The sequence below is a fragment of the Mesorhizobium sp. YR577 genome (genome assembly GCF_900116595.1).
GTDB lineage: Bacteria > Pseudomonadota > Alphaproteobacteria > Rhizobiales > Rhizobiaceae > Mesorhizobium_M.
In genome coordinates this window covers 1-115,009 of the sequence record NZ_FPBI01000006.1, presented here as the reverse complement: position 1 = coordinate 115,009, position 115,009 = coordinate 1, and the positions used below count along the sequence as shown (strand labels likewise).

The 115,009-nt window shown below is 62.3% G+C and carries 105 protein-coding genes, 1 pseudogene and 1 riboswitch (1 of these 107 cut by a window edge); of the genes and pseudogenes, 45 read left to right on the top strand and 61 right to left on the bottom strand.

Features of this window, described 5'->3' with window-relative positions; translation table 11 throughout:
- From BM413_RS10485 to BM413_RS10440, 10 genes are all read right to left on the bottom strand, one after another.
- On the bottom strand, positions 1-1,275 hold the 5' portion of the coding sequence (locus BM413_RS10485; RefSeq protein WP_175544301.1) for an aldehyde dehydrogenase family protein. Its footprint begins 192 nt before the window's first position; the window shows 1,275 of its 1,467 coding nt (coding positions 1-1,275); it begins with the start codon at positions 1,273-1,275; its stop codon lies off the left edge, out of view.
- Between the two features lie 10 nt (positions 1,276-1,285).
- Entirely contained in the window at positions 1,286-2,737 is a 1,452-nt protein-coding gene (locus BM413_RS10480) for an aldehyde dehydrogenase family protein (protein WP_175544300.1), read from the bottom strand.
- 20 nt (positions 2,738-2,757) lie between these two features.
- Entirely contained in the window at positions 2,758-3,723 is a 966-nt protein-coding gene (locus tag BM413_RS10475; protein ID WP_175544299.1) for an aldo/keto reductase, read from the bottom strand.
- A gap of 90 nt (positions 3,724-3,813) precedes the next feature.
- Entirely contained in the window at positions 3,814-4,563 is a 750-nt protein-coding gene (locus tag BM413_RS10470; RefSeq protein WP_091913059.1) for a GntR family transcriptional regulator, read from the bottom strand.
- 92 nt (positions 4,564-4,655) lie between these two features.
- Positions 4,656-5,285: a carboxymuconolactone decarboxylase family protein gene (locus BM413_RS10465; RefSeq protein WP_091913057.1), complete on the bottom strand. Its 630-nt coding sequence runs from the start codon at positions 5,283-5,285 to the stop codon at positions 4,656-4,658.
- On the bottom strand, positions 5,285-6,481 hold the full coding sequence (locus BM413_RS10460) for a CaiB/BaiF CoA transferase family protein (RefSeq protein WP_091913055.1): 1,197 nt from the start codon (positions 6,479-6,481) through the stop codon (positions 5,285-5,287). Before BM413_RS10460 ends, BM413_RS10465 begins: the two co-directional genes overlap by 1 nt.
- A gap of 2 nt (positions 6,482-6,483) precedes the next feature.
- Positions 6,484-7,149, bottom strand: a complete 666-nt coding sequence (locus BM413_RS10455) for a glutathione S-transferase family protein (protein WP_091913053.1) — start codon at positions 7,147-7,149, stop codon at positions 6,484-6,486.
- Positions 7,146-7,955: an alpha/beta fold hydrolase gene (locus BM413_RS10450; protein WP_091913051.1), complete on the bottom strand. Its 810-nt coding sequence runs from the start codon at positions 7,953-7,955 to the stop codon at positions 7,146-7,148. The genes BM413_RS10455 and BM413_RS10450 overlap by 4 nt, the downstream gene beginning before the upstream one ends.
- Positions 7,940-8,701, bottom strand: coding sequence for an enoyl-CoA hydratase-related protein (locus tag BM413_RS10445; protein ID WP_091913049.1), 762 nt, complete (start codon positions 8,699-8,701; stop codon positions 7,940-7,942). Before BM413_RS10445 ends, BM413_RS10450 begins: the two co-directional genes overlap by 16 nt.
- Before the next feature lie 29 nt (positions 8,702-8,730).
- Entirely contained in the window at positions 8,731-10,764 is a 2,034-nt protein-coding gene (locus BM413_RS10440; protein ID WP_244537831.1) for a 3-hydroxyacyl-CoA dehydrogenase NAD-binding domain-containing protein, read from the bottom strand.
- A gap of 97 nt (positions 10,765-10,861) precedes the next feature.
- Here BM413_RS10440 and BM413_RS10435 point away from each other — a divergent pair, with 97 nt between their 5' ends.
- Positions 10,862-11,662 carry an alpha/beta fold hydrolase gene (locus BM413_RS10435; protein WP_091913046.1) on the top strand — a complete coding sequence of 267 codons (801 nt, stop codon included), beginning with the start codon at positions 10,862-10,864 and terminating at the stop codon, positions 11,660-11,662.
- Positions 11,663-11,685: 23 nt separating this feature from the next.
- Here the strand turns inward: BM413_RS10435 and BM413_RS10430 are convergent, their stop codons facing one another.
- From BM413_RS10430 to BM413_RS33570, 10 genes are all read right to left on the bottom strand, one after another.
- Complete coding sequence (locus BM413_RS10430) at positions 11,686-12,390, bottom strand: ABC transporter ATP-binding protein (protein ID WP_091913044.1); 705 nt, start codon at positions 12,388-12,390, stop codon at positions 11,686-11,688.
- Complete coding sequence (locus tag BM413_RS10425; RefSeq protein WP_091913042.1) at positions 12,390-13,142, bottom strand: ABC transporter ATP-binding protein; 753 nt, start codon at positions 13,140-13,142, stop codon at positions 12,390-12,392. Before BM413_RS10425 ends, BM413_RS10430 begins: the two co-directional genes overlap by 1 nt.
- Positions 13,139-14,398 carry a branched-chain amino acid ABC transporter permease gene (locus BM413_RS10420; protein WP_091913040.1) on the bottom strand — a complete coding sequence of 420 codons (1,260 nt, stop codon included), beginning with the start codon at positions 14,396-14,398 and terminating at the stop codon, positions 13,139-13,141. Before BM413_RS10420 ends, BM413_RS10425 begins: the two co-directional genes overlap by 4 nt.
- Positions 14,399-14,401: 3 nt before the next feature.
- Entirely contained in the window at positions 14,402-15,343 is a 942-nt protein-coding gene (locus BM413_RS10415) for a branched-chain amino acid ABC transporter permease (RefSeq protein WP_091913038.1), read from the bottom strand.
- Positions 15,344-15,446: 103 nt separating this feature from the next.
- Positions 15,447-16,685 (bottom strand): branched-chain amino acid ABC transporter substrate-binding protein, encoded by a 1,239-nt coding sequence (locus BM413_RS10410; RefSeq protein ID WP_091913036.1) that lies wholly within the window; start codon positions 16,683-16,685, stop codon positions 15,447-15,449.
- A 209-nt stretch (positions 16,686-16,894) separates the two neighbouring features.
- Positions 16,895-18,289, bottom strand: coding sequence for an ArnT family glycosyltransferase (locus tag BM413_RS10405; protein WP_091913035.1), 1,395 nt, complete (start codon positions 18,287-18,289; stop codon positions 16,895-16,897).
- 14 nt (positions 18,290-18,303) lie between these two features.
- Positions 18,304-18,594, bottom strand: a complete 291-nt coding sequence (locus BM413_RS10400; protein ID WP_091913034.1) for a lipid-A-disaccharide synthase N-terminal domain-containing protein — start codon at positions 18,592-18,594, stop codon at positions 18,304-18,306.
- Entirely contained in the window at positions 18,591-19,331 is a 741-nt protein-coding gene (locus BM413_RS10395; protein ID WP_244537830.1) for a glycosyltransferase family 2 protein, read from the bottom strand. The genes BM413_RS10400 and BM413_RS10395 overlap by 4 nt, the downstream gene beginning before the upstream one ends.
- A 25-nt stretch (positions 19,332-19,356) precedes the next feature.
- Positions 19,357-19,557, bottom strand: coding sequence for a hypothetical protein (locus BM413_RS33575; RefSeq protein WP_244537829.1), 201 nt, complete (start codon positions 19,555-19,557; stop codon positions 19,357-19,359).
- Entirely contained in the window at positions 19,550-19,813 is a 264-nt protein-coding gene (locus BM413_RS33570) for a PepSY domain-containing protein (protein ID WP_348272898.1), read from the bottom strand. The genes BM413_RS33575 and BM413_RS33570 overlap by 8 nt, the downstream gene beginning before the upstream one ends.
- A 162-nt stretch (positions 19,814-19,975) precedes the next feature.
- On the opposite strand from BM413_RS33570, the gene BM413_RS10385 reads away from it, so the two are divergent.
- The 6 genes from BM413_RS10385 (at position 19,976) to BM413_RS10360 (ending at position 25,246) form a co-directional block, all read left to right on the top strand.
- Positions 19,976-20,635: a response regulator transcription factor gene (locus BM413_RS10385; RefSeq protein ID WP_091913031.1), complete on the top strand. Its 660-nt coding sequence runs from the start codon at positions 19,976-19,978 to the stop codon at positions 20,633-20,635.
- Positions 20,632-21,942, top strand: coding sequence for a sensor histidine kinase (locus BM413_RS10380; RefSeq protein ID WP_091913029.1), 1,311 nt, complete (start codon positions 20,632-20,634; stop codon positions 21,940-21,942). Before BM413_RS10385 ends, BM413_RS10380 begins: the two co-directional genes overlap by 4 nt.
- 240 nt (positions 21,943-22,182) lie before the next feature.
- Positions 22,183-22,983: a molybdate ABC transporter substrate-binding protein gene (gene modA / locus BM413_RS10375; RefSeq protein ID WP_091913027.1), complete on the top strand. Its 801-nt coding sequence runs from the start codon at positions 22,183-22,185 to the stop codon at positions 22,981-22,983.
- A gap of 17 nt (positions 22,984-23,000) precedes the next feature.
- Positions 23,001-23,702, top strand: a complete 702-nt coding sequence (gene modB / locus BM413_RS10370; RefSeq protein WP_091913025.1) for a molybdate ABC transporter permease subunit — start codon at positions 23,001-23,003, stop codon at positions 23,700-23,702.
- Positions 23,699-24,802 carry a molybdenum ABC transporter ATP-binding protein gene (modC, locus tag BM413_RS10365; protein WP_091913023.1) on the top strand — a complete coding sequence of 368 codons (1,104 nt, stop codon included), beginning with the start codon at positions 23,699-23,701 and terminating at the stop codon, positions 24,800-24,802. The genes modB and modC overlap by 4 nt, the downstream gene beginning before the upstream one ends.
- Positions 24,803-24,904: 102 nt before the next feature.
- Positions 24,905-25,246 carry a winged helix-turn-helix domain-containing protein gene (locus BM413_RS10360; protein WP_091913021.1) on the top strand — a complete coding sequence of 114 codons (342 nt, stop codon included), beginning with the start codon at positions 24,905-24,907 and terminating at the stop codon, positions 25,244-25,246.
- 97 nt (positions 25,247-25,343) lie between these two features.
- Here BM413_RS10360 and lpdA read toward each other — a convergent pair whose 3' ends face one another.
- The 5 genes from lpdA to BM413_RS10335 all read right to left on the bottom strand — a co-directional run bounded on the left by lpdA (position 25,344) and on the right by BM413_RS10335 (position 30,886).
- Entirely contained in the window at positions 25,344-26,741 is a 1,398-nt protein-coding gene (gene lpdA, locus BM413_RS10355; protein WP_091913019.1) for a dihydrolipoyl dehydrogenase, read from the bottom strand.
- Positions 26,742-26,745: 4 nt separating this feature from the next.
- Positions 26,746-28,086, bottom strand: coding sequence for a dihydrolipoamide acetyltransferase family protein (locus BM413_RS10350; RefSeq protein ID WP_091913017.1), 1,341 nt, complete (start codon positions 28,084-28,086; stop codon positions 26,746-26,748).
- 2 nt (positions 28,087-28,088) lie between these two features.
- Positions 28,089-29,102, bottom strand: a complete 1,014-nt coding sequence (locus BM413_RS10345; protein ID WP_091913015.1) for an alpha-ketoacid dehydrogenase subunit beta — start codon at positions 29,100-29,102, stop codon at positions 28,089-28,091.
- A gap of 2 nt (positions 29,103-29,104) precedes the next feature.
- Complete coding sequence (locus tag BM413_RS10340) at positions 29,105-30,337, bottom strand: 3-methyl-2-oxobutanoate dehydrogenase (2-methylpropanoyl-transferring) subunit alpha (protein WP_091913013.1); 1,233 nt, start codon at positions 30,335-30,337, stop codon at positions 29,105-29,107.
- A gap of 84 nt (positions 30,338-30,421) precedes the next feature.
- Positions 30,422-30,886 (bottom strand): Lrp/AsnC family transcriptional regulator, encoded by a 465-nt coding sequence (locus BM413_RS10335; protein WP_091913012.1) that lies wholly within the window; start codon positions 30,884-30,886, stop codon positions 30,422-30,424.
- Between the two features lie 128 nt (positions 30,887-31,014).
- On the opposite strand from BM413_RS10335, the gene BM413_RS10330 reads away from it, so the two are divergent.
- Complete coding sequence (locus tag BM413_RS10330) at positions 31,015-32,079, top strand: Glu/Leu/Phe/Val family dehydrogenase (RefSeq protein WP_091913010.1); 1,065 nt, start codon at positions 31,015-31,017, stop codon at positions 32,077-32,079.
- Positions 32,080-32,098: 19 nt separating this feature from the next.
- Here the strand turns inward: BM413_RS10330 and rocF are convergent, their stop codons facing one another.
- Positions 32,099-33,073, bottom strand: a complete 975-nt coding sequence (rocF, locus tag BM413_RS10325) for an arginase (RefSeq protein ID WP_091913009.1) — start codon at positions 33,071-33,073, stop codon at positions 32,099-32,101.
- Positions 33,074-33,238: 165 nt separating this feature from the next.
- On the opposite strand from rocF, the gene BM413_RS10320 reads away from it, so the two are divergent.
- Positions 33,239-33,655 carry an Lrp/AsnC family transcriptional regulator gene (locus BM413_RS10320; RefSeq protein WP_091913007.1) on the top strand — a complete coding sequence of 139 codons (417 nt, stop codon included), beginning with the start codon at positions 33,239-33,241 and terminating at the stop codon, positions 33,653-33,655.
- Positions 33,656-33,658: 3 nt separating this feature from the next.
- Here the strand turns inward: BM413_RS10320 and BM413_RS10315 are convergent, their stop codons facing one another.
- On the bottom strand, positions 33,659-33,973 hold the full coding sequence (locus tag BM413_RS10315; RefSeq protein ID WP_091913005.1) for a hypothetical protein: 315 nt from the start codon (positions 33,971-33,973) through the stop codon (positions 33,659-33,661).
- A 299-nt stretch (positions 33,974-34,272) separates the two neighbouring features.
- Here BM413_RS10315 and BM413_RS10310 point away from each other — a divergent pair, with 299 nt between their 5' ends.
- Positions 34,273-34,482, top strand: a complete 210-nt coding sequence (locus BM413_RS10310) for a cold-shock protein (RefSeq protein ID WP_091913004.1) — start codon at positions 34,273-34,275, stop codon at positions 34,480-34,482.
- A 216-nt stretch (positions 34,483-34,698) separates the two neighbouring features.
- Positions 34,699-34,935, top strand: a complete 237-nt coding sequence (locus tag BM413_RS10305; protein WP_091913002.1) for a hypothetical protein — start codon at positions 34,699-34,701, stop codon at positions 34,933-34,935.
- A gap of 53 nt (positions 34,936-34,988) precedes the next feature.
- Here BM413_RS10305 and BM413_RS10300 read toward each other — a convergent pair whose 3' ends face one another.
- The 8 genes from BM413_RS10300 to BM413_RS10265 all read right to left on the bottom strand — a co-directional run bounded on the left by BM413_RS10300 (position 34,989) and on the right by BM413_RS10265 (position 42,115).
- Complete coding sequence (locus tag BM413_RS10300) at positions 34,989-35,345, bottom strand: cupin domain-containing protein (protein WP_091913001.1); 357 nt, start codon at positions 35,343-35,345, stop codon at positions 34,989-34,991.
- Between the two features lie 104 nt (positions 35,346-35,449).
- Positions 35,450-36,832 (bottom strand): NAD(P)/FAD-dependent oxidoreductase, encoded by a 1,383-nt coding sequence (locus BM413_RS10295; RefSeq protein WP_091912999.1) that lies wholly within the window; start codon positions 36,830-36,832, stop codon positions 35,450-35,452.
- A gap of 33 nt (positions 36,833-36,865) precedes the next feature.
- Entirely contained in the window at positions 36,866-37,984 is a 1,119-nt protein-coding gene (locus tag BM413_RS10290; protein ID WP_091912998.1) for an ABC transporter ATP-binding protein, read from the bottom strand.
- Between the two features lies 1 nt (position 37,985).
- Complete coding sequence (locus BM413_RS10285; protein WP_091913376.1) at positions 37,986-38,774, bottom strand: ABC transporter permease; 789 nt, start codon at positions 38,772-38,774, stop codon at positions 37,986-37,988.
- On the bottom strand, positions 38,771-39,592 hold the full coding sequence (locus BM413_RS10280; protein ID WP_244537839.1) for an ABC transporter permease: 822 nt from the start codon (positions 39,590-39,592) through the stop codon (positions 38,771-38,773). Before BM413_RS10280 ends, BM413_RS10285 begins: the two co-directional genes overlap by 4 nt.
- Positions 39,593-39,710: 118 nt before the next feature.
- Positions 39,711-40,781, bottom strand: a complete 1,071-nt coding sequence (locus BM413_RS10275; RefSeq protein ID WP_091912994.1) for an extracellular solute-binding protein — start codon at positions 40,779-40,781, stop codon at positions 39,711-39,713.
- Between the two features lies 1 nt (position 40,782).
- Positions 40,783-41,478, bottom strand: a complete 696-nt coding sequence (locus BM413_RS10270) for a helix-turn-helix domain-containing protein (protein ID WP_091912993.1) — start codon at positions 41,476-41,478, stop codon at positions 40,783-40,785.
- Between the two features lie 163 nt (positions 41,479-41,641).
- Positions 41,642-42,115, bottom strand: a complete 474-nt coding sequence (locus BM413_RS10265; protein WP_091912991.1) for a 6,7-dimethyl-8-ribityllumazine synthase — start codon at positions 42,113-42,115, stop codon at positions 41,642-41,644.
- A gap of 77 nt (positions 42,116-42,192) precedes the next feature.
- A riboswitch (FMN riboswitch) is annotated at positions 42,193-42,340 on the bottom strand.
- Positions 42,341-42,521: 181 nt separating this feature from the next.
- On the opposite strand from BM413_RS10265, the gene glpD reads away from it, so the two are divergent.
- The 3 genes from glpD (at position 42,522) to BM413_RS10250 (ending at position 47,526) form a co-directional block, all read left to right on the top strand.
- Complete coding sequence (gene glpD / locus BM413_RS10260) at positions 42,522-44,045, top strand: glycerol-3-phosphate dehydrogenase (protein ID WP_091912990.1); 1,524 nt, start codon at positions 42,522-42,524, stop codon at positions 44,043-44,045.
- Positions 44,046-44,322: 277 nt separating this feature from the next.
- Positions 44,323-46,164 (top strand): dihydroxy-acid dehydratase, encoded by a 1,842-nt coding sequence (gene ilvD, locus BM413_RS10255; RefSeq protein ID WP_091912988.1) that lies wholly within the window; start codon positions 44,323-44,325, stop codon positions 46,162-46,164.
- Between the two features lie 147 nt (positions 46,165-46,311).
- Positions 46,312-47,526 carry an MFS transporter gene (locus tag BM413_RS10250; RefSeq protein ID WP_244537828.1) on the top strand — a complete coding sequence of 405 codons (1,215 nt, stop codon included), beginning with the start codon at positions 46,312-46,314 and terminating at the stop codon, positions 47,524-47,526.
- 101 nt (positions 47,527-47,627) lie between these two features.
- On the opposite strand, the gene secD is transcribed toward BM413_RS10250, so the two are convergent.
- The 10 genes from secD to BM413_RS10200 form a co-directional block, all read right to left on the bottom strand.
- A complete protein-coding gene (secD, locus tag BM413_RS10245; protein ID WP_091912979.1) occupies positions 47,628-50,165 on the bottom strand; it encodes a protein translocase subunit SecD in 2,538 nt (845 codons plus the stop codon).
- A 96-nt stretch (positions 50,166-50,261) separates the two neighbouring features.
- On the bottom strand, positions 50,262-50,675 hold the full coding sequence (locus tag BM413_RS10240) for a hypothetical protein (protein WP_139238573.1): 414 nt from the start codon (positions 50,673-50,675) through the stop codon (positions 50,262-50,264).
- A gap of 156 nt (positions 50,676-50,831) precedes the next feature.
- Positions 50,832-52,019 carry a serine hydrolase domain-containing protein gene (locus BM413_RS10235; protein ID WP_091912976.1) on the bottom strand — a complete coding sequence of 396 codons (1,188 nt, stop codon included), beginning with the start codon at positions 52,017-52,019 and terminating at the stop codon, positions 50,832-50,834.
- 26 nt (positions 52,020-52,045) lie between these two features.
- Positions 52,046-53,242, bottom strand: a complete 1,197-nt coding sequence (locus BM413_RS10230; protein ID WP_091912974.1) for a serine hydrolase domain-containing protein — start codon at positions 53,240-53,242, stop codon at positions 52,046-52,048.
- 69 nt (positions 53,243-53,311) lie between these two features.
- On the bottom strand, positions 53,312-54,739 hold the full coding sequence (locus tag BM413_RS10225; protein ID WP_091912972.1) for an amidase: 1,428 nt from the start codon (positions 54,737-54,739) through the stop codon (positions 53,312-53,314).
- Between the two features lie 131 nt (positions 54,740-54,870).
- Entirely contained in the window at positions 54,871-55,905 is a 1,035-nt protein-coding gene (locus BM413_RS10220) for an ABC transporter substrate-binding protein (RefSeq protein ID WP_091912971.1), read from the bottom strand.
- A 40-nt stretch (positions 55,906-55,945) separates the two neighbouring features.
- Positions 55,946-56,752: an ABC transporter permease gene (locus tag BM413_RS10215; RefSeq protein ID WP_091912969.1), complete on the bottom strand. Its 807-nt coding sequence runs from the start codon at positions 56,750-56,752 to the stop codon at positions 55,946-55,948.
- Positions 56,745-57,665, bottom strand: coding sequence for an ABC transporter permease (locus BM413_RS10210; protein WP_091912968.1), 921 nt, complete (start codon positions 57,663-57,665; stop codon positions 56,745-56,747). The genes BM413_RS10215 and BM413_RS10210 overlap by 8 nt, the downstream gene beginning before the upstream one ends.
- Positions 57,666-57,668: 3 nt before the next feature.
- Positions 57,669-58,763 (bottom strand): ABC transporter ATP-binding protein, encoded by a 1,095-nt coding sequence (locus tag BM413_RS10205; protein ID WP_091912966.1) that lies wholly within the window; start codon positions 58,761-58,763, stop codon positions 57,669-57,671.
- Positions 58,764-58,904: 141 nt separating this feature from the next.
- Positions 58,905-60,572 carry an amidohydrolase gene (locus BM413_RS10200; RefSeq protein WP_091912964.1) on the bottom strand — a complete coding sequence of 556 codons (1,668 nt, stop codon included), beginning with the start codon at positions 60,570-60,572 and terminating at the stop codon, positions 58,905-58,907.
- A 168-nt stretch (positions 60,573-60,740) separates the two neighbouring features.
- On the opposite strand from BM413_RS10200, the gene BM413_RS10195 reads away from it, so the two are divergent.
- The 8 genes from BM413_RS10195 (at position 60,741) to BM413_RS10170 (ending at position 67,312) form a co-directional block, all read left to right on the top strand.
- Positions 60,741-61,772, top strand: coding sequence for a histone deacetylase family protein (locus tag BM413_RS10195; protein ID WP_091912963.1), 1,032 nt, complete (start codon positions 60,741-60,743; stop codon positions 61,770-61,772).
- A 75-nt stretch (positions 61,773-61,847) separates the two neighbouring features.
- Positions 61,848-63,275 (top strand): aldehyde dehydrogenase family protein, encoded by a 1,428-nt coding sequence (locus BM413_RS10190; protein WP_091912961.1) that lies wholly within the window; start codon positions 61,848-61,850, stop codon positions 63,273-63,275.
- Positions 63,276-63,893: 618 nt separating this feature from the next.
- Positions 63,894-64,421 (top strand): MbcA/ParS/Xre antitoxin family protein, encoded by a 528-nt coding sequence (locus tag BM413_RS10185; protein WP_091912960.1) that lies wholly within the window; start codon positions 63,894-63,896, stop codon positions 64,419-64,421.
- Between the two features lie 5 nt (positions 64,422-64,426).
- On the top strand, positions 64,427-65,095 hold the full coding sequence (locus BM413_RS10180; protein WP_091912958.1) for an RES family NAD+ phosphorylase: 669 nt from the start codon (positions 64,427-64,429) through the stop codon (positions 65,093-65,095).
- A gap of 131 nt (positions 65,096-65,226) precedes the next feature.
- Positions 65,227-65,418 (top strand): hypothetical protein, encoded by a 192-nt coding sequence (locus tag BM413_RS32445; RefSeq protein ID WP_133304735.1) that lies wholly within the window; start codon positions 65,227-65,229, stop codon positions 65,416-65,418.
- Positions 65,419-65,594: 176 nt separating this feature from the next.
- Positions 65,595-65,918 (top strand): BRA0787 family protein, encoded by a 324-nt coding sequence (locus tag BM413_RS10175; protein ID WP_091912957.1) that lies wholly within the window; start codon positions 65,595-65,597, stop codon positions 65,916-65,918.
- Positions 65,919-66,072: 154 nt separating this feature from the next.
- On the top strand, positions 66,073-66,225 hold the full coding sequence (locus BM413_RS33085; RefSeq protein WP_175544298.1) for a hypothetical protein: 153 nt from the start codon (positions 66,073-66,075) through the stop codon (positions 66,223-66,225).
- A gap of 124 nt (positions 66,226-66,349) precedes the next feature.
- Positions 66,350-67,312: an LLM class flavin-dependent oxidoreductase gene (locus BM413_RS10170; protein ID WP_175544297.1), complete on the top strand. Its 963-nt coding sequence runs from the start codon at positions 66,350-66,352 to the stop codon at positions 67,310-67,312.
- Between the two features lie 26 nt (positions 67,313-67,338).
- On the opposite strand, the gene BM413_RS10165 is transcribed toward BM413_RS10170, so the two are convergent.
- The 8 genes from BM413_RS10165 to cysP all read right to left on the bottom strand — a co-directional run bounded on the left by BM413_RS10165 (position 67,339) and on the right by cysP (position 74,499).
- The gene (locus BM413_RS10165) at positions 67,339-68,274 is read right to left on the bottom strand and encodes a DUF5996 family protein (protein WP_091912953.1); all 936 of its coding nucleotides are present in this window, start codon (positions 68,272-68,274) and stop codon (positions 67,339-67,341) included.
- Between the two features lie 93 nt (positions 68,275-68,367).
- Positions 68,368-69,729, bottom strand: coding sequence for an FAD/NAD(P)-binding protein (locus BM413_RS10160; protein WP_091912952.1), 1,362 nt, complete (start codon positions 69,727-69,729; stop codon positions 68,368-68,370).
- Positions 69,730-69,765: 36 nt separating this feature from the next.
- Positions 69,766-70,215, bottom strand: coding sequence for an RrF2 family transcriptional regulator (locus BM413_RS10155; protein WP_091912950.1), 450 nt, complete (start codon positions 70,213-70,215; stop codon positions 69,766-69,768).
- Positions 70,216-70,366: 151 nt separating this feature from the next.
- On the bottom strand, positions 70,367-70,519 hold the full coding sequence (locus tag BM413_RS33395) for a hypothetical protein (protein ID WP_210188924.1): 153 nt from the start codon (positions 70,517-70,519) through the stop codon (positions 70,367-70,369).
- A 171-nt stretch (positions 70,520-70,690) separates the two neighbouring features.
- On the bottom strand, positions 70,691-71,713 hold the full coding sequence (locus BM413_RS10150) for a sulfate/molybdate ABC transporter ATP-binding protein (RefSeq protein WP_091912948.1): 1,023 nt from the start codon (positions 71,711-71,713) through the stop codon (positions 70,691-70,693).
- Positions 71,710-72,597, bottom strand: coding sequence for a sulfate ABC transporter permease subunit CysW (gene cysW, locus BM413_RS10145; RefSeq protein ID WP_091912946.1), 888 nt, complete (start codon positions 72,595-72,597; stop codon positions 71,710-71,712). Before cysW (BM413_RS10145) ends, BM413_RS10150 begins: the two co-directional genes overlap by 4 nt.
- Before the next feature lie 3 nt (positions 72,598-72,600).
- The gene (cysT, locus tag BM413_RS10140; protein WP_091913375.1) at positions 72,601-73,422 is read right to left on the bottom strand and encodes a sulfate ABC transporter permease subunit CysT; all 822 of its coding nucleotides are present in this window, start codon (positions 73,420-73,422) and stop codon (positions 72,601-72,603) included.
- A 90-nt stretch (positions 73,423-73,512) separates the two neighbouring features.
- Complete coding sequence (cysP, locus tag BM413_RS10135) at positions 73,513-74,499, bottom strand: thiosulfate ABC transporter substrate-binding protein CysP (protein WP_091912945.1); 987 nt, start codon at positions 74,497-74,499, stop codon at positions 73,513-73,515.
- A 381-nt stretch (positions 74,500-74,880) separates the two neighbouring features.
- Between cysP and BM413_RS10130 the strand changes: the two genes are divergently transcribed.
- Complete coding sequence (locus BM413_RS10130) at positions 74,881-75,438, top strand: RBBP9/YdeN family alpha/beta hydrolase (RefSeq protein WP_091912943.1); 558 nt, start codon at positions 74,881-74,883, stop codon at positions 75,436-75,438.
- 127 nt (positions 75,439-75,565) lie between these two features.
- Here BM413_RS10130 and BM413_RS10125 read toward each other — a convergent pair whose 3' ends face one another.
- The 6 genes from BM413_RS10125 to BM413_RS10100 all read right to left on the bottom strand — a co-directional run bounded on the left by BM413_RS10125 (position 75,566) and on the right by BM413_RS10100 (position 87,758).
- A complete protein-coding gene (locus BM413_RS10125; RefSeq protein WP_091912942.1) occupies positions 75,566-76,609 on the bottom strand; it encodes a sulfate/molybdate ABC transporter ATP-binding protein in 1,044 nt (347 codons plus the stop codon).
- 30 nt (positions 76,610-76,639) lie between these two features.
- Positions 76,640-77,524: a sulfate ABC transporter permease subunit CysW gene (cysW, locus tag BM413_RS10120; protein WP_091912940.1), complete on the bottom strand. Its 885-nt coding sequence runs from the start codon at positions 77,522-77,524 to the stop codon at positions 76,640-76,642.
- A complete protein-coding gene (gene cysT / locus BM413_RS10115) occupies positions 77,517-78,368 on the bottom strand; it encodes a sulfate ABC transporter permease subunit CysT (RefSeq protein WP_091912939.1) in 852 nt (283 codons plus the stop codon). Before cysT (BM413_RS10115) ends, cysW (BM413_RS10120) begins: the two co-directional genes overlap by 8 nt.
- A 120-nt stretch (positions 78,369-78,488) precedes the next feature.
- Positions 78,489-79,520, bottom strand: a complete 1,032-nt coding sequence (locus BM413_RS10110) for a sulfate ABC transporter substrate-binding protein (RefSeq protein WP_091912937.1) — start codon at positions 79,518-79,520, stop codon at positions 78,489-78,491.
- Between the two features lie 409 nt (positions 79,521-79,929).
- A complete protein-coding gene (gene pbpC, locus BM413_RS10105) occupies positions 79,930-82,026 on the bottom strand; it encodes a penicillin-binding protein 1C (protein ID WP_091912936.1) in 2,097 nt (698 codons plus the stop codon).
- Positions 82,027-82,283: 257 nt separating this feature from the next.
- Entirely contained in the window at positions 82,284-87,758 is a 5,475-nt protein-coding gene (locus BM413_RS10100; protein WP_091912934.1) for an alpha-2-macroglobulin family protein, read from the bottom strand.
- A 494-nt stretch (positions 87,759-88,252) separates the two neighbouring features.
- Here BM413_RS10100 and BM413_RS10095 point away from each other — a divergent pair, with 494 nt between their 5' ends.
- The 13 genes and pseudogenes from BM413_RS10095 (at position 88,253) to BM413_RS10035 (ending at position 104,669) form a co-directional block, all read left to right on the top strand.
- Entirely contained in the window at positions 88,253-89,908 is a 1,656-nt protein-coding gene (locus BM413_RS10095; RefSeq protein WP_091912932.1) for an ABC transporter substrate-binding protein, read from the top strand.
- A gap of 95 nt (positions 89,909-90,003) precedes the next feature.
- The gene (locus BM413_RS10090) at positions 90,004-91,038 is read left to right on the top strand and encodes an ABC transporter permease (protein WP_091912930.1); all 1,035 of its coding nucleotides are present in this window, start codon (positions 90,004-90,006) and stop codon (positions 91,036-91,038) included.
- A 10-nt stretch (positions 91,039-91,048) separates the two neighbouring features.
- The gene (locus BM413_RS10085; protein WP_091913373.1) at positions 91,049-92,200 is read left to right on the top strand and encodes an ABC transporter permease; all 1,152 of its coding nucleotides are present in this window, start codon (positions 91,049-91,051) and stop codon (positions 92,198-92,200) included.
- 12 nt (positions 92,201-92,212) lie between these two features.
- Positions 92,213-94,303: pseudogene (locus BM413_RS10080) on the top strand (ABC transporter ATP-binding protein); the annotation flags it as partial.
- Between the two features lie 873 nt (positions 94,304-95,176).
- Positions 95,177-96,715, top strand: coding sequence for a trimethylamine methyltransferase family protein (locus BM413_RS10075; protein WP_091912926.1), 1,539 nt, complete (start codon positions 95,177-95,179; stop codon positions 96,713-96,715).
- 275 nt (positions 96,716-96,990) lie between these two features.
- Complete coding sequence (locus BM413_RS10070; protein ID WP_091912925.1) at positions 96,991-99,417, top strand: GcvT family protein; 2,427 nt, start codon at positions 96,991-96,993, stop codon at positions 99,415-99,417.
- Positions 99,418-99,521: 104 nt separating this feature from the next.
- A complete protein-coding gene (locus BM413_RS10065) occupies positions 99,522-99,836 on the top strand; it encodes a hypothetical protein (RefSeq protein WP_139238572.1) in 315 nt (104 codons plus the stop codon).
- 233 nt (positions 99,837-100,069) lie between these two features.
- Positions 100,070-101,434, top strand: coding sequence for an NAD(P)-dependent oxidoreductase (locus tag BM413_RS10060; protein WP_091912921.1), 1,365 nt, complete (start codon positions 100,070-100,072; stop codon positions 101,432-101,434).
- A 2-nt stretch (positions 101,435-101,436) separates the two neighbouring features.
- Entirely contained in the window at positions 101,437-102,750 is a 1,314-nt protein-coding gene (gene preA / locus BM413_RS10055) for an NAD-dependent dihydropyrimidine dehydrogenase subunit PreA (RefSeq protein ID WP_091912920.1), read from the top strand.
- A 6-nt stretch (positions 102,751-102,756) separates the two neighbouring features.
- Complete coding sequence (locus BM413_RS10050; RefSeq protein WP_091912918.1) at positions 102,757-103,155, top strand: PaaI family thioesterase; 399 nt, start codon at positions 102,757-102,759, stop codon at positions 103,153-103,155.
- Between the two features lie 93 nt (positions 103,156-103,248).
- Entirely contained in the window at positions 103,249-103,746 is a 498-nt protein-coding gene (locus tag BM413_RS10045; protein ID WP_091912917.1) for an RrF2 family transcriptional regulator, read from the top strand.
- Between the two features lie 32 nt (positions 103,747-103,778).
- On the top strand, positions 103,779-104,237 hold the full coding sequence (locus tag BM413_RS10040) for a carboxymuconolactone decarboxylase family protein (RefSeq protein WP_091912915.1): 459 nt from the start codon (positions 103,779-103,781) through the stop codon (positions 104,235-104,237).
- A 54-nt stretch (positions 104,238-104,291) separates the two neighbouring features.
- Positions 104,292-104,669, top strand: coding sequence for a DoxX family protein (locus tag BM413_RS10035; protein ID WP_091912914.1), 378 nt, complete (start codon positions 104,292-104,294; stop codon positions 104,667-104,669).
- Between the two features lie 10 nt (positions 104,670-104,679).
- Here the strand turns inward: BM413_RS10035 and BM413_RS10030 are convergent, their stop codons facing one another.
- Together BM413_RS10030 and BM413_RS10025 are read right to left on the bottom strand one after the other, a co-directional pair.
- Positions 104,680-104,988 (bottom strand): EthD family reductase, encoded by a 309-nt coding sequence (locus BM413_RS10030; protein WP_091912912.1) that lies wholly within the window; start codon positions 104,986-104,988, stop codon positions 104,680-104,682.
- 92 nt (positions 104,989-105,080) lie between these two features.
- Entirely contained in the window at positions 105,081-105,716 is a 636-nt protein-coding gene (locus tag BM413_RS10025) for a TetR family transcriptional regulator C-terminal domain-containing protein (protein ID WP_175544304.1), read from the bottom strand.
- A 241-nt stretch (positions 105,717-105,957) separates the two neighbouring features.
- Here BM413_RS10025 and BM413_RS10020 point away from each other — a divergent pair, with 241 nt between their 5' ends.
- The 9 genes from BM413_RS10020 to BM413_RS09980 all read left to right on the top strand — a co-directional run bounded on the left by BM413_RS10020 (position 105,958) and on the right by BM413_RS09980 (position 114,746).
- On the top strand, positions 105,958-107,286 hold the full coding sequence (locus BM413_RS10020) for an omega-aminotransferase AptA (RefSeq protein ID WP_091912909.1): 1,329 nt from the start codon (positions 105,958-105,960) through the stop codon (positions 107,284-107,286).
- Positions 107,287-107,297: 11 nt separating this feature from the next.
- Complete coding sequence (locus tag BM413_RS10015) at positions 107,298-107,648, top strand: hypothetical protein (protein ID WP_091912907.1); 351 nt, start codon at positions 107,298-107,300, stop codon at positions 107,646-107,648.
- Between the two features lie 9 nt (positions 107,649-107,657).
- On the top strand, positions 107,658-108,908 hold the full coding sequence (locus BM413_RS10010) for a Zn-dependent hydrolase (RefSeq protein WP_091912906.1): 1,251 nt from the start codon (positions 107,658-107,660) through the stop codon (positions 108,906-108,908).
- Between the two features lie 310 nt (positions 108,909-109,218).
- On the top strand, positions 109,219-110,034 hold the full coding sequence (locus tag BM413_RS10005; RefSeq protein WP_091912904.1) for an ABC transporter ATP-binding protein: 816 nt from the start codon (positions 109,219-109,221) through the stop codon (positions 110,032-110,034).
- Positions 109,937-110,515 (top strand): endonuclease domain-containing protein, encoded by a 579-nt coding sequence (locus tag BM413_RS10000; protein WP_348272897.1) that lies wholly within the window; start codon positions 109,937-109,939, stop codon positions 110,513-110,515. The genes BM413_RS10005 and BM413_RS10000 overlap by 98 nt, the downstream gene beginning before the upstream one ends.
- A gap of 5 nt (positions 110,516-110,520) precedes the next feature.
- Positions 110,521-111,399: an ABC transporter permease gene (locus BM413_RS09995; RefSeq protein WP_091912902.1), complete on the top strand. Its 879-nt coding sequence runs from the start codon at positions 110,521-110,523 to the stop codon at positions 111,397-111,399.
- Complete coding sequence (locus BM413_RS09990) at positions 111,396-112,517, top strand: ABC transporter permease (protein ID WP_091912900.1); 1,122 nt, start codon at positions 111,396-111,398, stop codon at positions 112,515-112,517. Before BM413_RS09995 ends, BM413_RS09990 begins: the two co-directional genes overlap by 4 nt.
- Before the next feature lie 22 nt (positions 112,518-112,539).
- Positions 112,540-113,511, top strand: coding sequence for an ABC transporter substrate-binding protein (locus tag BM413_RS09985; protein WP_091912899.1), 972 nt, complete (start codon positions 112,540-112,542; stop codon positions 113,509-113,511).
- A 122-nt stretch (positions 113,512-113,633) separates the two neighbouring features.
- Entirely contained in the window at positions 113,634-114,746 is a 1,113-nt protein-coding gene (locus tag BM413_RS09980) for an endonuclease/exonuclease/phosphatase family protein (RefSeq protein WP_091912897.1), read from the top strand.
- Positions 114,747-115,009 lie beyond the last annotated feature (263 nt).

Genomic DNA, 115,009 nt, shown 5'->3' with positions numbered 1-115,009 from the left:
GAAATTCGATGTCCAGACCGAAGAACCGAGGCCGTAGTCGGTGCCATTGGCCAGTTCCACCACCGCGTCCTCGTCCATGTAGCGCATGACCGGCAGGACCGGTCCGAACTGCTCGCAGGTGACAATGTCGAAATCGGGGCCGGGGTCCTTGACCAGCACCGGACGCAAATAGTTGCCTTCGTCCCAGGTTTCAGGGGAGACGGGTGTGCCGAGCTCGATGAGTTCGCCGCCCGCGTCCCGCGTCTTCTGGATGAGGCCCTTGAGGTAGCTCAGTTGAGCCCCATTGTTGATCGGGCCGAAGGTTGTCTCGGGATGCAGCGGGTGACCGATGCGCACCTTGTCGAGATGAGCGGCGAGCTTGTCGAAGAACGCGTCATAGATCGAAGTCGGCACATAGAGCCGCTTGATCGCGAAGCAGAACTGGCCCGACCGGTGGAATGCGCCGGCGGCAAGCGTCGGGATCTGCCCGTCCAGGTCGAAATCGTCGAGCACGATTGCTGCGTCGTTGCCGCCCAGTTCGAACTGCACGTTCTTCAGCGTCTCGGCCGCGGTCTTCATGATGGCCTTGGCGGCGACGCCGCCACCGGTGAAGGACACCAGGCGAACCTTGGGATGGGCGGCCAATGCCGCACCCGTTTCCGCGCCACCGTGCACCACATTGATGACGCCCTCGGGGAAGAGTGGCGCGAGTTTTTCCATCAGCAGCGCGATACCTGCCGGCGCGGTTGGCGGCGTCTTGATGACCAGCGTGTCACCGGCAACCAATGCCGGCGCGAATTTGCGGATCAGCAGCACGATCGGCGCGTTCCATGGCACGATCGCCGCCACCACGCCGATGGGCTTGTGCTCGATGCGCACGATCGAGGCCTCGTCCTCAATGATCCTGGGCTCAAGCGCGATCCTGGCGGCCTCGACATTGTCGCGGGATGCGAAAGCGGCGCCTCGGAACTCCATGGTGATCTCTGCCGGCAGCATACCGGTTTCGCGGACCACAACGCCGACGAGACCGTCGAGGCCTTTGTCGGCCTCGGCCTCGATCAGGTCAGCGGCGTGCAGCACGGCTTCCGCGCGCTTCTCGACCGACACCTCGGACCAAATCTTGAGGGCGGCATGTGCTGCGTTCACCGCGCGGTCGACCGCGCCTGCGTCGGCGACGGCAACGGTTGCCACGATGTCGGCGGTGCGGCCCGGATCGCGGACTTCGAAGCGCTCAGCGCTGCCTTCCCATTTACCGGCGATGAAGTTGTCGATGGTGAGGGTTTTCGTAGAGGTCATGGCGCAGTCCTCACTTGTGATAGTTGAGGGCGTGGTATTCGACATATTCGCGAAGCCCGATGGGCGAGCTTTCGCGTCCGATGCCGCTCTGCTTCACGCCGCCGAAGGGGATGTTCTTCTGGCCGAGCCGCGAGGTACCGACATTGTTGATGAAGGTCATGCCGGCTTCGATGCGACGTGCGATCTTCAGCGCTTCGTCGAAATCGCGCGTCCACAGGCTTGAGCCGAGACCCAGTTCGCCTGCGTTCACGCTTTCGATGACCTCGTCGAGGGAATCGTATTTCACCACCGGCAGGATAGGGCCGAACTGCTCGATCTGGACCAGTTCCGCATCCATGGCGATGTCGGAGACGATCGCCGGCCGCATGTAATAGCCATTGTCCCAGCCTGCCGGATCAACAACGGTGCCGAGTTCCCGAACCGTCGCACCGCTGGCGCGCGTGCGTTCGAGCAGGCCCTTGAGGAAGTCGAACTGGCCGCGGTTGTTGATCGGTCCGAAATTGACGCCCTGATCGAGCGGATGGCCAACGCGGAACTTGTCGGTTTCGGCCTCGAGGCGCGCAACGACATCGGCATAGGCCTCAGATGGAACGTAGACGCGCTTCACGGCGAAGCAGAACTGGCCCGAGCGGCGGAACGCCCCGCCAAGAATCTTGGGAATGGCGTCGTCGAAATTTGCGTCGGGCAGCAGGATGGACGGATCGTTGCCGCCCAGCTCGAACTGCACGCCCTTGAGGCCATCCGCAGCCGCTTTCATGATCTGCCGGGCAACGGCTCCACCGCCGGTGAAGGAAACCTTGCGCACCAGCGGATGGACGGAGAGTGCATGTCCGACATCGCCGCCGCCATGCACGACATTGATCACGCCGGCAGGGAAGAGCGCGGCCATTTTCTTGAGCAGCAGGGTCAGGCCGATGGGAGCCGTCGGCGCCGGCTTGATCACGACCGTGTTGCCGCAGACCAGTGCCGGCGCAACCTTGCGCATGGTCAGGATGATGGGCGCATTCCAGGGAACGATGTCGGCAATGACGCCGATGGGACGCTTCTCGACGCTGACCCAGCTTTCGGCATCCGACACTTCCATGGGCTTGAGAAATTCTTCACCCGCCTCGGCATTGTCGCGCACGATATTCGCCGCCATGCCAATCTCAGCCTTGTTGGTGCCGACCAGCATGCCGGATTCACGCGCCATGATCTCGACGACCGCGTTGGCCTCGGCGTCAAGCAGGTCGGCGGCGGTGCGCAGAAGTGCTGCGCGTTCCTCGTAGCTCGTCTTCTTCCAGCTCTGGAAGGCCTCGTGCGCGGCGCGAACGGCTGCGTCGACCGTCGCGGCATCGCCCTGCGCGATCAGGCCGACGACATCGGTGAGCCGTCCCGGGTCGCGCAGTTCGGCATAGGAGGACGAGGTCACATCCTTGTTGCCGATCAGGTGGTCGAGGGTGATTGGGGAGGAAGTCTGCATGGTCGTCTCGTCCTTCGCCATCAGTCGATGGTGCGTTCGATTTCGTAGGCCGGGAGCGGGGAGAGGTCGGAAATCCTCTGCCGCAGTTCCGGGGTCATGGCAAAATTCACCGCCTCGACATAGTTGCCGACCTGCTCGACGCTTTCGGCGCCGATAATGGGAACGGTGACGGCCGGGTGCGAGGCAGCCCAGGCGACCGCCAGCATGGCGGGATCGACCCCCACCTCGTCGGCGATGGCGCAGAATTCGGCCGCGATCTCGAAATTGCGCTGGTCCTCGTAGCGCTTGAGATAGCGGGCTTCGGCAAGCCTGCCGCTGCGCTGGCCGGATGTATTGGCATTCGCGCGGGTCAGAAGGCCCGAGGCGAGGGGCGAGAAGACCATGACCGAGAGGCCCATGGTCTGGGCGAGCGGAAACAGCTCGAACTCGGCCTGGCGCTTCACCAGATTGTACATCGGCTGCACGACATCGAACCGCGCCAGCGCCTCGCGCCGGGAGATGCCGATGGCGTCGGCGATGCGCCAGGCGGCCCAATTGGAAACGCCGGCATAGATGATCTTGCCCTGGCGCTGCAGGTCGTCGAAGGCGCGCAGCGTCTCTTCGGGCGGGGTATAGGGGTCATAGTGGTGGGCGAAATAGACATCGATGCGGTCGGTCTTCAACCGGCGCAGGCTGTTTTCGACCTCCTGCATGATGTGACGCCGCGACAGGCCGGACCCGTTGGTGTCCTGCGACATCGGCCGGCAGACCTTGGTGGTGATGACCACGCGGTCGCGATCGGAGCCTAGCAGATCGCCGAGAATGGCTTCTGCCTTGCCGCCGCCGGCATAGGAGTTCGCGCAATCGAAGAAGTTGATGCCGAGTTCGCGGCAGTGGTCGTACATCGCCCTGGCCGTAGAAGCGTCGCTGTAAGAGCCGAACGACATCGTGCCGAAGCAGATGTTCGAGACGCGCGTACCGGTGCGGCCCAACTGAACGTATTGCAAGCTCTTCTCCTCCCGCCGGCCATGCGCAGGCGACGACGGCATCGCATGCGAAACCCTATAAGTCAATAATATATGTTTTTATACTTTACGTCACCGGAGCTTGAAATCGATGCGTACCCGGTCACCGCGATAGGTACCGTCGGCGACGAGCACAAGCTCGCCGTTGCTGTCCACCGCACAGCGCTCCACCCGTGCCACCGGGTTGCTGATGGGGATGTCGAGCTTCTCGGAGATATAGAGATCCGCACTGTCGATGGTGAGCGTCTGGGTGGCGTCGGTGATGACCAACCCGGGCACGTCGGCAACGAGCCTCAGAGCTGTCTTGGTGCTGTAGTCGTCTTCGGGAATCTGGGATGCAATGCGCTCGGCGACATAAACATCGGCGAGCAGGAAGGCCTCGCCGTCGCGCGTGTGGCGACGCTGGAGATGGCGGTAGGCAGGCGCCGGCTTGCCGATCTTGAAACTGCGTCCCGGCAGGGAAACATTGCGCTCGTCGGACAGCACTTCGATCCTGGCGTTTTCGCGTGCAAGCAGCATGCCGCTCCAGTCGGTCTGGACCTGGCACCACATATCGTTGACCGGGCGCTGCTTCACGAACGTGCCCTTGGCACGATAACGCTCGATCATGCCGTCAGCTTCGAGGATATTGAGCGCATGGCGGATCGTCATGGCGGCAACGCCGCATTCCTTCGCCAGCATCTCAACGGTCGGAATTTGCCCGCCGACCGCCCATTCACCGGTCTCGATGCGCCGCTTGAACAGGGATGCGAGCTGGATATACCTCGAAATCGCACTCTTTTTCAGCGCTTCGGCTGTGTTTCCCTGGGTCGAAACGGACAAAGACGTTCTCCTTCGCTGGGCCCTTCGAGCCGAGTGAAAATGCTATATGCTAGCATATGTCTGTTTTTGTCCGCCTTTCCAAGTCCTCGGCCTCATGCATCCACGAGTTGTGGGATCGGGCTTAGGCCATCGGGCGGGGTGCCTCCGCCTAGCAGGTCCGGCCGTATCGAGGCGGGCAGAGGGATACGGTGCACGTTCAGCGTCAGCGCCACCATGCAGTAATAGCCGACCAATGCGGTAAGCTCGACCGTGCCGGCCTCGTCCCAACGCGCCAATACCGCCTCATAGACACGGTCGGAGACGGTGCCCGTCGTGAGCATGTCCGCGGCGAAGCGATAGACTTCGCGGTCTTCTTCCTCGATCAGGCGCGGGGCCTTGCCGTCGCGAATGGCGTCGATGATGTCGGCTTCCAGGCCCGCTGCCTCTGCCGCACGGCGGTGGATCGTCCATTCGAGTTCGCTGTTCCAGACGCGCGCAGTCACCAGCACTGCCAGCTCGGAGAGGCGAGGCGGCAGGCGCGTGCAATAGCGCAGTGTTTCGCCCAGCTTGCTCCACCGTTCGGCAAGCTCCGGATTGTGGAGTGCCGCGCGCAAAGGCCCCACGAGTTCGCCGCGGCGTCCGGTGACGATGCCGTCGAAGACGCGGCGCTGCTCCGGCGTCATGCCGTCGGTGTCGGGAAGGGAAATCCGTGCGCCCGATGTGTTCTGGGTATGCTGGGACATCAGGTCGTTGCTCCGTCGGTCAGGCCCAAAGAGGCGAGGATTTCGTCGGTATGCTGCCCCAGAAGCGGGGGCGGGCGGTCGAAGGAGAGTGCGGCTTCGGTAAAGCGCATAGGGCTCACCACCTGCTTGACCGAGCCGGCCAGCGGGTGGGGCAGTTCCCTCAGCATTTCGCGGTGCTGCACCTGCGGCTCTTCGAAAACCATCGGGATGGTATTGATGGGGCCGCAAGGAACCTTCGCCGCGCCAAGCTCGGCCAGCCAGTATTGCAGAGGCTCGCGCGCGAAACGTTCGCAGATCATCGGATGCAGGATCGGCAGATTGGTCACTCGCGCGGCATTGGTCGCAAAGCGCTCGTCGTCGGCCCAGTCCGGCGCGCCAAGGACGGAGGCGAAGCGGCGGAACTGCTCGTCATTGCCGACTGCCAGCACGATATGGCCGTCGGCCACTGCGAAGACATCCTGCGGCTGGATGTTCGGGTGCCTGTTTCCGCCACGCCTGGGCGTCTTGCCCGACACCAGGAAGTTCATGGCCTGGTTGGCCAGCATCGCCACCGAGACGTCCAGCATGGAAACGTCGATATAGTCGCCCTTGCCGGTCTGATCGCGGTTGGCGAGTGCCGCCAGCACGGCAACGGTGGTGTACATGCCGGTCATGATGTCGATGATCGGGATGCCGACCTTCTGCGGGCCGCCGCCCGGCAGGTCGTCGCGCTCGCCGGTCACGCTCATCAATCCGCCCATGGCCTGGATCATGAAGTCGTAGGCGACATCCTCACGCTTGGGTCCGGTGGTGCCGAAACCGGTGATGGAGGCATAGATGATGCGCGGGTTCTCCGCCTTGAGATGCTCGTAGCCCAGACCGTAGCGGTCGAGCGTGCCCGATTTGAAATTCTCCAGAACGATGTCGGAGGTCTTGGCGATTTCGCGGATGACCGCTTGACCCTGTTCGGTGGAGATATCCACTTCGACCGAGCGCTTGCCGCGATTGACGGAGAGGTAATAGCCCGACTCCTTCGTCGGCTTTCCATCGCTGCCGGTCAGATAGGGCGGCCCCCATTTGCGGGTGTCGTCGCCTTCGCCGGTGCGTTCGACCTTGATGACGTCGGCGCCCAGGTCGGCCAGGATCTGACCAGACCAAGGTCCTGCCATGATGCGGCTCAAATCGAGCACGCGGATATGTGAAAGCGGTCCGGCCAAGGTCAGTTCTCTCCGAAAGTAAGGTCCATGATGGGGCCTTCGTCCGGCCCCTGGTCGTTGACGATGACGGTGGCGGCGACCGACGGGCGGTTTGTCTGCAGTTCGCTCCACACCGCCAGTTTCGGGTGCGCGCCGCGCCATCTGCTTTGCGAAAAGCGGAAGTCGAGCTGGCCGAGCGCGCAGATGACGGCGATCTGGCCGATGCCGAAGGGGGCTGAGGTGAGCGCGCCGGCTTCATCTTCCAGCACGGCAAGTGCCGCCCGCACCTTCGCGCGACAGGATGCGATCACCTCGGTATCGCCGCCGTCCGCTCCCAGGCATTCGATGCGCCAGAGCAGCAGGTTCTCGGTCAGCCCGTCGCCCAGTGCCTGCCACCGCAGTTGCTGAAACCTCGGCTCGCCAGAGCGCGGGATCAGCCTTTCGCTATCGGCGGACAAGTAAGAAAGCCAGTCGCAGATGACAGCGGAATCGAAGATCGGCGGCAGGCCTGGTACCAGAAGCGTCGGGATTTTGCCGAGCGGGTTTTCTTTCAGGATGACGGGGTTCGGCGCGCCGCGTGGTATCGCGACAGCGCGCACCAGCTCGATCCTGTCCGCCAGTCCGAGTTCGTGGATAACGATCATGACTTTGCGGACGAAAGGCGATTTCGGCGACCAGAGAAGCTTCATTCGGGCGTCCTCAGCGCGGCCGCGAGCGCGATGTTGAACTCCGCCGGCTTCTCGAAATTGGGCACGTGGCCGGCATCCGGCAGAGCTTCGAAAGCGGCGTCTGCAATCTGCCCGGCCATCGCTTTCATCGTTGCCGGCATGGCACCATCCTCGGCACCGGCAATGAGCCGAACGGGAATGCCGAGCCGGGACAGCACGGCAGACTGGTCGTACTCCCGCAAGGCGGAGGCGCAGGCCACAAAACCTTCGAGCGGGGTGGCGGCAATCATGTCCCGGAGCCGTTCAGCCTGCGCGGAGGCATGCCGATCCGGCCGCAGCCAGCGCTTCACCGTCTGCTCGGCAAGTGCCGCCATGCCATACTCACGCGCAAAGGCGATCCGCTCTTCCCAGAAAGCGCGTCCGGTGGCCGCACTACGTGCCTGGCCGTCGACGAGAACGAGGCGTTCGAAAAGCTCGGCGCGCGCGCCGAAAGCGGCAAGCCCGGTCGGAACGCCCATGGAGAGCCCGACATAGGTGCAGCGCTCGATGCCGACGAAATCGGTCAGCGCCAGCAGGTCCGCGGCCAGTGTCGGGATATCGAGCGCCGCCTGCGGCTCGCCGGATCGGCCATGCCCGCGCTGGTCGTAGCGCAGGAGGTTCCAGTTTCCAGCCAGCGCCGCTACTTGTTCGTCCCAGATCGACAGGTCTGTCATCAGTGAGTTGCCGAATACGAGCCATGGCGCTACCGGATCGGCCTTTTCGATCCGGTAGTTGAGCGCCATGCCGTCGCGGACGAAGGTGCCTTCCATGGTCAGCGGCCCACCCATACCGGCGGGCGCTTCTCGACCACGGCGCGCGTTGCTTCGCGCGCGTCTTCGGTCGCCATCAACGTGGTGGAATAGCTCTGCTCTAGCTGATAGCCGTCCTCGGTCTGCATGAACTCGACCTTGTTGAGGGCTTCCTTCGCCATGCGCAGGCCGATCGGGGCCTTTGCGGCAATGACCTCAGCGAGCGAGCGGGCGGTCTTGGCGAGGTCTTCGAAGGGCACGACCTTCTGGATGAAACCGCACTGGAGTGCTTCGGCAGCGCTGATCGGCAGGCCGGTGAAATACATCTGGCGCAGCAGGCCTTGCGGCAGATGGCGGATCATGTGCGCGGCACCACCGCAGCGGCCGACATTGATCTCGGGCATGCCGAAGCGCGCATTCTCGGATGCGATGCGGATGTCGCAGACCGAGGCCAGTACCGTTCCTGCACCGAGTGCCGGCCCGTTGATAGCGCCGATGACGGGGACGGCGGCATGGCGCACGGCAGCGAAACAGCGACGCACGATCCTTGCCCGTGCGGGGTCCTGGTCCAGCGTGGCGGCAAGGAATTCGTTGAGGTCCAGCCCGGCGCAGAACGCCTTGCTGCCCGTGGCGGTGAAGATGATGCAGTTGATGTCGGCCCAATCCTTCGCCACCTCGAAGGTGTCGGCGATTTCGGCATAGTCGGCGATCGATATCGCGTTGACCGGCGGACAATCGATGGAGATCGTCGCGATCTTGTCGGCCTTTTCGATGATGATTGCCATGGCTGCGTTCCTCGTTCCGGCGTGCGTTGCTATTGCTTGAGAGCGGAGATCAGGGCGTCGACGTTGCCGGCGCGGAATAACGGCCCTTCGGCGGCAGCGACCTGCGCCAGAATGCTCTTCAACTGATCATCGGGCAGATTCGCCGACCACCAGACCGGCCCGCCAATCCAGCGCGGGAAGCCGTAGCCGTGCACCATGGCGACATCGATGTCGGACGGCCGCTGGGCCACGCCTTCCGCGAACAGGAGGGCTGCTTCATTGACCATGGCTCCGAGGCAGCGTGCGCGAATCTCTTCGTCTCCGATAACCCGTGGCGTGATGCCTGCAGCCTGGCGCGATGCCGTGATGAAGACTTCGACGGCGAGATCGGCTTGAGCCTTCCCTGACGAATAGTCGTAGTAACCGGCGCCCGTCTTGCGTCCGAGACGTCCTGCCTCGCAGAGGCGGTCGGGAATATCGACATAGCGCGCCGAGGGGTCACGCGTTGCGGCCAGCGCCTTGCGCATCCGCCACGCAATATCGAGGCCCGAAAGATCGGCCACAGCAAAGGGGCCCATGGCCAAGCCGAAACCGGTCATCGCACGGTCGACGGCTTCGGGCGTCGCGCCGTCCTGAATCAGGAACTCCGCGTGACGGCGGTAGGCGGCGTAGATGCGGTTGCCGATGAAGCCATAGGCGTTCTTCGCCACCACCGGCTGCTTGCCGAGCCGCTTCGCCACCGAAAGGGCGGTCGCCATCGTCTCATCGCTGGTGGCGGAGGCGCGGACGATCTCCAGAAGCTTCATTACATGGGCGGGCGAGAAGAAATGCAGTCCCAGCAACCGCTCGGGATGCGGGAAACCTTCTGCCATCGCGTCGATATCGAGATAGGAGGTGTTGGTCGCGACGACGGCCTCGTGGCTGACGATAGAGCCGAGGCGCGCGAGCAGATCGCGTTTGACGGCCATGTCCTCGAACACCGCCTCGATGACCAGGTCGACGTCCTTGGCAGCATCCAAAGAAGCGATTGCGGTCAGGGCGTTTGCCTGCGCCTGCTTTGCGGCTTCGGAAATGCGGCCGCGCTTGAAGTCCTCTTCGCGCAAGCCGGCGATGCGCGCTTCTCCAGCGGCGAGTGACGGCTCATCCCTTTCGATCAGGATGACCTGATATCCGGAGGATAGAAACGCATGCGCGATGCCGGCACCCATCGTGCCGGCGCCGATCACGGCAACGCGCGAAATTTTCGAGCCGACCGCAACAGTATCCAACCGCGCCGCGTCGCGCTCGGCAAAGAAGAGATGGCGATAGGCGAAAGCCTCGGGCGAGACGCGGATCGCCTGGAACACGGCGCGTTCCTCAGCCAGGGCCTCGCGGAACGGCTTTTCGGAAGCGCTGAGGATTAGTTGTGCCGCCTGTTGCGCGGCGGGTCGGCCTTTTGCGCGGGCGATGGCCTTGTCGCACACCGCTTTCGCTTCAGTGGGATCGAAAGCCGGAACCGGCATGTCGGCAATGCGGCGCTTGCCGCCAAGCCGGCGAAGCGCGGATATCGTGTCTTCCAGCAGATCGCCAGTGCTCACCGCATCGATCATGCCGAGCGACTGCGCCTCCGGGGCGGAAACCCGCCGGGCGGAAAGGGTGAGCTCGATGGCGGCCGGCACGCCCGTCAGGCGCGGCAGCCGTTGCGTGCCACCGGCGCCGGGGACGAGCCCAAGACTGACTTCGGGAAGTCCGACAATCGCCTTCTCGTCGGCCACACGCAGGTCGCACCCGAGCGCGAGTTCGTATCCGCCGCCGAGGGCAGCGCCGCGAATGGCTGCGGCGACAGGTATGGACAGCGATTCGATGGCGTCGATCACCGCCGGCAGTTGCGGATCGGCGAGCGGCTGGCCGAACTCGCGAATGTCCGACCCCGCGATGAAGGTCTTGCCGGCGCCGATGAGGATCACGCCTGAAATGGCGGTGTCGGCGGCAATCTCGGCGAGCGCCGCCACGAGACCGGAGCGCACGGCATGCGAACCGGCATTGACCGGCGGGTTGTCTATGGTGACAACCGCTATATCCGCATGTCTGGCCCAACCGATCACGATAATTCTCTTGTTATGCTAAAAAGCTAGTTTTATATATTTTATCGATGTTCCGCCTGTCAATCGCTGGGCGGAATGGCTTTGCAGAGGAACAGCCATGACCGACGACGCCGACACCGACGACCTGCGAATCCTGCCGACCCGCGACGGGCAGGTCGGCTACAGGGTCGGCGGCGAGGGGCCGCTGGTGCTGTTGATCGCGTCCACTGGCCGCTGCTGCGCGGAACTGTGGCCATTGGCCAAAGCCCTGCAAGGGCATGGTTTTCGCGTCGCCCGCGTCGAACCCCGCGGCATTCTGCCGTCCCGCGGACCCATGCAGGACGTGAGCTTCCACGACTTCGCCGCGGATTTCGCGACCGTGCTTTCCGCCGAACTCGGAGAGGGCGAACGCGCCATCGTGGCCGGCCATGCCTATGGCACCTGGGTTGCCCGCACTGTTGCTGCAGACCATCCCAATCTCGTTGCCGGCGTCGTCCTGCTTGCGTCGGGCGCAAAGCAATGGCCGCAGCATCTGAGCGCCGCCATCACCGCCATCAACGCGGCGGAGACCTCGGACGCCGAGCGCCTTGCCGCCTTGCGCCTGGGCTTCTTCGCCGAAGGCAACGATGCCGGCGAGTGGCTCACCGGCTGGCATCCTGAAGTGGTGGCCAGTCAGCGCGCCGCCCGCGCGCTTACGCAGCAAGCGGACTGGTGGGGAACCGGCGCTGCGCCCATCCTTGACCTGATGGGTGGCGCTGACCCGTTCCGGCCGGCCGGCAGCGAGGACGAGCTTGTTCGCGAGTTCGGAGACCGGGTAACGGCAGAAGCCATTCCCAATGCCAGCCATGCGATGCCGGCCGAAAAGCCGCGCGAAGCCGCCGCGGCGATCGCGCGCTGGTGGGGCGGTCTCCAGTCTTAGGGCTGACATCGCCGCCGCGCCGTTCAGCTGACTTCCAGCCATGTCCGGCGCACCGCGTCGTCGGCCTGGAAGTCGGCAACGCTGCCGGAAAACACGATCTCGCCACGTCCCATCACAAAGACACGGTCGGTCAGGCGCATGACCATTGCCAGCTTCTGCTCGAGCAGCAGCAGGGCCAGTCCGCGCCGCTTCATTTCGAGAATGACTTCGGCGAGCGCTTCCACCACCTTCGGCGCAAGCCCTTCCGTCGGCTCGTCGATGAGCATCACGTCGGGATTGGTCAGCAAGGTGCGGAACAAGGTGAGCATCTGCTGCTCGCCGCCGGAGAGGAAGCCAGCCTTGATATGCCGCCGCTCGCGCAGGCGCGGAAAGACGTCGAGCAGTTCGTCCACGGTCCAGGCGGCGCGGCCAGCCTTTGCCGGCTGAATGCCGATCTTGAAATTTTCCTCGACGGAGAGGTTCTTGAACACCTGCCGGTCTTCCGGGACGTAGCCGATACCGGCACGCGAAATCTCATGCGCCGGCAAGCCTGCGAGTTCCTTGCCCTTCAGCGTTACCTGGCCTCTCATCGGCGGCAGCAGGCCCATCACCGCCTTGCAGGTCGAAGAGCGCCCCGAGCCGTTGCGACCCAGGATCGTGGCGATCGAGCCGCCGGGGACGGAAAGCGTCACCCCGTTCAGAACCTTGATATTGCCGTAGGCGGCATGCAAATCCGTAACATTCAGCATCAGTGCTCTCCGTCACCGAGATAGGCTTCACGCACGCGAGCGTCGGAGCGGATTTCAGCAGGCGTGCCCGTGACCAGGATGCGGCCATTGACCAGAACAGAAACACGGTCGGCCAGGTTGAAGACGACATCCATGTCATGCTCGACCATCACCAATGTGCGGCCTTCGGTAATCTTGCGGATGAAGGTGATGATGTGAGCGGTTTCCTCGCGCGACATGCCTGCGGTCGGCTCGTCGAGCAGGATAACCTCGGCACCGGTGCCGACGGTCATGCAAATCTCCACGGCCCGCTGTTCGGAATATGCCAGGTCGCCGGCGTTGGTTTCCGACTGCGGCGACAGATTGGCGCCGGCGATCAGCGCGTCCGTCTCGCGATCGATCTCGTCCCATACAGCTCCGCGGCGCAGGAAGCTCCAGCGCTTGCCGAAGCGGCCCATGACTGCGAGCCGGATGTTCTCGCGTACGGTCAGCTTGTCGAACACATGGGTGATCTGGAACGAGCGGCCGAGGCCGGCACGGTTGAGCTTGTGCGGAACCAGCCCGGCAACAGAGGCGCCATTTAGCTGGATGCTGCCGGAGGTTGGCGCGAAAGCTCCCGAGATCAGGTTGAACAGGGTTGATTTGCCCGCGCCGTTCGGCCCGATCAGCGCATGACGCTCGCCCTTGGCGATGTCGAGGTCGATCGCCTCGAGCACGCGAACCATGGCGAAGCTCTTCTGGACGGACGAAAGGCTGAGTGTGGTCGCGCTCATTTTCCTGCCTCCGCTTTTGTGGTGACGAGATCGAGAAGCCGGGGGCGTCTAAGATGCGGTTGGGCAACAACGATTGCGATGCCGGTGGCAAGAGACAGGAGGCCTATGAGCCAGGGCAGCGGCGAAAGCGGATTGAAATCGTAGCCAAGCAGCCTGACCGGCGGCCATACGCCCTTCGCAGACGCGATGCCGGCGCGATACTGCTCCGAGCAGATCGTTCCCGTGATCTCGATCAGGAATATCAGGCCCAGGAAGGTGAGGGCGAAAGCAACGATTCCTATCAGGTCGCCTGTGCCGAAAGCTGCCTTCTCACCGGCTTTCACGGCACGCGCGCGCTGTGCGATCGCGCCGCCGATGCCCTGCGGCGCGTACATCACCGTCACCACGAAGGCGATGCCGAGATAGAGCATCCAGAAATGGGAAAGGTTTGCGCCGAAATAGGCGAAGCTGGTGGTGAGTGCAGCACCAATGACCGGGCCGAGGAATACACCGGCACCGCCGATCACCGTGTTAAGCACCACGAAGGCCGATCCGGAACCCTGGAACAGCACCATAGAGGCGGATTCGTCTGAGATCGCCAGAAGGCCGCCAGCAAGCCCGGAAACGGCTGCGGAAATGGCAAAGACGAGCGTTTTCACGCGATGGGTATCGTAACCCAGAAAGCGGACGCGCAGCTCACGCTCGCGGATGCCGCGCACCACCAGTCCGAAAGGACTGCGCTGCAGGCCGAACAGGAAGGCCATGACCAGAAGCATCCAGACAAGCGTCAGCCAGTAGACGGAGGTCGTGGACTGGAAGCTGAACGGTCCCCAGTCGGTGCGGATCGAGCGAATGCCGGCTTCGCCGCCGAACAGTCCTTCCCACTTCAGCGCGATGGCCGAGACGAGTTCGGCGAGCGCCACCGTGATCATCGCGAAATAGACGCCTGAGCGGATCGTGGCGAACCAGCCCGCGACAAGTCCGAAGGCGAACCCGGCGCCTGCGCCCACCAGTGGCAACAGCGGCGTGGGGAACCAGCCACCACGATCGATGGCATTCATCATGTAGATCGTCGCAAAGGTGCCGATGCCGTAATAGGCGGCATGGCCGAAGGACGGCAGGCCGGCCTGGCCCCAGAGCAGGTTGAAGCCGAGCGCGAAAATTGCAGCGATCATGATCTTGATCACCAGGTTCATGGTGCCGAGATCGCCGAAGATAGGCAGCGCCAGCAGGGCCGCAGCCGCAATGGCGGCGCCGATGTAAGGAACGGTTTTCATCGATCAGGCCCTTTCGTCGCCGGCGATACCCTGGGGACGGAACATCAGCACAAGAAGCATGAGCAGGAACGGCAGCACGCCTGCGGCGCTGGACAGCGGCACATCAAGTGTCGACTGCGCGACTTCGTCGGAGACGAGGCCGACAGCGGAGAGAATTTGCCCGAAAGTGACGTCGACATAGACGATGGCGCTGACCAGAATGCCGATGAGCAGGGAAGCGATCAGTGCGCCACCGAGCGAGCCCAGCCCACCGACGACGACGACGACAAAGACGATCACGCCCAGTTCCGTCGCCATGTTGGGATTTGTCGTGTAGTAGGCGCCGCCCATGGCGCCGGCGAGGCCCGCCAGTCCGGCGCCGACGGCGAACATGGCCGAGAAGATGACGGATACGTTGTACCCCAGCGCCTGCACCATCGTCGGATTGAGCACGGCTGCACGCACCACCAGGCCGATCCGGGTGAAACGGAGCAGGCAGAAGATGGCGGCGAACATGACGATGGCAGTCAGGCCGATCAGGACGCGGAAGAACGGATAGGACACTTCGCCGATATGGAAGGCGGTGAAACGCAGCGACTCGGGCACGGAATAGGCCACTGCATAGGGTCCAAAGAACAGCTTGACGACTTCCTCGAAGGCAAAGAACAGGCCGAAAGTGAGCAGCAGCTCCTGGACGTGGCCGAAACGCCTGACATGACGAAGCAGGTAACGTTCACAGACGAAGCCGATCAGCGCGACGCCGAGCGTGCCGAAGACCACACCGCCCCAGAAGCCGAACATATGGATGGCCGTGAACGCCAGATAGGCGCCGAGCATGTAGAAGGAGGCATGGGCGAAGTTCAGAATACCCATCATACCGAAGATGAGCGTCAGGCCCGAGCTGATCATGAAGAGCAGGAGCCCGTAGATCAGCCCGTTCAGCAGGGCCACGAGGAGCGTTTCCATGGATGTCGTCCGGGTGAAATAAGAGGGGCTTAGGCCCCGCATGGGTGCCTATAGCGCAAAGCGGACGGGAGCGAGAGCTCCCATCCGCAGGTTCTACGATGGATCAGGGCCGCTTCATCTTGCACTCGGCGCTGACCGGAACCGAGGTTTCCTCGGCACTGAGCACCTTGACCGGCTTGAAGCCCATATCCGTCCCGTCGATCTTGTCCTTGGCATCCTTGGACACCATGGAAATGACCAGCGGCAGCTGGACCTGATGGTCGTCCGCGCGCATCGAGAGCGTGCCGAGCGGCCAGTCGACCTTTACGGTTTCAAGCGACTTGACCAGATCGTTGACAGCGACCTTGTCCGCCTTCGGAAGTGCTGCGACGGCTGCGCCCAGCATGTTCAGCGTCAGGACGCTGTTGTTCATGAAGGCGACCGGATCGCGGCCGGCTGCGGCATTGAAGGCCGCACGGTATTTTTCGCCAGCCTCACCGCCCGCTTCGGCGTTGAAGATCTGGGCGTCGTAATTGTGAAGGGCTGCTTCGCCCGCCGCTGCAAGATTGCCCGGCTCGTCGAGGAACATGCCGGCAAAGCGTGCCTTCAGACCCGACGATGATGCCGCCTGGAGAATAAGCTGGAGATCGCTGCCGCTGCTGGCGGTGAAGATGGTGTTGGGAGCCTCGGAGCGGGCCTTCTCGATGAAGGGCGAGAAGTCCTTGATCTTGAAGACGTCGTGTCGCGTGGTGCCTGCCACCTTGTAGCCGTAGGTCTCGGCATTGTGGGTGGTGGCGGCTTCCATCTCGCGGCCCATCGTGTAGTCGGGCTGGAGCGAGTAGACCTTTTCACCCAGCGAGCCGTCCTCTTTCATGACTTTCGCCAGCGCATTCTGGCGGATGAAGGGCGTGGTGGTGAAATGGAAGGAGTAGAAGCTGCAATCGGCCCCGATGAAGTTGGAACCTTCGGCGCCAACGATCAGAAGCATTGCCGGGTCGTCGGCGTTGCGCTGGTTCCAGCGCTGGATGTCGGCAAGGTTCTGCGCCGCAAGGGGCGAGGTGCCGGCGCCGACGAAAACGCGTGCGCCATCTGCAATAGCCTGCTTGAACCGGTCCGCCGCACCTTGCGTGGTTCCGGAATCGTCGTAAACGGTGATGTCGATCTTGTTCCCGGTTTCGCCGGCAGCTTCGTTGAACGGCTGCTGCACGAAATTGATCGTGGGATCGTACATGGCGCCGATAAAGGCCAGCGGCCCGGTCTTCGGCGTCAGAAAGGCTATTTTCACAGGCTCAGCAGCAGCCGTGCCGATGCCTAGAGCAAGGGCAGATGCCGCCGCGGAGATCGCGAGGCGCAAGGATTTCATTGGTGATTCCTCCACTGGGTCAAACAAGCCAGGCCGGCTGCGCCGCTGTTTCAGCCGGCAACTACCATCAGCGTGTCCTCAACTTTGCCGACCGGTCTAAGCTCGGCGGCAAGCTATGCAGAGGGGGGCTATATGTCAATAGACTATCTTTTAGGTGTAATCAGGCTAGTTTTGTCAAAACGACCGGATTTGACCTGGTAGACGGATCGCTATTTGGGGTTGCCCAGCACGGTCAGATAACCCTTCTCGATAGGCTGCGTGAAAAGAACCTGCGGGTTGCTGTCCAGCCTGGTGCCGGTTTCCACAATGACATAGCCGCTTGGATGCCTGCCAAGCCAGTCATCCGCACTGCCTTGAGCTAAAATCTCGAAAGGCTTTTCCATTCGCGCCAGGAACGTCAGTTCTCCCTGATAGCGGCCAGCGAATGCCCACTCTGCGCTCCAGTGTTCTGCGACGTAAGCGGCCAGGGGCTTCAGGTCGTATCGCTCAAACACCGTGAATGCAGCGATTGCTTGTCCGACGCCGACCAAGGCGAGCATGATGACGGCGCCGGTGCGAATGGTCGCGAGCCGGACTGTCGACATGAAATATCCGAACAGGAGGATGAGTGGCGGCAGGATCGGCACCAGATAATGCGGCTGCTTGCCCGATATGAGGCTGAAGACGACCAGCACGGCGAGGCACCAGAGGGCCAGAAAACGCAGGATGCGACGGTCCTGCGGTTCGGCTGTGTGTTGCCAGGGCTTGGATCGCCAGAGATCAACCGACAGGATCCACGGCAGGAGGGCGACCGGCAGCAGCAGGAGATAGAAATAGACGGGACGCGCGTGAGCGCCTTCCATCGAGCCCGAGACGCGGCCGGCAGCCTGCCGCCAGACGAGATTGTAAGCGAAATCCACGCCGGTCTGGTAGAAGGCCGGCCCGAGCCAGGCGATGACCGGGAAGAAGGCGACGAGGAGTGCCAGTGCGATGCCGGAAAAGAATTTTCGCGTCGGCAGGTCAGAGGAGGAGTTTCGCCAGAGCGGATACATCAGGATCGGGCTGGCGACATGAATGAGCACCACCGGCCCCTTGCTCAGCACGCCGAGGCCGATGAACAGCCCGGCGAGAACTGCGTAGCGCAGGCCGCGACCTCTTGCGAAGGCCAGAAGGGCGAGCATGAAAGCGAGGACGAAAAGAGTCAGCAGCAGGTCGAACAGGATCAGGCTGGAATAGATCACGAAAATCGTGCTCCCCAGCATCAGCCACGGCGTTCGTTCCGCTATGCCCTGGGTATTGGGGAACAGCGCTTTTGCCAGTCGCTGCGTCAGGTAGATGACCAGCGAGGAAATGACGAAGATGACGCCGACTGCCGCGAGCCGGCTGACGCCGAAGACGCCCCAGGCAAGGTCGATCAGCCAGAACAGCAGCGGTGGCTTCTGGAAATAGGGCTCGAAATTCATCGTTGGAACGAAGAAGCTCTGCTTTAGGAACATTTCCCACGAGACCGTCAGGTATCGCGTCTCATCCACCGGCAGCAGCGGGCGCGCGGCGATGGAGACAGCGAAGAAGACGGCAAGCAGCAGATAGGGCAGCGCGCGATCGAGCGGCTTCGAGATCGTCATGAAGCTGTGCCGCTCTAGCCGGCCGAAGGTTCGGCAGTTTCGATCTGTGCCGGGCGCCGGCTCAACATGATATTGCGGGCGTAGATCAGCAGGCCGGTGCCCTGTCCGATGATGAAGACGATGTCGTGCTGATGCACCGCATAGGTGAGAAGCGTTATCCCGCCCAGGATGCTGAAATACCAGAACGCCTGCGGCAGGACGCTGCGGCGTTTGAATTCGGATGCGATCCACTGGACCAGAAAGCGCATGAAGAACAGCGCTTGGCCCACAAGTCCGATGCCTAGCCAGATCGTCGATGTTGTCATTGCGGTTCTGCCTTGCTGATTTCCTGAGGCCTGTAGTCTGTGGGCAATCTGCGGTGGATCAGCCACGCTGCGCCCATGAGATCGACGGCGCCGACGAGGGCACGGTTCCAGAAGCCGTATTTCGAGCGGCCATGAATGCGTGCGCGATGCGAAACCTGGACATGGGCAAGCTCGACGCCGTTGCGAAGCAGCATGGCTGGAAGGAACCGGTGCATGTGGTCGAAATAGGGGAGCGCCAGAAAGTCTTCGCGGCGGATCATTTTCAGGCTGCAGCCGGTGTCGCGCGTTCCATCGCTGAGTACCTTTGCGCGCAATTTGTTGGCGAGCACGGAGGATATGCGCCGCAGCCCGCTGTCGTTGCGTATGGCGCGTTGCCCGAGAACGGCGATCTTTGCGCCAGGCGCGGCCTTCTCGCGATAGCGGCCGATCAGCAGGGCAATGTCCGCCGGGTCGTTCTGCAAGTCGCCATCCATGAAAACCAGGAGTTGCTGCGTTGCCGCGCGGGCGCCGGACTGGAACGCTGCGGACTGGCCAAGCGGCCGGTCATGGTGGACGACGCGAAGCATCGGAACCTCGGCCATCAGCGCGCGCAGGCACTTGAGCGTGTCGTCCGTGCTGCCGTCATCGACATAGACGATTTCACGGATCGGGCTGAAAGCTGACGCCATCCCGATTTCGGTTATGAGCGCGTGGATGTTTTCGGCCTCGTTCAGGACAGGCACAACAACGGAAATCAAGCGGCTAGTCCTCGAACTGGGTCCATTATGATGAGCGGCATTTGAATGTGCCCTGCGATACGACGTCGGCGATGCTGGTGCAGGAACCCTGCGCTGCCAGATGGATGTGGCCTGCTCCGAATGAAAGCAGCAGAAGTCCGAGGGCCAGGACGATCGGGCCGAACAGCAGCAAGACCCTGATGAGGTGGGCCTTTCGCCGGGCATATGACGCTTTCGGATCAGCCATGGCTTCCGTCGCTCGTCTTGTTGATCGGCTTGAGGGTCCTGGGATTGAAATAGGCTTCGAAAGCCTTGCCTTTTTCGTCGACGCCGAAGGCTTCGTAGCAGCCATCGGCCGCCTTGATCGCCCGGATATGCCATCCGCCGGCTTCTAGTTTGGACCGCAGCGCTTCGCGCGGCTGCCAGTCGGCGACAGGCACGTCGCATCTCTCGCCGGCATATGCCGCGACGGTCGCCAGGTTGACGATAAGGCCTGAAATCACGAGGCTCTTCAAAGCTGTCCCATTGAACAATTTCCCGGCTGTCCCTTGGCAGCCGAAGCTGACAGCAACCTGAAAGCAGGCAAAAAATACGGGTGGTTCAACGCTGCGCCGGTTTAATCGTATAAGGGATGACGTGCGTTCACCCGGACCGAAGCCATTCGCATGCGCATACTGCTTATCGAAGACGACAAGGCCATAGGCGGTGCGGTCCGTGACCACGCCGTTGCAGACAGCCACGCGGTGGACTGGGCAACCACGCTTGCAGCGGCGCGCGATCATGCGCGGGCGACGAGCTACGGCCTTATGCTGCTCGATCTCCAGCTGCCGGATGGCGACGGGGTCTCGTTTCTGCGGGACCTGCGCAGAGACGGCGACATTACGCCCGTTATCGTCCTGACGGCGCGCGACCAGATATCCAGCCGTATCGACGGGCTCAATGCAGGTGCCGACGACTATCTCGTCAAGCCGTTCGATCTTGGCGAACTCGCGGCCCGCATTCATGCGGTTGCCCGGCGCTACGGGCAAAGCCCCGAGCCAGCCCTGACCTTCGGCGCACTGCAGATAGCGCCTGCCGAAAGGCGGATCGCACGGGATGGCGAGGCGATGGATCTGACCGCGCGGGAGTGGTCGGTGCTGGACAGCCTTCTGAGCCGAAAGGGTTCGATCGTCTCCAAGGCGCAGATCGAGGATGCGCTCTATGCATTTGGGGCCGAAATTGAGAGCAATGCGGTCGAGGTCTATATCAGCCGCCTGCGCAAGAAGCTCGGCGCCGAATGCATCGTCACCGTGCGCGGCGTCGGCTACAGGTTTTCGGTGTCATGACCCGCCGGCTCATGCTCTGGCTGACGGGCGCCACGATCCTGTTCTGGTTCGCGGCGGCGGGCTTTGGCGCGCTAGTGATGCGCGAGGAATTCGACGAGGTCTTCGACAGCGCGCTTCAGGAGACCGCGCAGCGCCTTTTACCGCTCGTCGTCAACGATGTCTTCCAGCGCGAGCAATCCACCGATCCGTTTCGGATGAACGACAGCGGCACTGAACACGCGGAATATCTGACCTACCAGCTTCGCGACAAGGATGGCCGTGTGCTTCTGCATTCGCACGACGCGCTGCCGGAGCCGCTTGCTGCGCCGTTGAAGCGCGGCTTCTATGACACGCCGACACATCGCATCTATACCGAGGTAGCGGTCAGCGGCACGCTGTTCCTGCAGGTCGCCGATCCTCTGGCGCAGCGTCGCGAAGCGATGCTGGAGGGCGCTCTGACGCTTTTCCTTCCGCTGCTGGCGCTGGTGCCGTTGAGCATGGCTGCGGTCTGGCTTGTCGTGCGTCGCTCCCTGGCGCCGATCCGAACGTTGCGCGATGAAATCGGCGCTCGGGATGGCGGCAATCTATCGCCTGTGGGAACCGTGGGCCTGCCTGCGGAACTGAATACGATCGCCACGTCCGTCGACCGGCTTCTGGAGCGGTTGCGCACATCGCTCGATGCGGAGCGCGAGTTTGCCGCCAACAGCGCGCATGAACTGCGCACGCCGATCGCCGGAGCGCTGGCCCAGACCCAGAGACTGATCGCCGAACTTCCCGAGGGGGCGGCTCGCAAGCGTGCGCGCAACATCGAGAAGGCGCTCGAAAGCCTGGCGCATCTGGCCGAAAAGCTGCTTCAGCTGTCTCGCGCGGAGTCGGGCATCGGCGTTTCGGATCGCTCGGTCGATCTGGTTCCCGTCGTGCGCCTTCTCACCGAGGAATTCGAACGAAAACCCGACAATGCCGGGCGCCTGACGCTGGATGTCGAGACGGGCACCAGCCTGACGCGAAAGGTCGACATCGATGCCTTCGCCATCGCTCTGCGCAACCTGATCGAGAACGCCTTGGTCCACGGGTCGACGGACAGTCCGGTCAAGGTCGTCGCCGGCAAGAACGGCTCCATCACCGTTTCCAACGGCGGGGCGGTGATACCGCCGAGCGAACTTGCTCAACTCTCGACCCGGTTCAAGCGAGGCAAGACGGAAGCCGAAGGTTCCGGCCTCGGTCTGGCAATTGCTGCGACGCTGGTGCGGCGGATGGGCGGAACGCTGGAATTCCGGTCGCCGGCCAGCGATCGGGAAGATGGTTTCGAGGCGGCGATACGTTTTTAGGGGATGCACAACTCGGAGCGATAGGCAGAGCTCGGTTCGGGTCGAGCGGCCGTGCGTTATTCCCGTTTGGAACAACGCTCTCGCCGGCGAAATAATCTCTCTTACAGCCGGTAATAGCTCGTGAGGGCGGTTTACTTTCGGTATCGATTCATTGTTATATCCGCGTGGATATATCGATGGGGTGACCGTTCGACCATCCGCGATATGACAGAATTCAAATCCGAACCGGGAGTAGATATCATGTTCACACGCAGACGTTTTGGATTGGCGCTTGCCATCAGCGGCCTTGCCGCCGTGTTCTTTGCGGCAGCACCTGCCGCGCAAGCTGCGGACAACGTTACGGTTTTCGCCGCGGCGAGCCTCAAGAACGCGCTCGACAACATCAACACCGCCTGGCAGGCCGATGCCGGCAAGCAGGCGACCATTTCCTATGCGTCGAGCTCGGCGCTGGCCAAGCAGATCGAGGAAGGCGCGCCGGCTGACGTGTTCATCTCGGCCGACCTGGACTGGATGAAATATCTCTCCGACAAGAAGCTCATCAAAGCCGACACCGAGCTGAAACTGCTTGGCAATCGCATCGTGCTGGTTGCGCCGAAGGACGCGACGACCGAAGCGACCATCGCTCCGGATTTCGATCTCGCCGCACTGCTCGGCGACGGCAAGCTCGCCATGGGCGACGTGAAGGCCGTTCCCGCCGGTAAATACGGCAAGGCCGCACTTGAAAAGCTTGGCGTCTGGGCCTCGGTCGAAGGCAAAGTCGCGCAGGCGGAAAATGTGCGCGCAGCCCTCAAGCTGGTCTCGACGGGCGAGGCCGCTCTCGGCATCGTCTATGCAACGGACGCCGTTGCGGAGCCGGACGTGAAGGTCGTCGGCACTTTCCCGGAAGACTCGCACGCGCCGATCGTCTATCCCGTTGGACTGACAGCGGAATCGAAGAATGCAGACGCCGAGGGCTTCGTGAAATATCTCCAGTCGGCCAAGGCCAAGGAGATGTTCGAGGCGCAGGGCTTTACCTTCCTCGCGCCTGTCGCATCGAACTAAAGGACTTTTCGTAAAGCATGGAATGGCTGGACCTCAGTCCTGAAGAGTGGAATGCGGTCCGGCTTTCCATAAAGGTTGCCACCTGGGCCATGGTGGCAAGCCTGCCACCCGGAATCCTGATCGCGCTGCTTCTGGCGCGCGGAAAGTTCTGGGGCAAGTCTGTCCTCAACGGCATCGTGCATCTGCCGTTGATAATGCCGCCCGTGGTCACCGGCTATTTGCTGCTTTTGACCTTCGGACGGCGCGGCCCGGTTGGCGCCTTTCTGGCCGAACATTTCGGCATCGTCTTTTCCTTTCGCTGGACGGGTGCAGCACTTGCCTGCGGGGTCATGGGCTTTCCGCTGATGGTCCGCGCCATCCGGCTGTCGATTGAAGCCATCGACCGTCGGCTCGAGGCGGCGGCGGGCACGCTTGGCGCCAATCCGGCGTGGGTGTTCCTGACGATCACCCTGCCGCTGACGCTGCCGGGCGTCATTGCCGGCATGATCCTCTCCTTCGCCAAGGCGATGGGCGAGTTCGGTGCGACGATCACCTTCGTCTCCAACATTCCCGGCGAGACGCAAACGCTGCCTTCCGCCATCTATACCTTCACGCAGGTGCCGGGGGGCGATGCCGGCGCGCTGCGCCTGACGCTGGTTTCCATAGTGATTTCCATGGCAGCACTTATAGCCTCAGAGGCACTGTCGCGCAGGCTTGGCCGCAGGATGGATCTCGAATGACGGTCGCGGTCGACATCAGGAATCGCCTTGGCGATTTCTCGCTGGAAGCGCGCTTCGAAAGCGCGGGGCGGCTGACGGCATTGTTCGGGCCGTCGGGCTCGGGCAAGACCTCGCTTGTGAACCTGATCGGCGGACTTTTGCGTCCCGACGAGGGTCGTATTGCGGCTGAGGGCCGCGTTTTCGTCGATACGCAGGCGGGTGTGTTCGTGCCCAAGCACAAGCGGCGCATCGGCTATGTATTCCAGGAGCCCCGGCTTTTCCCGCATCTCAATGTGCGCAGCAACTTGTCCTACGGCCGCTGGTTCACGCCGAAGGGTGAGCGGCATGATGATATGGGCCGCGTGGTGGAACTGCTCGGCATCGGGCATCTGCTCGACCGGCGCCCGAGCCATCTCTCTGGGGGCGAGAAGCAGCGCGTTGCAATCGGCCGGGCGCTGCTGGCAAGCCCCAAGCTGCTGTTGATGGATGAGCCGCTGGCCGCACTCGACGATGCGCGCAAGGCCGAGATCATGCCTTATATCGAACGGCTGCGCGACGAGACGAAAACGCCGATCGTCTATGTCACCCACTCGATTGCCGAGGTGGCGCGGCTGGCGAGCGATGTCGTCGTCATGGCAGGCGGCAAGGTGGCGGCATCGGGCCCTGCGGCCGAGATCATGCAGCGGCTCGACCTTCTGTCCGAAGAGGAGATCGGCGAGGGCGGTTCCGTGGTCGACATGACTGTCTCTGCCCATGATGAAAGCTTCGGCATGTCGGTTTTGCAGTCGGCTGCTGGCGAGATTCGCGTTTCCGGGCTCGGGACGCCCGTCGGTGCATCGGTTCGCGTTCGGATAAGGGCGCGCGACGTGATCATCGCGACCGAGCGGCCTCGGGGCTTGAGCGCGCTCAACATCCTGTCGGGCAAGATCGCCAGCATAAGCTCGGGCAACGGCACGCTGGCGGATGTGCTGATTGATTGCAGCGGCCAGACCATTCTGGCGCGCATCACCCGGCAGTCGTGTCACGCTCTTGCGCTTGAGGCTGGCAAGCCGGTCTTTGCCGTGGTGAAGACCGTCAGTTTCGACAGGGCCAATACGATGTCCGGCGTCAAGCCGGTGTGAATTATGGGAATCGGCTATGTTCGCAATGACATAGCGACACGGGCAGGCTAGAACACTGCAAATGACGGCGCGCCAAGCGCGTGAGCATCAGGAACGACGACCATGCCATCGCTCAGCCTGCGTATAAATCTTGACCCCGACGGCCGCATCGGACCGGGCAAGATCGAATTGCTGGAACAGATCGCCGCCTTCGGATCGATCTCGGCGGCCGCACGCGGCATGAAGATGTCCTACAAGCACGCCTGGGATCTGGTCGAGGAGATGAACAAGCTGTTCGGCAAGCCGGTCGTTTCCGCGCAGACCGGTGGAAAACGTGGCGGCGGGGCGCAATTGACGCCGGTCGGGCTGGCGGTGGTGAGCCGGTTCCGTGCCATCGAGCGCGCCGCTACGGCCGCTGCCCAGCAACACATGGTTGCGCTGCAAGCTGAAATCGAGGCTGGCTGAAGCGGCGATCGCCGGCCCTTGTTTGGGTGGGACGATACTGCTTCGCATCTGCCGGCACCTTCCCCCGTCCTCTACGGACTGAGGGACATATTATGGCTCAAATATGCAGCGCGTGGCCGAGCGCCTTGAGTGCTGCTTCCTGAAAACCTTCGCCTTGCGTCGGGTGCGCGTGGATGGTGCCGGCGATATCTTCCAGCCGCGCACCCATCTCGATCGCCAGCCCGAAAGCAGTGGAAAGCTCGGACACGCCGTGGCCGACAGCCTGGATGCCGAGCACCAGATGATTGTCGGCGCGCGCCACCACGCGGACGAAACCTTCCTCGCCGAGCATGGTCATGGCGCGGCCATTGGCGGCGAAGGGAAACTGGCCGATCTTGATCTCGCGGCCCTGGGCCCGCGCTTCGTCCGGCGACAGGCCGGCGGTGACGATTTCCGGGTCGGTGAAGCAGACGGCGGGAATGCAGCGCTTGTCCCATGTGCGCTTGTTGCCGGCAACGATCTCGGCCACCATTTCGCCCTGCGCCATGGCCCGGTGCGCCAGCATCGGCTCGCCGGTGACGTCGCCGATGGCATAGACGCCGCGCATCGAAGTGCGGCACTGGTCGTCTATGCGCAGGAACTTGCCGGCACGGTCGAGATCGATTTCTTCCAGCCCCCAGCCGTCCATGACCGGTTTGCGACCGACGGTGACGAGTATCTTGTCCGCGGGCAGTTTTTGCTCCTCGCCGCCTGAAGCCTCGATGACCAGGGCATCGCCTTTCGATGAAAGGCCTTTGGCCTTCGCACCTGTCAGCACGGTGACGCCGAGTTCGCCGAGCCGCTTGGAAACAGGCCGCGTCAACTCGGAATCATATTGCGGCAGGATGCGGGCTTCGGCCTCGACCACCGTGACCTTCGAGCCGAGCTTGGCAAACGCCATGCCGAGTTCCAGCCCGATATAGCCGCCGCCGACCACGACGAGCTTTTCCGGTAGCTTAGTCAAGGCGAGCGCATCAGTGGAGGAAATGACCGGGCCGCCGAAGGGCAGGAATGGCAGTTCGACCGGGGCCGAACCCGTCGCGATCACCACCGTTTCGGCGCGAATGATCTGCGTGCCGGTTTCGGTCTCGACCTCAACCGTCTTGCCGTCGCGGAATTTCGCGCGGCCATGTACGATCTTGACCTTGGCCTTTTTCAACAGGCCCGTGACGCCGCTGTTGAGGCGGCCGACGATACCGTTCTTCCAGGCGATGGTCTTGGCGAGGTCGAGCTTCGGCGCCTCGACCGTGATGCCGAGCGGGCTTTTGGCACCCGCCATATGCGAGACCTTCTCGAATACCTCGGCGGCGTGGATGAGCGCCTTGGACGGGATGCAGCCGACATTGAGGCAGGTGCCGCCGGGCTTTTCCGCTTCGACGATGACCGTATCGACGCCGAGCTGGCCGGCGCGGATGGCGCAGACATAGCCGCCCGGACCCGCGCCGATGACCAGAAGCTTGCAGGAAATGTCTTTCATCAGCTCAGCTTTCGATAAAGATCATGGCAGGCGTCTCCAGCAGCGTCTTAATGCGCTGGATGAAGACGGCGGCGTCCCAGCCGTCGACGACGCGATGGTCGAAGCTGGATGAAAGGTTCATCATCTTGCGCGGCAGGAACTGCGTGCCGTCCCACATCGGGCGGACCATGATCTTGTTGACGCCGACGATCGCCACTTCCGGATGGTTGATGACGGGCGTGGTGGCAATGCCGCCCATCGCGCCGAGCGAAGTGATGGTGATGGTCGAGCCGGAAAGCTCCTCGCGTGTTGCCGTACCGGTTTTGGCGGCGTCGGCAAGGCGGTTGACCTCCGCGCCGCAATCCCAGATGTCGCGCGCTTCGGCATGGCGCACCACCGGCACCATCAGGCCGCCGGGCGTCTGGGCCGCGATGCCGATGTGGACGCCGCCATATTGGTGCACGATGCCAGCCTCATCGTCGAAGATCGCGTTGACATTGGGCTGGTCGGCGATGGCCTTGACCATCGCCCGCATCAGGAAGGGCAGCAGCGTCAGCTTGGGCTGGTCGGGGCGCTTGGCCTTGTTGAGGGCGGCGCGTAGGTCTTCCAGCGCGGTAACGTCGATCTCCTCGACGTAGGTGATGTGCGGGATGCGCGATTTCGCAACCGACATCTTCTCCGCGATTTTTCTGCGCAGGCCGACGATCTTGATGTCCTCGACGGCGGTGTTTTGAGCGAGGCCGCGTGTGGTGGCAGGCGCGGTTTGCGGGCCGCGGGCGATGAAGGCGTCGATATCCTCGTGACTGATGCGCCCAGCCGGGCCGGTGCCGGATATCTGGCGCAGGTCGAGCCCGGCTTCCTTGGCGCGCAGCCGGACGGCAGGCGAGGCGACCGGCCTTTCGCCTTCGGCGCGGGGAGCGCCGGTTGAGGTCGGCTTACCCCCACCCCTGGCCCCTCCCCACAAGGGGGAGGGGGATTGCGTTGCGCCCGTCGATTGGGGCGCGGTTTTAACCCGAGCCGTTTCAACCGGCGCTGCAACCGGTTCCCCTCCCCCTTGTGGGGAGGGGTTAGGGGTGGGGGTGCGTGGTGTCTCTGCCTGAGGTTCTGATGGTGCATCTGCACCGCCCTCGACCTTCAGCCGGATCAGCGGCGAGCCGACGGCAACGACATCACCGATTTCAGCACCCAGCCAGATGATCTCGCCATCGACAGGCGAGGGGATTTCGACGGTGGCCTTGTCGGTCATGACGGCGGCGAGCAGCGTATCCTCGCGCACGAGGTCGCCGATCTTGACGTGCCATTCGACAAGCTCGGCCTCGGCCACGCCTTCGCCGACATCGGGAAGCTTGATGACATGTTCACCCATGATCAGGCCTCCATGGTTTCGCGAAGGGCCTGCCCGAGACGGGCGGGACCGGGGAAATAGTCCCATTCCTGCGCATGCGGGTAGGGCGTATCCCAGCCGGTGACGCGGGCAACGGGCGCTTCGAGATGATAGAAACAATGCTGCTGGACGAGGGCTGCCAGTTCCGCGCCGAAGCCGGAGGTCAGCGTCGCCTCATGCACGACGACGCAGCGGCCGGTCTTCTTCACCGAGGCGACAATCGTGTCGAGGTCGAGTGGCAAGAGCGTGCGCAGGTCGATGATCTCGGCATCGATGCCGGTCTCTTCCGCTGCGGCCTCGGCGACATAGACCATGGTGCCGTAGGCGAGGATCGTAACCGCCGTGCCTTCGCGGCGGATCGACGCCTTGCCCAGTGGCACGGTGAAATGGCCTTCCGGCACTTCGCCGAGCGGGTGTTTTGACCAGGGCGTCACCGGGCGCTCGTGATGGCCGTCGAACGGGCCGTTGTAGAGGCGCTTGGGCTCCAGGAAAATCACCGGGTCGGGGTCTTCGATGGAAGCGATGAGCAATCCCTTGGCATCATGCGGGTTTGACGGCACCACGACCTTCAAGCCGGAGACGTGCGTGAAAAGCGCTTCCGGGCTCTGGCTGTGGGTCTGGCCGCCGAAAATGCCGCCGCCGGTGGGCATGCGGATGACGATGGGGCAGGTGAACTCGCCGTTGGAGCGGTAGCGCAGGCGCGCCGCCTCCGAGACGATCTGGTCATAGGCCGGATAGACGTAATCTGCGAACTGAACTTCCACGCAGGGCTTCAGGCCGTAGGCGGCCATGCCGATGGCAGCGCCGACGATGCCGAGTTCGCTGATTGGCGCATCGAAGCAGCGGGTGCGGCCGTATTTCTGCTGGAGGCCTTGGGTGCAGCGGAAGACGCCGCCGAAATAGCCGACATCCTCGCCGAAGACGACGACATCGTCGTCCTTGTCCATCGATACGTCCATGGCGCCGCGGATCGCCTCGATCATGGTCATTCTGGGCATGATCAGACCCCCGCCTGCTGGCGCTGACGCCTGAGATGCGGCGGCATCTCGGCATAGACGCCTTCGAACATGTCACGCGTGGAGGGCTTGCCGCCGGCATGCAGCGTGCCGTGGCTTTCGGCTTCCTTCTGGGCAGTGATGACAGTGTCGAGGATTTCGGCCTCGGCCTGCTTGTGGCGCTCGTCGGACCATACTCCGCGCAGGATGAGATGGTTCTTCAGCCTTATCACCGGGTCGCCGAGCGGCCATGCGTCGGACTCGGTTTTGGGCCGGTAGGCGGAAGGATCGTCCGAGGTCGAATGCGCGCCGACGCGGTAGGTTACATATTCGACAAGCGTCGGCCCGAGATTCCGGCGGGCGCGTTCGGTCGCCCATTTGGCCACCGCATGAACGGCGAGATAGTCGTTGCCGTCGACGCGCAGGGCCGGAATGCCGAAGCCGAGGCCGCGCGCAGCAAAGGTGCCGGAGCCGCCGCGGGCGATGCCCTGGAAGGTCGAGATCGCCCACTGATTGTTGACGATGTTGAGCACGACCGGGGCCTTATAGGTCGAGGCAAAGACGAGGGCGGCGTGGAAGTCGCTTTCGGCGGTCGCGCCGTCGCCGACCCAGGCGGCGGCAATCTTGGTGTCGTTCTTGATGGCCGAGGCCATCGCCCAACCGACAGCCTGGATATATTGCGTCGTCAGATTGCCGGAGATCGAGAAGAAGCCATGCTCCTTCGACGCATACATGACCGGCAGTTGCCGGCCCTTCAGCGGGTCGTGTTCATTGGAATAGATCTGGTTCATCATCTCGACCATGGGATAGCCGCCGGCGATCAGCAGGCCGGCCTGGCGGTAGGTCGGGAAATTCATGTCGCCCTGGTTAAGCGCCTTGCGGAAGGCGCAGCTCACCGCTTCCTCGCCCATGTGCTGCATGTAGAAGGAGGTCTTGCCCTGCCGTTGCGCCATCTGCATGCGGGTGTCGAAGGCGCGCAGCGTCATCATGTGGCGCAGGCCCTCGGCAAGCTCCTCGTCGGTCAGCGTGCCGGCCCACGGTCCTACGGCCTCGCCTTCGCGGTTGAGCACGCGGATGATCGAATAGGCGAGGTCGCGGATCGATTTCGGATCGGCATCCACCTCAGGGCGCGGCACCGAGCCGGCCTTGGGTATCGGCACGTTGGAGAAGTCTGGCGTGCCGCCGGGGCGTACCTCCGGCTCGGGCACATGCAGGCTAAGCGGGCTGCCTTCGGTCATGCCTTGTTCCTCCCGGCTTCAATCCGAAGCCAATTACATTCGGTAGCCATGGTCAAGTTCGCGAACATGCCTGGCTCGGTTGCGTCATAGCGGCAGCGCCGTCGTCGACTTGATCTCGGAAAGCGAGACGATGGAGTTCACTTCCTGGATGCCGGGCAGGCTGCTGAGTTTTTCGAAGAAGAAAGATTGATAGGCGTCGTTGTCGGCGGCGACGACGCGGATCAGGAAGTCGAACGTGCCCATCAGCACGTGGCATTCCAATACCTCGTCATAGGAGCGGATGGCATTGGCGAAATCCTCGAGATTTTGCCGGCCGTGCATGGTCAGCTTCACCAGCGCGAAGATCTGCGCGTTCAGCCCGACCTTGCGGCGATCGATGATGGCGACCTGCCGGGTAATATAGCCCTCGTCCTTCAGCCGCTGGATGCGCCGCCAGCACGGCGACTGTGACATGCCGACCATGTCGGCGATCTCGGCCGTGGAACGCGAAGCATCATCCTGCATCAGCAGCAGGATGCGACGGTCGAGCGGGTCGAGATCGTTCGGCATAGATCAACCGTATGTCGAGGCTTGTTGAGCATTATTAATGTCACAATTTTTGATAATAGCAATATATTAGGCAGAAAATTTCCTAACTGCGCAGCTACTATTCTCCTAATGGGAATTGGGAGATTCAAATGATCGAGACTTTCACCACAGGCAGCGCGTCGGCCGAAAAGGTCAGCTTCTTCGATGATCCGGCAACCGGGTTGCGCGCCATCATCGTCATTCATTCGACCGCACTTGGGCCTGCCGCTGGTGGCTGCCGGTTCTGGTCCTATGCACAGAAGGATGATGCAATCGCCGACGCCTCGCGTCTGGCCGAAGGCATGACCTACAAGAACGCGCTGGCCGGCCTGCCCTTCGGCGGCGGCAAGGCCGTCATCATGCGGCCGGAAGGCGAATTCGACCGGGAAGCGCTCTTCAAGGCATTCGGCAAGGCGGTGGATAGCCTCGGCGGGAACTACATCACGGCAGAGGATGTCGGCACCCATGTCTCGGACATGCAGGCGGTGCACAGCGTAACCCGTCATGTCGCCGGCCTGCCTTCGAATGGCAGCCATGCCGGTGGCGATCCCTCGCCGTGGACGGCGCTCGGCGTGTTTCTTTCGCTGCGCCATGCGGTCGAGCGCCGGTTGGGCGGAAAGCTTGCCGGCAGGACAGTGGCCGTCCAGGGCGTCGGCAATGTCGGCATGGAGCTTTGCCGCCTGCTGCACCAGGACGGTGCGCATCTTGTGGTAGCCGACGGCTCGGCCGAGCGTGCCGCCAAGGCTGCCCATCTTTACGGGGCCGTGGTCGTCAGACCCGAGGACGTGCTCTCGGCAGATGTCGATGTTGTCGCACCTTGCGCCCTTGGCGCGGTGCTCAACGAGCGTTCCATCGAAAACCTGAAAGCCAAAGTGGTCTGCGGCGCGGCCAACAACCAACTTGCGGTGCCGGAAGACGGCAGGCGACTGGCTGCGCGTGGCATTCTCTATGCGCCGGACTATCTGGTGAATGCCGGTGGTATCATCAATGTCGTGGCCGAGAAGATGGGCGAGGCGAGTGCTGCCGTCGATGAGCGCGTGTGCCGCATTCCCGAGCGGCTGGCTGCGGTTTTCGATGCAGCCGAGGCCAGCGGCGAAGGCCCGAACTTCGTGGCCGACGCCATGGCGCGCACGATCGTTGCCGAGGCGCGGCCGCGGGCGAGGCGGGTGGCGTAGCGCTGACGGCTTTGCTGGGTTAGCGTTCGAAGACCTGCCGGCCGAACAGGCTGGCAATCAATTCGACGACCAGCAGCGCGCTCTTGCCGCGATCGTCGAGGAAGGGGTTGAGTTCGACCAGATCGAGTGAGGTTGTCACGCCGCGATCGGCCAGCATTTCCATGACCAGATGGGCCTCGCGATAGGTGACGCCGCCGCGCACGGCGGTGCCGACGCCCGGCGCCAGGTCCGGATCGAGGAAATCGACATCGAAGCTGACATGCAGCATGGCGTTTTCGGCTTCGACGCGGTCGAGAATGTCGCGCATGATGCCGCCGGTGCCGCGCTCGTCGATCACGCGCATGTCGAAGACATTGACACCGGCTTCGCGGAGCGCCTTGCGTTCGTCGTGATCGATCGAGCGGGCGCCGTAGATCGAAACATCCTGCGGCCTGACCAGCGGTCGGTCGTTCGGGAGAATGCCCTCCATGCCGGGACGGCCGCAGAAGAAGGCGACCGGCATGCCATGCATGTTGCCGGACGGCGAAGTCAGCGGCGTGTTGAAATCGGAATGGGCATCGAGCCACAGCACATGAAGCGGCCGGCCGGCTTCCGCAGCGAAGCGGGCGGCACCCGACACCGAACCCATCGACAGGCTGTGATCGCCGCCGAGGAAGACCGGCAACTGCCCGGCCGCGAGCGCGCCATAGGCGGCCTTGTCGAGCGTCCGCGTCCAGCCGGTTATGATTTCGGCGTGGAGAGCAGCGCCGGGGATTGTCAGGTCGGTGACCAGTTCCGGCGTGAGATCGCCGTGGTCCGTCACGGCATGGCCGAGGCTTGCCAGTTCCTTGGGTAGGTCGGCAACGCGCAGAGCATCCGGGCCCATCTTGCAGCCCAGCTTTCCCGCGCCTTCCTGGACGGGCGCGCCGAACAGGGCGATATTCCTGGGCAATCTGTCGAATATCCGCAACGCGCCGGATTGCACGTTGGAAAGGTCTTTTGGCTGATGAAGCATGATCGAAATCCCAGGCCGGGCAAGCTTTTGTTGTGATGGCTCAACGACCCGGTTTGGTGAAATTACGGTCAGGCGATATCAAAGAATATGCTAGACATGTGTATATTTGCATAGTCATTTGAGCAAAACGCCAAATGCTTTGCTCAAACTATCATCGAGACGAATATGGACGACCTTGATCGACGCCTGATTTCCGCCTTGCGCATAGACGGGCGTGCGCCGCTTTCAAAACTGGCGACCATGCTCGGCGTTTCGCGCGGCACGGTGCAGAACAGGCTCGACCGGCTGGTCGAGACCAAGGAGATCGCCGGCTTCACCGTTCGCGTCCGCTCGGATCTTTCCGGCGACCGGGTGTCGGCGGTGATGATGATCGAGGTGGAAGGCAAGAATACGCGCCGCGTGGTGCAGTCGCTCAAGGCTATGCCCGGCATCAAGACGCTCTACACCACCAATGGCGCGTTCGATCTGGTCGCGGAAGTCGAGGTCGCGACGCTGCTCGATTTCGACAGGGTTCTCTATGACGTGCGCATGATCGACGGCATTTCGAGGACGGAAACGAGCCTGCTGCTCGCGCCGGCGTAAACGTCAATCGTCGTTTGAAGCGTTGAGGTCTTCCGGTCGCAGGCCGTCGTCTGTGTCGCGGTCGTAGAGCGTGGCGCGGATGAAGATCGTGTGGGCAGCGCCCGGTTCGATGGAAAAGACGCTGGATTGTGGATCGTCCGGGCCTTTGGCCGGGATGTGCAGGGCGATGCCGCCTTGCGGGCGCTCAGCGGCCGAGATCAGGAATGTCACGCCGTTGGGAAGCGCGACTTCGATTTGATCGGCGTCGATCGCATTTGTCTTGCCGTTGCGGAGTGCGCGAAAGGCGATGCCGCTCTGCTTGTTGCCTGCTTCTGTCATGCTGCGTCTTTCGATTTCTGGCGGTAGGGATCGATGTGCGAAGACGATGCTACCAGGAATTTTGCCTGACAAGTAAAATTGGCCGCGACGTATTTCGCCCGAGAAATCTCAATAAAAATAAATAATTTGACTATTCGGTTGAAGAAGTTTAGAAGTTTTTCATCGATATTTGTTAGATCGAATTTTGGTTTTGCGCACGCTTAGCGCGCTCCTGACGAACTTCCCTTCAAAATCGAGATGTGAAAATCATCGCGCATTCGTGCGGTGAATGATTAATATTTTCCGTGAAAGGGTTCGCTATGAGCACCGGAACAGTAAAGTGGTTCAATTCGACTAAGGGCTTCGGTTTCATCCAGCCTGATGATGGCGGCCAGGACGTTTTCGTCCATATCTCCGCAGTCGAGCGCGCTGGTATGCGCGACATCGTCGAAGGCCAGAAGATCAGCTACGAGATGGTGCGGGACAACAAGTCCGGCAAGATGTCGGCTGACCAGCTTCAGGCTGCATAAATATCATTCGTCCAGCCGGTGACCACGGATGTACTGGCACCGTTGGCAAGACGAATGACAAGGAAGGGTCAGGCAATTGCCTGGCCTTTTTTGTTTCAGCTCCACCCGCGCTCACAGCTACGGGGTGGGTGACAAGTCTCAGTGCTGTGTAATTTTTGTTTTCGCATTCTTCGAAAGCGTTTCGAAGCGATGCTTGGTTGCTCCAGGAGGCAAACCATGGCCGACAATTCCCAAAAGACTCGCGAGCAGGCCGAGCTTGCCTTCAGCAAGGCACAGACCCAATCGCTTGCCCGCAATCGCATTGTCGACGAGCATGACGCTATCGGCAACGAACGCGAAGCCAAGACCGCCAGGCTGCGTGAACTGCGTTTGCAGAAAGAGGCTGAAGATCTGGCCCGCGCCGCTGCCAATCCGGTCGCGCCGAAGCGCAAGGCCGGCGGCTCCAAGGCCTGATCGCAATCAGGACCGCGCCGGCTTCAACGCACAGGCGCGATCTTCAGTGACGGCTACGCCTCTTCGTGAATGATGTAGAGCTTCCGCGTCTTTTCGTGGATCGTCCATTCGCCGCGCCAGCCCTTCGGCAGAACCAGCATTTCGCCGGCACTCACCTCCTGGCTGCGGCCATCCGGGCCATGCAGCGAGACACGGCCGGAAACGATGTGGCAGGTTTCCGAATTGGTATCGCGCGATGCTGTGAAGCGGCCCGGCGTGCATTCCCATACACCCACTTCCAGCTTTCCGTCCGGCGAAGACCATAGCGTCTTTGCAGCCTCGACCTGATTGCCCTCAAGCGAGGTCGGCTTCGGCGCGGGCTCGCCGAGATCGATGGAGGCGAGGTGGGCGAAGGTCTGGAAGTCGGTCATGATGTTATCCAAAGTTATGCAAGAATATGCTCTGCTGGCGTTTTGGTGAGGTCACGCGCCGAACCAACGGCGCATGAGTGCGATTCGACGGGGTCCGAGTTTCCTCAGTGCCCGGTGATGCGATCGGCGATGGCGGCCAGCTTCGAGGTGTGATCGAGACCAGCTTCCTCGCGTTCGTCGGCCATGCGGTAGAGCTGATACATGGAGTGCACACCCAGCCAGCGCATCGGCTCGGGCTCCCATTTGCTGACCTGGCGGTTGACCCAGGGCAGGCGGGTCAGTTCGGTGTCGCGGCGCAGGATGAGGTCGCGCAGCGTGCGGCCCGAGAGGTTCGAGCTCGAGACGCCGAGCCCGACATAGCCGCCGGCCCAGCCGATGCCGGTTTCAGGGTCGAGGCCGGCAGTCGTGCACCAGTCGCGCGGCACGCCGAGCACCCCACACCAGGCGTGGTCGATGCGCAGGTTCTTGGTCTGCGGCAGAAGGCGTGCGAGGATCGCGTGGAGCTTTTCGATCGTCAGCTGCTGGGTCTGGCCGCGCACGTCGGTCTGCGAGCCGTAGCGATAGGGCACGCCGCGCCCGCCCATGGTGATGCGACCCTCGCGGGTGCGCTGGGCGTAGCAATAGGCGTGGGCGGCGTCGCCCAGCAGCTCATGGCCCTTCCAGCCGATCTCGTCCCACAGCGCGTCCGACACCGGCTCGGTGATGATCTGCGCGCTGTTGAGCGGCAGCCAGAGCCGTTCGTTGCCGGGGATGCCGGCAGTGAAACCTTCCGTGGCGCGGATGATGATGGGCGCGCGCACCGTGCCGCGATTGGTCGTGACCTTGCCCTTTTCGATGCCGGTCACGGTCGTCTGCTCATAGATCGGCACGCCAAGGCGCTCGACGGCGTCGGAGAGGCCGCGCACCAGCTTGGCCGGCTGCACACGTGCCATGCCGCGCAGCACATAGGCGCCCTGCACATTGTGGATGGCGATGCGGGCGCGGGCATCGGCGGCGCTTAGAAATTCGATGCGGTCGGCCGGCATTTCCCATGCCTTGGCCTCTTCATATTCGGCGCGGGCGCGGTCGAGCTGCGGCTTGTTGGTGGCGACGGTGATGTTGTCCGTGCGCAGGATGTCGGCGTCGATGCCTTCGGCTTCAGTGACCGAAATCACCTCCTCGACCGTGCCGTACATGGCGCGCTGCATGTCGATGACGGCGCCGCGCGTCGAGGTCTTCAGGTATTTTTCGCGCGACCAGCCGAAGCCGCCGGACAGCCAGCCGCCATTGCGGCCGGAAGCGCCGAAGCCGGCGAATTCCTTTTCGACGATGGCGATGCGGATCGAGGGATCGGCCTTCTTCAGATAGTAGGCCGTCCACAGGCCTGTGTAGCCCGCGCCGACGATGCAGACGTCGGCTTCAAGATCGCCGGGAAGCGGTGCGCGAAAGGCCGGCAGGCCGATATCGGCATACCAGAAGGAGACGTTGCCATTGACTTTGGCGTCCATGTTCAAAAAATCCTGCGAGGGGGAATGAGGGGGTCAGGTCAGCGTCATGTCGGCGCGGTCGTCGTCGGCGAGCAGCTTGGAATCCTCCACCGACCAGCGCAGATCGACCTCGTCGCCGATGGCAAAGGGCTTTGCCTCCAGCGAAGAGCGCACGACTGCAATCGAGCCGTCGCGCAGCACGACCTGGTATTTAGAGCCCGAGCCGAGATAGATCGCCTCGCTGACCTGGCCGGCAAGGCTGTTCTGCCCGTCGGTGATGGGTGCCTTGGCGGCTGCGAGCGACAGTTTTTCGGGGCGTAGCAGGATCACCGGCGTCTCGCCGCCAGCGAGTTTTTCCTTTGCTACGATCTTCTGGCCGGCGATGGTCAGACCGGTCTCAAGGCCTGATGTTTCGGCCTTGCCGCGCAAGGTCGTTGATTCACCGATGAACTTGCCGACGAACAGCGTTGCCGGTTCGTCATAGAGCTGGCGGCCGGTGCCGATCTGCTCGATGCGGCCCTGGTTGAACACTGCGATGCGGTCGGAGAGCACCAGCGCTTCTTCCTGATCGTGGGTGACATAGACGAAGGTGGTGCCGAGTTCGCGGTGGATGCGCTTGATCTCGAGCTGCAGCCATTCGCGCAGCTTCTTGTCGAGCGCGCCGAGCGGCTCGTCCATCAGAAGCAGTGGCGGATCGAAGACGATGGCGCGGGCGAGCGCCACGCGCTGCTGCTGTCCGCCGGAAAGCTCGCTTGGATAGCGATGGGCGAAGTCGGCCATCTTGACCATGTCGAGCGCCGCCTTGACGCGGCGCTCGCGCTCGCCCTTTTCGACGCCGCGAAGGGTGAGCGGATAGGCGACGTTCTTGCCGACCGTCATATGCGGAAACAGCGCGTAATGCTGGAACACGACGCCGATGTTGCGCTTGTGCGCCGGCACGCCGACGATGCTTTCGCCGCCGACCGAAAGGTCGCCGGAAGTGAGGTCGGTGAAGCCGGCGACCACGTTCAGCGTCGTCGTCTTGCCCGAGCCCGAGGGCCCGAGCAGCGTCATGAACTCGCCCGGCTCGATATGGAGGCTGACGTTGTCGAGCGCGGTGAACTTGCCGTAGCGTTTCGTGGCATCCCGGATATCGATCGCTGCGCCGCGTTCTCTGGTCTTGGACGTGGACATGTCAGCTCCTTTTGGATTTCGAGCCGATGATCAGCCCTGCGGCGATCACGAGTGTGGTGGCGAGGAAAATGATGGTTCCGACGGCGGCGACGGTCGGGTCGGCGTCGCGGGTGATGCTGGTGAAGATCTGCACGGGCAGGGTCTTCAGATAGGGGCTGGTGATGAACAGCGCGACGATGATCTCGTCGAAGGATGTCACGAAGGCAAACAGCAGACCGGACAGGATGCCTGGCGCGATCAGCGGTAGCGTGATCGTGCGGAAAGCGGTGAAGCGGTTGGCGCCGAGGCTTGCCGCAGCCGTTTCGAGCCTTACGTCGAACACTTCAAGGCTCGCGGAGACCGCAATGATGACGAAGGGGATCGCTAGCATCGTATGGGCAAGCACGAAGCCCAGCGTGGTGCCCACAAGCTGGTAGTTGAGATAGACCGCGTAGATGCCGATCGCCAGCACCACGCCGGGCACGACCATCGGCGTGATGAGGATGGCGCGCAATATGCCGGCGCCGGAATGCTTCATGCGGCTGAGGCCCAACGCGGCCAGCGTGCCGATGAAGGTGGCGACGACGGCGACGATGCCGGCGACCTTCAGCGAATTGAGAAGGCTGTTCGACCATTCGGGATTGGTGAAGAAGTTGGCGTACCACTGCCAGGAGAAGCCGGACGGCGGGAAGGCCAGCGACTTCTTGTCGTTGAAGGACATCGGGATGACGACGAGCGTCGGCATGATGAGCCAGATGGCAACCAGCAGGCAGAACAGGCCGAGGATGATGCGGAACGGTTTCATCGTCAGCTCCTCGATGCCTGCTTGTGGCGCTGGCGCATCAAGGGCGCGGCGATCGCCAGAAGCACGAAGGTCGAGACCAGCAGCACGACGCCCATGGTGCCGCCACGACCCCAGTTGAGCAGGCTCAGCACCTGGCTTTGCACCAGCGTCGACAGCATGGTGCTGCGCGGGCCGCCGAGCAGAGCGGGGGTGATGTAGAAGCCGAGCGACAGGATGAAGACGATGATCGCGCCGGCGAATACGCCGGGCAGCGACAGCGGCAGATAGACCTGCAGGAAGGCGAGCGCCGGCCGCGCGCCGAGGCTGCGTGCCGCCTGCACCAATCGCAGGTCGATGCCGCGCATGACCGAATAGAGCGGCAGGATCATGAAGGGCAGAAGCACCTGCGCCATGCCGATGACGACGCCGGTCTGGGTGCGGATGAGCCGGATCGAGCTGAAGCCGATGGCCTTCAAGGTCGAATTGATGACGCCGGAATCCTGAAGCAGGATCACCCAGGCGAGCGTGCGCACTACGCCGCTGACCCAGAAAGGCACCAGCACGCACATGATGAGGACGAGGCGCATGCGCGGGCCGACTGTCGTCATCAGATAGGCATAAGGATAGGCCGCGATCACGCAGACGATGGTGACGCAGGCGGAAATGGAAAAGGTGCGGGCAAGGACGGTGAGATTAACTGGCGTGGAGAAGAACCAGACGTAGTTCTGCAGGCCCCATTCGGGCTCGGAAAAGCTGCGCAGCACGATCGTCAGCAGCGGATAGGCCATTGCCGCAATGAGCAGCAGGATGGCCGGAACGGTTAGCAGCGACGGATAGTCCGCCAGCCGCCAGCGGCGCGGCTCGGATGCTGAGCGGCCGGCTGGCCGGGGATCGGAACCCCCGGCCGTTGTCGTGTCGATTGTCTGGTTCACGCTTTACTGTTCCAGGCTTGCATGGGCTGGCTTAGTTGCCGGCCATGAGTGCGGTCCACTTTTCGGAAGCTGCGTCGAAGTTGGCGACCCAGAACTTGATGTTCTGCTGGTAGCCCTGCTTGACGCGATCCGGCGTGTTGGTGAGGAAGGCAGCGACAGAATCGTCGACCTTCGGCTGGGCTTCGTCGTTGATCGGCGAGTAGGAGGTCTGCTCGGTCAGGATTTCCTGCGCCTGCTTGCCAAGATAGGCGTTGATCAGCGCGTAGGCCGCATCGGTGTCCTTGACGCCGACCGGGATGGTCAGCTGGTCCATCACGACCATCCAGTCGTTCCAGACCGGCGTGTACTGCGCGCCGTTCTTGACTGCCGTCATGGCGCGGCCGGTCCACATCATGACCATGTCGGCCTCGCCGGACTCGGCGAGCTGCTGCGACTCGGCGCCCGTTTTCCAGAAGATCGTGTCCGGGCCGAGCGCCTTGATCTTGGCGATGCCCTTGTCGATGTCGGCCGGCGTCATGTTCTCGACGGAGCCGCCATCGGCGATGATGCCCTGTTCGATAAGCGCGCCGATCGGATCACCGCTGCCGTCGATGGCGCGGATGCCGGGGAACTTCTCGGTGTCGAAGAAGTCCTTCCAGCTCTTCGGCGGGTTATCCTTGTAGGCATCGTTCTTGTACATCAGGACCATGCCGTAGTTCATCGCAGGCACGCTGCATTCGCCGACCTGGCCGGCCGGGATGTGCGAAACGTCGATCTTGGTCAGGTCGAGCTTCTGGAACAGCTTGCCGCAATGCACGTAGGGCGGCAGGTCAGCAGTATCGACCACGTCCCAGGTGACGTTGCCGGATTCGACCTGCGCCTGCAGCTTGGCGATCTCGGTCGGGCCGTCATTGAGCAGCGTCACGCCAGACTTGTCGACGAACTCCTTCAGCGCCGCGACCTGGCCATCCTGATAGATGCCGCCGTAGGAAACGAAGGTGAGAGTCTTGCCCTTGAGCGAGCCGTCCACGATGGTGCCGGCAGCCGGTGCTTCCTGTGCATGAGCGACGGCGGCAATAACGGCAAGCGCCGTCGCGCCGGCAAATGTCGATCTATATCCCATTTTATTCTGTCTCCGATGACCCGCTATTTGATTTTGGCGTCCCGGGTGCGAGCTTTTTCCGGGGCACATATTCATCGAGCTCGACTGCGCCGCTCGTCGGGGGCGCGATGATCCACAAAACCTCGGCCGGCACATTGCCGACATTGACCGTCTTGTGCGGGGTCGAGGTCGCGTATTCGATGCTGTCGCCTTCCTCGAGGATGAAGGTTTCATCGCCGAGCGTCAGTTGCAGCTTGCCGCGCAGGACGAGGAACATCTCATGCGCATTGCCATGGGTGTAGGGCAGGTCGCCGGTTGAGCCGTCGACCGCGAACTCACCCGAATAGACTTCGACATCGTGGATCGGACGACGCGAAAGCAGCGTCTTGCGATAACCTTCGCTCACCGGCAGGGCCGGGCGCTCGGCGCGTGTCAGCACCTTGTGCGTCGATACCCCGGAGTCTTCAAAAAGATCGGCGACGCTGATGCCCAGCGCATTGGCGATTAGCATCAGCGTGGACGTGTTGGCGCCGGAAAGGCCGCGTTCGAGCTGGCTGAGAAAGCTTGCGGTGGTGCCGGTCAGGTCGCCGAGCTGGCGCAATGTCAGGCGGCGGGCAGTGCGGAATGTCTTGACGCGATCCCCCAGCACTGTCGAGCGGCGAGCCTCCGTCCTGGACGTGGCGCCATCTGCCGGGCTTTCATCGTCGATCAGCTTCATCCGTCTCCCCACGGTTCACTTTACAAGCTATTAAGTGAATCTCTGGATGGCAAGCGGGATTCGTATGCCGGCGAAAAATCCTTGTTAGACAGGCCAGAAAAGAGAAGCGGCGCAAGCGTTCCTTCGCTCGCGCCGCTTTATTTTTCCTTGAAATTCCAGAATCTTACGCTGCGATCATCGCCCGCGCATTGAGGATGTGGAAACAGGCGTTCGCCGCTTCGTTCCCCTTTACCTTGAAGTGGTCGAAGAAGAATTTGCGGTGCTCTTCGCTGTCGTGGAAGTGGTGCGGGGTCAGCACCGCCGACAGGACCGGCACATCGGTGGCAAGCTGAACATTCATCATTCCGTCGAGCACCGTGCCTGCCACGAAGTCGTGCCGGTAGATGCCACCATCGACGACGAAAGCGGTGCCGAGAATAGCGTCGAACCGGCCGGTTTCGGCAAGCAGCTTGGCGTGGAGCGGTATTTCGAGTGCGCCGGGCACGTCGAATATCTCGACAACTGTCTTGCCATTCGAAAGCGCCTGCGTGGCGCTGACGAAAGACTCGACGCACTGGTCGACGATTTCTGAATGCCAGCGTGCACGAATGACGGCGACGCGGCGGGTTTCGAATTCACGAGGGGATATCTGATTCATGGGTCCTTACTCCGTTCAATGACCAGAATCAGGACGCACGAGACAGGACTTCGTCCGCGGTTAAGCGGCATGATCCCGTTCGTTCTCTTCCATCCGGACTATGACCGTCGGCTCCGGAATCAAACCGGATCTGCTGACCTTCCCGGAAAGTCCGGGAAGCGCTCGCGGGCTCAAGCTTTCGCTCTTACCGCCGGTGGGGAGTTACACCCCGCCCTGAGAACTTAACGCAATCTGTATGGCGTGAAATCCCTGTGGCCGTCAATCCGCCGGATGGCGGGGTCCGGCATTTTCAGTCATGTGTTTTTCTTGCGAAGAATTTTCGTTTTACGCTCGTTTCGATTGCGAAAAAGTTCAAAATTGGGTAGTGGGGAACTGAAGAGAATGCGGCGACCAGCCGGAGAAAATCGTGACCGAACCCTCGACCTACGACATCTTCATCATCGGCGGCGGTATCAATGGGTGCGGTATCGCACGCGACGCGGTCGGTCGCGGCTATTCGGTTTGCCTTGCCGAGATGAACGACCTTGCCAGCGGCACGTCGTCAGGTTCGACCAAGCTCATTCATGGCGGCTTGCGCTATCTCGAACATTACGAGTTCCGGCTGGTGCGGGAATCCCTGATGGAACGCGAGGTGCTGTGGAAGATGGCGCCGCACATCATCTGGCCGATGCGCTTCGTGCTGCCTTATGCCAAGGGCCTGCGGCCAGCATGGCTGATCCGGCTCGGCCTGTTCCTCTACGATCATATTGGCGGCCGCAAGCTGCTACCGGCGACGAAGACGCTGGACATGCGCAACGATCCGGCAGGAAAGCCGCTGAAGCCGTTGTTTTCCAAGGCATTCGAATATTCCGACGGCTGGGTCAACGATGCGCGTCTTGTCGTGCTGAACGCGCGCGACGCTGCCGACCGCGGCGCCGATATCCGCACGCGCACCAAAGTGGTCAGCGCGCGGCGCGAGGGTGAGCACTGGCTCATCAACCTCGAGGACCAGCGGACGGGCGAAACGCAGGAGGTGAGGGCGCGGCTGATCGTCAATGCCGGCGGGCCTTGGGTCGATGCCGTGCTTGCGGGCGCGGTCGGGCGCAACGATGTCCACAATGTTCGGTTGGTGCAGGGTAGCCACATCGTCATCCGCAAAAAGTTTGACGATCCGCGCGCCTATTTCTTCCAGAACAAGGACGGGCGCATCATTTTCGCCATTCCCTATGAGGAGGATTTTACCCTCATCGGCACCACCGACCGGGATTTCGACGGCGATCCGCATGATGTGAAGATCAGCGAGGCCGAAACCGATTATCTCTGCAATGCGGCGAGCGAGTATTTCGCGGCACCCGTCAGGCGCGAGGACATCGTCTGGACCTATTCGGCGGTGCGGCCGCTTTACGACGACGGCGCCTCGATGGCGCAGGAGGCGACGCGCGACTACGTCCTGAAATCCGACACCAGCGACGGAGCGCCGCTGGTCAATGTCTTCGGCGGCAAGATCACCACCTATCGCCGGCTCGCCCAATCGATGCTGGAAAAGATCGAGGTGCATCTCGGCAAGCGTGGTGCCGAGTGGACGGCGGGCGCGCCTTTGCCGGGCGGCGATTTCTTTGCGACAGGCTTTGATGCGCAGGTCAGGAAACTGATGGCGGCCTATCCGTTTCTCGATGGCCCCCACGCCCGTCGGCTGACACGGCTTTACGGCACGCTGGCGTCGAAACTTCTCGGCTCGGCGATTTCGCCTGGTGATCTCGGCCGGAATTTCGGCGCCGATCTGTATGAGGTCGAGGTGCGCTACCTCATGGCGCATGAGTGGGCGGTGACGGCCGAGGATGTGCTGTGGCGGCGCACCAAGCGCGGCCTGCACATGAACGAGGCCCAGCGCCAGGCGCTCGATGATTTCATGCGCAGCGCCAGCACGTCGAAGAACGCGGCTGCCGAGTAGCGATTTCCGCATCTTTCCGGCCGGCTGAACCAAAGACGGCAAAATCTCATGCCAGCATAGTGACGTGGCCATAGCTTTGCGCTATGACAACCGTACCCGCGGGTACGGTTGTGGCGCAGGAGGCGGAAATTCCGCCACATCCTGCTGCCGGAATTGGGCCTTCGGTGGGCTGTGGGCTGCTCACAAAATGAATCGGCTGCATCCCGTAAATCTTTGTTTTATCGTACGATCCCCGCGATCCATCTCAGGGGTCCAAGGCTTAGCTTAGGAAAATCCGATGCCCGCTTACCGTTCCCGCACAACCACCCACGGCCGCAACATGGCAGGCGCTCGCGGCCTGTGGCGCGCCACAGGCATGAAGGACTCGGATTTCGGCAAGCCGATTATCGCGGTGGTAAACTCGTTCACGCAGTTCGTGCCGGGGCATGTGCATCTCAAGGATCTCGGCCAGCTCGTGGCGCGCGAGATCGAGAAGGCCGGCGGCGTCGCCAAGGAATTCAACACCATCGCCGTCGATGACGGCATCGCCATGGGCCATGACGGCATGCTTTATTCGCTGCCGTCGCGCGAACTGATCGCGGACTCCGTCGAATACATGGTCAATGCGCATTGCGCCGACGCCATGGTCTGCATCTCCAATTGCGACAAGATCACGCCCGGCATGCTGATGGCATCGCTGCGCCTCAACATCCCGACCGTCTTCGTTTCAGGCGGGCCGATGGAAGCCGGCAAGGTCGTGCTTTCCGATGGCAAGATCCACGCGCTCGATCTGGTCGATGCGATGGTTGCTGCCGCCGATGACAAGATGTCCGATGAAGACGTCCAGACCATCGAACGTTCGGCTTGCCCGACCTGCGGTTCGTGCTCCGGCATGTTCACTGCAAATTCGATGAACTGCCTGACCGAAGCGCTCGGCCTGTCGCTTCCCGGCAACGGCTCGACGCTGGCAACCCACTCGGATCGTGAAAAGCTGTTCCTCGAAGCGGGCCGCAGGATCGTCGCTCTGGCAAAGCGGTATTACGAGGGCGATGATGAGACCGCGCTGCCGCGCACCATTGCCTCGAAGGGTGCCTTCGAGAACGCCATGGCGCTCGACATTGCCATGGGCGGCTCGACCAACACGGTTCTGCACATTCTCGCCGCGGCACACGAAGGCGAAGTCGATTTCACGATGGACGACATCGACCGTCTGTCGCGCAGGGTTCCGTGTCTCTCCAAGGTCGCTCCGGCAAAGTCCGACGTTCACATGGAAGATGTGCACCGGGCAGGCGGCATCATGGCGATCCTCGGCGAACTGAACCGCGCCGGCCTGCTCAATGTCGATCTGCCGACCGTGCATGAGAAGACGCTTGGCGACGCCTTGTCGAAATGGGACATCGCCGTCACCGACAATCCGGCAGCACTCGAGCTCTTCAGTGCGGCTCCCGGCGGCGTGCCGACGCAGGTCGCGTTCAGCCAGAGCGCGCGCTGGAAGGAACTGGATCTCGACCGCGAAAACGGCGTCATCCGCGATGCGCAGCACCCGTTCTCCAAGGATGGCGGACTTGCGGTTCTAAAAGGAAATATCGCGATCAATGGCTGCATCGTGAAGACGGCGGGCGTCGATGAATCGATCCTGAAGTTCTCCGGCCCGGCGCGCGTTTTCGAAAGCCAGGATTCGTCCGTCAAGGCGATCCTCGCCAATGAGGTCAAGGCCGGCGACGTCGTCGTCATTCGCTACGAAGGGCCGAAGGGCGGACCGGGCATGCAGGAAATGCTCTATCCGACCAGCTATCTGAAGTCGAAGGGCCTCGGCAAAGCCTGCGCCTTGATCACGGATGGCCGCTTCTCCGGCGGCACGTCGGGTCTCTCCATCGGCCACGTCTCGCCGGAAGCCGCCAATGGCGGCCTTATCGGTATCGTGCGCGAAGGCGACATGATCGACATCGACATCCCGAACCGCACCATCTCGCTGCGCGTCGACGAGGCTGAAATCGCTGCCCGCCGCGCCGAGCAGGATGCCAAGGGCTGGAAGCCGAGCGAGCAGCGCAAGCGCAAGGTGACGACCGCACTCAAAGCCTATGCGGCCTTCGCAACCTCTGCCGATCGAGGTGCTGTGCGCGATCTCGGCGAGCGCTGAACCCAGAAACCGGATGGCGATCTGCCCCATGGGAAGATCGCCGTCTGACCTAAGACGTAATCCCCGAGCGGGTCTATGAGACGCTTGCAGGCGCTGCGCCCGCACGCGCCGGCTGTACTCGGCTGGCCAAATTCAGGAAGAACCATCGTGACCGATACCACGGCGACCGCAGGCCGCGTCCAAGCAGACAGTACAGTTTATGCCATCTTGCTGGCGGTGAGCTTCTGCCACCTGCTCAACGATGTGATGCAGTCGCTTCTGGCGGCCATCTACCCGATGCTGAAAACCGGCTACGGCCTCGATTTCTGGCAGATCGGCCTGCTCACCATGACTTTCCAGGTCACGGCGTCGCTGCTGCAGCCGCTTGTAGGCATGTACACCGACAAGAGGCCGATGCCATATTCGCTGCCGCTTGGCATGGCTTCGACGATGATCGGCCTGATCGTGCTCGCCTATGCCGGCAGCTATACTGTCCTGCTCCTCGGCGCGGCCCTGATCGGTATCGGCTCGGCCATCTTCCACCCGGAATCCTCGCGCGTTGCTCGCATGGCTTCCGGCGGGCGCTACGGTCTTGCACAGTCGGTGTTCCAGGTCGGCGGCAATTTCGGTTCGTCGCTCGGGCCGCTGCTTGCGGCCTTCATCGTCGTGCCCAAAGGCCAGCACAGCATTGCCTGGTTTTCGATCGCAGCGCTCATCGGCATATTCGTGCTGTGGCAGGTCAGCGGCTGGTACAACCGCTACCGCGTGGCCAACGCCAAGCGTCCGGCAAGCAGCCATGCCGTTTCGCTGCCGCGCCGCAAGGTGGTCATAGCGCTGATCGTGCTGGCAACGTTGGTCTGCACCAAGAACATCTACATGGCCAGCCTGTCGAGCTACTACACCTTCTACGTCATCCACAAATTCAGCGTGTCGGTTCAGGAAGCCCAGGTGCTGCTGTTCATATTCCTCGGCGCAGTGGCCGTCGGAACTGTGGCAGGCGGCCCGATCGGCGACCGCTTCGGCCGAAAATTCGTCATCTGGTTCTCGATCCTCGGCGTCCTGCCGTTCACGCTCGCATTGCCCTATGCCGACCTGTTCTGGACCCGCATACTCACCGTCATTATCGGTCTTGTGCTTGCGTCGGCCTTCTCGGCCATCGTCGTCTTTGCGCAGGAGCTGGTGCCGGGCCGCGTCGGCATGATCGCCGGCATCTTCTTCGGCTTCGCCTTCGGCATGGGTGGTCTGGCCGCAGCCGTGCTCGGCGTCGTCGCCGACATCAAGGGCATCGACTACGTCTATATGATCTGTTCGTTCCTGCCTCTGCTCGGCCTTCTGACGATCTTCCTGCCGTCAGTAAAGGAAATGCGCGGGCAGGGCGCCTGACAAAAAAGAAAGCGCCGGGGTAGACCGACGCTTTCTTTGAAATCCGATTTGAGGTTTGGCGGCGCCCTTCTTTGGAAGGGCGCCGCTTTTTCGTTGGGCGCTTAGCCCTTGGCGGCAACCGCCTTCGAAGCCGTAAGCTCGCGATCCGGATGCGTCCGCTTCCACCAGTCGCCGAGGAACAGCAGGATGGGTGCTGCGATGAAGATCGACGACGTTGTCGCAACGATAACGCCGAACACCATCGGAATGGCGAAGTTCTCAACCGCACTGCCGCCCCAGATCGCCATCGGTAGCATCGAGAGCAGGATCGCGACCGAGGTGTAGATACAGCGCGCGAACACCTGATTGATGCTCATGTCGATGATTTCGCGCAACGGCATCTTCTTGTAGAGGCGCAGGTTTTCACGCATCCGGTCATAAACCACGACCTTGTCGTTCACCGAATAGCCGATGATCGTCAGGAGCGCGGCGATGGCCGTCAGGTTGAAATCAAGCCCCAGCAGCGCGAAGAAGCCGATGGTCTTGGTGGTGTCGAGGATAAGTGTCGCAATCGCGCCGATGGCGAAGTTCCATTCGAACCGCCACCAGATATAGGCGAGCATCGCGATCGCGGCCAGAACCACTGCGAGCACGCCGGAACGCGCCAGCTCGCCGGAGACCTTGGGTCCGACGACTTCCGTGCGTTCGAACTTCACGCCGGGATCGAGCTTCTGCACCGCAGCCTTGACCTCGTTCACAGCGGCAGTCTGGGCAGTCTCGCCGCCCTCCTGACGCTGGACGCGGATCAGCACGTTGCTCTCGCCGCCGATGTTCTGGAGTGCGATTTCGCCGAGGTTGAGGTCACTGAGCGTGCTTCTGAGCTGGGCGAGATCGGCTGGCTGTGAGGTCGTGATCTCGACCTGGATACCGCCCTTGAAGTCGATGCCGTAATTCAGGCCCGGCTTGAAGAACAGCCCGATGGAGGCCAGCGACAGCAGCACCGAAACCAGGATGCCGAAATAGCGGGCGTTCATGAAGTTGATCGACGTCTTGTCCGGGAAGAAGCGGATAAGCGGTTCGATAGTGATCGTCTTCATTTTGCGGCGGCGTACCACCGACGCCATGATGACGCGCACGATGGCCACGGCGGTGAACATCGAGATACAGGTGCCGAGCATCATGGTGATGGCAAAGCCGCGCACCGGGCCCGAGCCGAACATGAACAGCAGGCTGGTGGCGATCAGCGATGTGACGTTGGCGTCGACGATGGTCGAGTAGGCCCGCTTGAAGCCGTGGTCGAGCGCCGCGAAGGCGCTCATGCCTTTCTTGGTTTCTTCCCTTATTCGCTCGTTGATGAGGATGTTGGCATCCACGCCGAAGCCGATGCCGAGGATGATACCGGCGATGCCGGGCAGGGTGAGTGTTGCGCCGATCATGGCGAGTGCACCGATAGTCAGGACCAGATGCAGGAGCAGCGCGAAATTGGCGATCATGCCCCACGCCCCGTAGAGCGCGACGATGAAGATCACGACCAGCAGGAAGCCGGCGATGCCGGTGTAGACGCCCATGCGGATGATGTCGCCGCCGAGATCGGGACCGACGGTGCGTTCCTCGATGACAGTCAGCGGCGCGGGCAGGGCGCCGGCGCGCAGCAGGGCCGAGAGCACGGTCGTGTCCTCGACGGTGAAGCTGCCGCTGATCTGGCCGGAGCCGCCGGTGATCGGCTCGCGGATGACCGGCGCGCTGAGCACCTTGCCGTCAAGCACGATGGCGAAGGGGCGGTTGACATTGGCGGTGGTGATTTCAGCGAACTGGCGTGCGCCGACGCTGTCGAAGCGGAAGGAGACGATCGGCTCCTGCGTGCGCTGGTCGAAGCCGGCGCGGGCATCCGTCAGGCGCTCACCGCTCAATGCGACGCGATCTTCGATCGGATATTGCTGGCTGGTCTTGGCGTCCGGCAGCATGGTCACGCCGGGAGGCACGGGCTGGCCCTGCTCGACATTGTTGGCAACCATGTGGAATTCCATCTTGGCCGTGCTGCCGAGCAGTTCGCGCAGACGTGTCGGGTCCTGAAGACCCGGAAGCTGCACGAGCATGCGGTCGGAGCCGACGCGCTGGATGGTGGGCTCGGCGACGCCGACCTGATCGACGCGCTGGCGCACGATTTCCAGGCTCTGCTGGAGTGCCGCGTCAAGGCGGTCGCGCAGACCGGCTTCCGTAAGCTTCATCGTAATCTGGTTCTGCGCCGAAGCTACGTCGATGTCGGCAGTGCCGCCGCCGAAACCGGTCGCACTGACCGGCACCGCAAGCTTCTGCAGGACCTCCAGCGCCTTGGTGCGCTGGGCGTCGTCAGTGATGGTGAGAACGACGGCGTCGCCGGCAACGCGGGCCGACTGTGTGGCGATGCGCTCGTTGCGCAGTGCGCCGCGGGCATCGTCCAGCAATGAGCGCAGACGGTCGGTCTTCAGCGCGTTGGCGTCCACTTCAAGAACGAGGTGAGAGCCGCCCTGAAGATCGAGGCCGAGGGTGATCTGCTGCTTGGGCAGCCAGTTCGGCAGCATGGCGAGCTGTGCCGGCGTAAACATGTTGGGAAGGGCGGCGATGACGCCGATGAGGACGATAAGGGTATACGCCCCTATCACCCATTTTGATGTTCTCATTGTTCTGGTCCTGTCTGCGCGCAATGCCGGCATTGGATTGACCGGGCAAAACGCGATCGCGTTCGGAAATTCATTTCGGAGCGGAAGGCGTATGCCTTACGCGGCCTGAGGTGGCGCTCGTGCGCGAAGGATTGTCGTGGCAGTCCCGCGAAAACTCTCCGGGATGCGATCCAGGAGGCCAGTATGCAGGCTGGCAGTGACCTGCCATTGCATGGCAGGCAATATGGCCGGGCCGGTGTCGCTGCCGGCGAGGAAGGATTTCAGCGCCAGGCCGCGCCAGTCGGCGATGGCCACAAGGCGCTGCGGGTTGGCCGCGCCGGACCGGTCACCGCTCGGGGTGCCGGCGCCCTGGCCTGATGCAGCCATGCCGTCGGCAAGCAGCCGCGCCGCACGCACAGGCGAATTTGCGCCGAGAAAACCGTGTGCTGCAGCGAGCGCTACGACAAGCCACAGCAAGGCGGCGGAAGAAAATCCGCGCCTTGGCGTTCTGCCGGGCTTGCTAGAGATCATCGTGCAAAGTCATTCTTCGGTGTCTGCGCTGGCAAATTGTATCATCCGACGGCGCCTGCTCCTACACCATTGCGGCGAAACTACCAACCCCGCGTATTTTTGGGCGCACAGATTAGAATTCCAGCCCGATTTCTTCGAAACCGACGAGTGTATCGCTTAAACAAGCGCCGAAACCGCCTGAAACAACGTCAGCGCCTGCTTGTCGAGCTCATCGTCCACCGGTAGCGGTTGTGACGACATCTTGACCAGAATGGTTTCGGTGGCCGGATCGACATAGAGCCATTGGCCGTGAATGCCGATGCCGCAAAAGGCGCCGCCGGCATAACCGGTCTGATACCATTTGTTGCGGTAGCTGCCATTGGGAAGCAGGAACGAGAAATCGCCCTTGCGCCAGGCTTCGCGGTCGCCGCCGGTCGTCGTGTCCTCGACCCAGCTTTCGGGCAGGATGCGGCGGCCTTCGAAAGTGCCGCCGCAGCGCATCATCTCTCCGACACGTGCAAGGTCGCGTGCCGAGACCGAGACGCCGCCGGCCGCCCGGGCCGTGCCTACGGCGTCGACCGTGATCTGCCCGCTGAGCTTTGCGCCGAGCGGCGCCCACAGGCGGTCGCTCATCAGGTCGGTATAGCGCCTGCCCGAGGCGCGCTCGACGATGATGCCGAGGAAATCGGAGCAGGGCGAGCGGTAGCGGAAGATTTCGCCGTGTTCCTTGCCGGCGAGCTTGGGGAGGCTGACCAGGAAGGCCGGCAGGGTTTCCTGAGCGTCCGACCGTGCGGGGTTCCACAGCATGGCGCGGCGATAGCGGGCAAAGGCGCTTTCGGGATCGAGGTAGAGTTCCTCGAAATCGAGCGCCACCGTCATGTCCAGAACGTGCTGGACCGTCGCGTCGCCGAAGGCCGAGCCCTTGGCTTCGGGGACGTAGTCCGTCACCGGTGCAGAAGGATCGAGCAAGCCGTCGGCCTGGACCACTCCGGCAAGGATGGCCGTCAGCGATTTGCTGATCGAAAAGATGATGTGGCGGCCAGCCGGCTTCATATGCGGGGCATTGTATTCGCCGACGAATTTGCCGCCCTTCATGACCAGGAAGGCGTCGGTATGCGAGCGATTGAGGAAAGCGGCAATGGTTTCCGGTTCGCCTTCGAGCATGACTTTTTCGGCCAGCAAATCCTCGAGGTCGCCGGCTGGCGCTTCGGGAGCAGCTTCCGCGACTTCGATCTCGGCGCTCGGCACCAGTTCGCCGGCATTCTGGAACGACCAGCGATTGTAGGGCTCGGTGCGCCAGTTCTCCAGGGTCACGTCGAAACGGCGAAAGCCGTATTTGTTTTCGAAAGCGGTCGGGGTGGTCATGATGGTCCTTCGGGAAAGTTCTTATTTCAGGCGAGTGCGGCGGCGATGGCGTGGATGGCCTTCAGCGTCGCGACCGAATAGGCGGTGTTGCCGAAATCCGGGTAGGTCGACAGTTTGACGACGACCATATCGTAATCCCAGTTGATGTAGATGAGCTGTCCGAATACGCCCCGGCACATCAGGGTGCGCGACTTGGCATCTTCGAGCCAGAACTGGTTCTTATAGGAGCCGTCGGGGAGGCTCTCGCTGAACAACGGGCCATGCACGCCGTTTCTGGTCGCCTCGATCCAGCTGGGCGGAACGATGCCGCCGCCATTTTCGAGGATGGTCTGGCCGAAGCGGCCAAAATCCCTCAGCGTCGCATTGAAGCCGCCATCGGCCAGCGCATAACCGGCGCGATCGACTGTGAAGCAGGCGCTCTCTTCGGCGCCGATCTTCTGCCACAGCTCCTCCGACACCAGCTGTGCCAGGCGCTTGCCGGTGACCCGCTCCATGGTGAAGGCAAGCACGTCGGTCTCGATCGAGCGGTAGACGAATTTTTCGCCATGCGGGCGCTCGGTCTCCTTGAGGCCGAGGATCTGTTCCCAGATATGCGTCGGCCATTTGAAGCCGGGATCGCTGCCCGGCGGGACCGGTTTCCAGCCTGCCGCGACGTCGGTCTGGCCCATATCAGAGTAGCGGTCGGTGTATTCCTCGCTGTAGCGAACACCGGTCGTCATATCGAGCACATGCTGAAGCGTTGCGCCGCGCCAGCCGGTTTCCTCGAGCTCCGGCAGATAGCGGGTCACCGGTGCCGCGGGGTCGATCAGGCCGCGCCCGACCAGAATGCCGAAAACGGACGCCGTGACCGATTTCGCCATCGACTGCGACAGATGCAGGGTGCGCGGCGTCATGCCGTTGAAGTAGCGCTCATAGGCGATTGTACCGCCCTTAAGCACCAGAAAGCCGTCGGTATAGGTCTCGTCGAGATGGCCGGCGAGGGTGGTTGCAGCACCTGTGCTGTCCACCGTAGGCACATCGTCAAGCTCGACCTCCTTGCGCGCAAACTCGCGCGCCGGCCCGTTGCCGCGCCAGACCTCGACCGTCGGCAGGATTTCGCGGATGTGCTGGAACGACCAGCGATTCCACGGCGGGCGGTCCCAGTCGAGCCTGGGTGGCACCATCTGCGGCGGCGAGCCCTGCATGATGGCAGGGGCGGGGTCGCTGTTGCGATAGGAGGTCATTCAATGCTCCACGGAAATGCAACCCCGCAGCATGCCTGCGGGGCCTTTCCAGCTTGGGTGTTCCGATGGTTACAGCTTCGGCCGTTTGGCCTTTTCGCCGTACCAGCCACCGACCGCTTTTTCATAGGCCATGCCGGCGCGGAACACGTCCTCATCGCAATAGGTGCGGCCGACGATCTGGATGCCGGTCGGCACGCCGTTCTTTGCGTGGCCGGACGGCACCGACAGGACCGGGCAGCGGCTCATCGTGTTGAACGGCGTTGTCATGACCCAGCCGAGCGAAGGATTGACCAGTTTGCCATTGATCCTGACCTCGTCCTTCGACTGGTCGTGATCTGCCGGCACCGCCGGCAGTGCCGTGGTCGGGCAGATCAGCACGTTGTATTTTTCCAGCAGCGGCCCGAGCGTCATATACATGCGGCCGGCCACCTCCAGGCTGTTGACGAAATCGGTCGCCTTGGACCCCGCGCCGTCTTCGGCGAATTTGCGGGCGTAAGTGGTCATCTCGTCGGCATGCTCGGGTAGCAGCTTCGACAGGAACGCGCCGAACAAATGGTTGAGATAGGCCATGCCGGCTTCCAGCACTTCCGGCCCCCAGCCGAGATCGACTTCCTCAACCTCAGCGCCGAGCGAGCGGAACACATCGAGCGCCTTCTTGGTGTTCTTCACGACCTCCGGATCGACCTCGAAGCCGCCGAGATTCATCGAATAGCCGATCTTCCAGCCCTTGATCGGCTTGAACTTGGTCGGCAGCGTCAGCTTCGGCCGCAGCGAGGCGATGTCGAGCGGGCTCGGGCCGGTCATCACGTTCTGGAGCAGGATGGCGTCCTCTACCGTGCGCGCCAGCGGGCCGGTGTGGCAGTAGAAATCGAGGTTGAAGGGCGGATCGTCCGGGTTGCGGCCATAGGGCGGCTTGTAGCCGACGACGCCGCAGGTCGAGGCCGGGATGCGGATCGAGCCGCCGATATCGGAGCCGGTGGCGATCGACGACGTGCCCGAGGCGAGCGAAGCGCCGGCGCCGCCCGAGGAGCCGCCCGGCGTGAATTTGGTGTTCCATGGATTGCGGGTGACGCCCCACAGCCGCGACCACGTATAGGCCGCGCAGGAGAATTCGGGCGTTGCCGTGCGCGCATGGACGATGCCGCCGGCCTTGATGACGCGCTCGTTCATGGTCGAGGAGGATTCGGCGACGAAATCCTTCATGATCAGCGAGCCGCCGGTGGTTGGCTTACCCTTGATGTAGCTCTCGTCCTTGATGCCGACGGGCAGGCCTTCCAGCGCCCCGGTCTTCTTGCCCTTGGCGTATTTGGCTTCAGCCTTTTTGGCCAGATCCATCGCTTCGTCGAAATGGGTGTTGGTGAAGGCGTTGACCTTGTCCTTGGTCGCTTCGGCGCGCTTGATCACCGCTTCCATCAGTTCGACGGGCGAAAGCTTTTTGGCCTTGAAGCGCTTCAGGGCTTCGCTTGCGGGCATATAGCAAAGGTCGAGATCGCTCATGATAGACACACCTCCTTCGTGTCCACGGCCCATCGATCGCCGGACGGTGTCCGGACGCGGGCTGGTATCGAAAAATCTCTTGATTGGTTCAAAAGGCCCCGGCGGCTTTCCGCCAGGGCCCTTGATAGCACCTACTTCAGAAGATCGGTCCAGATCTTGGTGTACATCGTCTGCACGTCCGGCGGGCAGGCGATATTGAACTCGCCCTTCTCGGCGAATTCGGCCGGGATGTTCACCTCGGGCGCGGTCTTCATGTCCTCCGGCATGAAGGCTTCGGAGCCCTTGATGCCGTTTGCATAGCGCGCGAAGGCCGAGATCATGGCCGCGTTCTCGGGGTCCATGATGAAGTTCACGAACAGCTTGGCATTTTCGGTGTTCTTGGCGTCCTTGAGAATGGCGACGTTGTCCATCCAGATCGGGTAGCCTTCCTTCGGATAGCCGTAGACGATCTTGTCGTTCTGCAGGCGAGCGCGGAAGGAAGCGCCGTTCCAGTTGACGCCGGCAGCGATATCGCCCTTGCCGTAACGGTCGACGTTGCCATAGTCCATCGACAGCCATTTCGGCTTGGCTGCGACCAGCGTGTCGCGAACCTTCTTCAGCACTTCCTTGTCGCCGGTGCACTGCTGGCCACCGACATAGTGGATGGCGAGCGCCATGACGTCGCTCATTTCCGGCACGACATTGACCTTGCCGACCAGTTCAGCGGGCGGGTCCATGAAGATCGCCGAAGTGTTCGGGTCGCCTGAATAGACCGAGGTGTTGACCGTCACGCCGGTCGTACCCCACTGCCACGGCACCGAATAATGACGGCCCGGATCGAACGGCACGTCGACCCATTTCGGGTCCATGTTCTTGAAATTCTCCATCTGGTCGGGACGGCTTTCGAGCAGCAGGCCTTCGTCGATCCAGACATTCATCACCGAAGCCGAAGGCACGACGATGTCGAAGCCGTGGCCGCCCTGGCGGATCTTGGCGAGCGCGGTGTCGTTGGAATCATAGTCGGTGACGGTCACCTTGACCTTGAATTGCTCTTCGAACTTCTTGATCAGTTCGGGGCTGGTGTAGTTGCCCCAGTTGTAGATGTTGAGCTCGCCTTCGGCGCGCGCCATGCCCGCCGAGGCCAGCAACGACAGCCCTACGGCCGTCGCAGTCAATTTCCAGTTCATGCGTAGTACTCCCATTTTGGGGGCCGGCCGTTCTGCGGCTTCAGGCCCGCTTCCTGCTGATGATGAAGAAGATTGTGACGATAGCTACCGACAGCAGCAGGAAGACTGTCGAGATCGCATTGATTTCCGGCGTCACGATGCGCCGGAGCTGACCGAGCATGTAGGTCGGCAGCGTGTCCTGTCCGCCTGACTTGACGAATTCCGTGATCACCACGTCATCGAGCGATACGACGAAGGCCAGCATCAGCCCGGCGAGAATGCCCGGCCACAATAGCGGCAGCGTCACATAGCGGAAGGTTTTCCAGCCCGTGGCGTAGAGATCGGCTGCGGCCGTTTCCAGCGACAGATCCATGTTCTCCAGGCGGGCGCGGATCGGCAGATAGGCGAAGGGAATGCAGAAGGCGGTGTGTGCCGCGATCAGGTAACCGAGGCCGGAATAGCCGGTCCAGATCTTGATGCGCGAGAAGAACACCAGCAAGGCCACGGCGGTGACGATTTCCGGCACCATCAGCGGCTGGTTGATAAAGGCATATTTGAAGGTCAGGCCCTTGTAGGGCTTGGTTCTGGTGGTGGCGAGTGCTGCCATGGTGGCGGCTACCGTCGCGATCAGGGCGGCCGCGATGGCGATCTGGAACGAGCGGATCGAGGCGTCGATGACCTGGGTGTTGTTCCACGCCGAGTAGAACCAGCGCAGCGAAAAGCCTTTCCAGATGGCGACCGAATCGTTGTCGTTGAAGGCGTAGGCCACCAGCGTCACGATCGGCAGGTAGAGCAGGAAGAAGCAGATCATCGCGACAGTGGTGAAGCCGGTCTGCTGGCGGATGTCGAACGTTGCTCGCTTAGCCATGTCCGGCCCCCGTCTTGCTGGCGTTGCGGACATAGAACATCAGCGTGATCATGACGATCACCATGAGGGTGATGGACAGCGAGGCACCCAGCGGCCAGTTGCGGCCCTGGCCGAACTGAAGCTCGATCAGGTTGCCGATCATCAGATTGGTGCCGCCGCCCATGACGCGCGGCGTGACATAGGCGCCGAGCGAAGGGATGAAGACAAGGATCGAGCCGGCGATGATGCCGGGCTTGACCAGCGGCACGATGATGCGGCGCAGCACCTGCATGCGGCTGGCATAGAGATCGTAGCCGGCCTCGACGAGCCGGAAGTCGATCTTTTCCATGCTGGCATAAAGCGGCAGCACCATCAGCGGCAGGTAGACATAGGTCATGCCGGCCAACACCGCGAAGTCGGTGTACATGAACTGGATCGGTGCGGTGGTGAGGCCGAGGAACCGCAGCAGCGAGTTGATCAGGCCCTCGTTGCGCAGCACTTCCATCATCGCGAAGGTGCGGATCAGGAGGTTCGTCCAGAACGGGATGGTGATCAGGAACAGCCAGATCTCGCGTCGTCCCTCGGGGCGGGTGGCGATAAAATAGGCGGTCGGAAAGCCGAAGATCAGGGTCAATATCGTCGTCAGCAGCGACAGCGATATCGAACGTGTGAAGATCGACAGGTTCGCCTTTGCGAATGAAAGCGTGTCGTCAAAGATGTCGCGTTCGAACAGCACGTTCATCCACGCATCGGTCGAAAATTGCCACTTCACGTCGCCGTAATTGCCCGGCGCGAGAAAGGAATAGACGAGCACGATGAACAGCGGCCCGATCGCGGCAAAGAAGATGATCAGCAACGCGGGAGCAGACAACAGCCAGCGCGTGCGGATGTCGTCGCTTTCAGCCTTTTCGGCAGTCTCTTGTGCGGTTGCCATGGTTCAGTCTTTCAAAACCTGGGCCGCGTCGTCCGAGATCGACACGCCGATGCGCTCGCCTTCTTCAAAGCCGCAGGATGCGCTGCGGCTGTTCTGCTGGCGCACGGTAAAGAGGTCGCCATCGTCAAGCCGGACAAGGATATGCGTGTCGGTGCCGAAATAGACGATGTTTTCCACTGTCCCGGAAAGCTCGCCCGCGCCCTTGACTGCCTTGGCATGTTCGGGCCGCACGACGATCGTGGCTTCTCCCTTTGGCGTGAAGCCTTCGGCGACGGTCGCGGGGATCGTCTTGCCCGATTTGAGCGTAGCCTTAGCCTTGCCGTTGGCGACGCCGTCGATCTTTGCGATGAGGAAATTCGTCTCGCCGATGAAGTCGGCGACGAAACGTTCCGCCGGCTTGTCGTAAATGTCCCAAGGCGTGCCGACCTGCAGGATCTTGCCCGCCGACATAACGGCGATGCGATCGGACATGGTCAGCGCTTCTTCCTGGTCGTGCGTGACGAAGATGAAGGTAATGCCGGTCTCGTTCTGAAGACGCTTCAGCTCGATCTGCATTTCCTTGCGCAGCTTGTAGTCTAGCGCCGAAAGCGGCTCGTCGAGCAGCAGCACCTTGGGTTGCGGGGCCAGCGCGCGGGCGAGGGCAACGCGTTGCTGCTGGCCGCCGGAAATCTGGCTGGTGCGCCGCTTTGCCAGCGCCTCCATCTTCACCAGCTTGAGCATCTGGCTGACGCGCGCATCGATCTCGGCTTTCGGTTTGCCCAGCATCTGGAGACCGAAGCCGATGTTTTCGGCGACAGTCATGTGCGGAAACAGCGCGTAGTTCTGGAAGACCGTATTGACCGGTCGCTTGAAGGGCGGCAGCGGCGCGATGTCGTTGCCATAAAGCAGGATTTGCCCGTCGGTCGGGAAATCAAACCCGGCAATCAGCCGGAGCAGCGTGGTCTTGCCGCATCCGGATGGGCCGAGGAGGGTGAAAAACTCATTTTCGCGGATCGGTACCGAAACGTTGTCCAGCGCGGCTACCCGCGCCTCACCCGTTCCGAAAATTTTACTGACCCCAATAACTTCAATCGCATTCCTATCCGGTTTGTCCGGCACGATTACGCCTCACTGTTGGCCCCGCTCTTGTCGGCGGAGTACGTCCCCAATTTATTGTGATCACACGGCCGGGTCATTGGCAACCCGGAATTGAATCACGGTTCAATTATCGCATTCAGTCTAGCAATCGCCGTACCAGGCTTACGCCTGGTACGTGACTTTGCCGCCGCAGATCGTGGTCACCGGGCGGATGGTATGGAGATCATGCGGGTCTACCGCTTCGATGTCGCCCGAGAGGATCACCAGATCGGCGACATAGCCGGGTTTCAGCGTGCCTTTGCGGTTCTCCATGAATTCCGCGTAGGCACCTTCGACCGTATAACCGGCGATAGCCTCGTGCAGGCTGAAGCTCTGGTCGGGATCTCCGTCTGCCCAAGGCTTGCGCACGACCGCTGCCTGAATGCCCGCTATCGGATCGATCGGCGACACCGGCCAGTCGGAGGCAAAGACGATCCGCGCTCCGGCGTTCTTCAGCGTCCGCCACGCGTAGGAGAGCGGCCAGCGTTTCTTGCCGATGCGCGAGACGGTCGGTTCCAGCGGCAGGCCCATCGAGCCGGGCGGGTGGGGAGGCTGCATGGACGCCAGCACGCCGAGATTGGCGAAACGTGGAATGTCTGCCTCCGTGGTCACCTCGATATGCTCGATGCGGTGGCGGCTGTCGCGCTTGCCATTGGCCTTTTGCGCCGTCTCATAGCCGTCCAGTACGGAGCGCACCGCGCCGTCTCCGATGGCATGCACCGCGATCTGCAGGCCGCGCCTGTCGGCCTCGGTAGCAACTTCGTTGAACTGTTCCTGCGTGAACAGCGGTTCGCCCACCCAGTCCGTGCGGTCGGCGTAAGGCTCGACCATGACCGCCGTCCAGCTATCCAGGACACCGTCCATGAACACCTTGACCATGCCCGACGAAATCCATTCGGACTTGTAGCGCTCGGCCATCAGCGATGCTTTTTCGAGCGCATCGACGGTCATGAAGTTCTTGTAGTGGAACGGTATCTGCACTCGGCAAAGCAGGCCGCCCTCGGCTTCGATTTCCGAAAGGAGCTCAAGCTGATGCAGATTGCCGTCCATGTTCTGGATCGAGGTAATGCCATGTCTGGCGCACCATTCGAGGCCGCGTTTCATGATCGCGCGGTCGGAGGCCTGTTCGGCTGCCGTGGGCTTCGGGTCCGGCTCGCCGCCGGTCGCGAGACCAAGCCGCACGCGGCCTTCTCCGGCAAGCACAAGCAGCGGGCCGAAAGCCTCACCCTCGCGCAATTCGCCCTCGGCAAGCCCGTCCGAACCCATGACGATCTCGTTGCCGGGTCCCAGCGTCTTGCCGTGCAGCAGGCCGGCCATTTCCAGCGCCTTGGTGTTGGCCCACACCGTATGATGGTCGGGCGCGGCCATGACGAAGGGCCGGTCGGGCAATATGCGATCAAGGTGGTGCCGGGTGACGCGCTCTGTCGCCGAGAGGATCGTGTAGTCGGCGCCCTGAGCCTGCAGAATGAGCTGGTTTGGCCTTGCCGCAGCATATTTGCGGACGGCTTCGGAAAGAGCCTCGAACCCGTGCACGCCCATCAGTTGCAACTGCTCGAGTTCGGCAGCGCCGGCGAAGAGATGCATGTGCGATTCGATGAAGCCGGGCAGCACGGAGCTGCCCTTGGCATCGATGACGCGCGTGTCTGAATCTTGATGCTGCAGAATAGCTTCGCGATCTGCGATCGCAATGATCTCACCGCCCTTGATGGCAATGGCCTCGGCGCGGGGGGTATCGGGATCCATCGTCAGGATACTTGCGTTCACAACGATAAGATCGGCCTTTTGCGGCATTCTGTTCACCCAGTTTTGCTCAGGCTAGCAGAGTATTGGCATCTGGCAAGCCGTCTCGGTGTTGTCTTGCAGCAATTCGCGATTGCCCCTTGGCGGCATCAAAACTCTCTGTCACAAAGCAGTCGGTCAAGAAGTGACGATACCAACAGGGGTGAACAGAAAGACAAAATGAAGACGATTTTCTCTCCTCTCCACGCCGGTCATGGCGGCCAGATGGAACTGGTTTCGGGCCAGATCGTGCCCGGTTTCGAAAAGCCTTCGCGGGCCGAATTCATCAAGGCGCGGGTCGAATCCGAGAAGCTTGGACCCATCCTTGCACCGAAGGAACATTCGCTGGACGCAGCCAAGCGCGTGCACGCCAGCGATTACATCGATTTCCTGCCGACGGTGTGGCCGGAATGGCAAAAGGCCGGCTTTCCCGGCTCGGCCATGGCCTTCACCTGGCCGACGCGCGGCCTGCGCGGCGACGTTCCGCCGAAGCGGATCGACGCACTCCTTGGCTACTATTCCTTCGATGCAGGCGCGACCTTCGTCAAAGGCACATGGGATGCGATCAAGTCTTCCTACGATGTCGGCCTGACGGCGGCCGAACTGGTCAAGGCCGGCGAACGAGCAGCTTTCGCGCTATGCCGCCCGCCGGGCCACCATGCGGGTGCTGCCTTCATGGGCGGCTACTGCTTCATCAACAATGCCGCCGTCGTTGCCCAGTGGTATCTTGACCAGGGCGCTGCCCGCGTAGCGATCCTCGACGTCGACTATCATCATGGTAACGGCACGCAGGAAATCTTCTACGAGCGCGACGACGTGCTGATGATCAACCTGCATGGCGACCCGATGACGGAATATCCGTTCTTCCTCGGCCATGCCGATGAGCGCGGTGCAGGCAAGGGCGAAGGCTTCAACCACAATTATCCCATGCAGCCCGGCACGGCGTGGGACAAATGGAGTGCAGCACTTGAAGACGCTTGCGCCAAGGTGGCGGCTTATGCGCCGGATGTGGTCGTGGTGTCGCTGGGTGTCGATACGTTCGAGAAGGACCCGATCAGCCAGTTCAAGCTGAAGAGTTCCGACTATCCGAAGATCGGCGAGCGTATCGCCAAGCTTGCCCTGCCGACTCTGTTCGTCATGGAAGGTGGCTATGCTGTCGAGGAAATCGGCATCAATGCCGTTGGCGTGCTAACCGGCTTCGACAATGCCTGACATTCTCTGAGAGGCGGGCGCTCGTCCGCCTCTCGTCATTCGCGAACCCCCATTCCCAAGTTCGGAGCAGAGAGCATGAGCAATCACCTGAATTTCTACATCGACGGCAAGTGGGTTTCGCCGGTGGTCCCGGCCACGCTGGACGTGATCGACCCCTCGACCGAAGAGGCCTATACGGCGATCTCGCTTGGTGCGAAGGCCGATGTCGACAAGGCGGTCGCCGCCGCGCGGGCAGCCTTCGTCAGCTTTTCGCAAACGACGCAGAAAGAGCGCCTGGCGCTGCTGAACAAAATCCTCGAGGTCTACAACAGGCGCTACGAGGATGTTGCGCAGGCGATCTCGCAGGAGATGGGTGCACCGATCACCTGGGCGCGCGAGGCGCAGGCGGCTGCCGGACAGGCCCATATGGAATCGACCATCAAGGCGCTGGAAGACTACGAATTCGGCCATCTGCGTGGCTCGACCATGGTGGTCAAGGAGCCGATCGGCGTCTGCGCGCTGATCACGCCGTGGAACTGGCCGCTCAACCAGATCGTCTGCAAGGTCGCGCCGGCAATCGCTGCGGGCTGCACGGTTGTGCTGAAGCCATCCGAGATCGCGCCGATCAGCGGCATCGTATTTGCCGAAATCATGGACGAGGCCGGCGTGCCGAAGGGCGTGTTCAACCTCGTCAACGGCACCGGGCCCGATGTCGGGCAGGTGATGGCCGAGCATCCCGACGTGGACATGGTTTCCTTCACCGGCTCGACGCGCGCCGGCATCATTGTCGCCAAGGCTGCCGCCGACACGGTCAAGCGCGTGGCGCAGGAGCTTGGCGGCAAAAGCGCCAACATCATCCTGCCGGACGCCGATTTCGCCCATGCCGTGCGCGAAGGCGTCAATGGCTGCTTCGGCAATAGCGGCCAGTCCTGCGACGCGCCGACGCGCATGCTGGTGCCGGTCGATCGCCATGACGAAGCACTCGCGGTGGCCAAGGAAGCGGCCGAGGCGCACCGGGTCGGCAATCCGACCTCGGAGGATACGCAACTCGGTCCTGTCGTCAGCCAGCTTCAGTATGACAAGATCCAGCGGCTGATCGAAACCGGCATTTCCGAGGGTGCGACGCTGGTCACCGGCGGGCCAGGGCGGCCGGAGGGGCTCAATCGCGGCTACTACATTCGCCCGACAGTGTTCGGCCATGTCACGCCCGATATGACGATCGCCCGCGAGGAAATATTCGGACCGGTTCTCTCCGTCATCTCCTATGAGGACGAGGATGAGGCCGTGCGCATCGCCAACGACACCGTCTACGGCCTTGCCGCTTATATCCAGTCGGAAAATCTCGAACGCGCCCGCCGCGTCGCCGGCAAGATGCGGGCCGGCTCGGTTTATCTCAACTATCCCGCCTGGGACACGCACGCGCCCTTCGGCGGCTACAAACAGTCCGGCAACGGCCGCGAATATGCTGATTGGGGTATCCACGATTTTCTCGAGATCAAGGGGATCGTGGGGTACGGGGCGTAAGGATCGTAGACTGAGGGTTTGGGTGGGCTGGTTTTGGTCGGCTTTTGCTCGACGTTGCCCCCCTCTGGCCTGCCGGCCATCTCCCCCGCAAGTGGGGAGATTAGCAGCGTCGCTTACGCTGCCCATTCTGCAATGCTGAAGATTGGCGAAGGTCAGGCGGCTGGCTGATCTCCCCCCTTGTGGGGGAGATGGCCGGCAGGCCAGAGGGGGGCGCGAAGGAACGCGGAGTTTTCCGGCAGTCCGGATGGACGCCTTCACTCATATTCTCAGTAAAGTCTCGGAAAGTCGGGCGCTGCCCAGAAAAGAAAACACCCGCCGAGGGAGGAGGTTCGGCGGGTGTTCTATGGTTCGGTCGACGATCGGGAGGAGGTGAAGGTCGACCGTATTCGACATTGCCTGGGAGGAGGTAGGCGCCGCCGAAATCACTCGTATAAAATCGGTTTATTTTCGGCTTTTCGCAACCCTCAATAGTGCATGGCTGCCGTGCAATTTGTGCAACGCAATATCAAATGCTGCAATGCGTCATGACATAATTCCGTCATCCGGCGGGGCAGGCCGCCAGGATATTGTATTCTGTCCAAATATGGACTATATCCATTTACGGACAAGGAAGCGATCATGAGCCAGGCCCTTCGCAAAAATACCGAGATCATAGCGCCCGAGCCGCAGCGGCTCGATAGCGCGCGCTTTGCGCCGGCCAACAGGCGGCGGCTCAGCGCGCCTGCCTTGCGCACCTTTGTCTCGATCGCCGATCTGTGGGGCCTCAACGAGGAGGAGCGCCGGCTGATCCTCGGCTATCCATCGCGCTCGACCTATCAGAACTGGACGAAGCTGGCCCGCGAGCATCGCGATTTCACGCTGGATGTGGATACGCTGACGCGCATATCGGCCGTGCTCGGCATTCATCAGGCGCTCGGCATTCTCTATGGCGGCGACCGGGAAGGGGTGGCCTGGCTGCGTGGCCCGCATGACGGAACGATCTTCAACGGTCGTCCGCCGCTGGCGCTCATCACCAACGGCTCGCAGGACGCGCTTCTGACGGTTCGGCGTTTTCTCGATGGCGCGCGCGGCGGCATCTATATGGAACCGAACGCGGTCGATGCAGCCTTCCAGCCCTATGAAGAAACGGATGTCGTCTTCCGGTGACGGAAATGCTTTCGCCCGCGCCGCGCCCGGCGCATCGCCTCATCCCGTCGCAATTCCCGCCCATCGGCTTGTTCGATACCGTTGCGACGGCGGCGGACCTGACGGCTGTCATGGACCTCGTCGGCTGGACGAACGACCGGCTGGTGGCTGAGCGCATCGGCCGCCTGCCGCAAAGCGAGTGGGTCTATGGCCGGCCGAACGCCAGCATCGTCATGGCGGCTTTCCTGCATGTCCCGCCCACCGGCGCGCGGTTCAACGGGCCTGAGCTGGGCGCGTGGTATGCGGCCGCCGACCTGACCACGGCCGCCGCGGAAGTCGGCCACCATCTGCGCCGCGAGGCCGTCGCGCGGGGCCTAGTGGAACTCAAGCGGAAATACCGCGCCTATACGGCCCGGCTGGATGGCGAATATGTCGATATAAGAGGGCTGCAAGCCTCACTACCCGCGCTTTATGCGCCTGACAGCTATGCCGCATCCCAGCCATATGGCGAGGCGGTCAGGGTGTCGAAGAGCGACGGCGTCGTCTATGACTCAGTCAGACTGCGCGGGGGCATCTGCGCCGCAGCCTACAAGCCCTCAAAGATCGAAGATGTCGTGCAGGCCGACCATTTCGAGATCACGGTGTGGGCCGACCGGCGCACGATCGACGTGAGGAAGCTGAAGTCCAGGAAATAGCGCCTGGACGAGCAGGTTTCAGCCGACCGCAGAATTTTTGCGCCATTTCGGCCAAACTTGAAATTTTTTAACTCTACAATATTTGTAGAATTAGCGAGGCTCGGCTCCTGAATGATATCAGGAGGCCTTCGATGGCACATACAGACACTGTGATGTTTCGCGCTTTGGCCGATCTTTTGCGGGCCGGCAGGACCGATGCTTTATGCGGTCCTGTGGAAAAACGGAAAAGCCAAACCATTTCAAAGGATGAAGCGGAGAAGAACCGGCTTCCCGAGCGCGATGAAGGTTTTTATTGGGCCTGGCAGTATCCGGGGCTTTGGTAAAACCAAAAACTGGTGCTAGGATCGATGTCGATGCAGGCCGTGTGCGAGCCTGTGTCATTCAGCGCAACATCAGTGCCCGCGGGTTTCATGCCCGCCCGTGTCCACTCGCGTTCCCCCAAAAGAGGATGAGTTCAGAAGAAGACTGTCGCAACGACCGAAAAAGTGAGGAAACAGATATGCCGACTTTGCTGCCCCCGCTTCATGAAGGCCATGCCCCATTCATTCTTCATCAGGCTTTCCACGACGCGCTGGATGCTTACGAGGACTGGGCGCTCGACGCAGCCGAGCCCTTTGTGGAATTCGACGGCAAAAACGTTGCCGTAAGCGCCGTTTTTGGCCGGATGCGAACCTGCACCGATATACTGCCCATCCGCACGCTGGACGCCGTTCGCGACGTCGTTGGCGCCGGTTCAGCTCACGAACTGGTCAGCGACCAGATCACCTATGCGCATGCCGCACTGCTGCTCCGGGCTCTCTGCGTGGACAGACTCAGAAACTGACGGGCGATTCCGCCCGTTTCGCATTTCCCTGATTTTGTAGAATTTCGTTCGCGAAACTAATGTTTGATAGAAACATGTTCCTCGTTTCGGCGTAAATTTCGCACTCGACAATGTCTACAAAAATCATAGACTATCTGTAATTACGGAGGTCGTGATGTCCCTAATACAGCAATCTGGAACCAAGCGGCTTTCGCTTCGCGGCTCCGTGACGTCCCGCCCGGCCGGCATTCGTGTCGGTCTCGAGACGTTGATCTTCGCGCTCGCATTCGGCTTCACCGTTGCCGTCGTGCTCGGGCTGATCCCCTGACGGGAACCAGACAAAAACAGGCCACCCGCGCAAGGGGCGCGGGTTTAAAACAGGCCTCACAGTTAAATCACAACCAGTTTTTGCGCCGAAAGGCGCTGCAGGTAAGACGATGGAGGAGAGTGCCATGCATGTCGAATTCACCAGCCGTACCGAAAGATGGACCGAAGCTGAGGCTGCCCGTTCATCCGATCTGCTCGCCCGCCAGAGCCAGGCGCATCGCCTTGCTCGCGCCGTAGAAGGTGCCGGGCTTGACCGGCTGCTCATCGCAGACAATCAGGGTCTTGCGGACAACGGCCAGCTTGCTTCTTTCGTTCTGCACAACACCTTCAACCTCGGTGTTGTCGTGTCCCACAGCGCCGGCGTTCTGGCCCCGCAGGTAGCTGCCCAGCAATTCGCCACGCTCGACCAGTTGAGCGGCGGGCGGCTATCCATCCGCATCGTTGCCGGCGACAGCGGGCTCGATCATGAGGCGAGCCTTGCCCGTACCGACGAATATCTGGTGCTGCTCAAGCGGCTGTGGGCAAACGACAAGCCTTTCGATCACGAAGGGCCGCATTACAGCCTGAAGGATGCATTCGCCGGCTCCAAGCCGTTCGGCCGCGCGCAGATACCGTTCATCCTTGGCGGGCTTTCCGGCACTGCAATCAAGATCGCGGCCAAGCATGCCGATCTGTTCGAACTGCCGGCCGGCACGGTCGCCGACGCACGGCAGACCATCTCGCGGGTGCGCGCCGCTGCCGCCTGCCATGGGCGGTCGGACAAGATCCGCTTCTCCGTGCCCGTCCGGCCGGTGATTGCCGGCACGCGGGCCGAAGCCTGGGCCAAGGCCGACAGGCTCGGCCATGACGGCGAAGCGATTCGGCTTGTCGGAACCGCCGAGCAGGTGGCGCTGGCCCTGCTTTCCTATTGCGATCTCGGCGTGCGCGAGTTCGTCCTGCACGGTCTCGACCAGCCGCACGACCTTGCGACATTTGGCAGGGACGTGGCGGCGATCGTCAAGCGCTCGGTGGCGCGCCAGGAGTCCGAAGCGCCTCAGCCGGAATTCGGCGAGGCGATCTACCTCCCGTTCCGTAGCCGCGCTTCGTAAGCGAGGTCAGAAGCGAGGCTTCGGCCCTATAAGGGCCGGGGCCTGCGCGGCTCGCCGATGGAACATTCGAGAGCAGCTACGTCCCATCCAGCCGACCCGGCCGCGGCGCGGTAAGTGCTTTCCAGGAAAGCCAGAAGGGCAGCCTCGGGGTCTGCTGCCTGGCGAACCGCATCGTAAGGCAGCAGGAATTCGCCGAGCGTTTTGTCGAAATAGGCAGCTTCGGGGGCCACCTGTGCATCGGCAAATCCTGCCGGCGCCGGATAGGCATAGGAATAGAACGCCGGAAAATCGACACTCCCGCCGCCCGGCCAGAAGCCTGCCGAAGAAACCTCGTGGCTGTAGGCTTCGCGGGTAACGTCGTCGGGCAATGCCGGTATACCGCCGGGGTGCAGCGGCGCACGCCTGCCGGAAAAGCGCGTCACGGCGAGATCGAAACTTCCCCAGAAGAGATGAACCGGGCTGACCTTGCCGAGATAGGCGGTGCGAAATGTCTGGAACACGCCCGACACCGAGACCAGGGCCCTGAAAAAGCGGGTGACAGCTTCGGCATCGTAAGGACGCTCCGCCCGGTCCTCAGCGAAGGGTAGGGCATTGGGGATTTCGTTCGGCGCGCCGTGCAGTTCGGGCGTTCCTCCGAGCGTGCGGACAAGCTCCAGGAATTGACCGTAGAACGCTGCAACGGACATTGGCCCGAGCGCGAAGCTGGCCTTGCGCCCGTCCGTGCATGTTCCGGCCAACTGGTGGTCGATAAGATCGAAGCTCACCTCAATGCCGCCGGACCGGTCAGGCACCAGCCCAGTGGTGAGGCCGCGGGCATTCGGATAGAGCGTGGCGTGCCACGAATGGTTGACCCATGGTGTCCGGGCGAGCCGATATTTGCCGACGATCTGCGTGTAAAGATGAAGCGCGGCGCATGTGTCGCGCCACGGAAGGTAGGGTATTTCAGGCCAGCCTTCGTGCATGAGCCGGTCTCCTTCGCCGTTTCAAATCGAAACTGGACGGGATTTTCCGGCATGTCCATCCCGGCTCGATCACGTTCGAGCGGGCACGGAAATTCAGGCCACCTTCTCCGTCAGGCGTCTGGCCAGTGCCGAACACTGCGTGCGTATGTCGGGGATCGCCTCGATCTCGAAGAAGGTGCCGCGCGTCAGCGGGCCAATGGCGAACAGGCGCGTGGAAGCGGCACCTTCCGCATTGACGATGGCGCAGCCCGGCGTGACATCGAGACCGATGCGCAGCGGGTCGGGCCGGGCGAGGCCACGCTCGATCAGCGAACGCACGATCGGATTTGATCCCGTCGACAGGTCGGTGGTGATGCCGGTGCAATCGTAGATCCGCGCTACGTTCAGCGTCACGGCTTCCTGCTTGTGGCGCGGGCGAATGGTGGCAGCAAAGCCGTTGCCGTCCTTGCGCACACTTTCCAGCTTGCCGGCGAGCAATTCCAGATCGCCCGCCGCAAGTGCGCGCGAAACCCGCTCATGCAGGGCAGGCGGCATGCGGTGGCGGTGAATATCCCACCAGGCGCGCGTGTGCTCGATGAAACGCCGCTTCGCGCCGGAAGGCCAGCTTTGCCAGATGCGCTGGTTGAATGGCCTGATGCCATCGACGACATCGCGCCAGTTGCCGCCGGCGTCTTCGGTTTCACGAACCAGTTGGCGGAACCAGCGTATGAAATAGGAAAGGTCGGTGCCGAGCGGCACGTCGGCGGCGTCCAGCCTAATCGGTTTGCCGCGGCGGTGGATGGCCGGCAGCAGCCCGCGCCGGGAGAGCGCGACGATCTTGCCGCTGTGTCCACGGTTTTCCAGCGACAGCCAGAGATCGATCATGCTCAAGCCCGTTCCCAGAACCAGAACGGGTGCGTCGGCGGGCAGAGGGGTATCTTCTGGGGAGCCGGGCCGAATGGCGCCGCGATGGTCCGGCGGCGCCTGCTCCTCATGGCCGACGGCCAGCACGGCGATGTGCCCGACCAGGCTCGTTCCATTGGCAAGCTTCACCTCGACGCCGGAAGGCGTCGTCGTCACCGACTGGCAGGCTTCGTTCAGCGTGTGCAGCCTTCCGGTGCCTTTTTCCTGCTCGGTGAGCCGGTCGAGAATCTCGCGAAGATATTCGCCGTAGAGGCTGCGCGGCACGTAGATCTGCGGATTGTCCGGCTCGGCCAGCCCGCGCTCGACCAGCCAGCGGAAGAAATGCTCGGGATCGTCGGCATAGGCGCTCATGCCGAACGCGCTCACGTTCAGCACATGGTCGGGCAGGTTGGTGGAATAGGCGACGCCTTGGCCGAAGGCGTTGCGCTTCTCGATCAGTGTAATGCGGATGTCGGCATCGGGATCGCGCAACAGATGCGCCGCGAGCACGACGCCGCTGGCGCCGCCGCCGATGATGAGGATGGATTGTCTGCCGGTTGCGCGCTCAGCCACGAGATGGCCTCCGCCCCGTCAGAATATCAGGGCATGTCAGATGTGGTACTTGATGTCCTGTAGCACGTCGTCGTTGTCGGCGTCGCGCATGGCAGCCAGGCTGCGATTGTCCAGCACGTCGGCGATCGCCTGACGTACTTCGAGCATCATGTGCCGGACTTGGCATGTCGCCTCGTCACAATCTTCGCAGCGCTGATATTGGGTGCGGCTGGCGCAGGGAATCGGGGCCAGCGGGCCGTCGAGAACGCGCACGACATGGCCGATCTTGATCTCGGCCGCCGGCCGGGCGAGGCGATAGCCACCATCCTTGCCCTTGCGGCTCTGGACGAAACCGGCATTGCGTAATTCGCCGAGAATGGCGTCGAGGAATTTCTTGGGGATGTTGTTGGCAACCGCGATGTCGTTGACGAACGCCAACTGGCCGACAGGCATGCCTGAAAGATGCACGAGGGCCTTGAGGCCGTATTTGCCTTTTTTAGTGAGCATGCCCGCAACATTTCATCAGAAGTTCGCCTAAGCCTGTGGCGATCGTTTGTGTGCAAATCATGGCGGATAGCCCCCGCGTCGCTGCACCACCCAGACTTAAAATCGAGCGACATGATAAACAAGCTCAAACTCGTTGATTTTTGATGACTTTTCAGGCTGCTGTGGCCGATTTGATGCAATTTTCGCCGTGTCTAGCCCCGCTGGCACGCATTGCGGCCAAAAGATTGGCAAGTTGCCGGGCCGCGAGCTCGATCCCGACGAGCAAACCCGAATCGACCGAATGCGGGAAGAAAAGTTTCGTCACGGCGGCCACTCCTCGAAGATAATTCTACAAGAGTAGTAGACATTCGGCTGCTTGGCTTGGAACGACATTGCGCTCCGATCTTATCATCAGCATGAATATGCCAAGAGTGGCGGCAACTCGGGAATATTGACCGCCGATCGCACAAACTGCTGAAAGATGCGATCGCGGGCGTTACCCCGCAGCAAAAATGCGGCCGCGCCGGACTGTGACAAAGCCTTCATCGCCGGCCTTGGCCTGGATTTCGGGCGCAACATCGAGTTCCAGCGTCTCGCCCTGGTCAGTCGCGGCCAGCAGACGCCGGCCGTCGGGGCGGTCGATGACGCGCAGGATTTTTGCCGGCACGCCGTCGCCGTGCTCGGTCCAGTCGAGATCGCTGGGGCGCACGAAAATCTCCGCCTTGCCGTCGGCCACGCCGGGCGCGGACAGGGCGGCATTTCCGACCACTGCGCGTCCGCCCGACACATTTGCCGGCAGGCGGTTGGTGTCGCCGAGAAAACCCATGACGAAGGGCGAATTGGGCTCGCGGCAGACTTCTTCCGGTGTGCCCTGCTGGACGATCTTGCCGTCCTTCAGGATGACGACGCGGTCGGCGAGGTCGAGCGCCTCTTCCTGATCGTGGGTGACGAACAGGGTGGTGATGGCGAGCTCCTCGTGGATTTCGCGCAGCCAGCGGCGCAGGTCGCGGCGCACATTGGCATCGAGCGCGCCGAAGGGCTCGTCGAGCAGCAGCACTTTCGGGTCGACGGCGAGTGCGCGGGCGAGCGCGACGCGCTGGCGCTGGCCGCCGGAAATCTGGCCGGGAAAGCGCTCGCCGAGGCCGTCGAGCTTCACCAGCCGCAGGAGATCGGCGACGCGGGCGGTGATCTCGGCCTTCGAGCGCTTCACCTTGGAAACCTTCATGCCGAAAGCGACGTTTTCGGCCACAGTCATATGCGGGAACAGCGCGTAGTGCTGGAAAACAAAACCGACGCCGCGGTCGCGAACCGGAATGTCGGTTGCATCCTCGTCGCCGAAATAGATCTTGCCGCCATCGGCGAATTCGAGGCCGGCGACCATGCGCAGGATCGTGGTCTTGCCGGAGCCGGAGGGTCCGAGCAGCGCTACCAGCTCGCCGCTTTCGATTTCCAGCGAAACGCCATGCACGGCGCGGAAGGTGTCGAAAGTTTTTACGACGGTGTCGAGGCGGATTTTCACGTCGTTGTCTCCGGAACGGTTTGGTTCGCTGCCAGTGTCGGGCGGCCGCCGCGGCCGGCTCCCCGGCGCTCCAGCAGCACTTTGGCAACCAAGGTCACCACGGCAAGCACGGCGAGGATGGAGGCGGCGGCGAAGGCGCCGGCGGTCTGGTAGTCGTGGTAGAGCAGTTCGATATGCAGCGGCAGCGTGTTGGTCTGGCCGCGGATGTTGCCGGAAACGACCGACACAGCGCCGAACTCGCCCATGACGCGGGCATTGCACAGCACCACGCCGTAAAGCAGCGCCCAGCGGATATTGGGCAGCGTCACCGAGAAGAAAGTGCGCCAGCCCGACGCACCGAGCGAGGTCGCGGCCTCTTCGAGGTCACGGCCCTGCGCCTGCATCAGCGGGATCAACTCGCGGGCAACGAAGGGCGCGGTGACGAACATAGAGGCCAGAACGATGCCCGGCAGGGCGAACAGGATTTTGATGTCGGCCGATTGCAGGGCAGGGCCGAACAGGCCCTGCAAGCCGTAGACGAAGAGATAGGCGACGCCCGCCACGATCGGCGAGATCGAGAAGGGGATTTCAATGACGACCAAGAGGAAGCGCCGGCCCCAGAAGTCGAATTTGGTGATCGCCCATGCGGCTGCAACGCCGAAGGCGGTGTTGATCGGCACGGCGATCAAGGCCGTTGTCACGGTCAGGAGAATGGCGTGGAGCGTGTCGGGATCGGCAATCGCTGCCGCGTAGACCGCCCAGCCTTGCGAAAATGCCTGCACGCCGATGACGACCAGCGGCGCAACGATGAAGATGGCGGTCACCACCAGCACGGCGGCTATCAAGGCACGGCGGAAGCCGGGCTGGTCGCCGACGCGTGGCGGTTTTCTGGTTTTGCTTGCCATCGCTCAGCCCCTCGCCGTGTAGCGCAGGGCGCGGGCCTGCAGGATGTTGGTGACGGCGAGCATCACGAAGGCGGTTATCAGCAGCACCGAGGCGATCGCGGCGGCGGCCTGGTAGTCGTATTCCTCGAGCCGGATGAAGGCCAGAAGCGCGGTGATCTCGGTCGAGAAGGGCTGGTTGCCGGCGATGAAGATGATGGCGCCGAATTCACCGAGGCTGCGGGCGAAGGCGAGCGAGACACCGGCGAGGATCGCCGGCGTCAGCAGAGGCAGGATGACACGCGCAAAGATCGAAACGTCGGAGCCGCCGAGCGACTGGGCAGCTTCCTCAAGTGCCGGATCAAGGTCTTCAAGCACCGGCTGGATGGTTCGCACGATGAAGGGCAGGCTGGTGAAGGCCATAGCGATCATGATGCCGAGCGGCGTGTAGGCGACCTTGATGCCGGCTTCGCCGAGGATCGAGCCGAACCAGCCGTTCGGCGCGAAAAGTGCGGTCAGCGCGATGCCGGCGACAGCAGTCGGCAGGGCGAAGGGCAGGTCGACCAGCGCGTCGATGAAGCGGCGGCCGGGAAAGCGGTAGCGCACCAGCACCCAGGCCAGCGCGAAACCGAAGACGAGATTGAAGGCAGTGGCGGCGAGGGCGGAAAGTGCCGTGACGCGGTAGCTCGCCAGCGCGCGGCCCGACGAGACGATGCGCCAATAGTCCTCGAAGCCGAGGCTCGCCGCCTTGTAGACCAACGCGCCGAGCGGCAGCACGACGATGATCGAGACGTAGACCAGGGTTATTCCGAGCGCCAGGGGCAAACCCGGCAGGACGCGACGAGCCACGGACAAAGCCTTCCGGAAAATCGAAACTCAAAAAAGCGGGAAGCCGGCATGACCGGCTTCCCGCCCTTGAACAGCAATCGAGCTAAAGGGTCAACGCTCGCCGTAGATCTGGTCGAGCAGCGCGCCGGAAGCGAAATGCTCGGCCTGCACCTTGTCCCAGCCGCCGAAGACGTCCTCGACGGTGACGAGGCGGACTTCGGGGAACTTGTCCTTGAACTCGCCGGCGACCTTCTCGTCGTGAACGCGGTTGCCGTTTTCGGCAAGAATGGTCTGGCCTTCCGGCGTGTAGAGGAAGTCGAGATAGTTCTTGGCGAGATCGCGCGAGCCGCGCTTGTCGACCACCTTGTCGACGATCGCCACCGGGAATTCGGCAAGCAGGCTGACCGACGGCACCACGGCTTCATATTTGTCTTCGCCGAATTCCTTGCGGATGCCGGTGGTTTCGGATTCGAAGGTAATCAGCACGTCGCCGATGCCGCGCTCGACAAAGGTCGTGGTGGCGGCGCGGCCGCCGGTGTCGAAGACGGGTACGTTATCGAAGATCTTGGTGACGAATTCCTTCACCTTGGTCTCGTCGCCCTTGAAAGCTTCCTTCGCATAGGCGGTGGCAGCGAGATATGTGTAGCGGGCATTGCCCGAGGTCTTCGGGTTCGGGAAGATCACCTTCACATCGTCACGGACGAGATCGTTCCAGTCCTTGATGTTCTTCGGGTTGCCGGCGTGCACGAGGAAGGAAGGCAGCGAATAGAAGGGCGAAGACTGGTTGGGGAAATCGCTCTTCCAGTCGTCCGAGACGAAGCCGTTCTTGGCCAGGAAGTCGATGTCGGTAACCTGGTTGAAGGTCACCACGTCAGCCTCCAGCCCTTCGACGATGGCGCGGGCCTGCTTGGAGGTTCCGGCATGCGACTGGTCGATGGTCACGCCGGGATGGGCGGCGACATAGGCCTTGTTGACGGCGACGAACAGTTCGCGCGCCACGTCATAGGAGGCGTTCAGCAGCTTGTCGGCGGCAAATGCCGATGCAGGGGTGGCGAGCAGGCCGGCTAGGGCCGCGCCAACGAGCAGAAAACGTCTCATTCGAATAACTCCATGATCCCAAAGTTGTTTTGTCTTTGCGACTGAACCTATCCGAAGCCCTGGCAGTCCGGCGAGGAAGAGGCTGCCTCATGATCGCCGCTCATGAGAACGGCATTCTAATGATGATGTCACATTAGAATTTCATTTCAGCGAGACTGCGTGTTCTTCTCTTGCTGCGAGAATTTTTCTGATTTTGGGAAAAATCTTCTCATCGAGAATCGAATTCCGGTGGCGGCCACGGCTTACCGGAATAGTGTTTTCGATGTCGGCGGAAATTCGCAAAACCCGATCCTCTGTCAGCAGGGCCAGACCTCTAAAATAGCAGCATGAATCGGCGGCGAGGCGTCGCAAATCCGGCTGGGGCTTCCAGAGGAGTGCAGCATGACCACATTGATACTACCCGGCCTGAACGGTTCCGGCGAGGACCATTGGCAGCGCCACTGGCTGGCGGACCATGACGATGCGATCCTCGTCTCCCAGGAACATTGGGACAAGCCGGTGCTGGAAGACTGGCTGCATACGCTGGAAAGCGAGCTCGTCGCCCATCCGGGTGCTGTTCTCGTTGCGCACAGCCTCGGCTGCATCCTGGCGGCAAAGCTCGCCGGCCGCCCGGCTGCCGAGCATGTCGCCGGCGCGGTGCTGGTCGCGCCCTGCGATATCGACGTGACCAATGCCAAACATCCCGGCTTGATCGACTTCGGCGCGATGCCGCGCCGACGGCTGCCGTTTCCGTCGATCTTCGTTGCCAGCCGTAATGACAGCTACATGGATTTCGACATCGCGCAGGAATATGCGGGCATCTGGGGCAGCGGACTGGTCGATATCGGCGATGCCGGGCACATCAACGTCGCCAGTGGCTTCGGCCGCTGGGAGGATGGCTACGCACTGGCCTCGTGCTTCAAGTTTGCCCGGGTTGAGGTGGCTTCGCGGGCGGCTTAGAGCCTTTCTGAATTCAGTTTGCGCTGCCCCCCACCCTTACCCATACCGGAGCGAGACCCGTGGCTTGCCCCGGTCGGTGCCGGTAGGCGGATGAGGGCAGCGCAACCTACGACAAGAATGCCTGGCCTTATGTCTCCGACAGAAACACCTTCCAGCGGCGCGGCCTGAAGGCGACGCGGCTTTTCTGCGCTGCCGGGTGCTCGATCGGCAGTTCGATCTCGACGCGCTGCCTCTCGCCGCCGATCTCCAGTTCGACACGCCGCGTGCCGGCAACGCGCCGGCTGGCCACCACAGTGCCGGCGATGCAGCCATTGCATTCCTCCAGCAGTTCGACGTCGTGCGGGCGAAAATAGAGCTCTGCCTTGCCGTTCGGTGCGTCGGGCACGGAAAGCCCGATGGGGCGGTCGGCGACCCACAGCTGTCCGTCCTCTACCTTTACCGGCAAGGAACTCGATTCGCCGATGAAGCCGTAGACGAAGGGCGAGTTGGGCGTGTCGTAGACCTCGTCGGCGGTGCCGACCTGCTCGATGCGGCCCTGGCTCATGACGACGACGCGGTCGGCAAGCTCCAGCGCTTCCTCCTGGTCGTGGGTGACGAAGACGGTCGTATGCCCGGTTGCGTCGTGGATCTCGCGCAGCCAGCGGCGCAATTCGCGGCGCACCTGCGCATCGAGCGCGCCGAAGGGCTCGTCGAGCAGCAGAACCTTCGGCTCGATCGCCATGGCGCGGGCCAGCGCCACGCGCTGACGCTGGCCGCCGGAAAGCTGTGCCGGGTAGCGCTTTTCGAGGCCGGAAAGCTGGACGAGGTCGAGCAGTTCGGAGGCGCGGCGGCGGATTTCGGCTGCGGCAGGCCGGGTTGCGCCCGGACGAACCTTCAAGCCGAAGCCGACATTGTCGGCCACCGTCATGTGCCGGAACAGCGCGTAATGCTGGAAGACGAAGCCGACATTGCGCTCCTGGATGGTGCGATGCGATGCGTCCTCATCGCCGAAATAGATCGCGCCCTTGGTCGGTTTCTCCAGCCCGGCGATCAGGCGCAGCAGCGTCGTCTTGCCCGAACCGGACGGACCCAGCAGCGCAATCAGTTCTCCGGACTTGATGTCGAGCGAGACGTCGTGAAGCGCCGGAAACCGGTCGAACTCCTTGCGCACATTGGCGACGCGAACTTCCATTAATTTACCCTTGTTCCCGAATTCTTCTTGTCAGTGTCCGCGGCTGCCGGCGATGGCGTGGCCGTAGCGGATTTCCAGAATGGTCTTCAAAACGAGCGTGACCAGCGCCAGGCCTGCCAGCAGCGAGGCGACGGCAAAAGCACCGACGGCGTTGTACTCATTGTAGAGGATTTCGACATGCAGCGGCATGGTGTTGGTCAGGCCGCGGATGTGACCCGACACGACCGACACCGCGCCGAACTCGCCCATGGCGCGGGCGTTGCAAAGGAGCACGCCGTAAAGCAGGCCCCATTTGATGTTGGGCAGCGTCACATACCAGAAGGCCTGCCAGCCATTGGCGCCGAGCGAAAGGGCTGCTTCCTCGTCGCCGGTGCCCTGTTCCTGCATCAGCGGTATCAGTTCGCGCGCTACGAATGGGAACGTCACGAACACGGTTGCCAGTACGATGCCGGGCACGGCGAAGAGGATTTCGATGCCGTAGCTTTTCAGCCATGGGCCGAGCACGCTGCTTGCGCCGAAAAGCAGCACGTAGACCAGGCCGGAAATGACCGGCGATACCGAGAAGGGCAGGTCGATCAGGGTGATCAGGAACGCCTTGCCCTTGAACTCGAACTTGGCAATCGCCCAGGCGGCAGCCACGCCAAAGACAAGGTTCAGCGGCACGGAGATCGCCGCCACCAGCAAGGTCAGGCGGATCGCGGCGACCGTGTCGCGGTCGACCAGCGCTTCGGTGTAAGGCTCGATGCCGCGCTTGAACGCTTCGGCAAAGACGAGCACCAGCGGTGACAGCAGGAAGATCGCCAGGAAGCCGAAGGCCAGCGCCATCAGGATCCAGCGCGTCGTGCGGCTTTCGTTGATGGCCGACGCGCGGTTTTCGCGGGCGCGGCTTGAAGAGGTTTCGACAAGCTCAGCCATAGCGTTTGCGGCTCCACGACTGGAGGAGGTTGATGACCAGAAGCATGACGAAGGAGATGACCAGCATGATCGTGGCGATGGCGGTGGCTGCGGCGTAGTTGTATTCCTCGAGCTTGATGACGATCAGCAGTGGCGCGATTTCCGAGACGTAAGGCATGTTGCCGGCGATGAAGATGACCGAGCCGTATTCGCCGACGCCGCGGGCGAAGGCCAGCGCGAAGCCGGTGACGATGGCCGGTGCGAGGCCGGGAAACAGGATGCGCGTGATGGTCTGGAAGCGGCTGGCGCCGAGTGTGGCGGCTGCCTCCTCGACCTCCTTGTCGATCTCCTCGATGATCGGCTGCACCGTGCGCACGACGAAAGGCAGGCCGATGAAGATCAGGGCAATGACGATGCCGAGCGGCGTGTAGGCGACCTTGATGCCGAGCGGCGCCAGAAGGCTGCCGATCCAGCCCTTGGACGCGTAGAGCGTGGTCAGCGCGATGCCTGCGACCGCCGTCGGCAGGGCGAAAGGCAGGTCGACCATGGCGTCGATTACGCGGCGGCCGGGAAAGCGGTAGCGCACCAGAACCCAGGCGACGATGGTGCCGAAGACGACATTGACGGCAGCCGCGATCAGCGCCGTGCCGAAGCTGATCTCCAGCGCCTTGACCGTGCGGCGGTCGGTGGCGATTGCCCAGAAATCGGTCCAGCCAAGTGACGCCGAACGCCAGACGAGACCCGTCAGCGGGATGAGGATGATGAGCGTGAGGTAGGCAAGCGAGAAGCCGAGCGTCAATCCGAAACCCGGAATGACGCTCGGCGCCTTGAATCGCCACCCCGCCTGGGCGGGTTCTGTGGTCATGTCGTCCCTTATTCGCTGCGCGCAGCTAGTAGTAACATGCTCTGCCGGGGCGAATGGCGTGGCTTTTTAGAAAAGTCGCGTCAAACGCCCCGGCAGAGCCAAGTCGGTAGATAGTCCGAATTACTGGGCCGGCTTGTAAAGCTGGTCGAAAATGCCGCCATCGCCGAAATGCTCGGGCTGTGCCTTTTTCCAGCCGCCGAAGATCGGGTCGTCGATGGTGACGAGCTTCAACTCGGGCAGCTTCTGCAACTCGTCGGCCGGAACAAGATCAGGCTTGGACGGGCGGTAATGATGCTTGGCGGCGATGCGCTGGCCTTCCTCGGAATAGAGATATTCGAGATAGGCCTGGGCTACCTTGCGGGTGCCCTTGGCATCGACATTGCCGTCGACCACCGCGACCGGCGGTTCGGCCAGGATGGAGGAGGGCGGGAAGACGATGTCGAACTTGTCGGCGCCGAATTCGTCGAGCGCCAGATAGGCTTCGTTTTCCCATGCGAGCAGCACGTCGCCCTGGTCGCGCTCGGCAAATGTCACCGTCGAGCCGCGCGCGCCGGTGTCCAGGATGGGAACGTGCTTGCTGAAGAGGGTGGCGATGTAGTCCTTGATCTTGGCCTGATCGCCGCCATACTCCTTGTCGGCCCAGGCCCATGCGGCCAGATAGTTCCAGCGCGCGCCGCCGGACGTCTTCGGGTTCGGCGTGATGACCTGCACGTCGTCCTTCACCAGGTCGCCCCAGTCGTTGATCGCCTTGGGATTGCCCTTGCGGACAAGGAAAATGATGGTCGAGGTGTAGGGCGAGGAGTTGTTCGGCAGCTTGCCGCGCCAGTCCGGCGCGATCTTCTTGGTCTTTTCGGCAATGGCGTTGATATCGCTTTCCAGTGCCAGCGTGACGACATCGGCGTCGAGCCCGTCGATCACCGCGCGGGCCTGCTTGCCCGAGCCGCCATGGGAGTTCTGGATGGTCACCGTCTCGCCGGTCTCGGCCTTCCAATGCTTGGCGAAGGCTTCGTTGTAGTCCTTGTAGAGTTCGCGTGTCGGATCGTAGGACACGTTGAGGATCGTCGTATCGGCCGCTGCCAAGCCGAGAGACCCGAGTTGCAGTGCTCCGGCGAGGAGGCCGGCAAGAAGGTAACGAGATCGATATTTGGTCATGTCTGCCTCCGTTGAATTCGAAGGGTACTCTATCGATTTGATAGAAATTAGACGCACCCAAACATGCTAATTTAGGGGAGCGTGAGCAATTTTCCTCACTTTGGAGGGGATGATGGAGGAAAAATTTTTTTCTAATGGGGGTTGGGCGTTCTGTCGCCTCCGGTATTTCAAGCCAAAGGTATCAACCCGGCGCCCAGCTGGAACACCCCCCTCTGGCCTGCCGGCCGCCCTGGCCCGAGCCACGGGTCTCGGCCCGTCCTTCGGCCCCCCCGCAAGGGAGATTAGCTGCCATCAGCTTGGCCACCAGTTCTGCAACGTCGAAGATTGGTGAAAGCAGACATGAAGGCTGATCTCCCTCCTTGCGGAGATGCCGGCAGGCCAGAGGGGCGCGCGAAGGAACGCTGTGCCGCTACTCCACAAACACCTTCACGCTTGCCGCGCGGCCGGCGGCGTCGATGACGGTCAGCGTCGAATAGCCGGTGCCGTCGGGCTGCCATGTCGCGGTGCGGCGGCGCTCGAGTTCGGCCAGCGGCTTGCCGTTTGCCAGCCAGCGGAACGGCGCGCGGCCACCCTGCAGTTTCAGCACCAGCGGTGAGGCGGCGCTTGAGACCGTTCCGAGATCGACCCTTGCCCCATCCGGCGGAAAGATGATCTGCGGCGGCGGTTCGGTCGGCGCGGCTATCGCGACCAGCCCGTCCGAGCCGGAGGTGAAACGCGCCTGCGTCACCGGCAGATCGGCGCGTGCGGTGCGCAACGCTCCAGCCGGCGCGCGGGCAAGCGGCACCGCGGCAAGGCCGGACCGGGCAAAGCCCTCGAACAGGATTGGCGCTGCCGAGACATAGCCGGACAGGCCGGGCACCGAGCCGGAATCCGCGCGCCCGACCCACACGCCCAGCACATAGCGGCCGTCGAAGCCGACCGACCACGCGTCGCGGTAGCCGTAGGATGTGCCGGTCTTGTAGGCGATGCCGCGATGGCTGGCCCCTTCCGGCGGCTTCACGCCGGAAAGAATATCGGCGATCTGCCACGTCGCCTGCTCATCGAGGATCGTACCGCCGCCCTGCACTGGCTCGGTCGCCTCGGTGCCGTCGCGGAGGATGTGGGCCTTTCCGTTGTTGGCGAGGCCGGTATAGAGCTGCACCAGATCGCGCAGCGACAGCCCGACGCCGCCAAGGCCGATGGCAAGGCCCGGCGGCTCGTCTTTCGGCAAGGCAGGGATGACGCCGGCCTGCCGGAACCGCGCCGTCAGCCGCGCCGGGCCGACCGCGTCGAGCAGGCGCACGGCCGGCACGTTGAGCGACAGTTGCAGCGCCTGACGCACGCTGACATCGCCCTGATAGCTCATGTCGAAATTGCGCGGGCGGTAGCCGGCGAAATCGGCGGGGCGGTCCTCGATCAGCGTTTCCTGCGCGACAAGACCCTGTTCCATCGCCAGCCCGTAGATGAAGGGTTTTAGCGTCGAGCCGGGCGAGCGCGAGACGTTCGTCATGTCGATCCAGCCCGAGCGGCTGGCATCGAAATAGTTCGCCGAGCCAACCTCGCCGAGGATTTCGCCGGTGCGGGCATCGGCCAGGACCATCGCCACCGAAATGCGCGGGCCAAGCTTGGCCGCAGCACTTTTGGCGACGGCTTCCAGCCCTTCCTGAACGCGCTTGCGCAGCGTGACCTGATGCCGGCTCTGCGAGGGCGCCTTGCGGAGTGCGGCATCGGCAACATGTGCGGCCAGCGCGGGAAGGGCAAAGCGCACCTCGGAAACGGTGTCGTTTGCCGCGCGGGCGGCTTCGCGCTCGCCCAGAATATCCGCCGTCACCATGCGTTCCAGCACGCGGTCGCGTGCGGCCTGCGCGGTCTTCAGGTTGCGGTCGGGGCGGCGGCGTTCGGGCAATTGCGGCAGGGCAACGAGCAATGCTGCTTCCGAAACGGTCAGCCGGCGCGGCTCCTTGCCGAAATAGGCAAGCGAGGCGGCGCGCACGCCTTCGAGATTGCCGCCATAGGGCGCCAGCGTCAGGTAGCGCTCGAGGATGTCGCGCTTGGAAAGCCGCCGCTCGATCTGGATGGCGCGCAGGATCTGCCGGAATTTGGACCCGAAACTGCGGCTGTCGCGGGGCTCGATCAGCCGGGCAAGCTGCATCGACAGCGTCGAGCCGCCCGAGACGATGCGGCCGTTGCCGGCGAACTGCTTGGCTGCGCGGAGCAGTGCGAGCACATCGACGCCGTCATGGTCGAAAAAGCGCTTGTCCTCATAGGCGATGAGCATTTTTACGAATTGCGGATCGACCTGGTCGAGGCTGGTTCCCAGCCGCCAGTAGCCGTCGGGTGTCGCATAGGCGCGGAGAAGAGCGCCGTCGCGGTCGAGCACTTCCGAGGAGACGGTGAGTTGCGCGGGCAGGGGTGGGGGGTAGGCTCGGTCGAGGGTGTAGAGGGTGGTGATCGTTAGTGCGACGACTGCCGCACCGGCTGTGGCGTAAGCCGCCAGTTTTCGCAGCGCTCTTATTGGGACAGGCATAGCTGCCCCTCATCCGCCTGCCGGCACCTTCTCCCCGTATAGTGACGGGGAGAAGAAGGCTGGCCGCAACCCTACCGCTTCCTCCTTCGAGGGAAGAAGAAGGCTGGCTGCAACGTCGATGCCCCCCTCTCCCCGTTTACGAGGGGCCGGAGGACGGGCGAGACCCGTGGCTCGCCCCGGAATGGGTAAGGGTGAGGGGCGGCGCGACGCACATTTGTAAGCCGCTGTCGCCGACATATGGCCAAGCGCTTTCATGATTACGGCGCTCTCACCTCCATCATCCCACTCGCAGTGCGGGCCGAGTATTGCGGCCGGTACATGTCTTCCACGCTGGCCGCCGGATGCGCATAGATGCCGGGCGTCACGGCGCGCACCACATAGGCGAGCGTGATCTGGCCGTTGTCGCCCGAGGTGCGGTCGAAGGCGGCGACAAAACGGTCGTCGCGGAATTCGAGATGCGCGGCTTCGGTGCGGGCAAGCCAGGGGAAATTGCCGAGGTCGGCGCTGGACACCAGTCCCGGATTGTCGATCTCGAAGCCGGCCGGCAAAAGGTCTGTCACCAGCACGCGCGAGGGCCAGTTGTTGGACTCGTCGATCTTCAGCACCACCACGAAGCGATCGTTCTGCGAGACGCTGGTGACATTGGCCTCGGAGCCGTCGAGCGCATAATAGGTGCGCGCGATCTGAAAGCCGTCGCCGCCGGAAGGCAGCGGCTGGGCCGGTGCGGCAACCGCCGTCACCACTGCCTGCAAGGCATCCTTGCCGGTGTTGGCGATGACCAGCGGGTTGTCGGCGAGATCGTTGCCGGAGACCTGCTGTGAATAGGCGCCGCCGTGCTGCGCGCCGTTGACGGTGAGCTGGATGGCGTCGCTGTTGGCGCGGGTGGCGCGCGCCGCCAGAAGCATCCAGGCCTGATCCTGGGTGCTGGTGTAGTTCGCAGCCTTGCGCTCGGCGGTGACGAGACTGATCAGTTCGGGGATCACCTTCGGTGCCGGTCTGCTTTCGGCGGCAAGCGCCAGCATGGCAGCGCCGTCACGCAGGCGCGAGCCATAGTCCGAGCGCGAATAGTCATGCTCGGTGTTGGTTTTCGCCAGCGTCAGTGCTGCCTGGAAGGTGTTTTCCGAACGCTGCTGATCGCCGTAAAGCGCGAGGCTGGCGGCAAGCTGGGCCACCGCCATCGGGCTCGAAAAGGCTTCGAGCTGTGTGTCGGAGTAATAGCGCAGGTCGCCGATCGATGCCTTCTTGTTGCGGGCCAGCACGTAGAGCGCATAAGCGATCTCGCTGCCGCGGTCCTGCAGGTCGATGTCGTAGGAAATGGCGTTCTGCAGGTTCTGGAGCGCGGAGAGCATCGCCTCGCTCGGCACGTCGTAGTTCTTTTCGCGCGCCCGGGTCAGGAAGTCGGTGACATAGGCGTCGAGCCAGAGATCGCCCGAACCCGGTCCCCACAGGCCGAAACTGCCCGATGACGCCTGATAGTTCAGCACGCGGTAGATGGCTTGCTGGATGCGGTCGTGCAGGGTGGTGTCGTCGGCCATGCCGGCACTGGCAGCCAGTTCGCTGACATAGAGCAGCGGCAGCGCGCGGCTGGTCGTCTGCTCGGCGCAGCCATAGGGGTAGCGGTCGAGAGTCATCAGCAGAGACGGGACGTCGAAGGCCGTTGCCCGCGAGACGCCGACGCTGACGGAGGCACCGTCGAGCAGGCTTGCCGCCAGCAGTTCCTTGTCGATGCGCAGGCTGGCATTGGGTTTTAAATCGACCACGGTGCGCGTCGTCACCGGCAGTTCGGCCGGCCGCACCGGGATCGTCAGGTTGTGCTCGACACTCAGGCCCTCCGCATTGGCGAGCCGGATGGTCAGCCCGGCATCGCCGCTCGATTGCGCAGTGAGCGGGACCGTCAGCGTCTGGCGCTTGCCGGCAGTCAGCGTCACTTTCTCCGGAACCGTGCCGGTCGAAAGATCGCCTGATGTGTCGATGGCCAGCGAATAATCGCCGTCCGGCGCGTCGGTGTTGGCGATGTCGAGCCGCATTTCGGCGGCGTCGCCCGGCGCCATGAAGCGTGGCAGGCCGGCCGTGATGACGACCGGGTCACGCACGATCACGTCGGAGCTCGCGTGGCCGACAGCCTCCTTGCTCCACGCCACGGCCATGATGCGCACGGTGCCGTTGAACTGCGGAATGTCGAAATCGACTGTCGCCTTGCCCTCAGCATCGAGTTTCACCGGGCCGGAGAAGAAGGCGACCAGCTTTTCGGTCGGCGGGCTGCCGTCGGACGCCATGTTGGCGCCGTCGCCGCCGGTGCGCAGCTTGCCCGTTGTCCCGAGCGAACCGTCGATCAGGCGGCCGTAGAGGTCGCGCAGTTCGAGGCCGAGCTGACGCTGGCCGAAGAACCAGTTTTCCGGATCGGGCGTCTTGTACTGTGTCAGATTGAGGATGCCGACATCGACGGCTGCGACCATGACATAGGCGTCGCTGGCCGGGGCTGCACCCGTCACCGCAACCGGGATCGACAGGGTCTGGCGCGGTGCCGTCTTCTCAGGCGGCGAAAGCGTCACGCCGAGCTGTTTTGCGCCGGGATCAACCTTCAGCCATTTCACGCCGACGGCGCGGGCAGGCATGCGCGATTCCTGCGCTTCGCCGGGGCGGTAGAGCGTTGCGGTGACATAAGCGCCGGCGCCCCAGTTATCACCGACCGGTACGTCTACCGTCGCGCCGCCTTCCGGCACGCTTGCGGTGATCGTCTTCAGAAGCTTGTCGGCGCCAACGGTGACCAGAAGCTCGCCGGCAAAGCGCGGCGAGACCTGCAGCTTGGCGACTTCGCCGGCGGCGTAGTGGTCCTTGTCGAGGGCGATTTCGAGCCCGTCCGGCGTCTCGGTGGAGGTTGCAGCCACATACCAGCCGGCGTCGAATTCGAAGCTGGTGGCCGGGCCTGCCGGGTCGGCGGTCTCGACTTCGAGGCGGTAGCGGCCCCAGTCGACGGGCGCGCTGATCGACGCCTCCTTGTCGGCGGCAAGATCGATCTGGCCGTTGGCGACAGCCTTGGTGAAGGTCACCGGCTCGTAGTTCCAGGCGTTGCCGCTGCGATACCATTGGTAATTGCGCTCGACCTTTACCAGCGACCATTGCGCGCCCTGCAGCGCCTCGCGCTTGCCTTGCGGGTCGACGGCGATGAAGCTGAACTTGGCGGTTCCGCCTTGCGGCACCTCGCCGCCGGAGAAGTCGGGACGGATGCCGATCATCCGGCCTTGCGGACGAATGCCGATGTCGAGTGCGCGCTCGACGGCGCGGCCGCCGCTTTCACGCATGCGCACGGTCACGGCAGCGTTCAGCAGGCGGGTGGTCGAAGGCAGTTGCTCGATCGCCACCGGGAAGGTCGACTTGCCGTCGTCACCGACGACCGGCAGGTCGGCCAGCGGAATGCGCGTCGCTTCGCCTTCCTGCTCGTCGGCAAGGCCGAAGGAGTAGCCGGGGAAGCTTTCCCATTCCTGCATGGTCGAAAGCGTCACTTCGCCTTCGAGGGCCAGACCCGCAGCCGGCGCGCCATAAAGGAAGCGGCCATCGACCGTAACGTTGGCTGCTTCGCCGGCCGCGATCTCGGGCTTGTCGCTGGTCAGGTCGAATTCGATGCGATCGGGCACGAAATCCTCGACCAGGAACATCTGGCTGGCGACCGCTGCCTGCTTGGGGTCGGTGTAGATCGAGACCGTCCAGGTGCCGCGCATGGCGTTGTTCGCCAGCGTCAGGTCGACGGCGTGGCCGCCGGCATTGGCGCCGTCCGAGATGATACGGCGGTCCTCGACGCCGTCGGGTCGCGTGAAGATGAAGGTCAGCGGCAGGTTCTCGACCGCCTTGGCGGCGTCATCGCGGGCGAGGGCCGCAACGTGCACTTCCTCGCCGACGCGGTAGATGCCGCGCTCGGTCCAGGCATAGACGTCGAGCGCGCCGGGCGCGGTCCGTCCCGTCACGCCGCGGTCGGACAGGTCGAAGCCGGCGCGCGTCATGTCGAGGAAGACAAAGTCGCTGTCACCCTGGCTTGCCATCAGCACCGCCGGTACCATGCTGCCGCTGCCGCGCGTCAGGCCGGGCGTAAAGGTGGCGCGGCCCTCGGCGTCGGTCTTGGCCGTGCCGAGAATCTCGTTGTTGCGAGCAAGCAGCGTCAGCTCGATGTCGGCTATCGGCTTGGCCGAACCGAGCGAGCGGGCGAAGACGTTGAGCCCGTCCTGGCCGGTATAGGTGGAAAGGCCGATATCCGAGACCACGAACCATTGCGTGGCGCGGGAGGAATAATCCTCGCTGCGGTCGTTGACCGGCTGCGCCGTCAGCACATAGACGCCGGGCTTGCGCTGCGGCAACGCCTCGTCGACCGGGAAGCTGGTGGTCACTTCCTTGTTGAGCTCGTTGGCGATCTCGATCTGGCCTTCCCAGATCGGCTCGCCCATCTGGTCGGAAATGTTGGAAATGTCGTAGCTGTCGAGCTGGCGCAGGAACTGATAGCCGGTGAGAAGCTGGGCCAGCGAACGGTCGCCGATGCGGAAAAGCTTCACGTCGGCTGCCGCCATGTTGACAGTGACGAGCGGAATGCCGCGCCTGGCAGTCGCCGGCAGCACGAAGCTGTCGCCGGTGAAGCGCGCCGAGGCGGTGCGATCCTGCACATAGATGGAGAGCACGACCGGGGCTGCGATGACTTCGCCGACCGCCGCAGGCAGGCCGGCGCGGAAGGTCACGTTGTAATGACGGCCATGCTCCAGCCCCTCGACGCAGATCTGCTTGTCCTTGGCTTCGATCGCCTTGGGCGCTGCGCCGTCGACGGTCACGAAGGACGCGTAATCGACGCCGGTCTTGACGAGGTCTTCGGAGAATTGCGCGCAGATGCGCGGGGCGGCGCTGTCATTGTCGACGGAATGGTCGATGACGCGGAATCCCTTGCGGGCTTTCAGGTCTTCATACTCGGCGCGGATGGTTGCCGAATTGACCAGCGCGAGGCTCGCCTCATAGGCCTGAAGGGCAGGGCGGAACATCTCGCGCTTGTCGAGCGCCACTGCCATCACGGCCAGCACGTCAGCGCGTGTCTGCGTGGTACGCAGAAGCTGGTAGGCGTTCCATGCGGCCGAGGTTCCGTCACGTTGCAGTTTCGCGGTCTCTTCACTGTTGGCGGGAGCGACGCCGACGATGGCACGCGCAAGGCCGAGCCAAAGTGTGCCGTCATTGGGTGAGGTCGCGACGGCGGTGGTGAATTTCTGCATCGCCGTGCGCGGGTCACCGTTCTGCAGCGCCTGACCGGCTGTTTCGGTCAGTGCGGCCAAGCCTTCCTGGCCGATCGTCACCGAGCCGTCGGTCAGCTTCGTGCGGAACTGGCGGGCCTCGTCGATCATGCCGGCGGAGAAGAAAGCGAGTTCAGGCGGCGCGCCGATATCGGGGTCGCTGTTCAGCGTCACGACCTTGCCGGCAACCGCGCCCGGGAAAGACTTCAGCGTGGCGAAATCGGATTTGAGGAAACACCATTTGGCCTTGGTGTTGTAGGTGAAGGCGCGGCAGGAGGAATCGCCGAGGCAGGTCGACTTGCACTGATCGAGCGTGACGTTCTGCTCGGACCTCAGGTCGAAGCCGAAATAGTCGCCGTTGTCGCTGGTGGCGATGGTTCGTGCGTCGACGGCGAGTGCAGTGCCGACACCGGTGAACAGCAGGGATAAAAGAAAGACGAAAACCGACAAACCACGTGCCGCGCGCATAGACATTGTCTCCTCCACACCGCTGTCGTTTCGGCGTCCATGAATCCGGCTTGGCCGGCGCTTGTCAACATGGATGCCCCGGCAGGCTTAACGTCTACCCATGTCTTTTGGATGTAGCCTGATCCGGAATTCGGTTAGGTGCTGAATATGGGACGGAGGCATCGACCAAAAGATATGCCTATACATGTTTCCACAATTTTTAGTGGCAGCCACACGTCAGGGCTGTGGCGGTGCCCCCGCGAGCCCTTGCCTGGCCTCAAGGAATGGCCCCTCTGGCGCTGGCCGGCACGCTCCAAATGTATCAGTTTTATTGTCCGCAGAAGATTCCGCCGAATCCGCCCGCGCAATAGCAATTTTGCGCCAAGTTTGTCGTATTCGCGCGAACCGCCAGCCATTCAAAGTTGCACATTTACTCCCGAGTTCTGTGATCCGCTCCTTTTGACATCGAGGGCCGGATGCGGAATGCTAATCGGCGGAAAGCCAACAATGGGAGTTCTAAGATGACATTCTACAAGAACAACGGGGATCGCGTTCCAGACCATATCGTCGAAATGGCCAAGAGCGTGAAGGCTGGCGGCATGGATCGCCGCGAGTTCCTCGCACTGGCGAGCGTGTTCGGCGCTTCCACCGCAATGGCGTACGGCATGATCGGTCTTGCCGCGCCCACCCCTGCAATGGCGCAGGAAGAACCCAAGAAGGGCGGCGTCCTCAAGGTGGCGATGTCCATCAAGGATCCGAAGGATCCGCGCACCGCCGACTGGTCCGAAATCGCCAATGCCGAGCGCCAGACGCTCGAACCACTGGTGAAATACAGCCGTGAATTCACCTTCGAGCCTTACCTTCTCGAAAGCTGGGAAGTGAATGACGATGCTACGGAATATGTCCTGAAGGTTCGTCAGGGCGCGACATGGAACAATGGCGACGTCTTCAACGCCGACGACGTGATCTTCAATTTCACCCGCTGGTGCGACAAGACGGTGGAAGGCAACTCCATGCCGGGCCGCATGGGCAGCCTGGTCGACGACGCTACGAAAAAGCTGCGCGAAGGCGCGATCACCAAGGTCGATGACAACACCGTCAAGCTGACGCTCAGCAAGTCCGACATCGCGCTCATCCCGAACCTGACCGACTATCCGGGTCTGGTCGTGCATCGCAGCTTCGACGAGAAGGGCGCGAATTTCGTCGCCACCCCGATCGGCACCGGCCCGTTCGAGCTCGTTTCCTACGATGTCGGCAGCAAGGTCGTCTACAAGCGCCGTGAAGACGGCAAGTGGTGGAACGGCGAAGTCTATCTCGATGGCGTCGAATTCATCGACTACGGCACCGATCCGGCGGCCATGGTCAGCGCTTTCGAGGCTGGCGAAGTCCAGACCAATCACGAGACGACGGCCGACTACGTAACCATCCTCGACGGCCTCGATCTGGTGAAGTCCGAGGTGGTTACCGCCTCGACCATCGTCGCGCGCACCAACGTGGCAAACAAGCCTTACGACGACCAGAAGGTGCGCAACGCGCTCCAGCTCGCCGTCGACAACGCAGTGGTGCTCCAGCTCGGCTATGGCAATGCCGGCGTGCCTGCTGAAAACCATCACGTCTGCCAGATCCATCCGGAATATGCGGAGCTGCCGAAGGTGGCGCGCGATCCGGCCAAGGCAAAGGCGCTGATGGCAGAAGCCGGACAGGCCGATTTCGAGCACGACCTGATCACGGTGGACGAGGACTGGCACAAGAATACGGGCGATGCGATCGCAGCCCAGCTTCGCGAGGCCGGTATCAAGGTCAAGCGTACGGTTCTGCCGGGCTCGACCTTCTGGAACGACTGGACGAAGTATCCTTATTCCATGACCAACTGGAATATGCGTCCGCTCGGCATCCAGGTCATCGCCATCGGCTACCGCAGCGGCGAGGCATGGAACGAATCCGCCTATGCGAACCCGGATTTCGACGCCAAGGTCAACGAGGCCCTGTCGATCGCCGATGCCGAAAAGCGCAAGACGGTGATGGCCGATATCGAGAAGATCCTCCAGGATTCCGGCATCATCATCCAGCCTTACTGGCGCAAGCTCTACAATCACTCGGCGCAGACCGTGAAGAACCACGGCATGCATCCGACCTTCGAGCACGACTTCGGCAAGGTTTGGCTCGCCGAGGCATGAAACTGCTTCAACCGTCGGAGAGGGGCATCCGTGTCCCTCTCCCGATTCCAACGGGTTGACCGCATCTGACCCCAACCCAACGGCAGGGGCTGACCATGTTTGCTTTCATTATACGCCGTCTCGGGACCATGGTTCTGACCATGCTGTGCCTGACGATGGTCGTCTTCTTCATGGTGAATCTGGAACCGAACCTGAAGAAGCTGGCGATCAGCCAGCTCGACATGCGCAGTCCGGCCGACCAGATCGAAAGCTGGCTGGTCAAGAACGGCTACCGGCAGAACTTCTTCGTGCGCTACGGCCAGTGGATCGGCGTGGTGAAGAAGCAGCCCAATATCGACGCCACTGGCAAAGCCATACCGCGGTTCTCATTCTGCAATGAGCCGTCAGAACCTTATTATGGCGGGGTGCTGGAAGGCGACTTCGGCTGCTCGACCAAGTTCAAGACCAAGGTCGCCAACAAGCTTTTCCCGGCATTGGGTGCCACCGGCATATTGATGTTCTGGGTCATGGTGACGATGGTGCCGATCGCGCTGCTCATCGGCATATTGGCCGGCATGCGCGAGGGCACCCGAACCGACAGAACCCTCTCGGTCGCCTCGATCGCGACGACAGCGACACCCGAATATGTTTCCGGCATCATCTTCACCGTCATCTTCGCCTCATGGCTCGGCTGGCTGAACGGCTCTGCCGCGACGGCGACGGCGCAAGGCATCACCTTCTACAATTTCACCCTGCCGGTGATGACCATGGCCATCTATGGCATCGGCTACATTGCCCGCATGACCCGTGCCTCGATGGTCGAGGTGATGACGCAGCAATATATCCGCACAGCGCGGCTGAAGGGACTGAGCTTCTCCAGCGTCGTCATCAAGCATGCGCTGCGCAACGCGCTGATCGCCCCGTTCACCGTCATCATGCTGCAGTTTCCATGGCTGCTCACCGGCGTGGTCATCGTCGAGGTGATGTTCCGCTATCAGGGCTTTGGCTACACGCTGGTGGAAGCCGCCGGCAACAACGACATCGACCTTCTGCTCGGCTGTTCGCTGGTCTCGGTCTTCGTCGTTCTGTTCACCCAGCTCATCTCGGACCTGGGCTACGCCTACCTCAATCCACGCATCAGGGTGCAGTAAGATGGGTACGATGGAATTCCTGTCCGCAACCCAGATCGTGCTTGCGGTGCTTGCGCGCTTCTGGCCCGTCTGGGTGGCGATGGCGATCGTGCTGGGCGCCAGCTTCTGGTTCAAGAAGAAGCTCGGCCTCTATGGCCAGCTCTTCGACAGCGGCGTCGGCATCGCCGGCGTGGTCATCTGCCTGTTCTGGCTGTTCACCGCGATCTTCGCCAACAGGGTCGCGCCGTTCGATCCGCTCGGGCAGATACCGGTCATGAAGGATGCGCTGCCCGGTGCCATCGACGCCAATTCGGGCCTTGCTTATCTGTTCGGCGGCGACAAGCTCGCCCGCGACGTCTTCAGCCGCATGATCTATGGCAGCCGCATCGTTCTGGCGATCGCGCCATTGGCAACCGGCTTCGCGCTGATGGTGGGCATCACGCTCGGCCTGCCGGCAGGCTATTACGGCGGAAGGATCGACTCGTTCCTGTCTTTCCTCGCCAATCTGGTGCTGGCCTTCCCTGTCATCCTGCTGTTCTACCTGCTGGTGACACCGGGCATCATGGACACGCCAATCCCCTTTGCGATGGCCGGGTTGTTTTTCCTGTTCCCGATCATCTTCTTCTGCACGCTCTTCTACACGCGCTTCAAGAACCGGCCGGAGCGCCTCTATCTGCTTCTCGGCCTCACCCTCCTGTTCGGAGGCTGGGTCTATATCGGGCTCGTCTTCAACGCCGACCCGTTCGGCATCGTCAAGATGGACCCGAACGAGCTGAACATCTTCGTGGCGGTGGTGTTCGCATCAAGCCCCGGCGTGTTCCGCATCGTCCGCGGCCTGGTCATGGACATCAAGACGCGCGACTATGTGGCGGCGGCGCAAACGCGCGGCGAAAGTCCCTGGTACATCATGCTGTGGGAAATCCTGCCCAATGCCCGCGGCCCGCTGATCGTCGATGCCTGCCTGCGCATCGGCTACACCACCATCCTGCTCGGCACGCTCGGCTATTTCGGCCTTGGTCTCGCGCCGGAAAGCCCCGATTGGGGCACGGCAATCAAGGATGCCAGCCGGTTGCTGCGCTCCTTCATTCACCCGGCACTGCCGCCGACAATCGCGCTGATGACCTTCGTGCTCGGCCTCAATCTTCTGGCCGATGCGCTGCGCGAACAATCGATGAAAGACTGACGGAGAGAGACGATGAACGAGGCTGTAAGGAATCCCGCCAAGCCGATCCTCGAAATCGAGAACCTCTCCATCTCCTTCTTCACCCGGCGAGGTGAAATCCCGGCGGTGATGGACTTCTCCTGCACGGTCATGCCGGGGGAGGCGATGGGCATCGTTGGCGAGTCCGGCTGCGGCAAGTCCACCGTGTCGCTCGGCATCATGCGCGACCTCTCCAATGTCGGGAAGATCGTCGGCGGACGCATCAAGTTCCAGGGCAAGGACATGGGCGACATGTCCGACGAGGAACTGCGCGCGATCCGCGGCAACAAGATAGCCATGATCTACCAGGAGCCGATGGCGAGCCTTAACCCGGCGATGAAGGTCGGCCAGCAATTGATGGAAGTGCCGCTGATCCACGACAAGGTGTCGAAGGAGGAGGCCTACAGCCGCTCGCTGGCGATGCTGAAGTCGGTGCGCCTGCCGGACCCCGAGCGGATGATGAAATCCTACCCGCACCAGCTTTCGGGCGGCCAGCAGCAGCGCATCGTCATTGCCATGGCGCTTTTGTCGAAGCCGGCGCTGCTGTTGCTCGACGAGCCGACGACCGCGCTCGACGTTACCGTCGAGGCCGGCATTGTCGAACTCGTGAAGGGGCTCGGCAAGGAGTTCGGCACGTCGATGATCTTCGTGTCGCACAATCTCGGCCTGATCCTGGAAACCTGCGACCGCATCACCGTCATGTATTCGGGCGAGGCGGTGGAGACCGGCAAGGTCGAAGACGTGTTCGACCGCATGCGCCATCCCTATACGCAAGGGCTGTTCCGCTCCATCCCACTGCCGGGTGCCGACAAGAATTCGCGGCCGCTGATTGCCATTCCCGGCCAGTTGCCACTGCCGCACGAACGGCCCACAGGCTGCAATTTCGGTCCGCGCTGCCAGCATTTCGTCGAAGGCGTCTGCAACGCCGCCGAAATCCCGATGATCCCGGTCGAAGGCCACGACAACCACCACAGCCGCTGCGTGCGCTTCGACGAGATCGACTGGACGGCGCTGCCCGAGGGGGCAAAGACCAGCAAGCCGCCGATCACACCCGGCGCGCCCGTGCTGAAGATCGACAACCTCAAAAAATACTACAAGGTTTCGGCCAACGAAGTGTTCGGCGGCAGTGAGGGCCGCGTCGTCAAGGCCAATGAAAGCATCAGCTTCGAGGCGCGCGAATCCGAGACGGTCGCCATCGTCGGCGAATCCGGCTGCGGGAAGTCGACGCTCGCCAAGGTTCTGCTCGGGCTGGAGACGGCGAGTTCCGGAACGATTTCGCTGGGCAACCGCGATATCCAGTCCATCGCCATCGAAAACCGCGACGTCGAGACTGTCTCGTCGATCCAGATGGTGTTCCAGAACCCGTTCGACACGCTCAATCCGAGCCATTCGGTCGGCTCACAGATCATCCGCACGCTGGAAAAGTTCAAGATCGGCAACAATGCCGGCGAGCGCCGCAAGAAGATGCTGGAACTGCTCGACCTCGTGAAGCTGCCGCGCGCTTTTGCTGAGCGCATGCCGCGCCAGCTTTCGGGTGGCCAGAAGCAGCGCATCGGCGTTGCCCGCGCCTTCGCCGGCCGAGCCCGCGTGGTGGTCGCCGACGAGCCGGTTTCGGCGCTGGACGTTTCTGTCCAGGCAGCGGTGACCGAGCTGCTGATGGATATCCAGCGCGAGTCAAAGACGACCATGCTGTTCATCAGCCACGACCTTTCGGTGGTGCGCTACATCGCTGATCGCGTGGTGGTTATGTATCTCGGCCACATCGTCGAGCAGGGCACGACGGACCAGATATTCTCGCCGCCATATCACCCCTATACGGAGGCGCTGCTATCCGCGATCCCGATCGCCGACACCAGCGTCATCAAGAAGCATATCGTGCTCGAGGGCGACATTCCCTCGGCGATGAACCCGCCTTCGGGTTGTCCGTTCCAGACGCGCTGCCGCTACAAGAGCCTGGTGCCCGACAATCTGTGCGAGACAAGGGTGCCGCCGCTCAAGGATCTTGGCGACGGACACAAGAGCCTGTGCTGGTTGCCCGACGACGTTCTGGCCGGCATGGAGCCGGTGATCAGTTTCGCCAAGGACGAGAAAAAACCGGATCCTGCAGTCGCTGCGCCGACGGCTGAGTCACCACGGAAGACGATGGCTACACCGCCGGTCTCTCCGCTGGCCGATATGGAGGCGCCGAACACGCCCAATGAAGCCATGAAGGCAAAGGCACAACCCAAAGTGGCATCCTCAAAAGCGATTTCCGCTCGGCCCGGTGAATCGGCTCCGGAAAAGTCCCTGACTGAAACAGGTGAGGGACGTCAGGCTGTCAGCGGCGAGGTCAAGCCTGCAACGGCTGCTACCGCAAAAGAGGCAGCACGCGCCGAAGGCAAGGTTGGGCAGAAGCCTCGCGTGGTGAAGACGGCGTCGTCTCCGGCTGCCGCTCGTGCCGCCATCGGTGCAAAACCTGCCAAGGCACCGGCGCGCGCGAAGGCCGTCGCGCCAGCGCAGACGAAGATGGCCAAGCCGTCCGTGCCTGCCGAAAAAGGCCGCCCGCAAGGCATTGCGCGCCCGGCTGCTCCCGACGATCTCAAGATGATTTCCGGGGTTGGCCCGAAGATCGAGGGCATCCTGCATGAACTCGGCGTTTACACATTCGCGCAGGTTGCCGCCTGGAAAAAGGCGCAACGCGAATGGGTCGACGACCATCTGAGCTTCCGCGGCCGCATCGAGCGCGAGGACTGGGTGAAGCAGGCCAAGGCGCTCGCCAAGGGTGGTGAGGCTGAATACATCAAGGTCTTCGGCAAGAAGCCGAGATAGCCGGAGCGCCTGGACCTATCTGAAAATAGCGGCACCCGATGCCGCTATTTTCTTAGGAGAAAGTCCGAAGTGACGCCCCGGCTAAAATCGCGCCTGCCGGTGCCGCTTTTCTGACAGAACTGCCGGGCTGGGGGCCTATTCAATGGGTGCATGAGCACCGACAGACGCCGACGCAGCAGCGAACGATCCCAGGGCAGGGGAACTGCGGCCATCCCGCAACTGCCGCTTCGCCGGGTGCAAAATCCCTATCCGCCGATGGCGCTTCTGTCTGCCGACCAGATCGAGGCCATCCACGAAGCCTCCATGCATATCCTCGAAAATTTCGGCATCGAGGTAATGAGCCCACGTGCGCTGTCGCTGTTCGAGAAGGCCGGCGCCAAGGTCGATCACGCGACGCAAACCGTCTGGCTTGACCGTGGCATGGTGACTGAGGCGCTTAAGACAACGCCTTCCAGCTACACGCTGACGCCGCGCAATCCAGCGCGGAAAATCCGGCTTGGCGGCAACGATATCAGTTTCACGCTCGTCGCCGGTCCGCCCAATGTCCACGACATGGAGCGTGGACGCCGCGCCGGCAATTACACCGACTATTGCGATCTCGTACGGCTGGCGCAGCATTTCAACTGCATCCACATGATCGGCAATCAGGTCTGTGCGCCGGTCGAGATGCCGGCTAATTCCCGCCACCTCGACACCTATTTCGCCAACGCTACGCTGACAGACAAAAGCTTTCACGTCTCTGCCATCGGCCGGGGCAGGGCGCTGGACGGCATTTCCATGATGGCGATTTCGCGCGGGCTGACGCTCGACCAGATGCGCGACGATCCCGGCGTCACCACGATCATCTCGGTCAACTCGCCGCGCCGCTTCGACGACATGATGGCTGAGGGGCTGATGACCATGGCCGAGTTCGGCCAGTCGGTCGCCGTCACGCCCTTTACGCTGATGGGGGCGATGAGCCCGGTGACGCTGGCCGGTGCGCTTGCCCAGCAGAACGCCGAGGCGCTATTCGGCGTGGTGCTGACGCAGCTTGTCCGCCCCGGCGCGCCGGTCATGTATGGGGCCTTCACCTCCAATGTCGACATGCGCTCCGGTGCGCCCGCCTTCGGAACGCCCGAAAACACCAAGGCCAACATCGCCTCTGGTCAGCTCGCGCGGCGATACTCGCTGCCCTACCGCACCACACCTGGTTCGGCTTCCAACGCCGCCGACGCGCAAGGCACATACGAGACGATGATGGCGCTGTGGGGCGCGGTGCTCGGCCACGGCAACCTCGTCTACCACGCCGCCGGCTGGCAGGAAGGCGGGCTGACGGCGAGTTTCGAGAAGCTGATCATCGATGTCGAGATGATCCAGCACATGATGGAGTTCCTGACGCCTATCGCGGTGAACGAAGGCGAACTGGCGCTTGATGCGCTCGGCCGCGTCCCGACCGGCGGCCATTTCTTCGGCGAGCCGCACACGCTGGAGCGTTATTCGACGGCATTTTACCAGCCGATGCTGTCCAACTGGCAGAACTATGAAGCCTGGCAGGAAGGCGGCGGGCTGGACGCCACGGCGCGGGCGACGCGGCTGTGGAAGAAAGCGCTGGAGGAATATGTCGAGCCGGAAATGGATGTTTCGGTGCGCGAGGCGCTGGAGGCCTATGTGGCTCGGCGGAAAGAAGAGATCGGGGTGGAGGAGCCGTGAGCGCCGTCTGGTCGACCCCCACTCCGTCTCGCTTCGCTCGACACCTCTCCCCCGATCGACGGGGGAGAGGAAAGGCGCCAAGATCGCAGCTGCCCTGCAGGGAGACCGAAGTCAACGTTGATGGAAACGCGCTGACTTCCTCTCCCCCGTCGATGGGGGGAGAGGTGTCCGCAAAGCGGACGGAGTGGGGGTCGATAGCACTTCATCGCTTGATTCAACCACTTCCCATCCAGAATCTCAAAACCCATCCAACTCACTGAAAACAGAGCAAAATCATGAAATCGCATGCGCAGGTCGTGGTCATTGGCGGAGGTGTCGTTGGATGCTCCGTGCTGTTTCATCTGGCAAGGCACGGCTGGACCGATGTCGTGCTTCTGGAGCGCGACGAGCTGACCTCCGGTTCGACATGGCATGCGGCTGGCGGCATGCACACGATCAATGGCGATCCGAACGTCGCCAAGCTGCAAAAATACACGATCAGCCTCTACAAGGAGATCGAGGAGCTTTCCGGCCAGGCGACCGGCGTGCATGTCACCGGCGGTGTGCTGCTTGCCGCGACCGAGGCGCGCATGGACTGGCTGCGTGGCGTCGTTGCCAAGGGCCGCTATCTCGGCCTCGACCTTGAAGAGATATCGGCAAAGGAGGCGGCGGAGCTTATGCCGCTGCTCGACCCCAAGCAGTTCGTCGGCGCAGTGCGCAATTCGGAGGACGGGCATCTCGATCCTTCGGGCGTCACCCATGCCTACGCCAAGGCGGCGCGAAAACTCGGAGCGGAAGTCGAGCGCTTCACCAAGGTTGAAGACATCGTGCGCCGCGAGGACGGCCTGTGGCGCGTCATCACCAACAAGGGCGAGATCGTCGCCGAACATGTCGTCAATGCCGGCGGGCTTTGGGCGCGCGAAGTGGGCCGCATGGTTGGGCTGGAACTGCCGGTGCTGGCCATGGAGCACATGTACCTCATCACCGAGGACATGCCCGAGGTGAAGGCATGGAACGACAGGACCGGCACCGAGATCATCCACGCCGTCGATTTCGACGGCGAGCTTTACCTGCGCCAGGAGCGCGGCGGCATGCTCATGGGCACCTATGAGAAGGCCAACAAGCCGTGGTCCGAATTTTCCACGCCATGGAACTTCGGCCACGAATTGCTGGAGCCAGACATCGACCGCATCGCGCCGTCGCTGGAAGTCGGATTCCGCCATTTCCCCGCTTTCCAGAACACCGGCATCAAGCAGATCATCAACGGCCCCTTCACCTTCGCGCCGGACGGCAACCCGCTGGTAGGGCCGGTGCGCGGCCTGCCGGGCTTCTGGTCGGCTTGCGGTGTCATGGCCGGGTTTTCCCAGGGCGGCGGCGTCGGCCTGGCGCTTGCCAACTGGATGATCCATGGCGATCCGGGCGCCGACATCTGGGCCATGGATATTTCGCGCTACGGCGACTGGGCCTCGATGCGCTACACCAATGCCAAGGTGCGCGAAAACTATTCGCGGCGGTTCTCCATCCGCTTCCCCAACGAAGAATTGCCGGCTGGCCGGGGGCTGAAGACCACGCCGATCTACGACCTGCTTTCGGCCAAGGGCGCGCAATGGGGCGTGGCCTATGGGCTGGAAGTGCCGCTGTGGTATGCGCCGGAAGGCGTGAAGGATGAGTTCTCGTGGCGGCGCTCGACCGATTTCGAGCATGTCGCCAACGAGGTGAGGATGGTGCGCGAGGGCGTCGGCCTGTCGGAGATTTCGAGCTTCGCCAAATATCGCGTGAAGGGGCAGGGTGCTGAAGTCTGGCTTGACCGCATGCTGGCCTGCAAACTGCCGAAAGCCGGCCGCATGACGCTTGCCCCGATGCTGAAGGAAGACGGCAAGCTGATCGGCGACTTTTCGCTGGCCAATCTCGGCAATGGCGAATGGTTCATCGCCGGCTCGGGCATTGCCGAGCAATACCATATGCGCTGGTTCGAACAGCATCTGCCGGCAGATGGATCTGTGAGCCTCGAGGCGGTAGGGCAGAAACTCACGGGGCTTTCCATCGCAGGGCCGAAGGCGCGCGAACTCTTGAGCAAGGTTACGCATGCTGATGTTTCGGCGGATGCTTTCAAATTCATGGATATCAGAAAGCTCGACATCGGCATGGCGCCATGTCTGGTCGGGCGCGTCAGCTATACCGGCGATCTCGGCTACGAGATCTGGATCGAGCCGGAATATCAGCGCCATGTCTTTCAAGTGCTGTTGGATGCCGGCGAGGAGTTCTCGCTCGGGCTGTTCGGGTCGCGGGCGCTGAACGCGCTGCGGCTGGAAAAGAACTATGGCTCCTGGGCGCGCGAATACCGGCCGATCTACGGGCCGCTGGAAGCCGGGCTCGACCGCTTCGTCGCCTATGCCAAGGATGCGAACTTCATCGGCAAGGCGGCAGCACTTTCCGAGCGCAAGGATGGCGGCAAACTGCGCCTGCGCGCCTTCGTGATGGATGCAGTCGATGCCGATGTCATCGGCGACGAACCGATCTGGTTCAAGGATGAGGTGAGGGGCTGGGTAACCTCCGGCGGCTATGCGCATGGTGCGAAAGTTTCCATCGCCATGGGCTATGTGCCGAAAGAGATTGCCGAAGAGACGGACGGCTTCGAGATCGAACTGCTCGGCAAGCGGCATTCAGCACGGATGCAGGCAGCCCCGCTATTCGACGCCAATCAGGGCCGGATGCGGGGGTAAATGGTATTCACATTTGCGCGTGCAGGACAGATTCATCATGGAATCGAGGCGATAACGCCCTACATTCAGGTTAAATGGTTCCAAACTCGATGAAGGCGACGGTCATGCGTTCGTATCCTGCGATAAAATCGACGCTCGGCGTTCTCACGATAGCGATGGCGCTTGGCTTGGGCATTCCCGGTGCATCTGCCCAGACTGCTTCCGAACAGGCCGCGGCGCAGGCAAGGGCGGCAAAGATCACCATTCAGAATCAGGCTATCCAGCAAGGCATCCAGCAGCGCGAGATCTTCCAGTTGCAGCAGCAGTTCAACCGGGAGCAGGATCGCCGGATCGTGCCGCAGCAGCAACCGCAGGTGCCGGTCATGAAACCGGGATGTCCACCCATCGGGTCAGGGTCCTATTCCGGCTCGTGCCGCTGAGCAGCATCTATTTGATCAGGCAACACTTTTCTGGATCGTTGTTGCCGCGGATACCATTCAGCGGTGGTAAACGATGCGTTGCTCCCAAGCGATACCGCAAAGTAGAGAAAACATGACTAACTTAATCATGTTTTTATCCTGCCAATTCAATTGCTTATCCAGAAAATTGACCAATTGATAAAAAAATAAAACGTGCTAGCCTCTCCTCAAAACCACAATAATGGGGAACTGGAATGGCCGAAGGTCAATTCAAGGAAGGCATAGCCGGAGGGCGTCTCGCGCCGGCGCAGTATGCCGAGAATTTTTCGGATCTGCATCCGCCGCTCGATCATCACGAGGCGCTGGTCGAATCCGATCGCTGCTATTTCTGCTACGATGCGCCCTGCATGCAGGCGTGCCCGACGTCGATCGATATCCCGATGTTCATCCGCCAGATTTCGACCGGAAATCCGGTCGGTTCGGCCAAGACGATTTTCGACCAGAACATCCTCGGCGGCATGTGCGCCCGCGTCTGCCCGACCGAAACGCTGTGCGAAGAGGTCTGCGTTCGTGAGGTGGCGGAAGGCAAGCCGGTGCAGATCGGTCGCCTCCAGCGCTATGCCACCGACATCGCGATGGAGCAGAACAAGCAGTTCTATGAGCGTGCGCTGCCGACCAACAAGAAGATCGCCGTCGTTGGGGCTGGCCCGTCCGGGCTTGCCGCCGCGCACCGCCTTGCGCGCCATGGTCATGAGGTGACGGTTCTTGAAGCCAAGCCCAAGGCTGGCGGTCTGAACGAATATGGCATCGCCGCCTACAAGAGCACCGACGACTTTGCACAGGCCGAAGTCGATTATGTCACCGCCATCGGCGGCATCGCCATTGAGAACGGCAAGGCGCTGGGCCGCGATTATTCGCTGTCCGAACTCACCAAGAGCTATGACGCGGTGTTCCTCGGCCTCGGCCTTGGCGGCATCAACGCATTGCGCGCTGAAGGCGAGGACGCGGCGGGCGTTGAGAACGCCGTCGAGTTCATCGCAGACCTTCGCCAGTCCAGCGATCTCGGCAAGCTGCCGGTCGGGCGCCGCGTCGTCGTCATCGGCGGCGGCATGACGGCAATCGATGCGGCCGTGCAGTCCAAGCTGCTCGGCGCCGAAGAAGTGACGATCTGCTACCGGCGCGGGCAGGAGTACATGAACGCTTCGGAGTTTGAGCAGGATCTCGCCACCGCCAACGGCGTCATTATCCGCCACTGGCTGCAGCCGAAAAAGGTCATCGCCGAGAACGGCAAGGTCTCGGCCATCGAACTCGAATACACGGCGCTGAAAGGTGATAAGCTTTCGGGCACCGGCGAGACGGTCCGGCTGGTTGCCGACCAGGTGTTCAAGGCAATCGGCCAGGCTTTCGAGCCGGCGGCACTCAATGGCAGCGGCGCTTCGATCACCATGGAAGGCGGCAGGATCGTCGTCGATGCCGAAGGCCGTACCTCGCTTCCCAAGGTCTGGGCTGGCGGCGACTGCATTCTGGGCGGCGACGATTTGACGGTTTCGGCGGTCGCGCAGGGGCGCGACGCGGCAGAGAGCATCCACCGGGCACTCACCTCTAACGGGAGGGCATGAGCATGGCAGACATCCGCAACAATTTCGTCGGCATCAAGTCACCGAACCCGTTCTGGCTGGCTTCCGCGCCGCCGACCGACAAGGCCTACAACGTCATCCGCGCCTTTCAGGCCGGCTGGGGCGGTGTGGTCTGGAAGACGCTGGGCGAGGAAGGCCCGCCGGTCGTCAATGTCAACGGCCCGCGCTATGGCGCGATCTGGGGTGCTGACCGCCGCCTGCTCGGCCTCAACAACATCGAGCTCATCACCGACCGCCAGCTTCAGATCAATCTGCAGGAGATGAAGCAGGTCAAGCGCGACTGGCCCGACCGGGCGCTGATCGCCTCGATCATGGTGCCTTGCGAGGAGAATGCCTGGAAGGCGATCCTGCCGGCGGTCGAAGAAACCGGTGCGGACGGCATCGAGCTCAATTTCGGCTGCCCGCATGGCATGTCGGAGCGCGGCATGGGTGCCGCCGTCGGCCAGGTGCCGGAATATATCGAAATGGTCGTGCGCTGGTGCAAGCAGTACACGCGCATGCCCGTAATCACCAAGCTGACGCCCAACATCACCGACATCCGCAAGCCGGCGCGCGCTGCGCATTCAGGCGGCACGGATGCCGTGTCGCTGATCAACACGATCAACTCCATCACGGCGGTCAATCTCGATACGTTCTCGCCCGAGCCTTCCATCGACGGCAAGGGCAGCCATGGCGGCTATTGCGGCCCGGCGGTAAAGCCGATCGCGCTCAACATGGTGGCCGAGATTGCGCGCGATCCGGAGACGCGCGGCCTGCCGATCTCCGGCATTGGCGGCATTACCACATGGCGCGATGCGGCGGAATTCATGGCGCTGGGCGCCGGCAATGTGCAGGTCTGCACCGCGGCGATGACCTACGGCTTCAAGATCGTCCAGGAGATGATCGAAGGGCTGAAGAACTGGATGGACGAAAAAGGCCATGCCACGCTCGACGACGTCATCGGGCGTGCGACGCCCAATGTCACCGACTGGCAGTATCTCAACCTCAACTATGTCGCCAAGGCGCATATCGACCAGGACGCCTGCATCAAGTGCGGCCGTTGTCACATCGCCTGCGAGGACACCTCGCATCAGGCGATCACCAACATGGTCGATGGCGTGCGCCACTTCGAGGTGATCGAGGCGGAATGCGTCGGCTGCAATCTCTGCGTCAATGTCTGCCCGGTCGAGAACTGCATCACCATGGAGCCGCTGGCTGCCGGCGTGATGGACCAGCGCACTGGCCAGCCGGTCTCGCCGGTCTATGCGAACTGGACGCAGCATCCGAACAACCCGATGGCGAAGGTGGCGGCCGAGTAGCGCCGCATGCTGGAAACCGGACAGAAAGTACTTGCCGCGCAACCTTTCAGCGCCTTGCTGGGAACCGAGCTTCTGGTTTTCGAGCAAGGCGTTGCTGAGCTTGCGCTGGACCTGAAGCGGGAGCACCTGCAGCAGAACGGTTTCGCTCATGGCGGCATCCTCAGCTACCTGGCCGACAACGCGCTCACCTTCGCCGGTGGCTCCGTTCTCGGCATCAAGGTGCTGACGCTGGAGTTCAAGATAAACTACCTGCGCCCGGCCAAGGGCGCTCGGTTGATCGCGCGTGCCAGGGTGATCGGCAGTGGCGCCAACCAGGCAGTCTGTGCCTGCGATATCTTCTCCATCGACAATGGCGAAGAAAAACTCTGCGCCGCCGCGCAAGGGACAATCTGGAAGATCGGATAGCAAATCGCTGCATGTTCGTGCTGCGGTTTTCGTTTTTCATATTGTCGATAAAAAATATCCATGATATAAGTTATCCATAATAGGAGATAAGCGATGAAACTGGGTGACGGCGTAGAAGCGGCAATCCATTGCGCGAATATGCTGGCAGGCCTCGAAGAGGGGCGCACGCTGCCGGCGAGTGCGCTGGCCGAGTATCACGGTGTGTCGCCGAGCTATCTGCTCAAGCATCTGAAGGAATTGGTGGCGGCGAGGGTTTTCGAATCCGTGTCCGGGCCGCATGGCGGCTATCGCCTTGCGCGCACGCCCGACCGCATCAGCCTTCTCGATATCGTGCTGGCGGTGGAGGGCAGGGAGCCTGCATTCCGCTGCGCCGAAATCCGGCAACGCGGGCCGGGCAAGCTTGAGGCTGCCGCCTACACAAAACCCTGCGGCATCAATGCCGCCATGTTGCGGGCCGAGCGGGCTTACCGCGCTGTTCTGGCAGAAACCAAGCTGTCGGACATCATCGCCGGTTACCAGGAAGATGCCGATCCGCGGGCCATCACATTCGCCTGCGGATATCTCGCCCGCAACCAGCGGCCACAGGCCTGAGCCCATCAATCACCCAAGGAAGGGAAAAGACCATGAAACCACGTCTCGAGTTCTTCAAAGCTGATCCGGAACTGCTGAAAGCGGTGCAAACCCTGAACGCAAAGGTTGACCAGTGCGGCCTCGAAAAGAGCCTGCTGCATCTGATCAAGCTGCGGGCCTCGCAGATCAATGGCTGCTCATTCTGTGTCGACATGCATACGCGCGAAGCGCGTGCCGATGGAGAGAGCGAGCAGCGCGTCTATCTCGTCTCGGCCTGGCGGGAATCGCCGCTCTATTCCGACCGCGAGCGCGCCGCACTCGAATGGACCGAAACGCTGACGCGGCTCGCCGACAAGCCGGTGACGGACAGCCTCTATGCGGAGACGCTGGAGCATTTCAGCGAGCAGGAACTGGTCAAGCTCTCCGTCGCGGTTGGCATGATCAACGTCTGGAACCGTCTGTGCGTACCCTTCCACGCCATTCATCCGGTCGAGAGAGCCAAGGCAGCCTGACCTTCAACTCGTCAGAAGGGCGGCCATTCGGCCGTCCTCGCAAGGGAGATAATCATGTTCGAAGACGCGCTTCCCGCACTCGCCTTTGCCGGCCGCCTCCTGCTCGGCGGTGCATTCGTTTTCGCCGGCATCCGCAACATTGCAAACAGGCCTTTGCTGACGAGCATCATGACGGCTCGGGGCGTGCCGCAAGCCGGCTTGCTGCTTTGGGCAGGCATTATCCTGCAGATCGTCGGCGGCGCATTGCTGGTTTCGGGCCTTTGGACCGCGCTGGCGGCGGCCGGCCTCATCGGCTTCCTGATTGTCGCCACCCTAATGTTCCACAATTTCTGGGACCATCAGGGCGCCGAGCGCGCTGCCCGCATCAATGGCGTCGTTGCCAATATCGCGCTGACCGGCGGTTTCATCCTTGCCATGGCAGCTTCGGCGTAGAGCCGTCCGGCTACACTTCTTTCGTGTCAAAGAAGAACAAATCGGCACCACCATCGGCGAAATTGGGAATATCGCCGGCCGCCGCCTGTCCCTCAGGCGAACCAAGCGCCGTCTTTATGGCTGCAAGCGAATCGAACTGAAGCGTCGCTATGAGATGATAGCCGGCCGCGCCGCCGGGCGTCTCGACCGTGCCGGTGCTGACGTCATATTTGCGCAAGCCAGGTATCTTCTTGGCGAGCGGCACGTGGGTGGCGAAATAGTAGCGGTCAAAAGCGGCCGCATCCTTCGGTGTCTTGTACATTGCAATGAGCTTTGCCATCGACGTCTCCTCCGCTGAAAGCGAGGGCACGATGGACTATCGCCGGTACCTTGAGAACCCGGACCAAAGTCCCCCATTCGCGCGTCGGCGGATCAGTCGCGCTTCGGCAGCAGGCCCTGGATGAACAGGTTCTCGAGGAAGCGCGCGGCATCCTCGAAGCGGCCTTCACCGCCGCGGTCGGGGCCGAGCACGGCGCGCACCTGCACGTCGAAATCGGCATAATGCTGCGTCGTCGCCCAGATCGAGAAGATCAGGTGATAGGGGTCGGTCTTGGCGATCTTGCCGCTGCGCATCCAGCCGCGGATCACGCTGGCCTTCTCGTCCACCAGCGTTTTCAGTTCGCCTTCCAGCAGCGGCATGATGCGCGGTGCGCCCTGGATGATTTCATTGGCGAACAGCCGGCTTTCGCGTGGAAAGTCGCGCGCCATTTCCAGCTTGCGGCGAATGTAGCTTCTAAGCTCCGTCATCGGATCGCCGATGTCGTCCAGTTCGCGCAGCGGCGCCAGCCACGTTTCCAGCAGGCGCTCCATCAATGTCTCGTGGATGTCTTCCTTGCGGCGGAAGTAATAGAGCAGGTTCGGCTTCGACATGCCGGCGGCTTCGGCGATCTGGTCGATGGTCGAGCCGCGAAAACCGTTGGCGGAAAACACCTCGAGCGCTGCTTCCAGAATGAGTTCGCGTTTCTCCTGCTGGATGCGGGTGCGGCGCGGAGCGGTGGAGCCTTCCATGGTCATTGCGGCCTCTTCGCGAAGCCGGGAGAGTACCGGCTGTGGCCCAATACGCTGGACCAGTTTCTCTCGTTGTGTGGAACGCGATTTTGCCCGCGCATCTGGGCTACTATTCCCTTGACCGCCCATCTGGCGGTGCTAACGTTTGTCCAATCGGTCAAAATTTGCGTAGCACAGAAGCGAAGCAAAGACCAAGCGTTGGCCGTATCGAAACAGGGGACCGCAAAGGAAAAGCTTGGTCATGTCGAACAGAAAAAATATCGCGCCGAACGATCTCAGCGCATTCTGGATGCCGTTCACCTCGAACCGGCAATTCAAGCAGGCGCCGCGTATGCTCGTCGCGGCCAAGGACATGCATTACACCGCAAGCGACGGCCGCAAGATCCTCGACGGCACTGCCGGCCTCTGGTGCGTCAATGCCGGCCACTGCCGTCCGAAAATCACCGAAGCCATCCAGAACCAGGCTGCCGTGCTCGACTATGCGCCTGCCTTCCAGATGGGCCACCCGATCGTGTTCGAGCTGGCGAACCGCCTGGTCGACATCGCGCCCAAGGGCATGGACCATGTGTTCTTCACCAATTCCGGTTCGGAATCGGTCGATACGGCGCTTAAGATCGCGCTCGCCTATCAGCGCGTGAAAGGTCAGGGCTCGCGCACACGCCTCATCGGCCGCGAGCGCGGCTATCATGGCGTCAATTTCGGCGGCATCTCCGTTGGCGGTATCGTCTCCAACCGCAAGATGTTCGGCACGCTGCTGACCGGCGTCGACCACATGCCGCATACCCATCTACCGGAAAAGAACGCCTTCAGCCGCGGCGAGCCGGAGCATGGCGCCGATATCGCCAGCGAACTTGAGCGGATCGTGGCGCTGCATGACGCTTCGACCATCGCCGCCGTCATCGTCGAGCCGGTAGCCGGTTCCACCGGCGTTCTCATCCCGCCGAAGGGTTATCTGCAGAAGCTGCGCGACATCTGCACCAAGCACGGCATCCTGTTGATCTTTGACGAGGTCATCACCGGTTTCGGCCGTCTCGGTACGCCATTTGCGGCGGATTATTTCGGCGTCACGCCGGACATCATCACGACCGCCAAGGGTGTCTCCAACGGCGTCATCCCGATGGGCGCAGTGTTCGTCACGAAGGAAATCCATGACGCCTTCATGACCGGCCCGGAACACATGATCGAGTTCTTCCACGGCTACACCTATTCGGGAAATCCGATCGCTTCGGCAGCCGCCCTCGGCACGCTCGACACCTACAAGGAAGAGGGGCTTCTGACACGCGGCGCCGAGCTTGCTCCCTACTGGGAAGAAGCGCTGCACTCGCTCAAGGGCGAGCCGAACGTCATCGACATCCGCAACATCGGCCTGATCGGCGCGATCGAGCTTCAGCCGATTGCCGGCGAGCCGACCAAGCGCGCCTTCTCGGCCTTCGTGAAAGCCTTCGAGCGCGGCGCGCTGATCCGCACCACCGGCGACATCATCGCGCTGTCGCCGCCGCTGATCATCACCAAGGGCCAGATCGACGAGCTGATCGATCATGTCCGTGAAGTGTTGAATCTGATCGACTAGGAAGGGCACTAATGGGTTCCGCTAAGCGTGAGGAAAGATTGGACAAGGAAAGGCAGTCACTTGAAGCTGCTTACCTTGATGCCTTGATCCTCGCGCTTAGAGACTGTGTTGGTGGCCGGTGGGGTTTGTTTGGCCAGGACAAGCAGACATTGCCGGCAAATCTCCAAGAGCGGTTTCTGCCGGAAAGTGTGAAACGGCTTGAGCGCATCGGTGCCGAGCTCGTTTCAATTCGGGAGACCTTGGGCTTTAGCGACCTGTTTGCTCCAATGCAGAGACTAATAGAATTGCAGTCGGAAAGCGGACCGAATCGTTTAGGAGAGCCGCGACTGGCACAGAAGCTTCTCGATGAACTGACAGGATAAGGGTAATACATGGCCGCCCCCGGCGAAAATTTGCGAATCAATTCAGATCGTTTGTGGGATTCGCTGATGGAGATGGCGAAGATCGGCCCCGGCATCGCCGGCGGCAACAATCGCCAGACGCTGACCGACTTCGATGGCGAGGGGCGTAACCTCTTCAAGACATGGTGCGACGAGGCCGGGCTCGAAATGGGCGTCGACCAGATGGGCACGATGTTTGCCCGCCGCGAAGGGACCGACCCGGACGCGCTGCCGGTCTATGTCGGCTCCCATCTCGACACCCAGCCGACCGGCGGCAAGTTCGACGGCGTGCTGGGCGTGCTCGGCGGGCTCGAAGTCATCCGCTCGCTCAATGATCTCGGCATCAAGACCAAGCATCCCATCGTCGTTACCAACTGGACGAACGAGGAAGGCACCCGCTTTGCGCCTGCCATGCTCGCTTCCGGCGTCTTCGCCGGCGTGCTCGAGCAGGACTGGGCCTATGGCCGCAAGGACGCCGAGGGCAAGCTTTTCGGCGATGAGCTGGAGCGCATCGGCTGGAAGGGCGAGGAGAAGGTCGGTGCGCGCAAGATGAAGGCGTTCTTCGAGCTTCACATCGAGCAGGGGCCGATCCTCGAGGACGAGCTGATCGATATCGGCGTCGTTACCCACGGCCAGGGCCTGAAATGGCTTCAGGTGACGCTGACCGGCAAGGAAGCGCATACCGGCTCGACGCCGATGCCCAAGCGCCGCAATGCCGGGCTCGGCATGGCGCGCATGACCGAACTTGTCCACGAGATCGCCATGGACTATCAGCCCGACGCCGTCGGCGCGGTTGGCCACATGGAGGTCTATCCGAATTCGCGCAACATCATCGCCGGCCGCACCGTCTTCACCATCGACATCCGCTCGCCCAACAAGGAAGTGCTGGACGAGATGGACGAGCGCATTCGTGAGGGGATTTCTACCATTTGCGAGGCGCTGGATATCTCCTTCGAGATCGAACAGGTCGGCCATTTCGATCCTGTGACTTTCGACGATGGCTGCGTCAAGGCGATCCGCGATGCAGCGGTTCGCCTGGGTTACTCGCACCGCGACATCGTTTCAGGCGCCGGCCATGACGCCTGCTGGATCAACCGCGTCGCGCCGACGGCCATGGTCTTCTGCCCCTGCGTCGATGGGCTCAGCCACAACGAGGCCGAGGAAATCTTTCCGGAATGGGCCGCCGCCGGCTGCGACGTGCTGTTCCACGCAGTTGTCGAGACGGCGGTGATCGTGGAGTAACCGCCTGCATTTTTTTGACCGGACCGACGCGCTCGCAAAGAAGTGCGCGGTCCAAAAAGGGGAACTGGGAGCATGATCGGAAAAATCGAGAATGGCGCGCCATGACCGTCTGCATCTTCGTGCAGCGCGGGATTTTTGGCGTGGGAGCCGCAACGTTACCGGACGTTGGCGGACGGCAATTGCCGTGTTTTGATGACAGCAGGCAGCCTGATTCAAACTGAATCAAGGTCTGCGCTTATCCTGTTGTTTTCGCGAATCTTCCTTTCATCGGCCAGTGTCCCCATCGTCGGAAAACTGCTCTAATAGAGCGATGGAATTTTTGGAAAGAGCCAGCTTGCAGCCAGCACAACAAACCGTCGTCGAAGCCAGGAAACTCGGTCTCACCTTCCAGACCGGAGACGGCCCCGTGCAGGCGCTGTCCGATGTCGACCTGACCATCAACAAGGGCGAGTTCGTTTCCTTCATCGGTCCGTCCGGTTGCGGCAAGACGACGTTCCTGCGCGTGATTGCCGATCTCGAAAAGCCGACTTCCGGCACCATTTCGATCAACGGCATGAGCCCGGAGCAGGCGCGGCAGGCACGCGCCTATGGCTATGTCTTCCAAGCCGCCGCGCTCTATCCGTGGCGCACCATCGAGCGCAACATCGCGCTGCCGCTGGAGATCATGGGCATTTCCGGGGCCGACCAGAAGGCGCGTATCAAGCGCACCATGGAACTGGTCAACCTGTCGGGCTTCGAAAAGAAGTTTCCCTGGCAGCTGTCCGGCGGCATGCAGCAGCGCGCCTCGATTGCCCGCGCACTGGCCTTCGATGCAGACCTTCTGCTGATGGACGAGCCCTTCGGCGCGCTCGACGAGATCGTGCGCGACCACCTCAACGAGCAGCTTCTCGAACTCTGGAAGCGCACCAACAAGACGATCTGCTTCGTCACGCATTCGATTCCGGAAGCGGTCTATCTGTCGACACGCATCGTCGTCATGTCGCCGCGCCCCGGCCGTGTCACCGACGTCATCGAATCGACGTTGCCGCATGAGCGCCCGCTGGATATTCGCGAGTCGCCGGAATTTCTGGCGATTGCTGCTCGGGTGCGCGATGGGCTGCGGGCGGGGCATAGCTATGATGATTGAGGCGCAGAAAGATTCCCCTCCCCCTTGTGGGGAGGGGTTAGGGGTGGGGGTTCTTCTCATGCCGACTGGAATCGGTCCAGATGCAATTCGCCGTGCTCGGCGACTGCGACGAAACATGACTGAAGGCGAGCGAAAGCTTTGGTTGGAGCTAAGGGAGTTTCGCCGGCTTTACGGCATTCATGTAAGAAGACAGGCGCCGCTTGGCCCATACATTGCCGACTTTGTAATTCATGAGCGGCACCTCATCATTGAAGTCGATGGCGAACATCATTTCACTGCGACCGGGCATGCGCGCGATCGCAAACGGGACGAGTGGTTGGCTAGCCAAGGCTATAAGACACTGAGGTTCAATACAGGCGAGCTATCTGACTCGTTTGACGGTTGCGTAGAAGAGATTCTGCGCGAGCTCGGGCTGATGACTGGCTCGGAAGTTACCCCCACCCCTAACCTCTCCCCACAAGGGGGAGGGGGACTTTGTTAGCGCCGATGGATCGCCTCAGCCAAAAAATCGTACCCATTACCAGCATCCTCTTGGGCCTGGTCATTGTCTGGTACGTCTTCGCCGTCATCCTCAACGGGCCTTTCCAGCGCGATCTCGACCGGCGCGCCGGCGAGACGCCGGGCTTTGTCGAGTTCGTCGGCAAGACGTGGTCGCAGCCCAAGCCGACGCTTCCGGCACCACACCAGGTGGCGGCGAATTTCTTTGAAAACACGTTCCTGCGCAAAGTCACCAGCAACCGCAGCCTTGTCTATCATGCCTGGGTGACGCTCTCGTCGACGCTGCTCGGCTTTGCTTTCGGCACCGCGCTCGGCATCCTGATTGCTGTCGGCATCGTGCATTTCACCTCGCTCGACCGCAGCCTGATGCCGTGGATCATCGCCTCGCAGACCATTCCCATCCTGGCGATCGCGCCGATGGTGGTGGTCGTTTTCGCCGCGATCGGCATCACCGGGGTCATCCCCAAGGCGTTGATCTCGACCTATCTGTCGTTCTTCCCTGTCGCGGTCGGCATGGTGAAGGGCCTGCGCTCGCCCGAACTCATGCATCTCGACCTGATGCACACCTATAATGCCAGCGCCTCGCAGACCTTCTGGAAGCTGCGCGTGCCGGCCTCCGTGCCGTTCCTGTTCGCCTCGATGAAGGTGGCGGTGGCGGCAAGCCTCGTCGGCGCCATCGTTGCCGAACTGCCGACCGGCGCGGTTGCCGGCATCGGCGCCAAGCTGCTCTCCGGCTCCTATTACAGCCAGACCATCGACATATGGGCGGCCCTCGTCGCCGGCTCGGTCGTGGCGATCCTGCTGGTCACAGTTGTCGGCATCGTCGGCAACATAGTCGAGCGCTCCATGGGCGGGAGGCCGGCATGAGCGGGCTGAAGCTTTCATGGCAGGCGGCGCTGGCGCTGCTTTTCTGCGTGGCCGCGGCCATCATGCTGCCGCTCGCCGGCGCGGCTGCTCCCTACAGCAGCGGCACGACCGCGCTGATCTTCGTCCTTGCCGCCGGCGCGGCATTGGCGTCTGCACTTCCCTTGCCGAACTTGATTTCAGCCGCGATCCTGTTCGTCGGCGCGCATGGCGCGGCCTGGCTGCTGATTGCCGGCATTACCGGCAATGAGGGGACGGCGCGAACCTCGTTCTTCCTGCTGATTACGGCGGGATGGCTGCTGGCCTGGCGCTGCGTGACCGTGCTGTCGGTGCTGCGCCCGGTCGACCGCCTGGCGAATACACTGCTGCGCCTGCTTATCCCCGTCATCTTCGGCGCGTGGATATTGATCCTGTGGGAGGCGATCACCCGCGGTGCCGGCATTCCCTTCGTGCTTCTGCCGCCACCCAGCGCCATCGGCGTGCGGCTTGCGAATTCCCTGCCGATCCTGTGGGCGGATGTGAACCAGACGATCTTCAAGTCGGTGGTCGCAGGCTACATCCTCGGCTGCGGCGCGGGCTTCGCCACTGCGATCCTGGCCGACCGCGTGCCGTTCCTGCGGCGCGGGCTGCTGCCCATCGGCAATATGGTGTCGGCGCTGCCGATCATCGGCGTCGCGCCGATCCTGGTGATGTGGTTCGGTTTCGACTGGCCTTCCAAGGCTGCCGTCGTGGTCGTCATGACCTTCTTCCCGATGCTGGTGAACACGGTGGCGGGCCTTGCCGCATCCGGGCACATGGAACGCGACCTGATGCGCACCTATGCCTCCAGCTACTGGCAGACGCTGTTCAAGCTCAGGCTGCCGGCTGCTGCCCCTTTCATCTTCAACGCGCTGAAGATCAATTCCACGCTGGCCCTCATCGGCGCCATCGTAGCGGAGTTCTTCGGCACCCCCGTCGTCGGTATGGGCTTCCGCATTTCGACGGAGGTCGGCCGCATGAATATCGATATGGTCTGGGCCGAAATCGCAGTTGCAGCACTTGCGGGTTCGGTCTTCTATGGCGCGATAGCCCTTGTCGAAAGGGCCGTTACGTTTTGGCATCCGTCTGTCCGTGGTGGGTAGGCGCACTTCAGAGGGTGAAAAAATGAAAAAACTGATGGTTTCCATGCTGGCCGGCGCGATGTCGCTGGCGGCTGTCCAGGCTTGGGCGGCCGACAAGGTGACGCTGCAGCTCAAATGGGTGACGCAGTCGCAGTTTGCCGGCTACTACGTCGCCAAGGACAAGGGCTTTTATGAAGAGGAAGGCCTCGACGTCGACATCAAGCCGGGCGGCCCCGACATCGCGCCCGAGCAGGTGATCGCCGGCGGCGGCGCCGACGTGATCGTCGACTGGATGGGCGGCGCGCTGGCTGCCCGCGAAAAGGGTGTGCCGCTGGTCAACATCGCCCAGCCGTTCAAGAAGGCCGGCATGGAACTGGTCTGCCCGAAGGACGGCCCGATCAAGACCGAAGCCGACTTCAAGGGCCACACGCTCGGCGTCTGGTTCTTCGGCAACGAATATCCGTTCTACGCCTGGATGAACAAGCTCGGCCTGCCGACCGAAGGCGGCAAGGACGGCGTCACCGTTCTCAAGCAGAGCTTCGACGTGCAGCCGCTTATCCAGAAGCAGGCCGACTGCATCTCGGTCATGACCTACAACGAATACTGGCAGCTGATCGATGCCGGCTTCAAGCCGGAAGACCTGACCGTCTTCAACTACACCGAGATGGGCAACGACCTTCTGGAAGACGGCCTCTATGCGCTTGGCGACAAGCTCAAGGACCCGGCCTTCGAGGAAAAAATGGTCAAGTTCGTGCGCGCCTCGATGAAGGGCTGGAAGTACGCCACGGAGAATCCTGACGAAGCTGCCGGCATCGTCGTGGAAAATGGCGGCCAGGACGAGAACCATCAGAAGCGCATGATGGGCGAAGTCGCCAAGCTGATCGACAATGCCGACGGCAAGCTGATCCCGGCCGCCTACGAGCGCACCGCAGCGGCCCTGCTGGCACAGAAGATCATCACCAAGGAGCCGGAAGGCGCCTTCACGACGGTGATCACCGACAAGGCGATCAAGTAAATCCGCTTTCCAAAGCGCAAGACAGTAAAGGGGCGGGCAACCGCCCCTTTTTGGTGTCATGACACCGCAACCCAGCCGTGAGACGATTGGCGCTCCTGCATTCTTGCCTGAGGGACCAAGCCATGCGGATCGCAAGCTACAATGTCGAAAACCTGTTCGATCGCGCCAAGGCGATGAACCTCGACAGCTGGGAGGAGGGCCGTCCGGTTCTGGAGGCCTTCGCCGCGCTCAACGCGCTTCTCGGCGAAATCAATTACACGCCGGCGATGAAGACGAAGATGGTCGAGCTGATGATCAAGCTTGGCCTCGAAAAGTCAGACACCGGCCCCTTCGTTATCCTGCGCCGCAACCGTGGCGGATTGCTGAAGCGGCCGACTGCCGGGGGTATCGAAATCCTGGCTGATGGCCGCGCCGACTGGGTCGGCTCGCTGGAACTGCGCGACGAGCCGGTGAACGAGCATTCCATGCGCAACACCGCCCGTGTCATGATCGACATCGAGGCCGATATCCTGGCGGTGGTGGAGGCCGAGAGCCGCCCGGTGCTTGCCGCCTTCAACGACACGATCCTGCCGGCAATAGGCGGCACGCCGTTCCGGCAGGTCATGGTCATCGACGGCAATGACGAGCGCGGCATTGATGTCGGGCTGGTGACCAAGCCGGACCATGTCATCGGTCTGATGCGCAGCCATGTCGATGACCTCGCGCCGAACGGCGAGCGGATATTTTCACGCGACTGCCCCGAATTCCACGTGACGCTGCCGTCCGGCAAGACCCTCATCGTCATGGTCAACCATTTCAAGAGCAAGGGTTTCGGCTCGCCCGCGTCATCCAATGCCAAGCGGCGTTCGCAGGCCGAACGGGTCAAGGCGATCTATGAGGGGCTGGTGGCGGCAGGCAACGAGCTGATCGTCGTGCTGGGCGATCTCAACGACACGCCGGGCAGCGCCCCGCTGAAGCCGCTGATCGATGGCACGAACCTCAGGGATGTTTTCACGCATCCGGGCTTCGACAATGGCGGCTTTCCCGGCACCTTCGGCCTGTGCAACGCTGGCAACAAGATCGACTATATTCTCCTGTCGCCGAAGCTGTTCGAAAAGGTTGAGGCGGGTGGGGTGTTTCGGACCGGCATGTGGCCCGGCTCGCGGCCTCGGCGGTGGGATTGCTACGCCGAACTTACCAAGCCGCATGATGCGGGATCGGATCATGCGGCGGTGTGGGTGGATATCGATGTTTGAGGGGCTACATTTCGAATGAAACTATCGCTGCGGCTTTTGGGTTGAGTAGTTAAGTTCCCCCTCTCCGTCGCGCTACGCGCGCCACCTCTCCCCGCAAGCGGGGCGAGGAACCCAAGTCCTTGAAGCGTTGCGCCCTCGCAGAACCCAGGTTCCTCGCCCCCGCAACGCGGGGGAGCAACCATGTTTGCGTCATCGCGTATGGACTGGTGTCCAAGGTGTTCCCCTTGCGATGACGGCATTGGCCAGAATGGCGAGTTTTCGGG

Bases quoted from the DNA above. Each gene is read 5' to 3' on its own strand.
- BM413_RS10015 (WP_091912907.1), top strand. From the start codon at position 107,298: ATGGGTTCCGCTAAGCGTGAGGAAAGATTGGACAAGGAAAGGCAGTCA.
- BM413_RS10100 (WP_091912934.1), bottom strand. From the start codon at position 87,758: ATGTCTATGCGCGCGGCACGTGGTTTGTCGGTTTTCGTCTTTCTTTTA.
- BM413_RS10190 (WP_091912961.1), top strand. From the start codon at position 61,848: ATGAGCAATCACCTGAATTTCTACATCGACGGCAAGTGGGTTTCGCCG.
- secD (WP_091912979.1), bottom strand. From the start codon at position 50,165: ATGAGAACATCAAAATGGGTGATAGGGGCGTATACCCTTATCGTCCTC.
- BM413_RS10290 (WP_091912998.1), bottom strand. From the start codon at position 37,984: ATGTCCACGTCCAAGACCAGAGAACGCGGCGCAGCGATCGATATCCGG.
- BM413_RS10335 (WP_091913012.1), bottom strand. From the start codon at position 30,886: ATGCCGAACGATCTCGACCCGCTCGACCGTCGCATCCTGCTGCTGATG.
- BM413_RS10175 (WP_091912957.1), top strand. From the start codon at position 65,595: ATGCCGACTTTGCTGCCCCCGCTTCATGAAGGCCATGCCCCATTCATT.
- cysP (WP_091912945.1), bottom strand. From the start codon at position 74,499: ATGAGACGTTTTCTGCTCGTTGGCGCGGCCCTAGCCGGCCTGCTCGCC.
- BM413_RS10340 (WP_091913013.1), bottom strand. From the start codon at position 30,337: ATGACCGAAGGCAGCCCGCTTAGCCTGCATGTGCCCGAGCCGGAGGTA.
- BM413_RS10035 (WP_091912914.1), top strand. From the start codon at position 104,292: ATGTTCGAAGACGCGCTTCCCGCACTCGCCTTTGCCGGCCGCCTCCTG.
- BM413_RS10200 (WP_091912964.1), bottom strand. From the start codon at position 60,572: ATGCCGCAAAAGGCCGATCTTATCGTTGTGAACGCAAGTATCCTGACG.
- BM413_RS10345 (WP_091913015.1), bottom strand. From the start codon at position 29,102: ATGCCCAGAATGACCATGATCGAGGCGATCCGCGGCGCCATGGACGTA.
- BM413_RS10410 (WP_091913036.1), bottom strand. From the start codon at position 16,685: ATGAAATCCTTGCGCCTCGCGATCTCCGCGGCGGCATCTGCCCTTGCT.
- lpdA (WP_091913019.1), bottom strand. From the start codon at position 26,741: ATGAAAGACATTTCCTGCAAGCTTCTGGTCATCGGCGCGGGTCCGGGC.
- BM413_RS10360 (WP_091913021.1), top strand. From the start codon at position 24,905: ATGCCATCGCTCAGCCTGCGTATAAATCTTGACCCCGACGGCCGCATC.
- rocF (WP_091913009.1), bottom strand. From the start codon at position 33,073: ATGCTTCATCAGCCAAAAGACCTTTCCAACGTGCAATCCGGCGCGTTG.
- BM413_RS10065 (WP_139238572.1), top strand. From the start codon at position 99,522: ATGCGTTCGTATCCTGCGATAAAATCGACGCTCGGCGTTCTCACGATA.
- BM413_RS09985 (WP_091912899.1), top strand. From the start codon at position 112,540: ATGAAAAAACTGATGGTTTCCATGCTGGCCGGCGCGATGTCGCTGGCG.
- BM413_RS10240 (WP_139238573.1), bottom strand. From the start codon at position 50,675: ATGATCTCTAGCAAGCCCGGCAGAACGCCAAGGCGCGGATTTTCTTCC.
- BM413_RS10420 (WP_091913040.1), bottom strand. From the start codon at position 14,398: ATGAAAACCGTTCCTTACATCGGCGCCGCCATTGCGGCTGCGGCCCTG.
- BM413_RS10005 (WP_091912904.1), top strand. From the start codon at position 109,219: ATGGAATTTTTGGAAAGAGCCAGCTTGCAGCCAGCACAACAAACCGTC.
- BM413_RS10305 (WP_091913002.1), top strand. From the start codon at position 34,699: ATGGCCGACAATTCCCAAAAGACTCGCGAGCAGGCCGAGCTTGCCTTC.
- BM413_RS10480 (WP_175544300.1), bottom strand. From the start codon at position 2,737: ATGCAGACTTCCTCCCCAATCACCCTCGACCACCTGATCGGCAACAAG.
- BM413_RS10010 (WP_091912906.1), top strand. From the start codon at position 107,658: ATGGCCGCCCCCGGCGAAAATTTGCGAATCAATTCAGATCGTTTGTGG.
- BM413_RS10450 (WP_091913051.1), bottom strand. From the start codon at position 7,955: ATGGGTGGGCCGCTGACCATGGAAGGCACCTTCGTCCGCGACGGCATG.
- BM413_RS10380 (WP_091913029.1), top strand. From the start codon at position 20,632: ATGACCCGCCGGCTCATGCTCTGGCTGACGGGCGCCACGATCCTGTTC.
- BM413_RS10230 (WP_091912974.1), bottom strand. From the start codon at position 53,242: ATGACCTCCTATCGCAACAGCGACCCCGCCCCTGCCATCATGCAGGGC.
- BM413_RS10265 (WP_091912991.1), bottom strand. From the start codon at position 42,115: ATGAATCAGATATCCCCTCGTGAATTCGAAACCCGCCGCGTCGCCGTC.
- BM413_RS10110 (WP_091912937.1), bottom strand. From the start codon at position 79,520: ATGACCAAATATCGATCTCGTTACCTTCTTGCCGGCCTCCTCGCCGGA.
- BM413_RS10220 (WP_091912971.1), bottom strand. From the start codon at position 55,905: ATGAACTGGAAATTGACTGCGACGGCCGTAGGGCTGTCGTTGCTGGCC.
- BM413_RS10090 (WP_091912930.1), top strand. From the start codon at position 90,004: ATGTTTGCTTTCATTATACGCCGTCTCGGGACCATGGTTCTGACCATG.
- BM413_RS10060 (WP_091912921.1), top strand. From the start codon at position 100,070: ATGGCCGAAGGTCAATTCAAGGAAGGCATAGCCGGAGGGCGTCTCGCG.
- BM413_RS10400 (WP_091913034.1), bottom strand. From the start codon at position 18,594: ATGACAACATCGACGATCTGGCTAGGCATCGGACTTGTGGGCCAAGCG.
- BM413_RS10085 (WP_091913373.1), top strand. From the start codon at position 91,049: ATGGAATTCCTGTCCGCAACCCAGATCGTGCTTGCGGTGCTTGCGCGC.
- BM413_RS10465 (WP_091913057.1), bottom strand. From the start codon at position 5,285: ATGTCCCAGCATACCCAGAACACATCGGGCGCACGGATTTCCCTTCCC.
- BM413_RS10165 (WP_091912953.1), bottom strand. From the start codon at position 68,274: ATGCACGAAGGCTGGCCTGAAATACCCTACCTTCCGTGGCGCGACACA.
- BM413_RS10295 (WP_091912999.1), bottom strand. From the start codon at position 36,832: ATGGACGCCAAAGTCAATGGCAACGTCTCCTTCTGGTATGCCGATATC.
- BM413_RS10415 (WP_091913038.1), bottom strand. From the start codon at position 15,343: ATGGAAACGCTCCTCGTGGCCCTGCTGAACGGGCTGATCTACGGGCTC.
- preA (WP_091912920.1), top strand. From the start codon at position 101,437: ATGGCAGACATCCGCAACAATTTCGTCGGCATCAAGTCACCGAACCCG.
- BM413_RS10330 (WP_091913010.1), top strand. From the start codon at position 31,015: ATGATCGAGACTTTCACCACAGGCAGCGCGTCGGCCGAAAAGGTCAGC.
- BM413_RS10180 (WP_091912958.1), top strand. From the start codon at position 64,427: ATGCTTTCGCCCGCGCCGCGCCCGGCGCATCGCCTCATCCCGTCGCAA.
- BM413_RS10385 (WP_091913031.1), top strand. From the start codon at position 19,976: ATGCGCATACTGCTTATCGAAGACGACAAGGCCATAGGCGGTGCGGTC.
- BM413_RS10350 (WP_091913017.1), bottom strand. From the start codon at position 28,086: ATGGGTGAACATGTCATCAAGCTTCCCGATGTCGGCGAAGGCGTGGCC.
- BM413_RS10045 (WP_091912917.1), top strand. From the start codon at position 103,249: ATGAAACTGGGTGACGGCGTAGAAGCGGCAATCCATTGCGCGAATATG.
- BM413_RS10315 (WP_091913005.1), bottom strand. From the start codon at position 33,973: ATGACAGAAGCAGGCAACAAGCAGAGCGGCATCGCCTTTCGCGCACTC.
- cysW (WP_091912940.1), bottom strand. From the start codon at position 77,524: ATGGCTGAGCTTGTCGAAACCTCTTCAAGCCGCGCCCGCGAAAACCGC.
- cysW (WP_091912946.1), bottom strand. From the start codon at position 72,597: ATGGCAAGCAAAACCAGAAAACCGCCACGCGTCGGCGACCAGCCCGGC.
- BM413_RS10075 (WP_091912926.1), top strand. From the start codon at position 95,177: ATGAGCACCGACAGACGCCGACGCAGCAGCGAACGATCCCAGGGCAGG.
- modA (WP_091913027.1), top strand. From the start codon at position 22,183: ATGTTCACACGCAGACGTTTTGGATTGGCGCTTGCCATCAGCGGCCTT.
- BM413_RS09990 (WP_091912900.1), top strand. From the start codon at position 111,396: ATGAGCGGGCTGAAGCTTTCATGGCAGGCGGCGCTGGCGCTGCTTTTC.
- BM413_RS10455 (WP_091913053.1), bottom strand. From the start codon at position 7,149: ATGAAGCTTCTCTGGTCGCCGAAATCGCCTTTCGTCCGCAAAGTCATG.
- BM413_RS10435 (WP_091913046.1), top strand. From the start codon at position 10,862: ATGACCGACGACGCCGACACCGACGACCTGCGAATCCTGCCGACCCGC.
- BM413_RS10210 (WP_091912968.1), bottom strand. From the start codon at position 57,665: ATGGCAACCGCACAAGAGACTGCCGAAAAGGCTGAAAGCGACGACATC.
- BM413_RS10170 (WP_175544297.1), top strand. From the start codon at position 66,350: ATGCATGTCGAATTCACCAGCCGTACCGAAAGATGGACCGAAGCTGAG.
- BM413_RS10030 (WP_091912912.1), bottom strand. From the start codon at position 104,988: ATGGCAAAGCTCATTGCAATGTACAAGACACCGAAGGATGCGGCCGCT.
- BM413_RS10050 (WP_091912918.1), top strand. From the start codon at position 102,757: ATGCTGGAAACCGGACAGAAAGTACTTGCCGCGCAACCTTTCAGCGCC.
- BM413_RS10270 (WP_091912993.1), bottom strand. From the start codon at position 41,478: ATGAAGCTGATCGACGATGAAAGCCCGGCAGATGGCGCCACGTCCAGG.
- BM413_RS10020 (WP_091912909.1), top strand. From the start codon at position 105,958: ATGTCGAACAGAAAAAATATCGCGCCGAACGATCTCAGCGCATTCTGG.
- modB (WP_091913025.1), top strand. From the start codon at position 23,001: ATGGAATGGCTGGACCTCAGTCCTGAAGAGTGGAATGCGGTCCGGCTT.
- BM413_RS10430 (WP_091913044.1), bottom strand. From the start codon at position 12,390: ATGCTGAATGTTACGGATTTGCATGCCGCCTACGGCAATATCAAGGTT.
- BM413_RS10185 (WP_091912960.1), top strand. From the start codon at position 63,894: ATGAGCCAGGCCCTTCGCAAAAATACCGAGATCATAGCGCCCGAGCCG.
- BM413_RS10235 (WP_091912976.1), bottom strand. From the start codon at position 52,019: ATGACCACCCCGACCGCTTTCGAAAACAAATACGGCTTTCGCCGTTTC.
- BM413_RS10125 (WP_091912942.1), bottom strand. From the start codon at position 76,609: ATGGAAGTTCGCGTCGCCAATGTGCGCAAGGAGTTCGACCGGTTTCCG.
- BM413_RS10155 (WP_091912950.1), bottom strand. From the start codon at position 70,215: ATGCTCACTAAAAAAGGCAAATACGGCCTCAAGGCCCTCGTGCATCTT.
- BM413_RS10095 (WP_091912932.1), top strand. From the start codon at position 88,253: ATGACATTCTACAAGAACAACGGGGATCGCGTTCCAGACCATATCGTC.
- BM413_RS10215 (WP_091912969.1), bottom strand. From the start codon at position 56,752: ATGGCTAAGCGAGCAACGTTCGACATCCGCCAGCAGACCGGCTTCACC.
- BM413_RS10000 (WP_348272897.1), top strand. From the start codon at position 109,937: ATGAGCGCCCGCTGGATATTCGCGAGTCGCCGGAATTTCTGGCGATTG.
- BM413_RS10405 (WP_091913035.1), bottom strand. From the start codon at position 18,289: ATGACGATCTCGAAGCCGCTCGATCGCGCGCTGCCCTATCTGCTGCTT.
- BM413_RS10195 (WP_091912963.1), top strand. From the start codon at position 60,741: ATGAAGACGATTTTCTCTCCTCTCCACGCCGGTCATGGCGGCCAGATG.
- BM413_RS32445 (WP_133304735.1), top strand. From the start codon at position 65,227: ATGGCACATACAGACACTGTGATGTTTCGCGCTTTGGCCGATCTTTTG.
- modC (WP_091913023.1), top strand. From the start codon at position 23,699: ATGACGGTCGCGGTCGACATCAGGAATCGCCTTGGCGATTTCTCGCTG.
- BM413_RS10300 (WP_091913001.1), bottom strand. From the start codon at position 35,345: ATGACCGACTTCCAGACCTTCGCCCACCTCGCCTCCATCGATCTCGGC.
- BM413_RS33575 (WP_244537829.1), bottom strand. From the start codon at position 19,557: ATGGCTGATCCGAAAGCGTCATATGCCCGGCGAAAGGCCCACCTCATC.
- BM413_RS10425 (WP_091913042.1), bottom strand. From the start codon at position 13,142: ATGAGCGCGACCACACTCAGCCTTTCGTCCGTCCAGAAGAGCTTCGCC.
- BM413_RS10225 (WP_091912972.1), bottom strand. From the start codon at position 54,739: ATGAGCGATCTCGACCTTTGCTATATGCCCGCAAGCGAAGCCCTGAAG.
- BM413_RS10040 (WP_091912915.1), top strand. From the start codon at position 103,779: ATGAAACCACGTCTCGAGTTCTTCAAAGCTGATCCGGAACTGCTGAAA.
- ilvD (WP_091912988.1), top strand. From the start codon at position 44,323: ATGCCCGCTTACCGTTCCCGCACAACCACCCACGGCCGCAACATGGCA.
- BM413_RS10320 (WP_091913007.1), top strand. From the start codon at position 33,239: ATGGACGACCTTGATCGACGCCTGATTTCCGCCTTGCGCATAGACGGG.
- pbpC (WP_091912936.1), bottom strand. From the start codon at position 82,026: ATGCCTGTCCCAATAAGAGCGCTGCGAAAACTGGCGGCTTACGCCACA.
- BM413_RS33085 (WP_175544298.1), top strand. From the start codon at position 66,073: ATGTCCCTAATACAGCAATCTGGAACCAAGCGGCTTTCGCTTCGCGGC.
- BM413_RS10310 (WP_091913004.1), top strand. From the start codon at position 34,273: ATGAGCACCGGAACAGTAAAGTGGTTCAATTCGACTAAGGGCTTCGGT.
- BM413_RS10130 (WP_091912943.1), top strand. From the start codon at position 74,881: ATGACCACATTGATACTACCCGGCCTGAACGGTTCCGGCGAGGACCAT.
- BM413_RS09980 (WP_091912897.1), top strand. From the start codon at position 113,634: ATGCGGATCGCAAGCTACAATGTCGAAAACCTGTTCGATCGCGCCAAG.
- BM413_RS10025 (WP_175544304.1), bottom strand. From the start codon at position 105,716: ATGGAAGGCTCCACCGCTCCGCGCCGCACCCGCATCCAGCAGGAGAAA.
- BM413_RS09995 (WP_091912902.1), top strand. From the start codon at position 110,521: ATGGATCGCCTCAGCCAAAAAATCGTACCCATTACCAGCATCCTCTTG.
- BM413_RS10275 (WP_091912994.1), bottom strand. From the start codon at position 40,781: ATGGGATATAGATCGACATTTGCCGGCGCGACGGCGCTTGCCGTTATT.
- cysT (WP_091912939.1), bottom strand. From the start codon at position 78,368: ATGACCACAGAACCCGCCCAGGCGGGGTGGCGATTCAAGGCGCCGAGC.
- BM413_RS10070 (WP_091912925.1), top strand. From the start codon at position 96,991: ATGAAATCGCATGCGCAGGTCGTGGTCATTGGCGGAGGTGTCGTTGGA.
- BM413_RS10445 (WP_091913049.1), bottom strand. From the start codon at position 8,701: ATGGCAATCATCATCGAAAAGGCCGACAAGATCGCGACGATCTCCATC.